The sequence below is a fragment of the Sphingomonas rhamnosi genome, assembly GCF_036663615.1.
Taxonomy (GTDB): domain Bacteria; phylum Pseudomonadota; class Alphaproteobacteria; order Sphingomonadales; family Sphingomonadaceae; genus Sphingomonas.
In genome coordinates this window covers 392,865-508,207 of record NZ_JAXOJJ010000001.1, presented here as the reverse complement: position 1 = coordinate 508,207, position 115,343 = coordinate 392,865, and the positions used below count along the sequence as shown (strand labels likewise).

General features: G+C 67.0%; 105 protein-coding genes and 1 other annotated feature (2 of these 106 cut by a window edge). Of the genes, 53 read left to right on the top strand and 52 right to left on the bottom strand.

Translation table 11 applies throughout. The features are described from left to right. The 5 genes in view from U1701_RS02455 to U1701_RS02435 are tightly spaced (at most 4 nt apart) and all read right to left on the bottom strand, a layout consistent with a single transcriptional unit that may run on beyond the window. A protein-coding gene (locus U1701_RS02455; RefSeq protein ID WP_332780941.1) for a FliH/SctL family protein crosses the window boundary here: on the bottom strand, positions 1–416 show its 5' portion. 313 nt of this gene lie to the left of the window's left edge; 416 of the gene's 729 nt are visible here — the first part of the coding sequence; it begins with the start codon at positions 414–416; its stop codon lies off the left edge, out of view. Beyond that, a complete protein-coding gene (fliG, locus tag U1701_RS02450; RefSeq protein WP_332780940.1) occupies positions 409–1,428 on the bottom strand; it encodes a flagellar motor switch protein FliG in 1,020 nt (339 codons plus the stop codon). Before fliG ends, U1701_RS02455 begins: the two co-directional genes overlap by 8 nt. Further along, positions 1,425–3,074 carry a flagellar basal-body MS-ring/collar protein FliF gene (gene fliF, locus U1701_RS02445; RefSeq protein WP_332780939.1) on the bottom strand — a complete coding sequence of 550 codons (1,650 nt, stop codon included), beginning with the start codon at positions 3,072–3,074 and terminating at the stop codon, positions 1,425–1,427. Before fliF ends, fliG begins: the two co-directional genes overlap by 4 nt. A 4-nt stretch (positions 3,075–3,078) precedes the next feature. Further along, positions 3,079–3,447, bottom strand: coding sequence for a flagellar hook-basal body complex protein FliE (fliE, locus tag U1701_RS02440; RefSeq protein ID WP_332780938.1), 369 nt, complete (start codon positions 3,445–3,447; stop codon positions 3,079–3,081). Next, positions 3,444–4,721: a sigma-54 interaction domain-containing protein gene (locus tag U1701_RS02435; RefSeq protein WP_332780937.1), complete on the bottom strand. Its 1,278-nt coding sequence runs from the start codon at positions 4,719–4,721 to the stop codon at positions 3,444–3,446. The genes fliE and U1701_RS02435 overlap by 4 nt, the downstream gene beginning before the upstream one ends. Positions 4,722–4,999: 278 nt before the next feature. On the opposite strand from U1701_RS02435, the gene U1701_RS02430 reads away from it, so the two are divergent. From U1701_RS02430 to U1701_RS02420, 3 genes are all read left to right on the top strand, one after another. Further along, entirely contained in the window at positions 5,000–5,878 is an 879-nt protein-coding gene (locus U1701_RS02430; protein WP_332780936.1) for a flagellin N-terminal helical domain-containing protein, read from the top strand. A 236-nt stretch (positions 5,879–6,114) separates the two neighbouring features. Then, positions 6,115–6,945: a flagellin N-terminal helical domain-containing protein gene (locus tag U1701_RS02425; RefSeq protein WP_332780935.1), complete on the top strand. Its 831-nt coding sequence runs from the start codon at positions 6,115–6,117 to the stop codon at positions 6,943–6,945. Positions 6,946–7,103: 158 nt separating this feature from the next. Continuing rightward, positions 7,104–7,829, top strand: coding sequence for a phytanoyl-CoA dioxygenase family protein (locus U1701_RS02420; RefSeq protein ID WP_332780934.1), 726 nt, complete (start codon positions 7,104–7,106; stop codon positions 7,827–7,829). Positions 7,830–8,011: 182 nt separating this feature from the next. Here U1701_RS02420 and U1701_RS02415 read toward each other — a convergent pair whose 3' ends face one another. The 8 genes from U1701_RS02415 to U1701_RS02380 all read right to left on the bottom strand — a co-directional run bounded on the left by U1701_RS02415 (position 8,012) and on the right by U1701_RS02380 (position 14,220). Next, the gene (locus U1701_RS02415) at positions 8,012–8,806 is read right to left on the bottom strand and encodes a sigma-70 family RNA polymerase sigma factor (protein WP_332780933.1); all 795 of its coding nucleotides are present in this window, start codon (positions 8,804–8,806) and stop codon (positions 8,012–8,014) included. Next, entirely contained in the window at positions 8,803–10,857 is a 2,055-nt protein-coding gene (gene flhA, locus U1701_RS02410) for a flagellar biosynthesis protein FlhA (protein WP_332780932.1), read from the bottom strand. Before flhA ends, U1701_RS02415 begins: the two co-directional genes overlap by 4 nt. A gap of 4 nt (positions 10,858–10,861) precedes the next feature. After that, positions 10,862–11,719: a lytic transglycosylase domain-containing protein gene (locus U1701_RS02405; protein ID WP_332780931.1), complete on the bottom strand. Its 858-nt coding sequence runs from the start codon at positions 11,717–11,719 to the stop codon at positions 10,862–10,864. A 76-nt stretch (positions 11,720–11,795) separates the two neighbouring features. Next, positions 11,796–12,110, bottom strand: coding sequence for a flagellar protein FlgN (locus U1701_RS02400; RefSeq protein ID WP_332780930.1), 315 nt, complete (start codon positions 12,108–12,110; stop codon positions 11,796–11,798). Beyond that, on the bottom strand, positions 12,097–12,411 hold the full coding sequence (flgM, locus tag U1701_RS02395; RefSeq protein ID WP_332780929.1) for a flagellar biosynthesis anti-sigma factor FlgM: 315 nt from the start codon (positions 12,409–12,411) through the stop codon (positions 12,097–12,099). Before flgM ends, U1701_RS02400 begins: the two co-directional genes overlap by 14 nt. A gap of 65 nt (positions 12,412–12,476) precedes the next feature. Then, a complete protein-coding gene (locus U1701_RS02390; RefSeq protein WP_332780928.1) occupies positions 12,477–13,013 on the bottom strand; it encodes a flagella basal body P-ring formation protein FlgA in 537 nt (178 codons plus the stop codon). Continuing rightward, positions 13,010–13,540, bottom strand: a complete 531-nt coding sequence (locus tag U1701_RS02385; protein WP_332780927.1) for a flagellar motor protein MotB — start codon at positions 13,538–13,540, stop codon at positions 13,010–13,012. The genes U1701_RS02390 and U1701_RS02385 overlap by 4 nt, the downstream gene beginning before the upstream one ends. Further along, a complete protein-coding gene (locus U1701_RS02380) occupies positions 13,537–14,220 on the bottom strand; it encodes a motility protein A (protein ID WP_332780926.1) in 684 nt (227 codons plus the stop codon). The genes U1701_RS02385 and U1701_RS02380 overlap by 4 nt, the downstream gene beginning before the upstream one ends. A 413-nt stretch (positions 14,221–14,633) precedes the next feature. Here U1701_RS02380 and flgB point away from each other — a divergent pair, with 413 nt between their 5' ends. From flgB to U1701_RS02315, 13 genes are all read left to right on the top strand, one after another. Further along, the gene (flgB, locus tag U1701_RS02375; RefSeq protein WP_443025993.1) at positions 14,634–14,927 is read left to right on the top strand and encodes a flagellar basal body rod protein FlgB; all 294 of its coding nucleotides are present in this window, start codon (positions 14,634–14,636) and stop codon (positions 14,925–14,927) included. A gap of 1 nt (position 14,928) precedes the next feature. After that, positions 14,929–15,336: a flagellar basal body rod protein FlgC gene (gene flgC / locus U1701_RS02370; RefSeq protein WP_332780924.1), complete on the top strand. Its 408-nt coding sequence runs from the start codon at positions 14,929–14,931 to the stop codon at positions 15,334–15,336. Positions 15,337–15,339: 3 nt separating this feature from the next. Next, positions 15,340–16,017 carry a flagellar hook assembly protein FlgD gene (locus U1701_RS02365; RefSeq protein WP_332780923.1) on the top strand — a complete coding sequence of 226 codons (678 nt, stop codon included), beginning with the start codon at positions 15,340–15,342 and terminating at the stop codon, positions 16,015–16,017. Positions 16,018–16,033: 16 nt separating this feature from the next. Continuing rightward, a complete protein-coding gene (locus U1701_RS02360) occupies positions 16,034–17,299 on the top strand; it encodes a flagellar hook protein FlgE (RefSeq protein WP_332780922.1) in 1,266 nt (421 codons plus the stop codon). Between the two features lie 24 nt (positions 17,300–17,323). Next, a complete protein-coding gene (locus tag U1701_RS02355) occupies positions 17,324–18,073 on the top strand; it encodes a flagellar basal body rod protein FlgF (RefSeq protein ID WP_332780921.1) in 750 nt (249 codons plus the stop codon). Between the two features lie 10 nt (positions 18,074–18,083). Then, a complete protein-coding gene (gene flgG, locus U1701_RS02350) occupies positions 18,084–18,872 on the top strand; it encodes a flagellar basal-body rod protein FlgG (protein WP_332780920.1) in 789 nt (262 codons plus the stop codon). Further along, positions 18,872–19,552 (top strand): flagellar basal body L-ring protein FlgH, encoded by a 681-nt coding sequence (locus U1701_RS02345; protein ID WP_332780919.1) that lies wholly within the window; start codon positions 18,872–18,874, stop codon positions 19,550–19,552. Before flgG ends, U1701_RS02345 begins: the two co-directional genes overlap by 1 nt. After that, positions 19,552–20,646, top strand: a complete 1,095-nt coding sequence (locus U1701_RS02340; RefSeq protein ID WP_332780918.1) for a flagellar basal body P-ring protein FlgI — start codon at positions 19,552–19,554, stop codon at positions 20,644–20,646. The genes U1701_RS02345 and U1701_RS02340 overlap by 1 nt, the downstream gene beginning before the upstream one ends. Then, the gene (locus U1701_RS02335) at positions 20,643–21,002 is read left to right on the top strand and encodes a rod-binding protein (protein WP_332780917.1); all 360 of its coding nucleotides are present in this window, start codon (positions 20,643–20,645) and stop codon (positions 21,000–21,002) included. The genes U1701_RS02340 and U1701_RS02335 overlap by 4 nt, the downstream gene beginning before the upstream one ends. Then, positions 20,999–22,345, top strand: coding sequence for a flagellar hook-associated protein FlgK (gene flgK / locus U1701_RS02330; protein ID WP_332780916.1), 1,347 nt, complete (start codon positions 20,999–21,001; stop codon positions 22,343–22,345). Before U1701_RS02335 ends, flgK begins: the two co-directional genes overlap by 4 nt. 10 nt (positions 22,346–22,355) lie before the next feature. After that, a complete protein-coding gene (locus U1701_RS02325) occupies positions 22,356–23,255 on the top strand; it encodes a flagellin N-terminal helical domain-containing protein (RefSeq protein ID WP_332780915.1) in 900 nt (299 codons plus the stop codon). 84 nt (positions 23,256–23,339) lie between these two features. Next, on the top strand, positions 23,340–24,203 hold the full coding sequence (gene motA / locus U1701_RS02320) for a flagellar motor stator protein MotA (RefSeq protein WP_332780914.1): 864 nt from the start codon (positions 23,340–23,342) through the stop codon (positions 24,201–24,203). A 1-nt stretch (position 24,204) separates the two neighbouring features. Beyond that, positions 24,205–25,104: a flagellar motor protein MotB gene (locus U1701_RS02315; RefSeq protein WP_332780913.1), complete on the top strand. Its 900-nt coding sequence runs from the start codon at positions 24,205–24,207 to the stop codon at positions 25,102–25,104. 112 nt (positions 25,105–25,216) lie between these two features. On the opposite strand, the gene U1701_RS02310 is transcribed toward U1701_RS02315, so the two are convergent. Further along, the gene (locus U1701_RS02310; protein WP_332780912.1) at positions 25,217–25,726 is read right to left on the bottom strand and encodes a Ros/MucR family transcriptional regulator; all 510 of its coding nucleotides are present in this window, start codon (positions 25,724–25,726) and stop codon (positions 25,217–25,219) included. 294 nt (positions 25,727–26,020) lie between these two features. Here U1701_RS02310 and U1701_RS02305 point away from each other — a divergent pair, with 294 nt between their 5' ends. From U1701_RS02305 to U1701_RS02290, 4 genes are all read left to right on the top strand, one after another. Continuing rightward, complete coding sequence (locus tag U1701_RS02305) at positions 26,021–27,829, top strand: DUF885 domain-containing protein (protein ID WP_332780911.1); 1,809 nt, start codon at positions 26,021–26,023, stop codon at positions 27,827–27,829. Positions 27,830–27,958: 129 nt separating this feature from the next. Next, positions 27,959–31,129 carry a helicase-related protein gene (locus U1701_RS02300; RefSeq protein WP_443025992.1) on the top strand — a complete coding sequence of 1,057 codons (3,171 nt, stop codon included), beginning with the start codon at positions 27,959–27,961 and terminating at the stop codon, positions 31,127–31,129. A 124-nt stretch (positions 31,130–31,253) separates the two neighbouring features. After that, positions 31,254–32,765, top strand: coding sequence for an ATPase domain-containing protein (locus tag U1701_RS02295; RefSeq protein ID WP_332780909.1), 1,512 nt, complete (start codon positions 31,254–31,256; stop codon positions 32,763–32,765). Between the two features lies 1 nt (position 32,766). Next, positions 32,767–34,743: a PAS domain-containing hybrid sensor histidine kinase/response regulator family protein gene (locus tag U1701_RS02290; protein WP_332780908.1), complete on the top strand. Its 1,977-nt coding sequence runs from the start codon at positions 32,767–32,769 to the stop codon at positions 34,741–34,743. A 24-nt stretch (positions 34,744–34,767) separates the two neighbouring features. Here U1701_RS02290 and U1701_RS02285 read toward each other — a convergent pair whose 3' ends face one another. From U1701_RS02285 to U1701_RS02275, 3 genes are read right to left on the bottom strand one after another with little or no spacing between them, the layout of a single operon-like run. Beyond that, positions 34,768–35,763, bottom strand: a complete 996-nt coding sequence (locus U1701_RS02285) for an SDR family oxidoreductase (protein ID WP_332780907.1) — start codon at positions 35,761–35,763, stop codon at positions 34,768–34,770. A gap of 3 nt (positions 35,764–35,766) precedes the next feature. Continuing rightward, entirely contained in the window at positions 35,767–36,240 is a 474-nt protein-coding gene (locus U1701_RS02280) for a hypothetical protein (RefSeq protein WP_332780906.1), read from the bottom strand. A gap of 25 nt (positions 36,241–36,265) precedes the next feature. Beyond that, positions 36,266–37,438, bottom strand: a complete 1,173-nt coding sequence (locus U1701_RS02275) for a zinc-dependent alcohol dehydrogenase (protein ID WP_332780905.1) — start codon at positions 37,436–37,438, stop codon at positions 36,266–36,268. A 177-nt stretch (positions 37,439–37,615) separates the two neighbouring features. Here U1701_RS02275 and U1701_RS02270 point away from each other — a divergent pair, with 177 nt between their 5' ends. After that, positions 37,616–37,954 carry a hypothetical protein gene (locus U1701_RS02270; RefSeq protein WP_332780904.1) on the top strand — a complete coding sequence of 113 codons (339 nt, stop codon included), beginning with the start codon at positions 37,616–37,618 and terminating at the stop codon, positions 37,952–37,954. 15 nt (positions 37,955–37,969) lie between these two features. Here U1701_RS02270 and U1701_RS02265 read toward each other — a convergent pair whose 3' ends face one another. Genes U1701_RS02265 through U1701_RS02255 form a run of 3 tightly spaced genes read right to left on the bottom strand, consistent with a single transcriptional unit; the run spans position 37,970 to position 39,880 of the window. Next, positions 37,970–38,362 (bottom strand): hypothetical protein, encoded by a 393-nt coding sequence (locus U1701_RS02265; RefSeq protein ID WP_332780903.1) that lies wholly within the window; start codon positions 38,360–38,362, stop codon positions 37,970–37,972. A 45-nt stretch (positions 38,363–38,407) separates the two neighbouring features. Beyond that, a complete protein-coding gene (locus U1701_RS02260) occupies positions 38,408–39,472 on the bottom strand; it encodes an SPL family radical SAM protein (RefSeq protein WP_332780902.1) in 1,065 nt (354 codons plus the stop codon). A 48-nt stretch (positions 39,473–39,520) separates the two neighbouring features. After that, on the bottom strand, positions 39,521–39,880 hold the full coding sequence (locus tag U1701_RS02255; RefSeq protein ID WP_332780901.1) for a GIY-YIG nuclease family protein: 360 nt from the start codon (positions 39,878–39,880) through the stop codon (positions 39,521–39,523). 70 nt (positions 39,881–39,950) lie between these two features. Then, positions 39,951–40,006, top strand: a sequence feature (sul1 is cis-regulatory element that is thought to sense ions involved in sulfur or methionine metabolism; They are found in Alphaproteobacteria). A gap of 70 nt (positions 40,007–40,076) precedes the next feature. On the opposite strand from U1701_RS02255, the gene U1701_RS02250 reads away from it, so the two are divergent. From U1701_RS02250 to U1701_RS02225, 6 genes are all read left to right on the top strand, one after another. Then, complete coding sequence (locus U1701_RS02250; protein ID WP_443025978.1) at positions 40,077–41,558, top strand: SulP family inorganic anion transporter; 1,482 nt, start codon at positions 40,077–40,079, stop codon at positions 41,556–41,558. Positions 41,559–41,686: 128 nt separating this feature from the next. Further along, positions 41,687–43,909, top strand: coding sequence for a hypothetical protein (locus U1701_RS02245; RefSeq protein WP_332780899.1), 2,223 nt, complete (start codon positions 41,687–41,689; stop codon positions 43,907–43,909). A gap of 2 nt (positions 43,910–43,911) precedes the next feature. Beyond that, entirely contained in the window at positions 43,912–44,652 is a 741-nt protein-coding gene (locus U1701_RS02240) for an SDR family oxidoreductase (protein WP_332780898.1), read from the top strand. Further along, complete coding sequence (locus tag U1701_RS02235) at positions 44,652–45,707, top strand: zinc-dependent alcohol dehydrogenase (protein WP_332780897.1); 1,056 nt, start codon at positions 44,652–44,654, stop codon at positions 45,705–45,707. The genes U1701_RS02240 and U1701_RS02235 overlap by 1 nt, the downstream gene beginning before the upstream one ends. 37 nt (positions 45,708–45,744) lie before the next feature. Next, on the top strand, positions 45,745–47,247 hold the full coding sequence (locus U1701_RS02230) for an MFS transporter (protein WP_332780896.1): 1,503 nt from the start codon (positions 45,745–45,747) through the stop codon (positions 47,245–47,247). Between the two features lie 105 nt (positions 47,248–47,352). Then, positions 47,353–47,514 carry a hypothetical protein gene (locus U1701_RS02225; protein ID WP_332780895.1) on the top strand — a complete coding sequence of 54 codons (162 nt, stop codon included), beginning with the start codon at positions 47,353–47,355 and terminating at the stop codon, positions 47,512–47,514. Between the two features lie 37 nt (positions 47,515–47,551). On the opposite strand, the gene U1701_RS02220 is transcribed toward U1701_RS02225, so the two are convergent. The 4 genes from U1701_RS02220 to U1701_RS02205 all read right to left on the bottom strand — a co-directional run bounded on the left by U1701_RS02220 (position 47,552) and on the right by U1701_RS02205 (position 50,587). Continuing rightward, the gene (locus tag U1701_RS02220; RefSeq protein WP_332780894.1) at positions 47,552–48,724 is read right to left on the bottom strand and encodes an AMP-binding protein; all 1,173 of its coding nucleotides are present in this window, start codon (positions 48,722–48,724) and stop codon (positions 47,552–47,554) included. Further along, positions 48,714–49,880 carry a GGDEF domain-containing protein gene (locus tag U1701_RS02215; protein ID WP_332780893.1) on the bottom strand — a complete coding sequence of 389 codons (1,167 nt, stop codon included), beginning with the start codon at positions 49,878–49,880 and terminating at the stop codon, positions 48,714–48,716. Before U1701_RS02215 ends, U1701_RS02220 begins: the two co-directional genes overlap by 11 nt. A gap of 136 nt (positions 49,881–50,016) precedes the next feature. Continuing rightward, a complete protein-coding gene (locus tag U1701_RS02210; protein ID WP_332780892.1) occupies positions 50,017–50,385 on the bottom strand; it encodes a phosphonate transporter in 369 nt (122 codons plus the stop codon). Positions 50,386–50,389: 4 nt separating this feature from the next. Further along, the gene (locus U1701_RS02205) at positions 50,390–50,587 is read right to left on the bottom strand and encodes a hypothetical protein (RefSeq protein WP_332780891.1); all 198 of its coding nucleotides are present in this window, start codon (positions 50,585–50,587) and stop codon (positions 50,390–50,392) included. A gap of 102 nt (positions 50,588–50,689) precedes the next feature. Between U1701_RS02205 and U1701_RS02200 the strand changes: the two genes are divergently transcribed. Further along, on the top strand, positions 50,690–51,010 hold the full coding sequence (locus U1701_RS02200) for a hypothetical protein (RefSeq protein WP_332780890.1): 321 nt from the start codon (positions 50,690–50,692) through the stop codon (positions 51,008–51,010). 22 nt (positions 51,011–51,032) lie between these two features. Here the strand turns inward: U1701_RS02200 and U1701_RS02195 are convergent, their stop codons facing one another. Beyond that, positions 51,033–51,983 carry a 3-keto-disaccharide hydrolase gene (locus U1701_RS02195; protein ID WP_332780889.1) on the bottom strand — a complete coding sequence of 317 codons (951 nt, stop codon included), beginning with the start codon at positions 51,981–51,983 and terminating at the stop codon, positions 51,033–51,035. 27 nt (positions 51,984–52,010) lie between these two features. Next, complete coding sequence (locus U1701_RS02190) at positions 52,011–53,015, bottom strand: LacI family DNA-binding transcriptional regulator (RefSeq protein WP_332780888.1); 1,005 nt, start codon at positions 53,013–53,015, stop codon at positions 52,011–52,013. A 124-nt stretch (positions 53,016–53,139) separates the two neighbouring features. Here U1701_RS02190 and U1701_RS02185 point away from each other — a divergent pair, with 124 nt between their 5' ends. From U1701_RS02185 to U1701_RS02145, 9 genes are read left to right on the top strand one after another with little or no spacing between them, the layout of a single operon-like run. Next, the gene (locus U1701_RS02185; protein WP_332780887.1) at positions 53,140–54,393 is read left to right on the top strand and encodes an MFS transporter; all 1,254 of its coding nucleotides are present in this window, start codon (positions 53,140–53,142) and stop codon (positions 54,391–54,393) included. Continuing rightward, positions 54,390–55,454, top strand: a complete 1,065-nt coding sequence (locus tag U1701_RS02180) for a sugar phosphate isomerase/epimerase family protein (RefSeq protein ID WP_332780886.1) — start codon at positions 54,390–54,392, stop codon at positions 55,452–55,454. The genes U1701_RS02185 and U1701_RS02180 overlap by 4 nt, the downstream gene beginning before the upstream one ends. Positions 55,455–55,471: 17 nt before the next feature. Then, positions 55,472–56,590: a Gfo/Idh/MocA family protein gene (locus U1701_RS02175; protein ID WP_332781429.1), complete on the top strand. Its 1,119-nt coding sequence runs from the start codon at positions 55,472–55,474 to the stop codon at positions 56,588–56,590. Further along, complete coding sequence (locus U1701_RS02170) at positions 56,591–56,971, top strand: c-type cytochrome (protein ID WP_332780885.1); 381 nt, start codon at positions 56,591–56,593, stop codon at positions 56,969–56,971. A 13-nt stretch (positions 56,972–56,984) separates the two neighbouring features. Further along, on the top strand, positions 56,985–57,896 hold the full coding sequence (locus U1701_RS02165) for a hydroxypyruvate isomerase family protein (protein ID WP_332780884.1): 912 nt from the start codon (positions 56,985–56,987) through the stop codon (positions 57,894–57,896). A 14-nt stretch (positions 57,897–57,910) separates the two neighbouring features. Beyond that, on the top strand, positions 57,911–58,729 hold the full coding sequence (locus tag U1701_RS02160; protein WP_443025977.1) for a 3-keto-disaccharide hydrolase: 819 nt from the start codon (positions 57,911–57,913) through the stop codon (positions 58,727–58,729). Further along, the gene (locus tag U1701_RS02155; protein ID WP_332780882.1) at positions 58,726–59,307 is read left to right on the top strand and encodes a gluconate 2-dehydrogenase subunit 3 family protein; all 582 of its coding nucleotides are present in this window, start codon (positions 58,726–58,728) and stop codon (positions 59,305–59,307) included. Before U1701_RS02160 ends, U1701_RS02155 begins: the two co-directional genes overlap by 4 nt. After that, complete coding sequence (locus U1701_RS02150; protein ID WP_332780881.1) at positions 59,304–60,137, top strand: sugar phosphate isomerase/epimerase family protein; 834 nt, start codon at positions 59,304–59,306, stop codon at positions 60,135–60,137. Before U1701_RS02155 ends, U1701_RS02150 begins: the two co-directional genes overlap by 4 nt. Positions 60,138–60,173: 36 nt before the next feature. Beyond that, entirely contained in the window at positions 60,174–61,850 is a 1,677-nt protein-coding gene (locus U1701_RS02145) for a GMC oxidoreductase (protein WP_332780880.1), read from the top strand. 362 nt (positions 61,851–62,212) lie between these two features. On the opposite strand, the gene U1701_RS02140 is transcribed toward U1701_RS02145, so the two are convergent. Continuing rightward, the gene (locus U1701_RS02140) at positions 62,213–63,094 is read right to left on the bottom strand and encodes an AraC family transcriptional regulator (protein ID WP_332780879.1); all 882 of its coding nucleotides are present in this window, start codon (positions 63,092–63,094) and stop codon (positions 62,213–62,215) included. Between the two features lie 298 nt (positions 63,095–63,392). On the opposite strand from U1701_RS02140, the gene U1701_RS02135 reads away from it, so the two are divergent. Continuing rightward, a complete protein-coding gene (locus U1701_RS02135) occupies positions 63,393–64,562 on the top strand; it encodes a metallophosphoesterase (protein ID WP_332780878.1) in 1,170 nt (389 codons plus the stop codon). Positions 64,563–64,750: 188 nt separating this feature from the next. On the opposite strand, the gene U1701_RS02130 is transcribed toward U1701_RS02135, so the two are convergent. Beyond that, positions 64,751–64,942: a hypothetical protein gene (locus tag U1701_RS02130; protein WP_332780877.1), complete on the bottom strand. Its 192-nt coding sequence runs from the start codon at positions 64,940–64,942 to the stop codon at positions 64,751–64,753. Positions 64,943–65,209: 267 nt separating this feature from the next. Here U1701_RS02130 and U1701_RS02125 point away from each other — a divergent pair, with 267 nt between their 5' ends. Both U1701_RS02125 and U1701_RS02120 read left to right on the top strand, forming a co-directional pair. After that, the gene (locus tag U1701_RS02125) at positions 65,210–65,794 is read left to right on the top strand and encodes a cell wall hydrolase (protein WP_332780876.1); all 585 of its coding nucleotides are present in this window, start codon (positions 65,210–65,212) and stop codon (positions 65,792–65,794) included. A 50-nt stretch (positions 65,795–65,844) separates the two neighbouring features. Continuing rightward, complete coding sequence (locus U1701_RS02120) at positions 65,845–67,671, top strand: putative bifunctional diguanylate cyclase/phosphodiesterase (protein WP_332780875.1); 1,827 nt, start codon at positions 65,845–65,847, stop codon at positions 67,669–67,671. Between the two features lie 29 nt (positions 67,672–67,700). On the opposite strand, the gene U1701_RS02115 is transcribed toward U1701_RS02120, so the two are convergent. Next, positions 67,701–70,988: a PAS domain S-box protein gene (locus tag U1701_RS02115; RefSeq protein ID WP_332780874.1), complete on the bottom strand. Its 3,288-nt coding sequence runs from the start codon at positions 70,986–70,988 to the stop codon at positions 67,701–67,703. A 165-nt stretch (positions 70,989–71,153) separates the two neighbouring features. Between U1701_RS02115 and U1701_RS02110 the strand changes: the two genes are divergently transcribed. Both U1701_RS02110 and U1701_RS02105 read left to right on the top strand, forming a co-directional pair. Beyond that, entirely contained in the window at positions 71,154–73,895 is a 2,742-nt protein-coding gene (locus tag U1701_RS02110) for an exo-rhamnogalacturonan lyase family protein (RefSeq protein ID WP_332780873.1), read from the top strand. Then, positions 73,892–74,536 (top strand): DUF6250 domain-containing protein, encoded by a 645-nt coding sequence (locus U1701_RS02105; protein WP_332780872.1) that lies wholly within the window; start codon positions 73,892–73,894, stop codon positions 74,534–74,536. Before U1701_RS02110 ends, U1701_RS02105 begins: the two co-directional genes overlap by 4 nt. 105 nt (positions 74,537–74,641) lie before the next feature. Here the strand turns inward: U1701_RS02105 and U1701_RS02100 are convergent, their stop codons facing one another. Beyond that, complete coding sequence (locus U1701_RS02100) at positions 74,642–77,872, bottom strand: TonB-dependent receptor (RefSeq protein WP_332780871.1); 3,231 nt, start codon at positions 77,870–77,872, stop codon at positions 74,642–74,644. Between the two features lie 187 nt (positions 77,873–78,059). On the opposite strand from U1701_RS02100, the gene U1701_RS02095 reads away from it, so the two are divergent. Next, complete coding sequence (locus U1701_RS02095; protein ID WP_332780870.1) at positions 78,060–79,991, top strand: rhamnogalacturonan lyase; 1,932 nt, start codon at positions 78,060–78,062, stop codon at positions 79,989–79,991. A 120-nt stretch (positions 79,992–80,111) separates the two neighbouring features. On the opposite strand, the gene U1701_RS02090 is transcribed toward U1701_RS02095, so the two are convergent. Genes U1701_RS02090 through U1701_RS02060 form a run of 7 tightly spaced genes read right to left on the bottom strand, consistent with a single transcriptional unit; the run spans position 80,112 to position 86,859 of the window. Beyond that, complete coding sequence (locus U1701_RS02090; RefSeq protein WP_332780869.1) at positions 80,112–81,065, bottom strand: alpha/beta hydrolase; 954 nt, start codon at positions 81,063–81,065, stop codon at positions 80,112–80,114. 13 nt (positions 81,066–81,078) lie between these two features. Further along, positions 81,079–81,876 carry a rhamnogalacturonan acetylesterase gene (locus tag U1701_RS02085; RefSeq protein ID WP_332780868.1) on the bottom strand — a complete coding sequence of 266 codons (798 nt, stop codon included), beginning with the start codon at positions 81,874–81,876 and terminating at the stop codon, positions 81,079–81,081. Positions 81,877–81,889: 13 nt separating this feature from the next. Then, the gene (locus tag U1701_RS02080; protein WP_332780867.1) at positions 81,890–82,828 is read right to left on the bottom strand and encodes a Gfo/Idh/MocA family protein; all 939 of its coding nucleotides are present in this window, start codon (positions 82,826–82,828) and stop codon (positions 81,890–81,892) included. Continuing rightward, entirely contained in the window at positions 82,825–83,814 is a 990-nt protein-coding gene (araD1, locus tag U1701_RS02075; RefSeq protein ID WP_332780866.1) for an AraD1 family protein, read from the bottom strand. Before araD1 ends, U1701_RS02080 begins: the two co-directional genes overlap by 4 nt. Further along, positions 83,814–84,452 carry a 2-dehydro-3-deoxy-6-phosphogalactonate aldolase gene (locus U1701_RS02070; RefSeq protein ID WP_332780865.1) on the bottom strand — a complete coding sequence of 213 codons (639 nt, stop codon included), beginning with the start codon at positions 84,450–84,452 and terminating at the stop codon, positions 83,814–83,816. Before U1701_RS02070 ends, araD1 begins: the two co-directional genes overlap by 1 nt. After that, entirely contained in the window at positions 84,449–85,318 is an 870-nt protein-coding gene (locus tag U1701_RS02065) for a 2-dehydro-3-deoxygalactonokinase (protein WP_332780864.1), read from the bottom strand. Before U1701_RS02065 ends, U1701_RS02070 begins: the two co-directional genes overlap by 4 nt. An 11-nt stretch (positions 85,319–85,329) precedes the next feature. Next, positions 85,330–86,859 (bottom strand): aldehyde dehydrogenase (NADP(+)), encoded by a 1,530-nt coding sequence (locus U1701_RS02060; RefSeq protein ID WP_332780863.1) that lies wholly within the window; start codon positions 86,857–86,859, stop codon positions 85,330–85,332. Positions 86,860–86,954: 95 nt separating this feature from the next. Between U1701_RS02060 and U1701_RS02055 the strand changes: the two genes are divergently transcribed. Beyond that, entirely contained in the window at positions 86,955–87,830 is an 876-nt protein-coding gene (locus U1701_RS02055; protein WP_332780862.1) for an SMP-30/gluconolactonase/LRE family protein, read from the top strand. Between the two features lie 150 nt (positions 87,831–87,980). Here U1701_RS02055 and U1701_RS02050 read toward each other — a convergent pair whose 3' ends face one another. Beyond that, positions 87,981–89,288, bottom strand: a complete 1,308-nt coding sequence (locus tag U1701_RS02050) for a sugar MFS transporter (RefSeq protein ID WP_332780861.1) — start codon at positions 89,286–89,288, stop codon at positions 87,981–87,983. A gap of 117 nt (positions 89,289–89,405) precedes the next feature. Here U1701_RS02050 and U1701_RS02045 point away from each other — a divergent pair, with 117 nt between their 5' ends. Together U1701_RS02045 and U1701_RS02040 are read left to right on the top strand one after the other, a co-directional pair. Next, a complete protein-coding gene (locus U1701_RS02045; RefSeq protein ID WP_332780860.1) occupies positions 89,406–90,548 on the top strand; it encodes an aldose epimerase family protein in 1,143 nt (380 codons plus the stop codon). A gap of 23 nt (positions 90,549–90,571) precedes the next feature. After that, positions 90,572–92,365, top strand: a complete 1,794-nt coding sequence (locus U1701_RS02040; protein ID WP_332780859.1) for an IlvD/Edd family dehydratase — start codon at positions 90,572–90,574, stop codon at positions 92,363–92,365. Between the two features lie 103 nt (positions 92,366–92,468). On the opposite strand, the gene U1701_RS02035 is transcribed toward U1701_RS02040, so the two are convergent. From U1701_RS02035 to U1701_RS02020, 4 genes are read right to left on the bottom strand one after another with little or no spacing between them, the layout of a single operon-like run. Further along, positions 92,469–93,197, bottom strand: a complete 729-nt coding sequence (locus U1701_RS02035) for a FadR/GntR family transcriptional regulator (RefSeq protein WP_332780858.1) — start codon at positions 93,195–93,197, stop codon at positions 92,469–92,471. A 59-nt stretch (positions 93,198–93,256) separates the two neighbouring features. Continuing rightward, on the bottom strand, positions 93,257–93,874 hold the full coding sequence (locus tag U1701_RS02030) for a LutC/YkgG family protein (protein ID WP_332780857.1): 618 nt from the start codon (positions 93,872–93,874) through the stop codon (positions 93,257–93,259). After that, positions 93,871–95,265: a lactate utilization protein B gene (locus tag U1701_RS02025; RefSeq protein ID WP_332780856.1), complete on the bottom strand. Its 1,395-nt coding sequence runs from the start codon at positions 95,263–95,265 to the stop codon at positions 93,871–93,873. Before U1701_RS02025 ends, U1701_RS02030 begins: the two co-directional genes overlap by 4 nt. Beyond that, positions 95,262–96,020, bottom strand: a complete 759-nt coding sequence (locus tag U1701_RS02020) for a (Fe-S)-binding protein (RefSeq protein WP_332781428.1) — start codon at positions 96,018–96,020, stop codon at positions 95,262–95,264. The genes U1701_RS02025 and U1701_RS02020 overlap by 4 nt, the downstream gene beginning before the upstream one ends. A 188-nt stretch (positions 96,021–96,208) precedes the next feature. Between U1701_RS02020 and rhmD the strand changes: the two genes are divergently transcribed. The 7 genes from rhmD (at position 96,209) to U1701_RS01985 (ending at position 103,037) form a co-directional block, all read left to right on the top strand. Then, positions 96,209–97,393: an L-rhamnonate dehydratase gene (rhmD, locus tag U1701_RS02015; protein WP_332781427.1), complete on the top strand. Its 1,185-nt coding sequence runs from the start codon at positions 96,209–96,211 to the stop codon at positions 97,391–97,393. A gap of 19 nt (positions 97,394–97,412) precedes the next feature. Continuing rightward, positions 97,413–98,282: a 2,4-didehydro-3-deoxy-L-rhamnonate hydrolase gene (locus tag U1701_RS02010; RefSeq protein WP_332780855.1), complete on the top strand. Its 870-nt coding sequence runs from the start codon at positions 97,413–97,415 to the stop codon at positions 98,280–98,282. Then, the gene (locus tag U1701_RS02005; protein ID WP_332780854.1) at positions 98,279–99,028 is read left to right on the top strand and encodes an SDR family NAD(P)-dependent oxidoreductase; all 750 of its coding nucleotides are present in this window, start codon (positions 98,279–98,281) and stop codon (positions 99,026–99,028) included. Before U1701_RS02010 ends, U1701_RS02005 begins: the two co-directional genes overlap by 4 nt. Positions 99,029–99,191: 163 nt before the next feature. After that, the gene (locus U1701_RS02000; RefSeq protein WP_332780853.1) at positions 99,192–100,088 is read left to right on the top strand and encodes an amidohydrolase family protein; all 897 of its coding nucleotides are present in this window, start codon (positions 99,192–99,194) and stop codon (positions 100,086–100,088) included. Continuing rightward, on the top strand, positions 100,085–101,161 hold the full coding sequence (gene rhaT, locus U1701_RS01995) for an L-rhamnose/proton symporter RhaT (RefSeq protein WP_332780852.1): 1,077 nt from the start codon (positions 100,085–100,087) through the stop codon (positions 101,159–101,161). Before U1701_RS02000 ends, rhaT begins: the two co-directional genes overlap by 4 nt. Continuing rightward, a complete protein-coding gene (locus U1701_RS01990) occupies positions 101,158–102,222 on the top strand; it encodes a glycoside hydrolase family 43 protein (protein ID WP_332780851.1) in 1,065 nt (354 codons plus the stop codon). The genes rhaT and U1701_RS01990 overlap by 4 nt, the downstream gene beginning before the upstream one ends. Then, a complete protein-coding gene (locus U1701_RS01985; protein WP_332780850.1) occupies positions 102,216–103,037 on the top strand; it encodes an alpha/beta hydrolase in 822 nt (273 codons plus the stop codon). The genes U1701_RS01990 and U1701_RS01985 overlap by 7 nt, the downstream gene beginning before the upstream one ends. A 146-nt stretch (positions 103,038–103,183) precedes the next feature. Here the strand turns inward: U1701_RS01985 and U1701_RS01980 are convergent, their stop codons facing one another. The 10 genes from U1701_RS01980 to U1701_RS01935 form a co-directional block, all read right to left on the bottom strand. After that, complete coding sequence (locus U1701_RS01980) at positions 103,184–104,731, bottom strand: MFS transporter (RefSeq protein WP_332780849.1); 1,548 nt, start codon at positions 104,729–104,731, stop codon at positions 103,184–103,186. A 142-nt stretch (positions 104,732–104,873) separates the two neighbouring features. Continuing rightward, positions 104,874–105,989 carry a beta-galactosidase BglB gene (gene bglB / locus U1701_RS01975; protein ID WP_332780848.1) on the bottom strand — a complete coding sequence of 372 codons (1,116 nt, stop codon included), beginning with the start codon at positions 105,987–105,989 and terminating at the stop codon, positions 104,874–104,876. After that, positions 105,990–107,183 (bottom strand): glycosyl hydrolase 53 family protein, encoded by a 1,194-nt coding sequence (locus U1701_RS01970; RefSeq protein WP_332780847.1) that lies wholly within the window; start codon positions 107,181–107,183, stop codon positions 105,990–105,992. It abuts the gene before it with no gap. Beyond that, on the bottom strand, positions 107,180–110,182 hold the full coding sequence (locus U1701_RS01965; RefSeq protein ID WP_332780846.1) for a glycoside hydrolase family 35 protein: 3,003 nt from the start codon (positions 110,180–110,182) through the stop codon (positions 107,180–107,182). The genes U1701_RS01970 and U1701_RS01965 overlap by 4 nt, the downstream gene beginning before the upstream one ends. Before the next feature lie 5 nt (positions 110,183–110,187). Beyond that, complete coding sequence (locus U1701_RS01960; protein WP_332780845.1) at positions 110,188–110,502, bottom strand: L-rhamnose mutarotase; 315 nt, start codon at positions 110,500–110,502, stop codon at positions 110,188–110,190. A gap of 75 nt (positions 110,503–110,577) precedes the next feature. Then, positions 110,578–112,011 (bottom strand): rhamnogalacturonidase, encoded by a 1,434-nt coding sequence (locus tag U1701_RS01955; RefSeq protein WP_332780844.1) that lies wholly within the window; start codon positions 112,009–112,011, stop codon positions 110,578–110,580. Between the two features lie 179 nt (positions 112,012–112,190). Beyond that, positions 112,191–112,952 (bottom strand): L-rhamnose 1-dehydrogenase Lra1, encoded by a 762-nt coding sequence (gene lra1 / locus U1701_RS01950; RefSeq protein ID WP_332780843.1) that lies wholly within the window; start codon positions 112,950–112,952, stop codon positions 112,191–112,193. A gap of 20 nt (positions 112,953–112,972) precedes the next feature. Then, a complete protein-coding gene (locus U1701_RS01945; RefSeq protein WP_332780842.1) occupies positions 112,973–113,782 on the bottom strand; it encodes an IclR family transcriptional regulator in 810 nt (269 codons plus the stop codon). 44 nt (positions 113,783–113,826) lie between these two features. Then, on the bottom strand, positions 113,827–115,158 hold the full coding sequence (locus tag U1701_RS01940) for an oligogalacturonate lyase family protein (protein ID WP_332780841.1): 1,332 nt from the start codon (positions 115,156–115,158) through the stop codon (positions 113,827–113,829). Positions 115,159–115,175: 17 nt separating this feature from the next. Beyond that, a protein-coding gene (locus U1701_RS01935; RefSeq protein WP_332780840.1) for a rhamnogalacturonan acetylesterase crosses the window boundary here: on the bottom strand, positions 115,176–115,343 show its 3' end. 1,059 nt of this gene lie beyond the right edge of the window; the window shows 168 of its 1,227 coding nt (coding positions 1,060–1,227); the start codon falls outside the window, past its right edge — the gene reads right to left on this strand; it ends in the stop codon at positions 115,176–115,178.

Here is a 115,343-nt window from a genome sequence, read left to right as displayed (position 1 = left end):
GTCTGGCGCAGCTGCTCGGCAATGCGTTCGCGGTCGATGCGACCGCCCGATCCGATCGCCTCCGCGATCGCAGCGCCGAATGCGCGATCACGATCGACCTCCGCCCGCGCGGCCTCGGCGGCGGCGGCCAGACCCTCGGCATAGCCTGCGGCATGCGCGGCGGTGAGCGGGTCGATGAACGGCGTCTGCGCGGCCGCGGCATCGAGCGGGTTCCAGCCCGCGGTCGGGTTCGCATCCGGGTCGGCCGGGCTGAAATGCTTTGGCCCGCCGCTCTGCTTGAACGCCATCGGCCCGCGCGCGGCCGCGCGCTGACGCAGGTCCGCCGGCGCGAAGGCGGACGGCATCGCGCAAGCCGCGCGCATGGCCAGCGCGGCAGCATCGTGACGCGCGGCGATTCCCGCTACGAAATCAGACATAGTCGTCGTCGCCCCCGCCCATTTGGATCGTGCCGTCCTTGGCGAGCGCGCGCGCGATCTGGATGATCGTCTTCTGCGCCTCGAGCACTTCGGCCAAGCGCATCGGACCGCGTGCTTCCATCTCGTCGCGGATACCGTCCGCGGCGCGCGCGGACATGCAGCCTAGGAACCGGGCACGCGCAGACTCGTCGAGGCCCTTCAGCGCCTTGGTCAGGATTTCCCCGTCAATGTTGCGAATCAGCGCGCCCAGGTTCTTGTCGTCGAGCGACAGCAGGTTGTCGAAGACGAACATCGCCTCCTCGATCGCCTTGGCGACGTCCTTGTCGATCTTGAACAGCTTCGGCATCACCCGCTGCTCGGTCACCTTGCGCGCGCCCTGCAGGATCTTTGCGGCCTCGCGCGTGCCGCCGAGAGTCACGCCGGCACCGCCCGATGGACGGGCGCTGCGGTTGCCGAGCAGTCCTTTCAGCGTATCGACGGCTTCGGGGGTGATCGGTCCCAGCCGCGCGATCCGGTGCAGGATATCGGGCTGCGCTGCGTCGGGCATCAGTTCGAGCACCTGGCCGGCGATCGCCGGATCCAGGTTGGCGATCAGCACCGCCGCGATCTGCGGGTGTTCCTTCTCTATCATCGCCGCGATCTCGCTGGTATCGAGCCAGTCGAGCAGTTCGAGTTCGCACGCCGCCTCGGGCGGGGTGATCCGCGCGAGCACGCTTTCGGCCTTTTCGCGGCCGAGCGCGCGGTTCATCACCGCCTCGATCTTGGGGCGGGGGTCGAAGCCGATCGCGGTCCGCTCGCGCGCATGGCCAACGAAATGGTCGAGCACGTTTTCGACCTCGACCTCGCTGACGTCCGCGACCGCGAACATCGCCTTGCCGAGCTGGCGGACTTCCTCAGGATCGAGCTTTTGCAGGATCGCCGCCGCTTCCTCTTCGCCGACGAGCATCATCAGCACCGCGGCGCGTTCGACGCCGGTATAGACGCGCGGCGGTTCCGCGATCGCGAGGTTCACTTGGTGTCCGCCCTGATCATGTCGCGCACCGCCAGCGCCGCGCGGGTCGGGTTGTCACGGGTGAAACCGCGGACCGCACCGATCCGCTCGTCATAGCCGCGGCTGTTCTCGAGCTGGTCGAGGCTGACGACGGGTGAGGTGGCGATATCGGACGGCGTACCGGCGATCGGCTGACCGAGCGCGGGGCGATCGGTGGCGGCATCGTCGCGCTTCTTCATCAGCGCCTTCGCCATTGGCCGGACGCCGAGCAGCAGCACGAGTAGGGCGATCAGGATCGCGGTGACGTTGCGGGCTACGATCGGTAGCCAGCCGGCATCGTACCAGGCTTGCTTGTCGACCGCGATGTCGGCGCCCGCGAACTTGCGGCTGATCACCGTGACGTTGTCGTTGCGCGCGGGGTCGAAACCGACCGCGCTTTTGACCAGTTCGGTGACCTGATTGATCTCCATCGCGGTACGGCGACCCTTTTCGGGATCGCGCAGCAGTACCGCGACCGACAGCCGCTTGACCCCGCCAGGTGCGGCGTGGGTGACCGAGACTTCCTTGCCCAGGTCGTACGCGCGCTGGAAACTGTCGCTCTGCTTCATCGGCTCGCTTGGCGTACCGGCGGCCGGCAGTGGGGCGCCGCTGGCACCGCTCGCCGCTTGTGGCGACTGCATCGTGCTGGCGGCGGGCGGGGTGTTCGACAGCGCGCCGGGTATTCCCCCGGTGGTGCCGCCATCTTTCTGGTTGCCCGTCCACGAGCCTGTTTCGGCGCGCAGCACGCCAGGGGCGTCGTATTTCTCGCGCGTCGCCTGGGTCTCGTTCAGGTCGACATCGGCCTGCACTTCGGCGGTGAAATTGCCCGCGCCGATCAGCGGGGTCAGCAGCTGGATCAGCTGGGTGCGGTATTTGTCCTCGACGCGGCGCTGGAATTCGATGCGCTGGTCGTTGCCGGTGTCGCCCGCGCCGCCGCCCGCCTTCGTGAGAAGCGCGCCCATCTGGTCGACGATCGTGACGCTGTCGGGCTTCATCCCCGGCACCGACGATGCGGTGAGGTTGATGATCGAATTGACCTGCGCGTCGCTGAGCGATCGCCCGCCCTGCAGCTTCAGGATTACCGACGCCGACGGGCTCGCATTGTCGCGCACGAACACCGACGCTTCTGGCACGGCGAGATGCACCCGCGCCTCCGCGACCGCGTCGATCTCCTCGATCGACTTGGCGAGCTCGGTCTCCCGCGCTTGGCGCAGGCGTTCGCCTTCGACCGCGCGGCTGACACCCATCGGCAATTGGTCGAGGATCGCGTAACCGCCGGGCGCCGCCTTGGGCAGGCCCTGGCCGGCGAGCAGCAGCCGCGCCTTCGAATAATCTTCTTCGTTGACGGTCAGCGCGCCGGTCGAATCGTCGATGTGGCTCGTGATGCTGGCCTGCGTCAGCGCGGCGGTGACCGAGGCCTTGTCGGCATCGGGGAGCCCCGTGAACAGCGTCTTCTGCGTCGGCGTCGACATCGTCGCCCAGGCGAGCGCGGCGGCGCCGATCAGGCCGATCATCATCGTCATCGGCAGCGAGCGGCGCACGATCGGCTGGTCGAGCACGGTCTTGATCTGGCGCAGCGGGTTCGCGAACCGATCCGGCAGGACGGGGGTGGTGGTCAGAGCGTTCATCGCATTACACCGGCATGCTCATGATGTCCTTGTAGGCGGACAGCAATTTATTGCGGACCTGCAGCGTCGCCTCGAAGCCGACGCTGGCCTGCTGGCGGGCGAGCATCACTTTCGCGATGTCGACCGTTTCGCCGCGCTCATAGCTTTCACTGAGCTTGGCGGCCTGGGTCTGACCCTCGTTGACCGATTTCAGCGCGTCGCCGAGCGTGTTGGCGAAGCTGGTCGGTCCCGTCGATGCGGGCGTCGATGCGCCGGCCGAAGCATTGGCGCGGGTCAGCGCCTCGTTGCGTTCCAGGATCTGCGCGCGAAGCTGCATCACCCGGTCAACGCTCATCGCGCCGCCCACGCCGCCCCCAATTCCGGCGATGCTCATGCCGAGACTGCGCGCGTGATGTCTTCACCCTGCTCGCGCGCCTTGGCGAGGCGATAGCGCAGCGTGCGTTCGGAAATGCCTAGCCGCCGTGCGGTCTCGATCCGGCTGCCCCCGCAGGCGGCGAGCGTCTCGCGGATCGCGGCGAACTCGCTCATCTGGACGATGTTGCCCAAGGTCCCGGGGGGCGTCTCGGGCTCGTTCGAGTCCGCAACCACGCGCAGGATCGGGGCGGGCGTCACCGCGCGGTCGAACACGACGTGCCCGGCGTCGATCGTGTCGCCGGCCGCGAACAGCAACGCGCGCTGGATGACGTTTTCCAGCTCGCGGACGTTGCCAGGCCAGTCGTGGCGGGTCAGCGCGTCGATTGCCTCGGCGGTCGGCCAGGGGATCGCGTTACGCTTGCCGGCATGGCGCAGGATCATCGTCGCGGCGAGCGCGGGGATGTCCTGGCGTCGTTCGGCGAGCCGTTTGGTGGTCAGCGGGAACACCGCGAGGCGGTAATAGAGATCCGATCGGAACCGCCCGGCGGCGACCTCGTCCTGCAGGTCGCGGTTCGCGCAGGCGATGACGCGGACGTCGATCGCCTGCGGTACCGACGCGCCGATCGGCACGACTTCGCGCTCCTGCAACACGCGCAGCAGCTTGGCCTGCAACTGGATCGGCATCTCGGCAATCTCGTCGAGCAGGATCGTGCCCCCGTCCGCGGCGCGGAAGAAGCCTTCGCCGCCCGACGAGGCACCGGTGAAGGCGCCCTTCTGGTGGCCGAACAGCAAGGCTTCGAGCATCGTCTCGGGCAGTGCTGCGCAATTGATCGCGATGAACGGCTTGCCCGCGCGCGTCGAGCTGTTGTGGATCGTGCGCGCCAGCACTTCCTTGCCGGTGCCGGTCGGGCCGTTGATCAACACGGTGATGTCCGACGCCGCGACGCGCTCGGCGAGCGCCAGCAGCGCGAGGCTCTCGGGATCGGCAGCGGTCGGCAGATCGGGGCCGGCGAGCAGCGCGCGTGCAAAGCCGTTGCCGACCGCTGAATCGGCGGGGCCATAGGCAAGTCGTGCGGGCTGGCCGTCACGCGCCGGGACGACCAGGCATCCGGTTTCGCCGATGATCATCGTCCGCTGCGGCTCCGCGACCTCCTCGCCATCGCCGATCAGAAGATAATCGGACGATTCGCAAGTATCACCGTCGATTTTGACGCTGACCCCTTGGGCCCGCAAAGAAGAGAGGAGTGCGTATTTACGCTTGAGCACAGATTGTGACGCATGAATCGAACGCATTAAGGCCCCCCTTGTCGATCGTGTAAATACGATGGGGTGGTAAACGGCGGGTTAATCTGCCGGTCGGCCGGCAACATTTTTCCGGGCGCGCGTGCCGCGTGCATCGCGCGCGCACGAAATCGGTACTCTGCATGCATGTAAACCGGCAAAACCGGCAACGACCGGCAAAAAATGTCGCATTGCCGGCTAAATCCTGCCGGTTGCCGGCCGTTACTGCATTCAGCGGCTCGGTTCCAAAGCGGAAACGGGGGGACCGCAGAGCTAGATGGAGATCTGACATGACCGTTATCGCAAGCAACATCAGCGCCTTGCGCGCTTCGAACGCCTCCACCAGCGCGCAGATGTCGCTGTCGACCTCGATGCAGCGCCTCTCGACCGGCGTGCGCATCAACAGCGCCAAGGACGACGCCGCCGGCCTCGCCATCAGCGCGTCGATGACGTCGCAGATCAAGGGCATGAACCAGGGCATCCGCAACGCCAACGACGGCATCTCGATGGCGCAGACCGCCGAAGGCGCACTCGACGAGGTCACCAACAACCTGCAGCGCATGCGCGAACTCGAAGTGCAGAAGACCAACGGCACCTATTCGTCTGCCGACGTCGCCAACATCAAGTCCGAGCAGGACGCACTGGCTCAGCAGATCGCCAACGTGCTGACCAACACCAAGTTCAACGGCACCGCGCTGTTCTCGGGGACCGGCACCGACGGGGTCAACGCGCTCAAGGTCACGGTCCAGGCCGGTGCGGACACCGCGGACGCAATCAAGCTTGATCTGGGCTCGAACCTGCTGAAGAGCACGGCAATGACGGCCATCATCAATCCGCCGGTGGCTGACGATGCGGCGACGGCGGGGACCGACGAAACCGTAGCGGCGAGCGTGAAGGCGGCGACCCTGACGCAGTACGACTCGGCGATCGCGTCGATCACAAACCGCCGTGCCAGCCTCGGCGCGACGCAGAACCAGCTGCAGTCGGCGGTCAACAACTTGACCAGCAACTCGACCAACCTGTCGGACGCGCGCAGCCGCATCCAGGACACCGATTACTCGGCGGAGACGACCGCGCTGGCCAAGGCGCAGATCCTCTCGCAGGCATCGACCGCGATGCTGAGCCAGGCGAACCAGAGCACGCAGAGTGTCCTGAAGCTCCTCCAGTAATCCACGCCAGGCTCCGGCGCCGGTCCCCCCCCAAGGGTGCCGGAGCCGCCCCTCCCGCCGAGAGAACGGTGGGCGAGCGGTGAGGTCCCCGGCGGTCATGCGCCGGGGATTTCGCGCATGCGACGATCGTGTTCGATATTTTCGCTAAATGTCCGTCCCGTCCGGCCGTTATGGCTGGTGGCGGCTCGTCCTTCGCCTTGGGGGCGCCGGGGAGTGCGCCGTGATGGAGTCCGGACATGACGGTAATCAATAGTAATTTGAGCGCGTTGCGCGCGTCGAATGCCTCGACCACCGCGCAGATGGGGCTTTCGACCTCGATGCAGCGCCTGTCGACCGGCAAGCGCATCAACAGCGCGAAGGACGACGCCGCCGGCCTCGCGATCAGCGCGTCGATGACCTCGCAGGTCTCGGGCATGAACCAGGGCATCCGCAACGCGAACGACGGCATCTCGATGGCGCAGACCGCCGAAGGCGCGCTCGACGAAGTGACCAACAATCTGCAGCGGATGCGCGAGCTCGAGGTGCAGAAGACCAACGGCACCTATTCGGCGACCGACATTTCCAACATCAGTGCCGAACAGAATGCGCTGGCCACGCAGATCACGAATGTTCTCACCAACACCAAGTTCAACGGCCAGCCGCTGTTTACCGGTACGGCCGGCGCGGCGGGGATCGTTTTCATCCAGGCGGGTGCCAACACCTCCGACAAGATCTCCATGAATCTCGGCGGCAACCTGCTGACCGACGGCGTTCAGGGCGTCATCAGCGGCGGCGCGACGCCGACCGCGATCGCGACGACGCTCGAGGATTACGACACGGCGATCGCCAATGTCGTCAACCGTCGCTCGAGCCTCGGCGCGACGCAGAACCAGCTGCAGTCGGCGGTCAACAACCTGACCAGCAACGCGACCAACCTGGCGGATGCGCGCAGCCGGATCGAGGACACCGACTATTCGGCCGAGACCACCGCGCTCGCCAAGGCCCAGATCCTGTCGCAGGCCTCGACCGCGATGCTCAGCCAGGCGAACCAGAGCACGCAGAGCGTGCTGAAGCTGCTCGGCCAGTAATTCCCGAATAAGTCCCGGCACCGCGCCCCCAACCTGGGGTGCCGGGCCGACCGGACCTGGTTTGGTCGAGCGAACCCTCGGCGGCGCAAGCTGCCGGGGGTTTCGTGTGTTTGGGGGAGGGCGGGGCGGTAAAGCAGCCGGTCGTCTTGTGTCCAATAGTGGACATTGCGAAGATCCACGGCATCGGCATATCTGACCCTATGATGATGCAGGAGCAGACTCCTTTCAGATTTTCTGAGCAAGGAGCAGAGCACTTCCCAGGTGCGATAGCTGATAGCTTAGCTGATTTACGGGCAGCGCTCGTCCACCTACCTTCGGAGCGTGCCGGTGTTCGCATATGCGGCATTGAGGCACTACGGCCGTTTCTGGCCTGCGATGGCGCAATTGGCTCAATCGCAGCGAATGTTCTGGGACCAAAGTGCCGTGCAGTAAGAGCGATATTCTTCGACAAGACCGCTGAAACGAACTGGTCGCTTGCTTGGCATCAGGACCGCACCATTTGCGTGAAGCGACGTATCGACGTGAATGGCTTTGGCCCTTGGACAACAAAGGGCGGGATGCAGCACGTCTCTCTACCGTTCGATCTGCTCACGCGCATGGTCACTTTGCGCGCTCACCTCGACGATGTTCCCGTGACCAATGCCCCGCTTATAATAGCGCCCGGCTCGCATGCTAAAGGGCGTGTTCCCATCGACGCGATCGAACAGGTGGTTGGCCGATGTGGCACGCAGGTCTGCATCGCTAATGCTGGCGACGTGTGGCTCTATGCAACGCCGATTTTACATGCCTCTGAAGCGGCCAGTCGTCCGGCGCATCGACGCGTGCTTCAGATCGACTTCGCTGCTGACGAGCTGCCCGGTGGCTTGGAGTGGCTCGGGGTCTAACGTCCGCTTTCCACCCAGTTTCCGTCATCCTGACGGAAGTCAGGATCCAGGGTTTCGGGCGGTACCGTTCGTGGCTCTGGATCCCGGATCAAGTCCCGGATGATGGGTGGGGTATGTCCGTCCATCCGGAAGGGGCGTTGGCGGTTGTGCGCGTGGCGTTTTGGACACCACCGCGCCAGTCCTCAGCGCTGGCTTGCGAGCGCCTTCTTCAGCGACTCATACGCCTGCTTCTTGATCTGGCAGACGCGCGCGGCGCCGACGCCGAGGACCTGGCCGATCTCCTCGAGGTTGAGTTCGTCGACATAATACATCTGGATCACCTGCGCGGCGCGCGTCGGCAGCGCGGCGATCGCGGCGATCAGCGCGTCGCGCATTTCTGAATCCGCGAGTTGGTCGAACGCGCTGGGCGTGTCGTCGGCGAACCAGGGGAGGTCGTCGGCGTAGAGGTCGTCGACCGATTCGAAGCGGATCGCATCGGCGCTCGCATAGTCCGCGCGCAGCTTCTCGATCGAAACGCCGAGCGTGTCCGCCAGCATCGCCTCGGTCGGGGCCTGGCCGCTTGGGCCGGTCAGCGCCTTGACTGCCGCGGCATAGGCACGACGGCGGCGCATTGCGCCGCGGGTCGTCGTGGCCTGACGGCGCAACTCGTCGATCATCGATCCGCGCAGGCGCTGCGCGACATATTGGCGGAAGGTGGCGCCGCCGCGATCCTCGAACGTCGCCGCAGCCTCGACCAGCGCGACCAGCCCGACCTGGACCAGATCGTCGACCTCGACCAGATTGCTCATGCTGCCATGCACGTGCCACGCGATCCGGCGGACCAACGGCAGATGCTCGCGGATCAGCGCGTTGGGGTCACCGCCTGGGCGCTGGCCCGGGCGATAGGTGAGCGGCTGCCCGATGAAGGCGGGGATTGGCGCCGGAAGCGGGACGGGTGTCGCGTTCGTGAACGCGGCTTGCATCGGCATCGCGCTCATGCCGCGAGCGCCATCGGCGTGCCGATCACCGCGACGACCTCGACCGCCTTCTCCTCGGGCACCTCGAAGAAGCTCATCACCGGCGTGTCGGGCAGGCAGGTCTTCACCAGCTTGCGGATCGCGACGCGGATCGCGGGCTGGACGACCAGCGCGAACGGCTTCGCGTCGGCGATCAGCGGTTGCGCGGCGCGTTGCAGCGCCTCGACGATGCGGCGGCCGAGATCGGGTTCGATGACGTGGCGGCGCGCGGTGTCGGCGCGCGCCGCCTGGCCGAGCAGTCCTTCGAGCTGGCCCTCCAACGTCATCACGCGCAACGGCTCGCGCACGCCGCACAGTTTCTGGATGATCAGCGCGCCGAGCTGCGGACGGATCAGCTCGACGATCTCGTCGGCATCCTGCGTCTTCTGCGCGGCGACCGCGATCGCCGACGCGATCCGGCGGAACTCCTTGAGCGGAACATTCTCCACGAGCAGGCCCTTTAGAACTTGAGTGAGGGTGGTGAGGGGCAATGGCGCCAGCGACGCGACGAGCTGCGCCGCGTGCTCCTTCAGTCCGTCGAGCAGCGCCTGGACTTCGTCCGAGCCGAGCAGGTCGGCGGCGTTCTGGCCGAGCGCATGGTTGAGGTGAGTCGCGACGACGGTGCCGGGGTCGACCACCAGATAGCCCGCGCCGGTCGCGGCGTCGGCGTCGCCCGGCGCGATCCAGGTGGCGTCGAGGCCGAACGTCGGGTCCTTCGCCTTCTTGCCGTACAGGTCGCCGAACGCGGTGCCGGTATCGAGCGCGAGCATCTCGTCGGGCGACACCACGTCCTCGCCGACAACGACGCCGTTGACGAGGATGCGATAGATGTGTGGCGGCAGGTTGATGTCGTCGCGGATCCGCACCTGCGGGACGACGAAGCCGAGTTCCTTCGACAGCTGGCGGCGGACGCCGGTGACGCGGCCCATCAAAGGCGCGCCGCGGCGCTCGTCGACCAGCGGCACCAGGCCGTAGCCGATATCGATGTTGATCTGCATCGCATCGCTGACCTCGTCCCAACCGATCCGCGAGGGATCGACCGGCTCCACGACGGCGACGGGCGCGAGCACTGGCCGCGCGGCGATCTGGCGCAGCTTCCACGCGGCGAAGCCGGCGAGCGCGGCCATTGGGAGGATCACGAAATGCGGCATGCCCGGCATCAGCCCGAGCAGCCCGAGGATGACGGCGACCGGAGTCCAGGTACGAGGGCTGCCGAACTGGCTGCCGATCTGGCCGGCGAGATCGTGTGTCGAGGTGACGCGCGTGACGATCGCGGCGGCGGCGATCGACAACATCAGCGAAGGCAACTGCGCGACCAGCGCGTCGCCGATCGCGAGCAGCACATAGTTGTGTGCGGCGTCGCCGATCGACATGCCGTGTTTGACAGGCCCCAGGATCAGCCCGCCGACGATGTTGGTGGCGAGGATCAGCAGGCCGGCGACCGCATCCCCCTTCACGAACTTCGACGAACCGTCCATCGATCCGTAGAATTCGGCCTCGGTCGCGGTGTCGATGCGGCGCTGCTTGGCTTCGTCGGGGGTGATCAGTCCGGCGTTGAGGTCGGCGTCGATCGCCATCTGCTTGCCGGGCAGCGCGTCGAGCGTGAAGCGCGCGGACACTTCGGAGACGCGTCCGGCGCCCTTGGTGACGACGATCAGGTTGATGATGATCAGGATCGAGAAGACGAACAGCCCGACGATATAGTCGCCGCCGATCAGGAAGGTGCCGAACGCCTCGATGACGTGGCCGGCCGCGGCTTCGCCTTCGTGGCCATGGACCAGCACGACGCGGGTGGAGGCGACATTGAGGCCGAGGCGGAACAAAGTCGCGAATAGCAGCACGGTCGGGAAGGCGGAGAAGTCGAGCGGCTTCTGCGCGTTTAGCGACACCATCAGCACCGCCAGGCTGATCGCGATGTTGGCGATGAAGAACACGTCGAGCATCGCCGCCGGGATCGGCACGACCATCAGCACGACGAGCAGCAGGATCGCGATCGGCAGCGCGGAGGCGCGCAGGTTGGGGAGGATCTTCACTGGATCAGCCCCCCATGCTCGCGAGCATCATGTACGCGAGCCGCGCGGTGTCCGGGGTCGGGCGCATCAGATTGGCCGCGGTCTGCTGTGGCGTGGCGCCGGTCCTGAACTTGCCGAGCGCGGCGCTGGCCCAGGCCATCGCGTCGTGCGTGCTCTCGTTGCCGCCGGCGATGACGGTCGCATCGTCCATATCGAAGCTGCGTGCGGCCATCATGTTTGCGGCGGCGGTTTCCGTCACGGTGCCGCTATCGCCGGCGCCCGCGCCGAGCTTCGCGGCGAAGCGGGAATAGACATCGGACAGCGAGCGCGGCTGGCCGTTCGACGCGTAGAACACCCCGCGGTTGGCACCGGCGGCGGCCGGGAAGAGGGCGGCGGCGGACTGGCCGGGCGACGATTGCAGCGCACCGAGAAACTTCTTCGCGCCGCCAAGGCCCAGGAAATGCGCCATGTAGAGGTCGGTACCGGTCGCGGGGCGCCCCAGCGTGGTCTCCAGCGCGGTCTTGTTGTCGGACGCGTGTTCGGCGGCCATCAGCGAGGCGGCGTCGGGATTGTTGCGCAGCGCCAGGATCGCCTGCCGCATCGCCGGGTCGGCGACGGTCGGTCTGCCGTTGGTGGTCGTGATCGCGTTCGCCGCCCAGCCGAGGCCGTGCTCGGCGCCGTGCTGCTTGACGACCGACAGCCAGCTGCGCTCGATGAACTGGTACAGCCCCGATGCCGACGAGGTCGCGGCGCGGGCGTTGGTCTGGAGCCCGGATTCGAGCTTCGCCTGGCCGAGCAGGTACGAGAAATCGATTCCGGTCTTGCTGCTCGCGGCGGCGATCGCCGACTGGACGCGGCTGGTGGTGATCGGAGAAACGGTCATGTGCGCAGATTGAGCCCCTGTTCGGGACGGCAATCAGCAAGGAGCGTGCCAGTTGGTTTGCGGGAGCCCGGTGCCCTCAGGCGTAGGCGCCGGCGGCACTCCGGCCATAGCCGCTGGCGGCAGAACCGGTCAGCATTTGCAGGCGGCGGCGGACATTTGCCGCCATCAAATTGGTGTAGATACGGCACGTCTCGTTGAGGCGGTTGGCCTCGTCGGCGAGCTCGCGGATGTCGGGGCCGGCCGGGCCGCCGCCCGCCGCGGCGACCGCCTCGATCGCGATAAGCTTGTCGCGCGTCGCACGCTCGAGTGCGGCGACGTCGTTCGATTTCAGTGCGGCGATCTCGACGTGGAGCAGATCGATCACGCGGATCAGGGCGTCACGCCGGGTCATTGGTCAAATTCCATTCGAGGCGCGATGCGATGAGGCTGTCGGCGATCCGCGCCGGCATGATCGGGTAGCGACCGTCCTTGATCGCTTGCTTGATCTGGGCGACGCGGTCGCTGTCGACCGGCGGCGTCGCGGCCATCTCCGCGGCGAGCGTGGCTACGCCGGCGGGGCCAGCGGCGCCGATCGATGCGCCGGGCGTCGCGGATAGCGTGGCGGTGGCGGTGGCGGGGGCGGGGGTGTCGATGACGGCACGACGCGTCTGCGCTGCTCCCGTCATCAGCCTTGCTCCGATCGCTTCTACCATGCCCGCACCTTTCGGATGACCTCGACACGAGTAGGAACGGCCGGCGCGGCGGAAACTTTAGGGGTTTACTGGCCCCAACCGGGCAGAGTCGCGCGACCACTCGCCAGCGCGATCGCCTGCACCGGGGTGCGCGTATCGTCGACCTTGACCAGGAACCGCGCACCGACCGCGGCGTCGCCCATCGCGATCCCTTCGCGCGAGATCGCGAAGCCTTCGGATGCGGCCTCGATCACCACCGGATCGCCGCGTTTGATCACCGGCGGGGCCTTCGCGGCCAAGCTGGCGACGGCGGCCACCGGAGCGGCACCGAGCGGCGCGGCGGCAACGCGCATCGGCACGTAGATCTTCCAGTCGGGCCCCGAACACGCGATCACCACCGCGTCGTGCGCCGGGGTCCGCCACGACAGCGCGACGGTCGGGCATTGCGCGAGCTTCAGCCGCGTGTCGACGGGTGCGCGTGCGCCGCCTTCCTCGCCGATCGCATGGCCGGCAAACGCCGCGACCGCGCGGTCGAGGCCGGCGGTATCCTGGTATCCCGCCGCGAATGCAGGCGCTGCGAGCAGCAGCAGGGGCAGTGCGCGGACCAACGGTCTCTCGATCATGGCATGGCCTTAGAAGGGGCGGAGGCACCGGCAAAGCCCTGGTTGACGATCGCCGCGCGGTGGCCGGTGTGCGGGGTCGTCGTGATTATCAGCCGTGCGCCGGGGATCGCGTGCGCCAGCGCGGCCGCGACGGTGCGTGCGCGATCGGCGGCCAGGACGGCACCGCTGCCTGTCGCGGGGTCGACGTCGGTGGTCGATCCGTCGACCGATCCGGTCACCGTCAGCATCACGCGCGGGTCGCGCGCCGCGTCCCGGGCCCAGGCGATCAGCCCGTCGACGCTGCCGGGCAGCGCCGCCGATCCGCGCGCAAAGTTCATCATCCCCGCCGCGGCGACGGGGATCGCGCGTTCGATCGCCGCATCCGCGCCGAAGCCCGCGCGGAACCCCCGCGCGAGCGTGCCGCGATCGACATGCTGCGTCGCCTGCACCAGCACGAAGAAGCCGACCAGCAGCAGCGCGAGATCCGCGAGCGTGATCAGCCAGAGCGGGCGTCCGGCGGGCGGCGTGGGAAAGTCGATATCGGTCATGCGACGCTGGCCAGCGGGGACGGTTGCACGACCGGAACCCGCGGTACTTCGCGCACGGCCAGCGCGACCAACGGTGCCACGATCCGCGCACGCTCGATCGCTTCGGAACGGGCGTTAGCGCGCAGGCGGTTGGCGATCGGGGCGGCGGCCAGGTTTGCGATCAGCGCGCCGTACAGCGTCGCGAGCAAGGCGATCGCCATCGCGCCGCCGATCGCCGACGGATCGCTCATCGTCGCGAACATGCGCGCGAGGCCGATCAGCGTGCCGACCATCCCCATCGCCGGCGCCACCTCGGCCGCGCCGGACCAGACGTCGACGACGGCCAGATGCCGCTCGACGCGCGCCTGGCGGCGATGATCGACGAGCGTCTGGACAGCCGGGCCGCCCGCGCCGTCGACGATGGCGGCGATCGCGGTCTTGATATCGGGGTCGGTGATGACCGATCGGTCGAGCGCGAGGACGCCGTGGCGTTTGGCGATCCGGTCGAGCGCGGTAACCTGCTCCAGCAGGGGTTCGGCGTCGAATCGGGCGCTGCCGAGCGTCCGGAGTGCGGCGACGGCGCGGACGATGTCGCGCAACGGGCTGCGGAGCATCACCGCCAGCAGCGTGCCGCCGCCGACGATGGCGAGCGCCGCGGGGTCGAGGAGTTCGCCGGTCAGCGCGAGGATGTCTGTGCTCATGGCGGTACGCGATGCAAGACGTGGGCCAAGTGTCGACGACAACGCTGCCCGTCGATCTCGGGCGTGAGCGTTACCTTTCCCCATCTCGTCACCCCAGCAAAGGCTGGGGTCTCTCGCGGCTCCTGCGCCGCGCTTTCCGCACGAGATTCCAGCCTTCGCTGGGATGACGAGGGGTGGGGCGCCGCTTCTGCCGACCCACCGGCAACCTCCGGCAATCCCGCCGCCAGGACCGGCAACGCCTTGCCGCCCCCTCCTTGCCGCTACCCGTAACGCCCGCTCTCCCGCCCTTGCGTCACAATTGGCACGGCGATTGCTTAGGACCCGGCACGACATTCACGTAGGGAGCCGCACCCGTGGCAGGAGACACGCTTTTCGGAGTTCATGGCGCAGCGCTCGAGGTGCGTTCGCAGCGCATGGGCTTGCTCGCCTCGAACATCGCGAACGCGTCGACGCCGGGGTTCAAGGCCAAGGACGTCGACTTCTCGGCCGCGCTCGCCGCGATGGAGAATGGCGACGATGTGAGCGGAGGGGGCTTCGCCGGCGCGGTGCAGTACCGCGTCCCCAACCAGACCTCGATGGACGGCAACACCGTGGAGCTGAACCAGGAACAGACCGCGTTCGCCGAAAACGCGGTGCAGTATCAGACGACCTTGTCCTTCCTAAAGGGTCGGATCGGCACGATCACCCGCGCACTGAAGGGCGAATAGCATGTCCGGTCCGATGACGATCTTCCAGGTCGCGGGGCGCGCGATGTCCGCGCAACTGGTGCGGATGAACACCACCGCCTCCAACCTTGCCAATGCCGGCAGCAGCTCGGGTTCGGCCGAGGCCGCGTACCGCACGATGAAGCCGGTGTTCCGCACCAGCTTCGATCACGTGACCGGCATGTCGACCGTCGATGTCGAGCGCATCGTCAGCGCGGGCGAAGCGCCGGTCAAGCGCTACGACCCCGCCAACCCGATGGCGGACAAGGACGGCAACGTCTTCGACGCGGCGGTCGACCAGTCGCGCGAGCTCGTCGACATGATGGAGACCGCGCGCACCTACCAGAACAACGTCGAAGTCATGCAGACCGCCAAGTCGCTGATCATCGACACACTGAAGATGGGCAACTGATAGATGAGCGATTTCGACACCACCTTGTCCACTCTGGGCATCACACGCAGTTCGACCAGCACGACGACCGCGGCGAGCAATTCGCAGGGGCTGACCCAGTCGGACTTCCTGACGCTGATGACCGCGCAGCTGAAGAACCAGGACCCGTTCGAACCGGTCGACAACACCCAGATGGTCGCGCAGATGGCGCAGATGTCGAGCACGTCGGGGATCGCCGACATGAATTCGACGCTGAAGGCGATCGCCGCCAAGCTGAACGCGACCTCGTCGGCGGACGCGATGGGCTATGTCGGCAAGACCGTGCTGACCGAGGGCGGCACCGCCTATCCGCGCACCGCGGGCGGCATCGCCGGCGCGGTCGAGCTCGGCGCGGCGGCGACCGACGTCGTCGTCAACATCTCGGACTCGAACGGCGCTGTGCTGCAGACCCTGTCGCTCGGCGCGCAGGCCGCCGGCACCGTCAATTACGACTGGGGCGGCAAGACCGCCGCCGGCGCGGATGCAGGGTCGGGGCCGTTCACCGTCGAAGTCGCCGCCGCCAACAACGGCGCCACCGTCTCGGCCAAGTCGCTCGTCTGGGCGCCCGTCGAATCAGTGTCGACGCCGGCGTCGGGCGATCCCGTCCTTTCGGTGACCGGCCTCGGCACGGTCGCCCTCTCCGCCATTCGTTCGGTCGGCTAAGCAGGAGCCACGCACCATGACTTTCTACACATCGCTCAGCGGCCTCCAGGCGGCGCAGACCGACATGTCGGTGATCGCGCACAACATCGCCAACGTCGCGACCAACGGCTTCAAGAAGAGCCAGACCACCTTTGCCGACGTGATCGCGTCGAACGTCGCGCTCGACCCGCGCCACATGGTCGGCTCGGGCGTCGCCGTGCAGGCCAACCGCCAGCAGTTCGGCGAAGGCTCGCTGACCGCGACCTCGTCCGCGCTGGATCTCGCCATCTCGGGCGACAGCTTCTTCAGCGTGAAGTCGCCGGGTGCAGGCGGCAATGTCACCTATACGCGCAACGGTGCGTTCCAGGTCGATAGCGGGCGCAACATCGTCGATGCGCAGGGCAGTTATCTGCAGGTCTTCCCGGTCGACGCATCCGGCGGTGTCACCGGCACGACCCTGACCAACGTCCGACTGCCCGAGACCAGCGGCACGCCGGTCTCCACCGCCAACGTCACGCTCGCGACCAACCTCACGTCTGCGGCCAAATCGCCCGCCACGGCGACGTTCAACCGCCTCGATGGGTCGAGCTACAACAACGCGACCGCGACGACGATCTATGATTCGGCGGGCAACGCGCAGACGATGACGAGCTATTTCGTCCGCAATCCCGCAACCGCCAGCGCCGACGGCACGACCACGCAGGTCAACGCTTGGACGATGTACACCTATGTCGGCGACACTGCGGTGACCGCAGGCGGCGCCGCCGGCGTGCCGGTCACCTTCGACGCGAGCGGCAAGATCGCGACGCCCGCGACCGCGGTAGCGTTGGACGCGTTCACCCCCGCTGGAGGGACCGCGCAGACGCTCGCGCTCAACCTGGCCGGCACGACGCAGAATGCGGCGGCCTTCTCGGTCGCCAGCCGCAGCCAGGACGGCGCCAGCGTCGGCAAGCTGCAGAGCGTCGCGGTCGACGATGCCGGCGTGATCAGCGCGACCTTCTCGAACGGCGACGTGCAGGCGCTGGGCAAGGTGGCGCTCGCCAACTTCACCGACCCGACGGGTCTGCGTCAGCAGGGTGACAATTACTGGGCCGCCACCGGCATCTCGGGTGCGCCGACCTTGGGCGCCTCGGGCGACAGCGGCTTCGGCACGGTCCAGTCGAGCATGCTGGAGGGATCGAACGTCGACATCACCGCCGAGCTCGTCGCGCTGATCTCCGCGCAACGCAACTTCCAGGCGAACAGCAAGGCGCTCGATACGCAGAACAAGATCTCGCAGACGATCTACAACATCCAGAGCTGATCGCAGATCGAACGGGGCATCTAGATGGACAAGCTGGTCTATACCGCGGCGACGGGTCTGAAGGCGTTGATGGCCGCGCAGGCGGTCACCGCCAACAACATGGCGAACGTGTCGACGATCGGATTCCGCGCCGACCGCGTCGTGTTCGACCGCGTCAACCTCAAGGGCGGCGGCGCCCTCGAGACGCGGTCGCCGACCGCGGAGGAAGTCACCGCGTCGGACACGTCGCCGGGCGCGATCCAGCAGACCGGACGTCCTCTGGACGTCGCGGTCAGCGGGACCGACACCTGGCTCGCGGTACAGGCGCCCGATGGCGGCGAGGCCTATACGCGCCGCGGCGACCTCAGCGTCGCCCCCTCGGGTGTGCTGCAGACCGGAGATGGCCATCCGGTGATCGGCGGGTCAGGCCCGATCACGGTGCCGCCCTATGCTTCGATCTCGGTCGCCGGCGACGGCACCATATCGATCGTGCCCGAGGGCGGTGACGCCAAGTCGCCGCAGATCCTCGATAAGCTCAAGCTCGCCAGCACCAAGGGGTCGCTGACCTCCAAGGGGCTCGACAACCTGCTCTACGTCCAGGGCGGCGGCGCGTTGCCCGAGGATGCCGCGGGTCAGGTCGTCGGCGGCGCGCTCGAAGGATCGAACGTCAACATCACGCAGGCGCTGGTCGATATGATCCAGAATCAGCGCAACTACGAAGTCCAGGCCAATTTGTTGAAGTCGGCCAAGGACATGGATGAGGGCGGTGCATCGCTGATGCGCCTGCCGAGCTAAGGAAAACGCCATGAGCAGCGCCGCAATGCACATCGCACGCACCGGGCTCGACGCCCAGGACATGCGGATGCGCGTCATCTCGAACAACCTCGCGAACGTGAACACCACCGGGTACAAGAAGGACCGCGCGGCGTTCGAGACGCTCGCCTATCAGGTCGTGACCACGCCCGGTGCGCAGAGCACCGCCGAGACCAAATACGCCACCGGGCTCAACCTCGGCACCGGCGTCCGCGTGCAGGGCACCGAACGGATCGACACGCAGGGGTCGCTGTCGACCACCGGCAATTCGCTCGACGTCGCGCTCGACGGCAACGGTTATTTCCAGGTGCAGCTGCCCGGCGGGGAGCTCGGCTATACCCGCGCGGGCAATTTCTCGCGCTCGGCGGAAGGGTTGCTGGTCACCTCGCAGGGCTATCAGGTCCAGCCGGGGATCACCGTGCCCGAGGGCGCGACCGCGATCACGATCGGGACCGACGGTACCGTGTCGGCGACCGTCGCGGGTCAGACCGAACCGTCGCAGATCGGCCAGATCCAGGTCGCGAGCTTCCCGAACGCCGCAGGCCTCCTCGCCAAGGGCGACAATTACCTGACCGAGACCGCGGCGAGCGGCGCCGCCAATCTGGGGATCGCCGGCGAAGACGGCCGCGGCAACGTCCGCCAGGGCATGCTGGAAGCGTCCAACGTCAACGTCGTCGAGGAACTGGTCGACATGATCGAGACGCAGCGCGCGTACGAGGTCAATTCGAAGATGATCTCGGCGAGCGACGACATGCTCAAATACATCAACCAGAACATCTGATGGCCAACCGCATCTCCCTTGCGCTGTGCGTCGCCGTTGCGGCCGCCTCGGCGCCCGCCGATGCCGGGCTGTTCGGCAAGAAGGCGCCGCCGGTCGATTTCTCGGCCGCGCGAGCGCCGGCGATCGCGCCCGTCCCGGCACCCGCCAACGGTTCGATCTTCCAGGTCGCGGACGGCTATGCGCCGCTCTACGAAGGCTGGCGTGCGCGCCGCGTCGGCGATCCGCTGACGATCGTCCTGGTCGAGCGCACCGCGGCGAGCAAATCGTCGGCGACCAAGCTCGACTCGAACGGCAGCATCGGGCTCACCCCGCCAACCACCGGGCCGCTGTCTTTCCTCAAATCGACCGCGGTTTCGGGCGGCAGCTCGCGCGGTTTCAATGGGGAGGGCGCGGCCGACCAATCGAACTCGTTGTCGGGGGAGATCACCGTGACGGTGGCGGCCAGCTATCCCAACGGCACGATGCTGGTGCAGGGGCAGAAGCGCGTGACGCTCAACCGCGGCGACGAATTCGTCCAGATCAAGGGGCTCGTCCGCACTGCCGACATCGACGCCAACAACCGCATCCTGTCGACCCGCGTCGCCGATGCGCAGATCGCCTATACCGGCAAGGGCGACGTCGCGCGCGCGGGTCGCCAGGGGTGGCTGGGCCGCTTCTTCTCCGTCGTGAGTCCGTTTTGATGATCCGCTATTTGCTCGCGCTGCTCGCCATCGTCGCGATCGCGGCGCCCGCGCAGGCCGACCGGATCAAGGATCTCGGCGGCTTCCAGGGTATCCGCGCCAACCAGCTGACCGGCTACGGCATCGTCGTCGGCCTGCCCGGCACCGGTGACGACAACCTCGAATATACCGTGCAGTCGCTGAAGGCGGTCGCCTCGCGCTTCGGGCTGCAGCTGCCGCCCGGCGCCAACCCGTCGATGAAGAACGCCGCGGTCGTCCTCGTCACCGCCGAGCTGCCGCCGTTCGCCAAGCCCGGCCAGCGGCTCGACATCACCGTCGCCTCGATGGGCAAGGCCAAGAGCTTGCGCGGCGGCAGCCTGATCCTGACGCCTTTGCTCGGCGCGGACAACCAGGTGTACGCGATGGCGCAGGGCAACCTCGCGGTCGGCGGGCTGGGGGCGGAGGGCGCCGACGGGTCGAAGATCGTCGTCAACATCCCCTCGACGGGCCGCATCCCCGAGGGTGCCACCGTCGAACGCGCGGTCGCAACCGGGTTCGACACCGCGCCGATGCTGACCTTCAACCTGCAACGCGCCGACTTCACCACCGCGCAGAACGTCGCCGCGGCGATCAACCGGCGGCTGGGTTTCGGCACCGCCCAGGCGATCGACGCGGTGTCGGTAGCGGTGCGCGCGCCCGCCGGCGCGGATGTCCGCGCGACTCTGATGAGCGAAATCGAGAATCTGGATGCCGCCTCCGCGGAGGCCTCGGCCAAGGTGATCGTCAACGCACGCACCGGCACCGTCGTGATCAACTCGGCGGTGCGCGTCAGCCCCGCCGCGGTCACGCACGGCAAGCTGACGGTGCGGATCGACGAGAGCCAGCAAATCGTCCAGCCCGCGCCGTTCAGCCAGGGCCAGACCGCGCTGCAGCAGAAATCCGGCGTCGCCGTCGAAGAGGAGAAGCGCCCGATGTTCCTGGTCGCGCCCGGCCCGAAGCTGTCCGACATCGTCAAGGCGGTGAACGCGATCGGCGCATCGCCCGCCGATCTGGTCGCGATCCTCGAGGCGCTCAAGGAAGCAGGCGCGCTGCGTGCCGAGCTGATCGTCCTGTGAGCGAGATCAGCGTCACCTCCACCGGCGCGACCGGCGGCATCTCGGTCGACACCAGCCGGCTGGCGTCGAAGGACAATCTGAAGAAGGCCGGCGACAAGTTCGAAGCGGTGTTCGACGGCATGATGCTGAAGGCGATGCGCCAGGCGCAGCTGAGCAACCCGCTGTTCGATTCGAAGGCGATCGACACCTTCACCGAAATGCAGGACGCGCAGGTCGCGCAGTCGATGGCCGAACATGCGCCGATGGGGATCGGCAAGGCGATGACCGACTTCCTCGCCAAGTCGCAAGCCAACACGCCGCAATCGGCCAATTCTCAATCCGATATTAACCCTGACTCCGCACAGTCCACCCCATGAGTGATCTGCTGTCGATCGGCGCAAGCGGCGTCAACGCGTATCAAAGCGCGCTGGCGACCGTGTCCGAGAACATCGCGAACACCGGCGTCGCCGGCTATTCGCGGCGTACGGTCGCGCTGAAGGAGGTGGCCGCCAGCGGCACCAGCCTCACCTCGACGGCACTTTTGAGCGGCAGCGGGGTCAACGCCACCGGGATCAACCGTGCCGCCGACGCCTATCGCAACGCCGCGGTACGCGTATCGAGCGCCGACCTCGCGCGGACCGAGACGGGGTCGACCTGGCTCGAGGGGATCCAGAGCGCGCTGACCAGCAACGCGCTCGGCGATCGGCTCACCAGCTTCTTCGGCGCTGCGGCCACGCTCGCCGCCGACCCGACATCCACCGCGTCGCGTGCGACGATGCTGGAGGGGGCAACCGCGCTTGCCGCCGCTTTCACCGCGACCGGTACCGCGCTCGCCTCGGTTACCGGCGATCTCGACGCGACCGCAACGCAGGCGACGCAGAGCCTCGGCGCGCTCGGCGCCGCGCTTGCCAAGATCAATGACGGCCTAGCGCGCACGCAATCAGGAACAAGCGCCGCCGCCGGGCTTGCCGACCAGCGCGACCAGTTGCTCGAACAGATGAGCGCGATCGTCAACGTCACCGTGACGACCGATCCAGCCGGCCGCGCGACCGTCAAGATCGGCGGTGATTCGGGCGCCGTGCTCGTCGCCGGCAGCGAGGCCGGGAGCGTCGCCTATGAACGCAGCGCCACCGGCCAGGTGTCGTTCGCAGTGATCCGCGCCGGCACGGTCTCGGCGATGACGCCGTCGGGTGGTGCGCTCGCGGGCATCGTCGACGGCGCCCAGCGGATCGTCGACGCGGCATCGGCGTTGGGCGATATCGCCACCAGCTTCACGACCCAGGTCAACGCCGTCCAGGCGCAGGGCCGCGACCTCGACGGCAATGCCGGCACCGCGCTGTTCGCGACCGGCGCCACCCCGCTCGACATCAGCGTCGCGCTCACCGACCCGCGCGGCATCGCCGCGGCGGGCGCGACCGGCAGCGCGCGCGATTCGTCGAACCTCACCGCGCTGCAGGCGATCCGCGCCAGCGGCGGGTTCGAGACCGGCACCACCGGGCTGGTCGCGACCAACGCCGCGGCGCTGGGGCAGCGCAAAACCGTCGCCGATGCGCAGAGCGCGATCCGCGACGGCGCGGTCGGCGCGCGCGACGCGGTATCGGGCGTGTCGCTCGACACCGAGGCGGTCGATCTGATGCGCTTCCAGCAGGCATATCAGGCGTCGAGCCGGATCATCCAGGTCGCACGCGAGACCTTCCAGTCGATCCTCCAGATCCAGTGATGACCCAGGGATGACCCTCTCAGTTTCGACCAGCGCCTTCTACGACCGCGCCGCGAATACGATCGCGTCGACGACGGCCAAGACGGACACGATCAACACGCAGATCGCGTCGGGCAAGAAATTCCAGGCGGCGTCGGACGATTCGGTCGCGTACCAGCGGCTTTCCGGGCTCGCGCGCGCCACCGCGGACGGCAAGGCATACGACACCAACCTGACGATCGCGGGGTCGCTGCTGCAACAGGCCGACACGACGCTGTCGGCGATCTCGACGCAGCTGCAAAAGGCATCCGAACTCGCGATCCAGGCGAACAACGGGACGCTGAGCGCGGCGCAGCGCGCCACCATCGGCGAACAGCTCAGCGGCATCGCCGACACCATCACCGGCCTCGCCAACATCAAGGATCTGCGCGGACAGCCGCTGTTCGGCGGCGCCGACGGTGGCGCAGCGGTCACCAAGAACGCCGACGGCCGCTATAGCTATGCCGACACCGCCGCCTCGCCGATCCCGATCGGCGACGGTCAGACCGTGCAGGCGGGCGAGACCGCGTCGCGGGTGCTGACGTTCGGCGACACCGATGCGCTGAGCGTGATCGCCGGGCTTGCCGCCGCGCTGCAATCGGGCGGGGATCTCGGCACCACCGGCGCGGCCGCGATCGATGATCTGGCCGCGGCAGGCGCGCAGGTCACCGCGATGCAGGCGTCGCTCGGCGCCCGCGCCGCGCGCGTCGAGCTGCACCAGGCGGCGCAGAAGGACATCGCGACCGACCGCGAGGATACGCGCTCGACGATCGAGGATACCGACATCGTCGCGGCGACCGTCGAGCTGCAGAAGCAGATGACGATCCTCAACGCGACGTCGGCAAGCTTCACCAAGCTCTCGTCGCTGTCGCTGTTCGATTATCTGAAGTGATCCGCAGGCGGTAACCGCTTGGCTACCATATCCACATAACGGTGCTGGCGTCGGCCGTTCAAGACGGCGCAGGGGGAATTCCACATGTTTGCCGCGATCGGCTTTGTCGTCCTGCTCGTCATGGTGTTCGGCGGATTCGCGTTCACCGGCGGTGCGCTCGGGCCCGTCATGGAGGCAATTCCGCACGAAATGCTGATCATCGGCGGTGCGGCGGCGGGCGCGCTGATCATCGGCAATTCGGGCAAGGAACTCAAAGCCGTCGGCGGCGGTCTGGCGAAAGTCTTCAAGGGACCGAAGTACGACAAACAGGATTATCTCGACGTCATCTTCCTGGTGTCGAAGCTGATGAAGATGCTGCGGATGGACGGCCCGATGGCGCTCGAACCGCATGTCGAGGATCCCAATTCGTCCGCACTGTTCGCCGAATATCCAAAACTGCTGAAGGATCATTCGCTCGTCAATCTGATCGCTGACACGCTGCGCCTCGTCGTGGTGTCGTCGGGCACGCTCGACGTGCACGCGGTCGAGGACGTGATGGACAACGCGATCAGGACGCACCACCACGAAGTCGAGGGGCCGCACGGCACGCTGACCAGTCTCGCCGACGCGTTGCCCGCGCTCGGCATCGTCGCCGCTGTCCTCGGCGTCGTGAAGACGATGGGGTCGATCGACAAGCCGCCCTCGATCCTCGGTGCGATGATCGGTTCGGCGTTGGTCGGCACCTTCATGGGCGTGCTGCTCGCCTACGGCATCGTCGCGCCGCTCGCCAACCGGCTGAAGCAGGTGATCGATGCCGACGCCGCGATCTACGGCGTGGTCAAGCAGATCATCATCGCCTCGCTCCACGGGCATCCGCAACCGCTGGTCATCGAGGCCGCGCGCTCGGGCATCGCGCATGCGAACCAGCCGGGGTTCGCCGAGGTGTTCGACGGCCTGCGGGGTCGCTGACATGGCGCGCGCGCCGCACGGGGCGAACCTTCCCCCCAAGATCATCGTCAAGAAGATCTACATCGAGAAGCATGGCGGCCATCACGGAGGCGCGTGGAAGGTCGCCTATGCCGACTTCGTCACCGCGATGATGGCGTTCTTCCTGCTGATGTGGCTGCTTGGCGCGACGACCGAGAAGCAGCGCCGCGGCATCGCCGATTACTTCGCGCCGACCTTGATGGATACGCGCTCGCTCGGCGTCGGCGGCGGCGGGCTGTTCGGGGGCGAATCGATCCTCAGCAAGAACAAGATCGGCCCCAATGCCGGACAGACCGTGCTGCAGTCGATCGCGATGCCGGTCAGCGGTGAGGGCGGCGAGAATACCGGTACCGGCGACAAGGGATCGTTGAACAATCAGGCGCTGGCCGCCGAGGATCGCAAGAACTTCAGCGCGATGCGCCGCAAGGTGCTGGCCGAGATCGCCGGGTCCGCCAAGCTTTCGCCGCTGGCGAACCATGTCCGTTTCGTGCCCACGCGCGACGGGATGCGCATCGACCTGGTCGACGACGCCGATTATTCGATGTTCGCGCTGGGCACCACCAGTCTCGACCCGCGGGCGAGCGAGTTGATCGGGATGATCGCCGAAACGATCCGCGGGTTCGAAAACCCGATCATGATCCGCGGCCATACCGACGCGGTGCCTTACGGTGATCCGCGCGCGATGAACAATTGGATGCTGTCGTCGGGCCGCGCCGAAGCAACGCGTCGACGCTTGTTGCAGGGCGGTACGCCCGAGGCGCGGTTCGAGCGGATCGAGGGCGTCGCCGATCGCGAGCCGCTGATCAGGAATATGCCGACCGACCCGCGCAACCGGCGCGTCGCCATCACCTTGCTGTATCGCCGGGGAAGTTTCGGAAACTGAGCGCCGCGGCGCAGCATTCATCGTGCTGTGTCTGCCGCGCCGAACCCCCGGAAGACACAAAAAAGCCGACGGGAACCCCGTCGGCCTTTGTCTCCATAATGGAGCGATATCGCTATTCTGCGGCGGCGGCCGTCACGGGCGCCTTGCGCTTGCGCCCCGCCGGTGCGGCGGCGGCCGGAGCGGCTTCGGTCTTGCGCGCGCCGGGCTTGCGACCCAGGCCGATCTTCTTGGCCATCGCACGGCGACTTTCCGAATAATTCTCGGCCACCATCGGATAGTCCGGCTTCAGACCATAGCGGTCGCGATACTCGGCGGGGGTCATGCCGTGCGTCGCCAGATGACGTCGCAAGGTCTTGTACGACTTGCCGTCGATCATCGAGATGATGTGGTCCTTCGATGCGAGCGACTTCCGTGCGGTGACCGCCGGCGTATACTCGACCGGAACCTCGACCGGCTCGGCTTCGGTGGATGTGCCGAGCAGCGACGACACGGTATCGTGCATCTTGCCGAGAAACGTCGGAACCTCTTCGGCGGAAATCCGGGTATTGGGATTGCCCAGCCAAGCTATCGTCAGTTCGGTTGCGAGTTCGACAGCGCTCAGATCGGTGATATCTTCAGACATAAGACACTCCATTGATAGCCCGCGCCCTAACCCCGCCTATTCACTTGTTCAATAGAGAAGATGAACTTGGCAACTGTTTATGTGCAAAAAAACTGTAAGAACCAAAATCATTATTTTAAGTCACGGAATACCAAAGAGAATAAATCGAGTTTCGATGTAATGATGTATCCGCTGTCGGAAATTCAACCGGATTGGTGGCTATCCGCGATGGTCGGCGGGATGAAATCCGGCTGGCGGCCACGGTCAAAGTCGGCCTAGTCTGGCACAACGCGTTGTAAAAAGGGATCGCCGTATATGGATCGCCGTCAGTTCCTCGCCACGGGCGGCGTCGCCGCGCTCGCCGCCACCCTCGTTCCCGCGGGCGCTTTCGCCCAAAAGGCGGGCGACACGGCGCTCAACGCCGAATTCGATCGCATCTTTAACGATCAAGTCCAGCGCTCGCCCGAGCTCGCGACATCGCTGGGACTCGACAAGGGGCCGCTTGCCGCGGCCAAGCAACGCCTGTCGCCGCGCACCCCGGCGAAGCGCGCGCAGGACATTGCCGAGACCAAGGCGGCGATCGGTCGGCTGGCGGCTTTCGACACCGCGACCTTGTCGCCCGCGGCCAAGTTGAACCTAGAGGTCGTGCGCTATTCGCTCGGTACGCAGATCGCATCGGAAGACGCGTTCGGGATCGACAGTGCGATCCGGCCCTACCGCATCTTCCAGCAGGGCGGCGCCTATTTCTCGACGCCGGACTTCCTCAACACCGCGCATACCATCGTCGTGAAGTCCGACGCCGACGCGTATCTGTCGCGACTCGACCAGTTTGCGACCGTGCTCGACCAGGAGAGCGCGATGCAGCAGGCGGAGGCCGCGCGCGGCCTGCTCGCCCCGGGCTGGTCGCTCGACCTGACGCTCGGGCAGATGCGCACGCTTCGCGCGCAGCCCGCCGCGACGTCGAGCATCGTCCAGTCGCTCGCCAAGCGCGCCGCGGCCAAGGGGATCGCGGGTGACTGGCAGGCGCAGGCAGCGGGGATAGTCGAGCGCAAGGTCTATCCCGCGCTCGACCGCCAGATCGCGCTGATCGAGCGACTTCGCCCGACCACCAAGCCCGGCGACGGCATCTGGCGCGTGCCGAACGGCGAGGCGATCTATGCGATGGCGCTCAGCCAGGCGACCACGACGACGATGAGCCCGGACGAGGTCCACCGCATCGGCCTGGCGCAGGTCGCCGAGATCAGCGGCGAGCTCGACACGATCCTTAAGTCGCAGGGCTTCGCGACCGGAACGGTCGGCGAGCGCCTCGCCAAGCTCAACCTGACGCCCGCCGAACTCTATCCCAACACCACGGCCGGGCGCCTGGCATTGATCGCCGGGCTCAACGACGGCGTGAAGGCGATGTACGCGAAGCTGCCGCAGATGTTCGCGACCGTGCCGACGCAGCCGCTCGAGATCCGTGCGGTCCCGGTCGAGATCCAGGACGGCGCGTCGAACGGCTATTACAATCGCGCCTCGCTCGACGGGTCGCGACCGGCGATCTACTTCGTCAACCTGAAGGATGTCGGCGACTGGCCGAAATACACGCTGCCGGCGCTGACCTATCACGAGGGCGTGCCGGGGCATCATCTGCAGATCAGCCTGGCGCAGGAATCGAAGGACATCCCGATGCTGCGCAAGATCGGCTTCTTCTCGGCCTATTCGGAAGGGTGGGCGCTCTACGCCGAGCAGCTCGCCGACGAACTCGGGGCCTATGCGACCCCGCTCGAACGCGCAGGCTATCTCCAGTCCTTCCTGTTCCGCGCCGCGCGGCTGGTGGTCGACACCGGTATCCACGCCAAGCGCTGGAGCCGCGAGACCGCGACCGATTACATGGTCGGCGCGACCGGCTTCGCGCGGCCGCGCACGCAGCGCGAGGTCGAACGCTATTGCACGCAGGCCGGGCAGGCGTGCAGCTACAAGGTCGGCCACATGGCGTGGACGCGCGCCCGGGCAAAGGCGGAAGCCGCGCTCGGCGCCAAATTCGACCTCAAGCAGTTCCACGAGATCCTGAAGGAAGGCGCGATGCCGCTGACCATCCTGGAACGCCGTATCGACGAACGGATCGCGGCAACGCGCGCCTGACGCGGCGGCGCTGGTCGGCAAGTGGGGGGCAGCCCGGGAATCGTCCTGATCTGTGGCAAACCGTGTACCCCTTTCGTTTCACGGGCGTTTTACGCCGGTGGATCCATTGTCGAGAGCTTGCCGATGAAGATGCCGTCGCCCGAACAGCGTGCTGACCAGCGCGTTCGTATCCATCCGAGCGAGCCGATCCCGGTCGCGCCGCTCGCCGCGATACTCATCGACCATGCCCAACAGGGCGATCTGCTGTTCGCCGCCAGCGACGAACAGCGCGCGGCGGCGGTCGCGGCCATCGCCGCCGCGCTCGCGCCCGACCTGCTGGTGGTTCATCTGCCGTCGAGCGACGCGCTGCCGGGGGACGATGCACCGGCCTCGCCCGGCAATATCGGTCGACGCGTCGCGGCGCTTCGGCTGTTGCGCCAGCTTCCGGGTGCGCCGCCGAACGGGCCGAGGGGGCCGAACGTGCTTCTTGTCACCACCGCCGAGGCGACGGCTGTCGCCTATGCCGATCCGCAGGCGTTCCATACCGCACCGCCGGCGATCGCGGTCGGCGATCCGATCGACCTTGCGGCGTTTGCCGAACAGGCCACCGAAATCGGTTATGTCGCGGACGACCGAGTCGACGAACCCGGCGAAGTCGCGATCCTGGGCAGCGTCATCGACATCTTCCCTGCGGATCACGATGGCCCGGTGCGCATCGTCGTCACCGACGGCGTGGTCGGCGCGATCAGCGCCTATGATCCGGTCAGCCAGCTGACCGTCGAAGCGATCGACCGGATCGAGATCGGCCGCGCCAGCGAACCGGCCGAAACCGCGGGCGTATCGATCCTGGCGCATCTGCCCGGTGCCGCGCTGGCCTATGACGTCGGCGCGGAAGACCGGCGCGCGCGCTTCCTGGCGATCGCAGCCGAGGCGGGTCGGCTGCGTCGCGGCCGCCAGGCGGTTCGGATCATCGATGATGCGGACTGGCACGCGGCACGCGCCGAGCACCGCGAGGTCACGCTGGCCGATACGGCCGCACCGCCGCCGCGTTTTGCCGAACGACGCGACCCCGCACGCGCATTTGCACGGTTCGCCAAGACCTTGCTCGAGGACGGGCGGCTGCTGGTCGCCGGATCGCCGCGCGACCTGCGGTTCCTCGCCGCGCGCCTACAGCGTGTGGCTGGAATAACGCTGGAACCGGTGGCGAGCTTCGCGGAGGCGCAGGCGGCGAAGCCCGGCAGCGCGATGATGCTCGCGGCGCCGATCGACCGCGGCTTCGTCGCCGATGGCCTGACGGTGGTGGCGGGCGGCGACTTGCTCGGCGGCCGCGCGGGCGGCGAAGACCGGACCAGCGCGGGCAGCGACGCGCTGTTCGGCGAGTTCAGCGAGCTGCGCATCGGCGATGTCATCGTCCATGAGGATTTCGGCATCGGCGTGGTCGCCGGGCTCGAGGCCCTGGCCGATGGCGATGCGATCGCGCTCGATTACGCCAAGGGCGGACGGCGGCTGGTCGCGGTGACCGAGGCGGATCGGATCTGGCGCTATGGCGCGGATGCCGATGCGGTGACTCTCGACGCGCTCGACGGATCGAGCTGGCAGAGGCGCCGCGGTGCGATCGATGCCGCGATCGCGCACAGCGCGCGCGAATTGGCCGCGATCGCGGCCGCACGCGATGGGCGGCAGACCGACCCGATCGCACCCGACGCGTCGGTCTACGAACGCTTCGCCAGCGGTTTCGCCTTTACCGAAACGCCTGATCAGGCGCGCGCGATCGCGGCGGTGCGCGACGATCTGGCCAGCGGAACGCCGATGGACCGGCTGGTCGTCGGCGACGTGGGATACGGCAAGACCGAGGTCGCGTTGCGCGCGGCCGCGCTGGTCGCGCTCGCCGGACGGCAGGTCGTGATCGCGGCGCCGACCACGGTGCTGGTCCGCCAACATCTCGAGCTGTTCACCCGTCGCTTCGAAGCCACCGGCGTCGCGGTCGCGGGCCTGTCGCGGCTGTCCTCGCCGGCCGAGAAGAAGCGGGTGATGGCGGGGCTCGCCGATGGATCGATCGGCATCGTCGTCGGTACCGGCGCGGTCGCTGGCAAGGGCGTTGCCTATGCCGACCTTGCGCTGGTGGTGGTCGACGAGGAACAGCGTTTCGGCGCTGCCGACAAGGCCAAGCTGCACGCGCTCGGCGCGGGGCACGTCCTGACGCTCAGCGCGACGCCGATCCCGCGTACGCTGCAATCGGCGATGGTGGGCCTGCAGACGATATCGGTGATCGCGACGCCGCCCGCCCGCCGCCAGCCGATCCGCACCGTGGTGACCGCGTTCGACGACGTGACGATCCGGACCGCGCTGCTGCGCGAACGCGGCCGCGGCGGACAGAGCTTCGTCGTCGTGCCACGGATCGACGACATGGCGCCGCTCGCCGACACGCTCGCCCGGTTGGTACCCGAACTGCACATCGTCACCGCGCACGGCAAGATGCCGGCCAGCGCGCTCGACGAGGCGATGGTGGCGTTCGCCAACGGCCGCGGCGACGTGCTGCTGGCGACCAACATCATCGAGGCGGGGCTCGACGTGCCGCGCGCCAACACGATGATCGTGCATCACGCCGATCGGTTCGGGCTGTCGCAGCTGCACCAGCTGCGCGGACGCGTCGGGCGTAGCGGGCGGCGCGGGCAGGTGTTGCTGACCACCGACGCTGGCGCGACGATCGCCGAGGCGACGCTGAAGCGGCTGCGGACGCTGCAGGCGTTCGACCGGCTCGGCGCCGGCTTCGCAATCAGCGCGCGCGATCTCGACCTGCGCGGTGCGGGCGATCTGGTGGGCGAGGCGCAGGCGGGCCACATGAAGCTGATCGGCACCGACCTGTACCAGCATCTGATGGCACACGCGCTGCGTGCCGCGCGCGGGCAGGCCGAGGATTTGTCGACGCCCGAGTTGAACCTGGAACTGTCGGGCTGCCTGCCGCCGGCGTGGATCCCCGATACCGGCGTCCGCCTGTCGCTCTACGCGCGGCTGGCGCGGTTGAGCGACGGCGCCGCGCTCGACGCGTTCGAGGCGGAGTTGGAGGATCGGTTCGGCGCGGTGCCGGCCGCAGCGCGCGACCTGCTCGACGTTGCGCGCATCCGCGCGCTGGCGCGATCGATCGACATCCGCCGCATCGACGCCGGCCAGGCGGCGATCGCGTTCACGCCGCGGCGTCAGGATCAGCCGGTACCCGCGGGTCTCGTCGCGAAGAACGGTCGTTGGCTGCTGACCGAAGCGATCGCCGACGCGGCGGACCGCGTCCAGCGCGTGCGCGAGGTGCTGGAGGAGATCGAATAGCCGCGGGATGCGTGCAAGCTATTGATATAGCGACACAGGTTTTGCGCGGGCCGCGCATGTACTCTATATCCGGCACAGCGCACGACGATAGGGCCCTGCGGTTGATCTGAATCAAGGAAATGACGTGTCGCAACAGGATTCTTTGCCCGCTCTGGCGCTAACCGGGGTCGCGGGCCTGGACGACATCTTGAACGGCGGGCTCACCCCCGACCGGATGTACCTGATCGAGGGCACGCCCGGGACTGGCAAGACCACGCTGGGCCTCGGGTTCCTGCTCGCGGGTGTGGGCTATGGCGAATCCGGGCTGTACATCACGCTGGCGGAGACCGAGGCGGAACTGCGCGCGGTCGGCCAGACGCATGGCTGGTCGCTTGACGGCCTCGACCTGCTGGAAATGGTGCCGGTCGACGGCTTCAGCGCGGATCACGAACAGACGCTGCTACATCCGAGCGAGGTCGAACTGGGCGAGACGATCCGCGACATCATGGCCCGGATCGATGCCGTGCGCCCGGCGCGCGTGGTGCTCGACAGCCTGTCGGAACTGCGGCTGCTGGCCCAGAGCCCGGTCCGTTATCGCCGCCAGATCTTGGCGCTCAAGCATTTCTTCTCGTCGCGCCGGTGTACGGTCCTGCTGCTCGACGACAAGACGACGACGGGTAACGACCTGCAGCTGCACAGCATCGCGCATGGCGTGATCGCGCTCGATCAGACGCTGTCGGGGTTCGGTGCGCAGCGCCGACGGATGCACGTCGTCAAGATGCGCGGCGTGCGGTTTCGTGGCGGCTATCATGATTTCGAGATCGAGCGTGGCGGCTTGCGCGTCTACCCGCGGCTGGTCGCGGCGGATCACGGCGAGATCGATGCGGGCGCGCCGGTGTCGACCGGTTCCGATGAGCTCGACGCGCTGCTCGGCGGCGGATTGATGCCCGGCACCGCGACCTTGCTCACCGGTCCCGCGGGGGTCGGCAAGACCACGGCGTCGGTGCAATGCATGGTCGCTGCCCTGAAGCGCGGGGAAAAGGCGGCGTATTTCCTGTTCGACGAACGCCTGCCGACGCTGTTGCTGCGCAGTGCCGCGCTGAACCTCGATCTAAGGCCGTATATCGACAACGGCCAGCTCGATCTGCGCTCGATCGATCCCGCCGAGATGTCGCCCGGGCAATTCGCGGATCTGATCCGGGTCGCGGTCGAGCAACACGGCGCGTCGGTGGTCGTGATCGACAGCCTGAACGCCTATCTTCACGCCATGCCCGACGAGCGGTTCCTCGTGCTGCAGATGCACGAGATGCTGACCTATCTCGGCCAGAAGGGCGTCGTCAGCCTGTTGATCCTCGGTCTGCACGGCATGATGGGCGACATCCGCTCGGACATCGACCTCAGCTATCTGTCCGATACGGTCGTGCAGCTGCGCTATTTCGAGGCGCAGGGCGAGGTCCGCCAGGCGATTTCGGTGATCAAGACGCGCACGGCACGGCACGAAAGGGCGATCCGGGAGTTTCAGATCGACAGCAACGGGCTTCAGGTCGGCGAACCGCTCCGGGATTTCCAGGGCGTGCTGACGGGAGTCCCGACGTTTTCGGGTGAAGGAAAGACGTTGATGGCCAGCAAGATGGGAACATTGGAATCGCACGGCTGACATGAAGGACCGCGTGCTGATCCTCGCGCCGCGTGGGCGCGACGCGGCGGTCGCGGCCGATCTGTTGTCCCGCCACGCGATCCAGTCCGAGATATGCGTGGACCTGCCGTCGCTGGTCGCAGAACTGTCGCAGGGCGTCTGTGCGGTCCTGCTGACCGAGGAGGCGGTGGCGACGCCGCAGGCCAAGACGCTGACCGAATGGGTCGCGAACCAGCCGGCCTGGTCGGACCTGCCCTTCGTCGTGCTCGGCAACGGGTCGCGCACGCCGCGGACGTCGACGGCGACCGTGCGGCTCGACGAGCTCGGCAACGTCGTGCTGCTCGAACGGCCGCTGCATGCCGATGCGATGCTCGGCGCCGTCCGGTCCGCGTGCAAGGCCCGGACGCGACAATATGAGGTCCGCGACGCGGCGGGCATGCTCGAACAGGCGGTCATTGAGCGCACCGCGGAGCTTGAGGATGCGCGCGATAGCCTGGAGGTCGCGCTCGATGCGGCGGGCATGGGCAGCTGGGACATCGACTTCGTCACCGGCGAAGCGCGCCGCACGCTGCGGCACGACGAGATTTTCGGGTATCAGGAACCGCTCGACCACTGGGACGTCGACGCGTTCCTGGGGCATGTCGACGAGGCGCAGCGGACCGACGTTGCAGACGCCTTCGCAACCGCGCTTCACAGCGGTGTGCTGGACGTCGAATGCGGCATCGCGGCGGCGGACGGCAGCCATCGCTGGATCGCCGCAAAGGGGCGCGTGCGGTACGACGCGGAGGGGCGGGCGGTGCGCATCACCGGAGTCGTCTCGGATGTCACCGGCCGCAAGGACGCCGACGCGCAGCTGGCGCAGGCGCAAAAGATGGACGCGATCGGTCAGCTCACCGGTGGCGTCGCGCATGATTTCAACAATCTGCTCACCCCCATCGTCGGCAGCCTCGATCTCGTCCGGCGACGCCACAAGGACGACGAGCGCACGCAGCGGATGATCGGCGGCGCGCTGCAGGCGGCCGAGCGTGCGGCGACTCTGACCCAGCGGCTGCTCTCGTTCGCGCGCCGCCAGTCGCTACAGCCGCGCGCGGTCGATATCGGCGCGCTGATCGACGGGATCGTCGATCTGGTGCGGCGCTCGCTGGGGCCCTCGATCGTGGTCGAACTCGACGTGCCCCCGCAGCTGTCTTCCGCGCGCGTCGATCCGAATCAGCTCGAACTCGCGTTGCTCAACCTCGCGATCAATTCGCGCGATGCGATGCCCGGCGGGGGGCGCCTGACGCTCGCGGTCCGCGAGACACGGGTGGATTCGCGCAATCCGATGGGTCTGGAGCCCGGGAGTTATGTGCGCATCGCCGCGACCGATACCGGCACCGGCATGGACGCCGAAACCCTGGCGCGCGCCACCGAACCGTTCTTCTCGACCAAGGGCGTCGGCAAGGGCACCGGGCTCGGCCTGTCGATGGTGCACGGGCTTGCCGCGCAGTCGGGCGGCACGTTGACTCTGGCGAGCACGCCCGGGGTCGGCACCGTCGTCGAACTCTGGCTGCCCGCGACCGACGAAGCCGCGATGGGCACGTACGAACAATCCGCCGAGCCGCGCATCGCGCAGCGCGCGGCGACCGTTCTGCTGGTCGACGACGAGGATCTGGTACGCGCGGCGACCGCCGACATGCTGCGCGACATCGGTTATACGGTCGTCGAGATGGGGTCGGCGACCCAGGCGCTGGAGGCGATCCGATCGGGGCTCGATGCGGATGTGCTGGTCAGCGATTATCTGATGCCCGGGATGACCGGCGGCCAGTTGATTTACGAACTGCGCAACACCGGGGTGCAAATCCCGGCGCTGCTGGTCACCGGCTATGTGTCGACCGGCGAGGACGTGCCGGCCGACGTCCAGCGCCTCGCCAAGCCGTTCCGCCAAGTCGATTTGGCCGCGCGCGTCGACGACCTGCTGCGCCCTATCCCGCCCCGCGTGCAGATCGACGCGGGCGACTAGGGGCGCGGCTCGGCGCTACCGCTGCTACCGTCTGCGGACCGCCTGAAAACGCCACAGTCCCAGCACAGCGACAGCCAACACCCCGCTCAACCGAGGGCGCGTCCGGAGCGCCGTATACAGGCTGGGACGGGGCATATGCCCGTGCGTGTCGCCGCGCACCGTGGCGGGCATGCCGGGCGCGTAGAGATTGTCCGGTCGTTCGGTCGGGGCCTCGCGCGTCTTGAAGATTTGCCGCGCGAACAGCGCCGCGCCAGCATCGGCAAGGCCGGGCAGCATCTGCCCGAACACGCTGCCGAACCGCGCCGCACCGCCGACGAACAGATCGCGGACCGGATGTTCGGCAGCGTAGAGGATCGTCCGCGCAACGTCTTCGGGCCGATAGAAGGGCGGCGGCATCGTCGCTTGACGATCGAGCAGGTTGCGCTGGTGCTCCAGCACCGGGGTCGCGATTGGCGCGGGCTTGATCAGCGTCACCGACACCGGGCGCGCGTCCATCTTCAGCTCGATCCGCAGCGCGTCGGTATAGCCCTTGATCGCCGCCTTCGACGCCGAATACATCCCCATATAGGGCGCTGCGACGTCGGAGGTGAAGCTGCCGAGATTGATCAGCGCGCCGCCTTGTCGTTCCAGATGCGGCAGCGCGGCGAGGCTGCCGTTGACGACGCCCCAGAAATTGACGTCGAACAGCCGCCGCGCGTCCGCCAACGGCAGATCCTCGAGCCGTGCGGCGATCGCGACTCCGGCATTGTTCACCCATGTGTCGATCCGCCCGCACTGCGCCACGGTTTCAGTCGCGAGCTGCGCGATCGACGCCGGGTCGGAGACGTCGCACGCGATGACGACCGCGCGACCGCCGGCGGCGGCGATCTCCGCCGCGAGCGCGTCGAGTGCATCCACGCCGCGCGCCGCCACCACCACGGTCGCGCCGCGCGATGCCGCCATCAGCGCGGTCGCCCGACCGATCCCGCTCGACGCGCCGGTGATGACCATGACTTGGTCGGCGATCGGTTTCAGACGCATGGCTCAGCCCGAACCGGGATGCTTCTGCGCTTCCTCGTACGGTGCGTCGGTGCCGACCTTGCCGGTCGCTTCGGCTGCGGCGGTGCCCGATGTCTCCTCGACGGTGATCGTGCGGCCGTTCGCCGAGACGTTGCGGTCCTTAGGGTCCGGGGTCGGCACGCCCGAACTGCCGTCGACGTCGCCGGCGCCGCTGGCGGTGCCGCGCACGGCGTTGGGCGCGTTGGCATCGCCGCCTTCGCCGGCCTGACCGCCGCCATAATAGGCCATCTCGGTCTGCCCGCCATGACCCATGAAACCGCCGCCTTCGGGCTTCTTGCCGGTGTGCGGGTTGGGATAGGCGCCACCGTCGCTTTCGCCGCCGCCCTTGCGGCCCTGTACGTCGTGGCCGCTACCGCCCTCCGGCACGCCGGAGACGCCGTCGGGCGCCCCCTTGCTCTCGGGGTTGCCGCTGACGGGCATCGGAACCTTGTCGGTCATCTTCTCACTCCTTCGCTCGGATCGTTCACGGGCGCAGCACGACCTTGATCACGCCGTCTTCCTTGTCGCGGAACTTCTTGTACATTTCCGGCGCGTCTTCGAGGCTCGCCGGATGCGTGACGACGAAGCTCGGGTCGATGTCGCCCGCCTCGATCCGCGCGAGTAGCGGCGCCGTATAGGCCTGGACGTGGGTCTGCCCGGTCTTGATCGTCAGCCCCTTGTTCATCATCGCGCCGATCGGGATCTTGTCGCCCATGCCGACGTAAACGCCGGGGATCGATATCGTGCCGCCCATCCGGCAGCTCATGATCGCCTCGCGCAGCACGTGGACGCGGTCGGTCGCCAGGAACGTCGCCGCCTTGACCTTGTCGATCACCGCGTCGACCGCGCCATGGCCCGCGGCTTCGGCACCGACCGCATCGATGCAGCTGTCCGGCCCGCGGCCCTTGGTGCGGAACTGCAGCTCGTCATAGACGTCGTCGACCTCGGCGAAGTTGATCGTCTCGGCACCGCCGGCCTCGGCCATGGCGAGCCGCTCGGGCACCTCGTCGATCGCGATCACGCGGCCTGCGCCCAGCATCAGCGCGGAGCGGATCGCGAACTGGCCGACCGGGCCGCAACCCCAGATCGCCACCGTATCGCCGGGTTCGATCTGCGCGTTCTCGGCGGCCATGTAACCGGTCGGGAAGATGTCCGACAGGAACAGCGCCTGCTCGTCGGTGACGGTGTCGGGCACCTTGATCGGGCCGATATCGGCCATCGGCACGCGCAGATATTCGGCCTGGCCGCCGCAATAGCCGCCCAGCATGTGGCTGAAGCCGAACAGCCCGGCCGGCGAATGGCCCATCGCCTTGATCGCGATCTCGGCATTGGGGTTGGTCCGCTCACACGCCGAGAACAGGCCCTTGCGGCAGAAGAAGCAGTCGCCGCAGCTGATCGTGAACGGCACGACGACGCGGTCGCCGATCTTCAGGTTGGTGACTTCGGACCCGAGCGCGACGACCACGCCCATATTCTCGTGGCCAAGGATGTCGCCCGCCTGCATCGTCGGCTGATAGCCATCGAGCAGATGCAGGTCCGACCCGCAGATCGCGCAGGCGGTGACCTTGATGATCGCATCGCGTGGATGCTGGATTTCGGGGTCTTTGACGGTGTCGACGCGGACATCGCCTTTTCCATGCCAAACAAGTGCGCGCATCGGTTCGTCTCCGGAAATCAAGGGCTCGGCCAGTTGGGCCATGCTCCCCGGATGAACGTGCGTTGGCCTGGATCAGGCCCGTCGGTTAACACGGATCAACCATTTGCTCTGCAGCTGTCCGCGGACATTCGTGCGGCGCCATGCGTTTCCCCCGCAGACCAGCGTTGGAGGTACGACATGACTGTAAAACCTGAAACCGATCGCGACCCCAAACTCCGTGGCAATGAGCTCGGGACCGAGGGCGGCTATTCCGGGCAGGAATATGACAGCCAGTCGAAGGCACCGGCGCGCTATGTCGAAGTGGGTGCCAGCCGCGGCGACCGCCCGGCCGACCCGGCTGCGGCCAATGCGCAGCCCGGCCAGGATATTCCGCCCGATGCCGGCCGCCGCGCCTATATCGACGAAAAGACCGGCGAAGTGCATGGCAGCGGTGTGGGTGCGGGCGGCGGCACGGGGACCGAGGATTATGATCACGATACGTCCGGCGGGGGCAACGACGACCCCAGCGCGCAGTAGGCTGGCTCGCCGCGGTTACTTGGCGCGCTTGGGTGTGTCGTAGGGCACGAACGGCCCGAGGATCACGAACCCGCGCTGGAACCGCGACGCGCGGTCGACAAGGTTGACCGTGTCGATGCTGCAAAGCTGCGAACCGAACACGCGGGTGACCAGAATGTCGTCGTCGTTTAGCGAGTTGGCGCCGGATCGCGGCACGTTGACGTACAGCCGACCGCCAGCACGGTACACGATCGCCGTTCGGTCAATGATTTGGCTCGATTGCGTACTGCTCAGGCTGATGCAGTTGACCGGTTTCCCCGCCACGCGACCGGCGACGAGTTTGTTGAGTTGAACCTCAGGCGTATCGCGATTGGCGGCTAGGGCAGGGGTCGCGATCACGACTGCCGCTATAAGCAGGTTGCGTAGCATGCTGCCGTCCTAACCCCTTGCACATGAACTGCTGCTGACCCGAGATCAGGTCCAATAGAGTATGCGCGCTGCCGGCAGCATATCGCCGATCTGCCGTTCGAAGAAGCGCCGGAGGCTGCGCATCGTGTCCGCGTCGTACACCTGTTTCTCGGTGCCGAACTTGGTCCGCTTGGTCACGCGGTTGGCGCCGCTCATGTCGAGTGCCGAGCCCAGATACCAGCTGTCGAGCACCGCCTTCGATCCCGGATTGTAGCGGTGCGTGATCAGCTCGACCGTCAGATCGAGTCCCGGCAGGTCGTTCAGGCCTGCCGCGGCATCGGCGATCAGCCCGGCATAGGCCTGTTGCCACCCCTCGGCGGCGATGATCGGCGCGATCGTCAGCCCGATCGGGTAGCCCGCCTGCGCCATCCGCCGCAGTGCCGCGAGCCGCTGCGCGACCGGCGCCGTGCCGCCCTCGAACCGGGCGAACGCGCGCGGGTTGAGCGAGGCACGCATCCGGGTGCGCCCGCCATGGTCGAGCGCGAGCAACGGGGCGACGTCGGCGAACTTGGTGGTGAAGCGCAGCTGCGCCGCGGCGGCCGACCGCCCGAACCATGCGATCGCCGCCGATAGCGATCCCGTCACCGGCTCCAGCGCGAGCGGATCGGTGTAGCAGGACGCCTCGAACGTCGTCCCCTCATGCGCCCGCGCGGCGTTGCGCGACGTCACCGTGCCCTGTCCCAGATAGGCGGGCACGGCGTCCAGGATCTCGTCGAGATTGGCATAGACGCGCGTGATCGGCGGCCCCTTCAGCGAGCCCGCCAGATAGCAATAGCTGCAATGCGCCGGGCACCCTTGCGCCAGGTCCATCCGCCAGTCGGCGCTCGGCGCGATCGGCTCCAGTCTGCGCTTCGACGGCGGCGCGACGACCACCGCCAGCGTCGCTTTGGCCTCGACATAGGCGCGGCGCGGATCGTCCGGGGTTGGCAAGTTGAGCCGGTCGCCCGGCAGTTCGACGATCTCGACGCCCAGCGCCGCGGCCCGATCGAGGATCGCCCGCCCATGCGCGAACCCGCGCGCCGACCGCGTCACCAGCAGGCGTTTGGGTGTCCAGCCGGCGGCACGAGTCACGGGAGCAATATCAGGCACAGCCATCGAACGACCGGAGCGCGCGCTTGTTCAGTGACCGCCCTCCACCCACGGAACGCCGGCGTCACGAAACGCTTCGGCCAGCGCGGCCTCCAGGTCGAGCGACTCCCATTGCCGCATCGGGTTCAGATGCGCGACCAGGTCGGGGAGCAGTCGCATGCCGAACCGCGTCACCGCGCGGCTCGCCTTGTACCCCGCCTTATGCTGGTCGAACCGCCAGTCGGGATCGCGCGCGGTCTGGCCGACATACAGCCCGAACGGCACGCGCCGCCGCGGATCGTGCAGCAGGATCACGTACACGCAGTGCCGCGCGCCGGCCTCGCCCCGCGTCGTCGCGCGCAGGCTGCGTGCGGCGCGGATCGCGCTCGACATCCAGGCGGGATCGCTCATCCCGACGTAACGCCGGGCCCGAGCAACGCGTTGCGGTGCAGCGACAAAAGCGCTAGGGCACCCGCATTCGCAAGGACCCGGTGCAATTCCGGGTGGCTATTCCGGCCGCCGATCCGCCGGACAACGCATTTCGCATCCTGTTTTCGACGCGCGCACAATGGCCGCGTCCATGCGATCTTCGCGGACGATCACATCTATGATAATGACAGCTCTCGCCCGGTATCGTGCCGAGTGGTTCACCAGCGCGGGCGCGGCGCGCCGCGACGTGCTCGCCGGCATGGTCGGCACCTTCGCGCTGATCCCCGAAGTCATCGCCTTTTCCTTCGTCGCCGGAATCGATCCGGAGGTCGGGCTGTTCGCCTCCTTCGTGATCGGCATCGTCATCGCCTTTGCCGGCGGTCGCCCGGCGATGATCTCGGGCGCGGCCGGGTCGGTCGCGCTGGTCGTCGCCGCGCTCGTCCACAGCCACGGCCTGCAATATCTACTCGCCGCGACCCTGCTCGCCGGCGTGTTCCAGATCGCGTTCGGGCTCGCCAAGCTCGACGTGCTGCTGCGCTTCGTCTCGCGCTCGGTCCGTACCGGGTTCGTCAACGCGCTCGCCATCCTGATCTTCTCGGCGCAGGTGCCGCAGATGCTGGGCGTCGACTGGCACACCTATGCGATGATCGCCGGGGGTCTCGCGATCATCTATCTCGCGCCGCGCATCAGCAGCGTGATCCCCTCGCCGCTGATCTGCATCGTCGTGCTGACCGGCATCAGCGTCGCGTTCCCGATGCCGATCCACACCGTCGCCGATCTCGGCCGGCTGCCCTCCTCGCTGCCGAGCTTCGCCTTCCCCAATCTGCCGTTCGACTGGCGGACGCTGGGCATCGTCGCGCCCTATGCGTTCGCGATGGCCGCGGTCGGCCTGCTCGAGTCGATGATGACCGCGAGCGTGGTCGACGAGATGACCGAGACGACGAGTTCGAAGGCGCGCGAGTGCACCGGGCTCGGCCTCGCCAATGTCGCCGCCGGGCTATTCGGCGGCATCGCCGGCTGCGGCATGATCGGGCAGACCGTCGGCAACGTCCGCTATGGCGGTCGCGGCCGGCTGTCGACTCTGGTCGCGGGCGTGTTCCTGCTCGTCGTCATGGTGCCCTTGCGCCCCTGGGTAGCGCAGGTCCCGGTCGCGGCGCTGGTCGCGATCATGATCATGGTGTCGATCAGCACTTTCTCGTGGAGTTCGCTGCGCGATCTGGTGCGGCATCCCAAGGTGTCGGGCGTGGTCATGCTCGCGACGGTTGCGGTGACGGTCGCGACGCACGATCTGTCCGCCGGCGTCGCGGTCGGCGTGCTGCTCAGCGGCGTGTTCTTCGCCTACAAGGTCACGCGGCTGATGACCGTGACCGACGCCTATGACGAAGCGAGCGACACCCGGACCTATGCCGTGACGGGCCAGGTCTTCTTCGCCAGCGCCGACGTCTTCGCCGACCGGTTCGACCTGCGCGACACCGCCGCGAACGTCCGCATCGATCTGACCGCGGCGCATCTGTGGGACGTCACCGCGGTCGGCACGCTCGACGTCGTCGTCGGCAAGATGCGCCGCCACGGGATCGCCGTCGACGTGATCGGCCTCAACCAGGCCAGCGCGATTCTGGTCGACCGCCACGCCCCGTTGCTCAATCCGCCGTCGGCGTGAACCGGCCGAACGCCACCCGCCAGAATCCAGTATAACCTGCATTAACGAAACCGCCGTTTCGGGAACGCCGGTCGAGAAACGCTCGTTGTCGGGTCACGCGCTAAGGGGCGCAAGGTGAGGCGTGGGCAATGACGACGACTACGGATGGTACCGAAACGACGGGGGTCAGCGCCTATGTGCTGGCGGCCCGGCAGGCGTGTAAAAGCACCGGCAAGGCGCTCAAGCATCTGACGCTCGGCGGTCTGACGGTCGATCTGCAAGCGGCGGGCGACTCGGTCTGGGCGATCGTTCGACGACCGGGCCAGGGCGGCCTGGCGGTGCGTGCCGCCTATCTCCTCGGCGATTTCGACTGCAAGGCAGTGACGCCGTCCGACGGGGATCTTGCCCGGTTGCGGATCAGCAGCGCGGTCGGCGAACACCTCGTGATCGTTCGCGGCGGTGCCGACGCGCTTGAAAGCCTGCGCATTACGGTGCGCTTTACGCCAAAGATGCGGATGCTGCCGCCGTTCGTGCCGCGCGACGTGTTTCCGCTCGACGCCAACGACGATCCGCTGGGTGCTAAGGGCACCGTCGAGGCGATCCAGCGTGGTCTCAATTCCGGCGTGCTGTATTTCCGCGTCGACGAGCCGGGCTTCGGCAACATCCTGTATTTCCAGAACCTGACCGCGCTCAACGCCTATTACCACGCGACCGGTACCAAGCCCGACGAGGCGGTCGGCGGCACCTGGCCCGAGCTCGGCTATCTGGCGCCGACGCCCGACCAGACCGAAACGCCGCCGACCGGCGCGTTCGAAGTTGGCGTCGAGGTCACGCTGTCCGACGCGATCCTGGTGTTCCGCCACGACGCGCCGCCGCACGAGCGCGAATCCGCCCGCCAGTTCCTCCAGATGCTCGGCGTCGCGTACAAGATGATCGCGCTGCCCAATGTCACGTATCGCGACTGGGTGAAGCGGTCCGAGGACACGCTCCGCGATCTCGATACCGCGCCCGAGGCGACGATCGCGCATTACGGCTACCGCTACGTCCATCCCTACACCGCGGCCGAATATCCCGACATCATGGTCCAGATGTCGATCGTCACCGCGATCCATGACTGGGGCAAATGGACGCGCGAGCCGCATCCGCTGGAGGCGGAATTCAAGGCAGGGCTGGAGAAATTCTACGATCCCAAGCTGAAGTCGCTGCGCCGCTATCTGCCCAATGTCGGCGACGACAAGGACGCCGATGCAGTCGACAGCTGGTATCTCTATCACCCGATGCTCAACCTCGGCATCCTCGCGCTCGACGGCGACGCGCAGGCCCGGACGTTGCTGCTCAAGTCGCTCGATTTCGGCATCAAGGCGGCGCATCATTTCGACTATAAATGGCCGGTCCAGTACAAGGTCACCGATTTCAGCATCATCACCGAATGCGCCGACGCGGATGGCCGCGGGCAGACCGATGTCGGCGGCATCTATGCCTGGGTGATGCTGCAGGCGTTCGAGCTGACCGGCGAACAGCGCTATCTCGACGAGGCGCAGCGCGCGATCGACGCGGCGATGGGTCTGCGCTTCGACGTCAACTACCAGGCGAACCTGACCGCCTGGGGTGCGGCGGCGTGCATGCGGCTGTGGCGGATCACCAACCGCCAGGTCTATCTCGAGCAGAGCTACGTCTATCTCGGCAGCTTCTTCCACAATTGCTCGATCTGGGAGAGCGAGCTCGGGCACGCGAAGGACTATTCGACCTTCCTGGCGGTCACCTGCCTGCAGGATGCGCCGTACATGGCGATCTACGAATGCTTCGATTCGTTCACCGCGTTCGAGCGCTACCTGACCGACAGCGGTCCCGATCTCGAACCCGCCGCGCGCATGCTGATCTCGGAATTCTGCCGCTACGCGCTCAGCCGCGCCTGGTCTTATTACCCCGACGCGCTGCCGCCCGAGAGCGTCTCGCCCAAGCAGCGCGAGAGCAACGGCCATATCGACCGCAAACTCTCGTTCCCGCTCGAGGACCTCTACACCGACGGCCAGCTCGCCGGTCAGGTCGGCCAGGAGGTCTATGGCGCGGGCGCGGCGTTCATCTTCGCGACGCGTGCGTTCCACCATGTCGAGGACGCGCCGTTCCGGCTCTATTGCGACCATTTCGTGCGCGCGATGGAGCGGACCGGCGACCGTGCGCTGACGATCACGCTCGACGGCGGCGAGACCTGCACCGCGGCGTTCAGCCTGGTGCGCCTCAAACGCCGCAAGCTCGGCAAGATCCGGCTCGCGACCGTCGGCGGCGACGCGTTGCGCGCGCGCGACATCACCGACGACCGCGTCGCCTATCGCGTGCCCGCCAGCGGCCGTCTCGTTCTGACCTGGGAATAATCATGCGCCACCATACCAGCCTCAAGGGCAAACGGATCCTCGTCACCGGCGGGACCACCGGGATCGGCCTTGCGACCGTTGCACAACTCGTCGCGGAGGATGCCCACGTGTTCACCTTCGGTCGTCACCAGCCCGGGCTCGACGCCGCGCTCTCGGAAGCGGGCGGGGGATCCGGCAGCGTCGATGGCATGATCGCCGACGTCACCAGCAAGGACGACATGGACAGCGTGTTCGCTGCGATCGACGACACGTTCGGCGGCATCGACATCCTCGTGACCTGTGCCGCGCTCGGCGCCGAGCCTGTGCACGAGATGGAGGAGGATGCCTGGCGCTATGTGGTGGAAACCAACCTGATCGGCACGATGGCGGCGGCACGCCGCGCGATCCTGCGCATGGACGCACAGGGTAGCGGACATCTGCTGTTCGTCGGGTCGATCAGCACCGAGATCAAGGCGGAGGGCGAGAGCGTCTATTCCGCGACCAAGGCGGGTATCCAGGCGTTCGCCGAGACGCTGCGCAAGGAAGTCGCGACCAAGAACATTAAGGTCAGCGTGATCCAGCCGGGGTCTGTTTCCACGCCGATGCAGGAATGCACCGACGACGAGAAGGCCCAAGCGGTCGAGGATCACAAGATGCTCTACGCCCACGAGGTCGCCGACACGATCCTGTTCGCGCTGACTCGCTCCGAGCGCGCCGACATCGTCAACCTGCGGATCGAACCGCGCGTGCAGAAGACCAGCTGATGAAGGCCGCTCTCAAGACTGCCGAGGGCCGGTTCGAGGTCACCGAAGTCGATCGGCCGATCATTCCCGCCGGTAATTTCGTGCTCGCGCGCGTGCGCGTCGCGGGGATCTGCGGCACGGATTTACGCCACTGGAACAAGGCCGAGCCCGAACTGGCCTGCCACATCGTCGGCCATGAGCTGGCGGGCGAAGTGGTCGAGGTGGGCGCTGATGTCACGACGGTGAAGCCCGGCGACCGAGTCGTCATCGAAACCGTGATGGGCGACGATCTTTGCGACTATTGCCGGATTCAGCGCTACAATATCTGCGAGCATCTGTACGACGTACGGACGAAATATGTGTCGCGGGCGTACGGCGAGTTCGTCTGCGGCCCGGAGCAGAAATTCTACAAGCTGCCCGATCATGTAAGCTTCGAGGAAGCCGCGCTGATCGACACCTTCTCGGTCTGTCTGCATGCGCACCACCGCGCGGGCGTAGGCGTCAATCAGAAGATCGCGATCATCGGGTCGGGACCGATCGGGCTCGGCCAGTTGCAGCTCGCCAAGCTCAGCGGTGCCGACGTGTTGATCGCGGACCGCGTCGGCAGTTCGCTCGATCTCGCCAAGACGCTCGGCGCCGACGTCGTCGTCAACACCGACGACGAGGATCTGGTCGCCCAAGTGATGGCGTTCACCGACGGGCGCGGCGTCGATGTCTGTTTCGAATGCGCTGGCGGTGAATCGATGCCCGATACTCTGCCGCTCGCGACCAAGCTCGCACGGCGCGGCGGCAAGGTCGTCGTCGTCGGTGGGTTCGACAAGGGCGAGATCGCGATCCCGCTCGAATGGCAACGGATCCAGATGTCGGAAATCGAGATCGTCATGAGCGCGAGCTTCGCGTTCCACGACATCTATCCCGAACAGGGCATGGTGCTGGAACTGCTCGCCAGCGGTAAGCTCGACGCCGCCAGCCTCATCACCCACCGCTTCGACCTGGCGGATATCAACCAGGCCTTCGAGACCGCCGACGCGAAGGCGCAGACCGGGGCGGTATTCGTGGCGATCGCGATCTCGTGACGCGCCGCAGGATCGGCGCGCGCCGGTGGCGCCGCCGGTGAGTCTCGACCCTCAGCCCCGGCTCAGCGAAGACGACGTCGCACGGGGCCTGCGTCTGCTCGTCGTCGAGGCGGCGTTTTCCGGAAGCGGCGCGGCGCTGACGACGGGCGTGATCCTGACCGCGTTCGCGCTGCATCTCGGCGCGTCCAACATGATGATCGGCGTGCTCGCCAGCGCGCCGTTCCTCGCCCAGCTGCTGCAGCTGCCGACCATCCTGCTCGTCGAGCGTATCCGCCAGCGCAAGCGCATCGCCGTGCTGACCAGTATCGCGGGGCGGCTGATGCTCGCGGTGATGGCGGGCACCGCCTTCTTCACGGGCATGACTCCGTTGCTGGTCTTTCTCGGCGCGCAGATCGTGCTGTGCGCGCTCGGGGCGGTGGGTACCTGCGCGTGGAATGCGTGGATGCGGGATCTGGCGCCCGAGAACCGGCTTGGCGACGTGTTCGCCAAGCGCACGGTCTGGCTGACCGCGATCAATTTGGTGCTCGGGCTCGCCGCCGCGCTCGCGCTCGATCTGACCGGCGAGCACTCCACGACGCGCGACGCCGTCTTTGCCGGAATGTTCGTCCTCGGTTGCGTCACCGGGCTGATCAGCGCGCAGATCGTCGCGGCCATGCCCGAACCGCTGATGCCGCCACCGGGCGGCCCGGTCCGGCTGATCGCGTTGGTGCGCCAGCCGTTGCGCGACCTCAATTTCGCGCGGCTGCTGGTGTTCGTCGGCAGCTGGCAGTTCGCGGTCAATCTGGCGACGCCGTTCTTCACCGTGTTCATCGTCCGCCAGCTGCAGTTCGACGTCAGCTTCGTGATGTTGCTGAGCGTGGTCAGCCAGATGGCCAACATCCTCGCACTGCGCGGTTGGGGCGCGCTCAGCGACCGGTTCGCGAACAAGTCGGTGCTCGCGGTCTGCGCGCCGGTCTATATCCTGTCGATTGTCGCGATGATCGGCGCGTCGCAGATCGGCAACCGTGATCTGGTCAAGCTGTGGCTGATCGTGCTGCACCTGTTCATGGGTGCGTCGGTTGCCGGCGTCACGCTGGCCGCGACCAACATCGCGCTCAAGCTGTCGCCGCGCGGCAGCGCCACGGCCTATATTGCCGCGAGCGCCACGGTTACCGCGGTCGCCGCCGGGCTCGCGCCGATCATCGGCGGATTGCTCGCCGATTTCTTTGCCCGTCGCAAACTCGAGCTGCTGCTGCGTTGGTCCAGCCCCCAAGCCGCGTTCAGCCTGCCGATCACGCTGACCAGTTGGGATTTCTATTTCCTGTTAGCCGGCTTGCTCGGGCTCTACGCCATTCACCGCCTGACGTTGGTGTCCGAACAGGGCGAGATCGAGCGGCGAGAGATGGTCGGCGAACTGTTGAGCGAAACCCGGCGGACGATCCGCAACATCTCTACCGTTGCGGGACTGCGCGCGGCGACGTCGGTTCCGGTCTCGCTGTTGCGCGACGCCCGTGTCCGCCGACGATTGCGGCGTGCGCAGGCGGCGACGCGGGACGATTGAGCGCGCATCGCAACACCCCCGCCACGTCGGTTTCGCAAAGATATCAGAGGTCGAACGCAGCCATATCGATACCAAGCCGTTGGCGAGGTGAATTAGGGAACGGTGATGACCGAACGGAAAGAACCACGGCCGCAGCGCGGCATGATTATCGGCATCGTCGTCGGGCTGATGCTCGCCGCGATCCTGCTGGCGATCTTCTACTCACGCGTGCAGCAACCTGCCGTCGATGCCAAGCCCACCCAGGCGCCGCTGAAGACGCAGCGCTAGCAGCACGGGCGACGGTGCCGATCGCGCAAGGTCGGGCCTAGGCCCAGTCGCAGAGCTTGCCCATGCCGTTGCGCGGCAACCGGCTGCCGAACCGAAAGCTCTTCGGACGTTCGTGTCCAGCAAGGTGCGCGACGGCACGTTCGAGATCAATGGCAAGCGTTGTGGGATCCTGTCCCGCGAGCGGCACAATGAACGCCTTCAATCGGCCGGTGGCGCCTAGCCGAACGGTGGCCTCGGCGACGCCGTCCGAATCACGGAGCAGCTGCGCGATGCGTTCGGGCCAGACATTGTGGCCCGCGACCTGAACCGCACCGTCGCGTCGGCCGACGGGCCGCAGCGACCGTTCGCCGGTGCGTTCGATATAGTCGGGAAAATCCGCAGTGGTTCCGGTGCGGTCGACCAATTGCCAGTCGCCTTCGCCGCGTGCGGTCATCGTCCACCGCGGCAAGAGGTCATAGTCGCTCGAAGGCACGATGCGCGTGCCGATTGCCGCTGTTTCGGAGGAACCGTAGACGTCGATCAGCTGGGTCAGGCCCGCCGCGATCAAATTCCGTGCAAGCCGATCGTCGAGCGGCCCTGCCGAGCTGACCCCGACCACGCCTTCCGGAAACCGCCGCATCAGGCGCAGGAGCGCCTCCCACTGCTCGGGCACCGCGACGACCAGATCGCCCGCTGCAAGCCCCATGGATAGGCCGACGGTCGCGCGGCGCACGGGAACGCCGAGCAGACTGGGCAGCACCGCGGTCCATATCATGCCGTACAGATGGGACGCCGGCACCAGCGCAACCACGCGCCGCCGGTCCGCACACCGTTCGGCCCAGAGCGCCGCTTCATCAAGGATATCGGCGACGGAATGCGCGCACAGGCGGGGCGCGCCGGTCGAACCCGACGTTCTGACGCAGATGCGTCCGGCGCGCGATCGGTGCGCCTTCATGACCCAGTCGACCCAGTCGCCGACGGTCTGCGCCCGCTCGGCACCCAGCATACCGTCATCGAGATCGAACGTCTCGGCAAGCGCGCCGACCGCGCCAAGCTGTTCGAGCGAATCGAGGCCCAGGCCGGTTGCCCCGATCGGCACCGCGTCGGGCCAATCGTACCGTAATGCCTCGGGCAGTTCGGTTTCCCGGATGCGCCGCACCTCGGCAGCGACCACCGCGCAAGCGACGCGGTGGACGGCGGAGCGCTGCAGCATCAGCGCGTCAGGCGGCATCGGTGCTGGGATGGAAGACCTGATTTCGTCCGTCATGCTTGGCATTGTACAATCGCTGATCTGCCAGCGCGATGAGCACGTCGATCGATCCCTCTGCTTCGTCCAGCGTTGCACAGCCAAAACTCGCCGTTGCCGATAGCGGCCCGCTCGGCGCCTGGATTTCGAGTGTGGCAATGGCTTCGCGCAAGTCTTCGGCGAGATCGATGGCCTGCGCGAGATCGAACCGCGGGAGCAGGGCGCCGAACTCTTCGCCCCCCAAGCGCGCGAACAGGCATCGTGGCGGAAGCATCTCGGTGCACGCCGTGGTGATGCGCTGCAGCAGCAGATCGCCGACCGGGTGCCCGTGCATGTCATTGACGGTCTTGAAGTGATCGAGGTCGAGCATGATCAACGACAGCGGCTGACGCAGCTCGCGCCAATGCGTCAGCTCGCGCTCCAGCGTCTGGCGGAAATGGCGTCGATTGGCGGCTCCCGTCAGATGGTCTCGCGTCAGCAGGCGCCGCAGGTCTTCGGTCGCGGCCTCGCGTCGCGGCACGTCGCGCAGGACGACGGAGAAGCCCGCGAAATTCGAGCCGTCGTTGTCGGACCGAGCCACCACCAGACGTTGGCACCAATAGCGTTCGCCGTTCGCGCGCAGCTGCCACCCTTCCTGGAGATGCCATCCGTCGCGCTTGGCGACCACGAGCTGCTCGTCGAGCCGCAAATTGCCGCCCTGGGCCTCGTGGCCGAGAACCACGCCAAGGTTGCAACCGATGGCGGCGATGCTGTCGTAACCGGTCTGATGCGTGAAGCCGGGATCGGCCGAAACAATGTCCCCCTCGGGGGTGATTTCCAGGGCCGCATAGTCGTTGATGCCGTCGAGCAAGGTCGCAAACCACGTGTCCGCCTGGCGCAATCGCTGTTCCTGAACGACCTGCTGGCTGATGTCCGTCAGTGTCGCCATCAGCCTGTCTGGCCCTAGCTTTACGATGGTGCACGCGATTACCGTCGGGCCCTTGGCACCGCGTCCTGATCCCAGATCCACGAATATGCGATGACCGTCGCACACCCGACCCGTCGCCGGTGCGAAGTCTGCCACGATGCTGCGCACCTCCGGTGCGTGCTGCTCGAGCGCCGCGAACAGGTTGCTCGAGTCCCGCGGGCCGGCGAGCGGCATCAGATGCTGCATCGCGTGCGGGTTCATGATCGCGATATCGCCCGCGGCATCGCATTCGATCAATCCAACCGGACACGCGTACAGAAACTCGAGAAGCTGTTCCTCACTCGAACTGCCGGTCATGACCGCCGCGCACCTATCGCTGGATCAGAATATAGCGTCGTGCCGCCGTCGCGGACGCCAACAGCCGCAGCCGCACCTTGGTCGGCCGCATCCGCAGGGTCAGAACATACGGCACGAGGGCGTCGAGCTCGGGCTCGTCCTCGAACCGCTGGGCGACCATGAAGTTGTTCATGCACTGTGCGATGGCGTCGAAGAACGGGACACCGATGACGCTGGCAGGGTCCAATCCCGCCATCCGTGCCTCGGTCGCGTTATAGGATTCGACCGTCATATCCGCGGCGAGGCCGACCACACCGTAGGGCAGCGCATCGCGTTCCGCCTCGCCCATCATATCGAGTGTGCGCAAGGTTACGGCGTCGAAGCCAGTCTCGAGGGCGGTCATCATGTCACTCCTGGTTAACCTGCCTTATGGCCTGCGCGGTGAAGAACGCCTTAAGGCAATCGCTCGGATCCTGCCCCAACCGTAAATTCTGACCGGGTTCACCGGCTGCGGTGCGTGGCCGCAGCGTGGTCGCTGCGCTCGGCATGTGCCCACCGCCCTTGGAGCGTTGCACCTCGTAGCGATAGATCAGTCTGATCGACAACCGGACACCGTACCGGGTCGTCGGATAAGCGCCCGTCGCTCCCAGGCGATCGATTGTCGTGCGTTGATGGCTTGGCGGGGCAGGCATGCTAAAGCCGCGGCCATGTCAAACACCCGAAGCAATACCGGTACCGTCGATATCGACGGCGTCAAATACGACTGGCACCTGCAACGCGAGCCGCAATGGTCGGATGACGAGGGATGGAAGGGCATGACGATCGGCGTTCTGCAGCGGGATTCCCAGCGCGAGGCGCTGCTCGAATTTCCTGCCCCGAAGCGTTTGTTGAAGGGCCTGCCGCGGGGGCGCCTCCAGATCGACGATGCGACGGTGTCTCGGAGCGTTCGCGCTGCTCTGGCCGCGGGCTGGGAACCGATGTCGCGCGGCAGGCCGATGGTGTTTACGGTAGACGCCGACGGCAACTGACCCGCGCGGACGCGGCTTTCGCTCACTCGGACGATATCGCTGTCTCTACGATTTTTGGCAGGCTGCGGATGGGTTCGACCGAAATGCTGCGGAACCACGTCTCGGCCCCTTCCGACTGAAGCTGAATGCTGCCGTGAGTCAGCGGGGTCCGGCTTCCGTCGGCGGCGATCGTCGCGATATCCCGGATTTCGGCGACGGGGACGCCGTTGACGACATGGACGGCGTGGTCCCCCAGCACGTAGAGATCGAGCGTGTTCCACTGGCCGATCGGGCGTTCGGCGTCGGTGGCGGCTTCGACGTTCCAGGTCGGGCTCCCGTTGACCATGTCGACGGTCCGTCCGCCAACACGGAAGCGGAGATGCGGCGCGATCAGCGACGGGTCGGACGTGACGGTCGTCCGCCCCCGGACCTTGCCGCCGACCGCGACGGCCATGCCGGTCGAGCCCTTCATGATTTCGAATTCCATCGACGGACGCCATGTTCCGAACACCTCGCCGGGCGCGCCATGCGTATGGTATAGCAAGCCGTTATTGGGCGGCTGCCGGTCGCGCGGCGCCCACCGTCCTGCACCCCATTTATACTGTAGCCGCAGGTGATAGTTGCTGAGGTCCGCACGGTGGACGAGGCTGCCCCAGGTCTGGCCCTTGATCCAGATCGCTGGCCCGCCGTCGACCTGGCGGACGGCGAAGTCACCGCTGTCGCGCCCGGGAACGCCGATTGGTGGATTCTTGCTGTCGCCGCGATACGTCACCGCCGGGTCCGCATAGCCGAGCCAGGGTTGCCAGTCGTTCAGGCTGCGGCCGTCGAACAGCGCGATCCTCTTGCCGACTGGTCGGGGTACGTCGGCCAGGATCAGATGCTGCCGGCCGGTTGCGGGTTCGCCGCCGATGGCCCGCGCTTGGTCGATTGAACTCTGTGCAAACGCTGCGATGGGCGACACGCAAGCGAGCAAGAGCGCGCAAATCTTCTTCATGGACATCCTCTCATCCTTCTTTTTTGATCATCGGGCGCGGATGACAGCGGTGCTGTTCCTGACCACGAGTTCGTGACGGAGCGTGACTTGCTGGAGTGGGGCGTCGACGCCGCGCAGGATGTCGACGAGAAGTTCGACAGCGCGGCGCCCGATCATGCCCTTGGGCTGGGCGATCGTCGTGAGCGGCGGCTGGAAATAGCGCGCGAGCGGCAGGTCGTCGAAGCCGATGACCGAGACGTCGGCGGGGCAGGACAGGCCGGCATCGCCAATCGCACGCAGCGCGCCCATCGCCATCTCGTCGCTGAAGCAGAAGATCGCGGTGACGTCGCTGGCGAGCAGATCGCGGGTGTGGGCGACGGCCGAGCCGGCGGAATAGTCGCCCCTGCGGACGTGCAGGCGATCGCGGAGCCCGGCGCGGGTTGCGGCGTCGATCGCGCCGGTCAGGCGGTCGCGGCTGATCGGGCTGATCTCCGGTCCGGTGACGACGCCGATCGTGCGATGGCCGAGGCCGATCAGGTGCTCGATCGCGTCGGCGCTCGCCGCAGCATTGTCGATATGGACGCTGGGGACGCCGAGGTCGGGGCTGTATTCGCAGCCGTTGACGATCGGTGCGGCGGCGCCTTTGCGCGCCAGCAGCGGGCCGAGGCTGGCGGGCAGCCGGTGGCCGAGGAAGATCAGCCCGTCAACCTCGCGACGTGATAGCATGTCGGCATATTGATCCTCGACCTCCGGATCGTGGCGCGTGTCGCCCACGACCACCGAATACCCCGCGTCCCTCGCGGCCTCTTCGGCGCCGCGGATAACGCTGGCGAAGAACGCGTTGGAGATGTCGGGAACGGTCAGCAGGATCTTGGCGGCGCGCAAAGTCCGCAGGCTGCGCGCGGCGACATTGGGGGTATACCCCGAGTCGCGGACGACCTCCAATACGCGCAGCCGCGTCTGGTCGGACACCTGTTCGGGGCGGCTCAGCACGCGCGAGACGGTGGCGGTGGAGACGCCGGCCAAGGCGGCGACTTCGATGATCGTCGTCATGGCATCGTCATGTATCCGGTCCGCGTCCGTGTCGATATAGCGTAGATGTAATCCTTTACATTCATGGCGCCTCTTCGTAGCTTCCCGGTCGACAAGCAGGAAAACTGCGATCGGAGAGGTGCGAATGGCCGTTGCAGACAGTGCATCCTATGAAGGGGGCGTGGCCCCGGCGGGTGGTCTGTTGACCGGCCGCCTCAGCGCGATGATGTTCATGCAATTCTTCGTCTGGGGCGCCTGGATCGTTACGCTCGGCCTCGTGATGCAGACTGTCGGCATCGGCAATCTGATCGGCAACGCGTTTTCGGTCGGGCCGATCGCGTCGATCGTCGGATCGTTCCTGCTCGGCATGGCCGCCGCACGTTATGTCAGCCCGCGGATGCTGATGGTGATCCTGCACCTGATCGGCGGCGTGATCCTGTTCGCGCTGCCCTCGCTCATCACGCCGGAGGCCGGCAACGGCTTCGTCTGGCTGCTGCTCTGCTACATGATCCTCTACATGCCAACGGTCGGCCTCGCCAACACGATCGCGCTCAAGAGTTTCGGCGAGCGGACCGACAAGTTCCCGTTCGTCCGCGCGTTTGGCACGCTCGGGTGGATCACCGCTGGGCTGATCATCGGCTGGGCCGGGCTGTCGGCGAGCCCGGAGATATTCCGGGTAGCGGCGGTCGTTTCGATCGCGCTGGGGCTCTACAGTTTCACGCTGCCCAACGTCGCATCGGACGCGCCGCGCGACGAGAGCGTGCTGCGCCAGGTATTCTGCGTCGAGGCGTTCGGGCTGCTAAAACAGCGTTCGTTCCTGATCTTCATGACCTGCGCCACGCTGATCTCGGTCCCGCTGGCGATGTATTACGCCTATGCCTCGCCCTATGTCGGCGCGACCGGCATCAGCAACGTCGGCGGTACGCTCGCGATCGGACAGATGTCCGAACTCGTGTTCATGTTCTCTATGCCCTGGCTGTACCGCCGCTTCGGCGTGAAGCCGTTGCTGCTCGTTGGCATGGCCGCCTGGGCGGTGCGCTATGTGCTGTTCGCGATCGGCGATGGCGGCGCGTCGCTATGGGCGGTGTATCTGGGCGTCGCGCTGCACGGCGTGTGCTATGATTTCTTCTTCGTCGCCGGCGCGATCTACACCGGCACGATCGCGACACCGAAGGGCGTCAACGCGCAGGCGCAGGGCATGCTGACGTTGTTCACCTACGGCGTCGGGATGCTGCTCGGGTCGCAGATCGGTGCGCTGTTGTACGCGCAACTGCCCGCTACGCCGACCATCGCCGATTGGCAGCATATGTGGTGGTATCCCGCCATCGCCGCGGCAGTGATCGCGCTGCTGTTCCAGCTGACCTTTCGCGATGACACGCAGAAAGAGGTCGCGGCATGAAGGGCATGAAGGGCCCCGGCATATTCCTTGCCCAGTTCCTCGGTGACGCGGCGCCGTTCAACACGCTCGGCGGGCTGGCGGAATGGGCGGCCGGGCTGGGCTATGTCGGTGTCCAGATCCCCTGCAACGCGCAACTGATCGACCTGAAGCTTGCCGCGGAAAGTCGCACTTATTGCGATGACCTGCGCGGTGGCCTCGCCAAGCACGGGATCGAAGTCACCGAATTGTCGACTCATCTGCAAGGGCAGCTGGTCGCGGTCCACCCGGCCTATGACACGCTGTTCGACGGCTTCGCGCCGCCTGAGCTGCACGGCAAGCTCGCCGAGCGCCAGTCATGGGCGGTCGAACAGGTCAAGCTGGCGGCGAAGGCGAGCGCCAATCTCGGCCTGTCCGCGCATGCGACCTTCTCGGGCGCGCTCGCATGGCCCTACGTCTATCCGTGGCCGCAACGCCCCGCCGGGCTGATCGAGGAAGCGTTTGCCGAACTCGCGCGCCGCTGGACGCCGATCCTCGACGTGTTCGAGGACGCCGGCGTCGATTGCGCGTTCGAGGTGCATCCGGGCGAGGATGTGCACGACGGTGCGACATGGGAACGCTTCCTCGCCGCGGTCGACCACCATCCGCGGGCCCGCCTGCTGTTCGATCCGTCGCATTTCGTGTTGCAGCAGCTCGATTATCTCGACTTCATCGATCGCTATCACGACCGGATCTCGTGCTTCCACGTCAAGGACGCCGAGTTCAATCCGACCGGCCGATCGGGTGTGTACGGCGGCTATGAGAATTGGGTCGACCGCGCCGGTCGGTTCCGCTCGCTCGGCGACGGGCAGGTCGATTTTTCCGCGATCTTCAGCAAGATGGCGCAGTACGGCTATGCCGGTTGGGCAGTGCTCGAATGGGAATGCGCGCTCAAGCGCTCCGAGGATGGCGCCCGCGAAGGCGCGCCGTTCATCCGCGATCACATCATCCGCCGAGGTGACCGCGCGTTCGACGATTTCGCCGCCAGCGGCATCGACCGCACCGCGATCCGTGCGCTGCTCGGGCTGTCGGAGGATCGTCCGTGACCCGGCTTCGTCTCGGCATGGTCGGCGGCGGGGAAGGGGCCTTTATCGGTGCCGTCCACCGCATGGCGGCGGCGCTCGACGGCGATTGGGATCTCGTGGCGGGCGCGTTCAGCACCGATGGCGGACGCAACGCGCGGACCGGCGACCTGCTTGGGCTGGAGGCGCAGCGCGTCTATCCGTCGCTCGACACGCTGATCGCGAACGAACAAGCGCTACCTGCGGATCAGCGGATCGGCGCGCTCGCGGTGGTGACGCCGAACCACCTGCACGCGCCGATGGCGATCGCAGCGCTCGACGCCGGCTTCCACGTCTTCTGCGAAAAGCCGATGGCGATGAGCGTCGTCGAAGCCGAGGCGATCGCCGCAGCCGCCAAGGCCAGCGGCCGCCGGTTCGCGCTGGCGTTCACCTATAGCGGCTATCCACTGATCGAAGAGGCGCGTGTGCGGGTGGCGCGCGGTGATTTCGGTGCGATCCGGCTGGTCCAGGTCGAATATCTGCAGGGCTGGCTCAGCCAGTCGATCGATACCGATGGCAACAAGCAGGCCGAATGGCGCACCGATCCCGCCCGCGCGGGGCTTGGCGGCTGTCTGGGTGACATCGGTACGCACGCGTTCCAGCTTGCCGAGCATGTTTCCGGCCTGTCGGTGGAATCGGTGTCGGCGGACCTCACTACGCATGTCGGGGGTCGGCGGCTCGACGATGACGTGAGCGCGTTGCTGCGGTTCGAAGGCGGCGCGCGCGGCGTGCTCAAGGCGAGCCAGGTCGCTGCGGGCGAGGAGAACGGGCTGCGGCTCAGGATCCACGGAGAACGCGGCGGGCTCGACTGGGCGCAGACGGAGCCTAACACGCTGACCTTGCGCTGGCTCGATAAGCCGGCTGAAGTCCTGCGCACCGGCGGGCCCGGGCTGTATGACGGCACGGCCGCGCTGACGCGGACCCCGGCGGGGCATCCCGAAGGCTATATCGAAGCGTTCGCCAACCTGTATCGCGCGTTCGCCGCGACGATCCGGGGCGGCGACGATCGCTGGTATCCCGGCATAGCCGACGGCCTGCGCACCATGCGATTCATCGAGGCGGTGATCGCGAACGCCGCATCCGACCAGAAATGGACGCCAGTTGAGTCCAGGAGAGAATGAATGAAGCTGCTAATTGCCCTGGGCGCCACAAGCGTCGCGGCGACCGCGCTGATCGCCGTATCGGCGCCCATCGCCGCGCAGACGACGGCGCCGCCGGCCTTCGCCGCGTGCCGCGCCTGTCATACCGTCGTGAAAGGCGGCAAGAACGGGATCGGCCCCAATCTGTACGGCGTCGTCGGCCGTGCCGCGGCGGCTGCGCCCGGCTTCAATTATTCGCCGGCTTTGAAGGAGTCGAAGCTGCGCTGGGACGAGAAGACGCTGGACGAATATCTCGCCGCGCCGTCGAAGAAGGTGCCGGGGACCCGCATGCCGATCGCGACCCCCGATCCGGCGAAACGCGCGGCGATCATCGCATATCTCAAGGCGGAGGGCGCCAAATGATCGCGCGGCGCGCATGACATTCTCGCGTCGCACCGTGCTCGCCGTCGGTGCCGCGGCCTCGCTGGTGCCTGCCGCGATCGCAGCCCAGCGCCGCGGCACGAACGCGGCGCGGTTCTCGCTCGGCTATGCGCCGCACGAGGGCAGCTTCGCCAGCCGCGGCGGCCGGATCGAGCAGATCGCCTTCGCCGCGGATCAGGGCTTCACCGCGTGGGAGGACAATGAGGCGGCAACGCGCTCGGTGGCCGAGCAGGAGCAGATGGCCAAGGCGCTTTCGCAGCGCGGCATGACGGTGGGCGTGTTCGTCGCCAGCATGCCCAAATGGGCCAAGTCGCGACCGCTGCTCGGCGCCAATGACGGTGCCGAGCGCGAGGCGTTCCTGGCCGATATCCGCGCCTCGCTCGACGTCGCCAAGCGGCTGAACGCCACACGGATGACCGTCGTCACCGGGTTCATGGACCCCAAGGTGCCGGTCGACATCCAGACCGCGCGCGTGATCGACGTGATGCGCCGCGCGGGCGATATCGTCGCGCCATCTGGCGTGGCGATGGTGATGGAGCCGCTCAACACCCGGACCAATCACCCCGGCGTCTATATGCAGACGATTTCACAGGGCTATGCGGTCGCACGCGGCGCGAATAGCCCGGCGGTCAAGATCCTCGCCGATCTGTATCACGAGCAGATCCAGTCGGGGAATCTGATCCCCACGCTCAACACCTGCTGGAGCGAGATCGGCTATATCCAGTTCGGCGACAATCCGGGACGCAACGAGCCGTCGACCGGCGAGATCAACTATGCCCGGATCGTCAAATGGCTGCGCGCCAAACGCTACACCGGCGTGATCGGCATGGAACACGGCAACTCGATCGCGGGCCGGGCGGGCGAGGATCGCCTGATCGCCGCCTACCGCGAGATCGACGCCGTATGAGGGGAAGCATGAGCATGAAGATCAGTTTGATCGCGAGCGTCGTCGCGGCGGTGGCCGTGCCGGTCGCGGCGCAGGACAAGCCCGGCTTCAAGGACACGCCGATGCTGCCCGGCGGCCAGTGGCGCGTCCACGATGCCGACCGGCCTGCGCCGATCGTCGTGGCACCAGCCGCCACCCCAGGTGGTGCGCCTGCCGACGCGGTCGTGCTGTTCGACGGGCGGTCGCTCGACGCGTGGAAGCCGGATCGGATCGCGTGGCCGATCGACAACGGCGTGCTCACCATTCCGTCGCGCACGAAGAGCGGCGGCGAGAACAATCTCGTCTCGAAGCAGAGTTTCGGCGACGTCCAAATGCACCTTGAGTTCCGCTCGCCCAATCCTCCGACCAAGACCTCGCAGGATCGCGGCAACAGCGGCATCTGGTTCATGCAGCGCTATGAACTGCAGATCCTCGATGGATCGCAGAACCCGACCTATGCAGACGGCACGGTCGGCGCGGTCTATGGCTGGAAGCCGCCGCTGGTGAACGCCGCGCGCCGACCCGGCGAATGGCAGACCTACGACATCGTGTTCGAACGGCCTCGCTTCGCCGCCGACGGCAGTCTGCTCCGCCCCGCCTATGTCACCGCGCTGCTGAACGGCGTGCTGGTCCAGAACCACCAGGCGATGCTCGGCACCACCATCTGGCGACAGGTCGCGAGCTACAAGGCGCATGCCGACGCCGCGCCGATCCAGCTGCAGGATCACGATTCGCCGGTGTCGTTCCGCAACATCTGGGTCCGTCCGCTGACCGAGGCGGCGATCGCGCAGGATCTGAAGGGGGACGGCAAATGATCGATCGCAGAACCGCCTTGGCCGGTGTCGTGGGCATGTTCAGCAGCGCCTTGTTCGCGCCGATCGCGCGTGCCGCCGGCGTCGCGCCGGCCGCCGGTGCCGCCGCGGGCATCCCGGTGATCAGCGAAGGCCCGCCGAGCGTCGCGGTCTTCACGCCCGCGCAGCGCGCGCTGATGACCGCGCTCAGCGAACGCGTGCTGCCGACCACCGACACGCCGGGGGCGATCGCTGCCGGCGTCCCCGCCTATATCGAAAAGCTGCTCGCCGACTGGGCCGAGCCTGCCGACCGCGTGCCGATCCTCGCCGGGCTCGACGCGATCGAGGCGCGCAGCCTGAAGGACTATAAGGCCCCCGGTGCGACAGCGACCGCGGCGCAGCAGGACGCGCTGCTGACGCTCGCGATGAACGACCAGATCCCGTCCGGCGGCGTCTTTTTCGAAGCGTTCCGACAGCTCGTCGTCACCGGCTATTACACGTCGGAGATCGGCATGACGCAGGAGCGCGAATATCTGCCGGTGCCCGGCGAATATAACGGTGCCTTCCCCTATTCTCAGGTCAACAAGGTGTATTCCGCATGATCCTCAGCCGTCGAACCCTGCTCGCGGGCTCCGGTGCGGTTGCCGCGCTCGCATTCGTGCCCACCGCCTCCGCCACGCAGTTGAAGGCAATCGGCCTGCAACTCTACACGATCCGCGACATCTTCTCGAAGGACCCGGTCGGCACGCTCGGGAAGGTCGCGAAGATCGGCTACCGCGAGGTCGAATTCGGCGGTGGCGGCTTTGACGGCATGGACCATGCGATGCTGCGCGGCACGATGGACAAGCTCGGCCTGACCGCACCTTCGGTGCATATCGGCTACGACGCACTGCTCCAGCGGTTCGACCAGTCGGTGACGATGGCCAAGACGCTCGGCGCGACCACGGTCGTGCTGCCGTACATGACCGACGAGCATCGCAACGAAGCGGGCTGGACCGCGGCGCTGCCGAACTTCAACCGGTTCGCCACCGATCTGAAAAAGGCCGGGCTGGGCTTCGCCTATCACAATCACGATTTCGAATTCACGACAAAGCCGGGCGGGGTCAGCCTGTATGACCGGCTGTTGAAGGAGACCGACCCTGCGCTCGTGAAGCTCGAGCTCGATCTCTATTGGGCGCTGCATGCCGGCGAAAACCTAACGACGCTGATCGAGCGGGTGGCGCCACGTCTTTACGCTTATCACGTCAAGGACATGCGGCCCGATCGCAGCATGGCGGCAGTCGGCGTGGGGACGATCGATTTCGCCGCGCTGTTCAAGCTGAAGGGCAGCGCCGGGGTCCAGCATTTCTACGTCGAGAACGATCAGGCACCGGCGCCGTATCTGCCCGACATCACCACGAGCTTCCGGACGCTGCGCGCGCTGCGTTTCTGATCGCGCGTTCTGACCGAGAATTTGGAGAGGAAGATCATGGCTGCGACCAACAGGTTCGACGCGATCGTCATTGGATCGGGCGTCAGCGGCGGCTTCGCCGCGAAGGAACTGACCGAAAAGGGCCTGCGTGTCCTGATGCTCGACCGCGGCAAGATGGTCGAGCATGGCGAAGGTTATACCTATGACGGCAAGCCCGCCTACGAGGTGCCGGCTCGCAACATCATGCCCAAGCCGCTCCTCGACAGCGATTATTTCATCGCCAAGCACGGCTATGTCGCGCCCAGCAACCGCGAGTTCCACAATGACGACCGGCTGAACCCCTATGCCCATGACGAGGGCAGCAAATTCTATTGGATCCGGTCGGGGGCGGTCGGCGGCAAGTCGCTGATCTGGGGTCGCTGGTGCTTCCGCTGGGCGCCCGAGGATTTCGCGGCGAACAAGCGCGACGGGATCGATGGCGAATGGCCGATCGGCTATGACGACGTCGCGCCGTGGTACAGCTATGTCGAGAAATATATCGGCGTATCCGGCTCGCGCGAGAATCTCGCCTACCTGCCCGACAGCGAATTTCAGCCGCCGATGCCGATGAACGTCGCCGAGAAACGGCTGAAGCAGAACCTCGAGACCAAGTTCCCGGGGCGCAAGCTGATCAACACGCGGCTATCCAACATGACCGAGGACAAGCCGGAGCAGAACCGGACGAAGTGCCAGTTCCGCAACCAGTGCGGCAATGGCTGTTCGTTCGGCGCCTATTTCTCGACCCAGGCGGTGACGTTGCCGGCGGCCCGCGCCACCGGCCGGCTGACGCTGAAATCGGATTCCGTGGTCACCAATCTTGCTTACGACGCGGCGCGCAAGAAGGTCACCGGCGTCCGCTATATCGATGCCAAGACCGGGCAGGCGGAAACCGTCGAGGCCGATCTCGTCTTCCTCTGTGCCTCGGCGATCGCCTCGACGCAGATCATGCTCAACAGCCGCGCGCCGGGCAGCGACCGCAGCTATTTCGACGAGAGCGGCACGCTCGGTCGCTATGTCATGGACCACATCTTCCGCGTCGGGATCGAAGGCGACATCCCCGGCATGGAGGAGTTTATCGAATATGGCCGCCGTCCGGGCGGCGTGTACATCCCGCGCTTCCGCAACATCGGCGGCGACGAAGGCGTCGGCTTCAAGCGCGGCTATGGCTATCAGGGCGGTGCCTACCGCAACCCCGCGGCTCCGGTCGGGTTCGGTGCATCGATGAAGCAGGGCATGCGCAAATATGCGCCGTGGCGGTTCAGCATGGGCGCGTTCGGCGAATGCCTGCCGTACAAGGACAATAGCGTGTCATTGCATCCGTCGAAGGTCGACCGGTTCGGCGTGCCGCTCATGCGCTTCGACGTTCGCTTTCGCGAGAACGAGCTGAAGATGATGACCGACGCGCGCGCGCAGGGCGAGGCGATGCTCAAGGGGGCGGGCCTCACCAACGTGAAGAGCACCGAGAGGGAGCACGTTCCCGGCGATGCCATCCACGAGATGGGCGGCGCGCGCATGGGCAGCGACCCGCGCAAGTCGGTGCTGAACGCATGGAGCCAGGCGCACGCGGCGTCCAATCTGTACGTTACCGATGGCGCGCAGATGGCGTCGATCTCGTGCGTGAACCCGTCGCTGACGTTCATGGCGCTGACCGCGCGCGCGGTTGATCATGCGGTCCGCCAAAGGAAGACGACCTAACGCCGTCGGCCGCCGGCGACGCCTGTCGGATATCGGCTACCGGCTCGTCGGCCCGGTGCACCTATCGAAGCCGCAACGCCGATTTCATCGCGATCGGTGACCTCCGCGTGCCGTCCCTCGAGCCTTTGGCCGGGCGGTGAACTGGCGTTCATTCCCGCAAGATGCAGGGCCAACACGTTACGGGTCTGCTCTCCAGTTAATCGTCTTCACGAACCTCGAGCATTACGTGTGTCCCCAAAACGAGGAACAGGCCACCGCTCGCCATTCCAGCGAGCGTCGTTCTCCCGACTAGTCTCATGACTGGGAACGGGGCGGCTTGTCGCTTTGGCGATAGAATGGGACATAGCCGCCCCTTCACCGTGCTATTTCAGCGGTAGGAACAGGTCCGCGACCGCCTGATGTTCCGGGACTTCCGGGAAGAACGCGATGCGCTGACAATAGAGTGGGAAGTCCCGTGCTTCTTCACCGCTGTCAGGCAGCCAGTCTCGGTAGAGATACAGGGCGGCCGGCTCGAGCGTGTCGGTGTTGCCGACGACGCGCAGGATCGCACAGCGTCCGCCGGGTATAATTCCGGCCTCGATCCGCTCGCCGTTCGCCTCGATCGGCCGGTCGGTGCCGACGCACAGGTCGATGCGGTATTCGGCGGGGGGCGTGGTGCGTGGGTCGGTGTGGAAGACATTGAAGGTCGGGCTGGTTTTCGGCGACAGTCCGATGCCCTTCCGCCAGGCAATGAACCGTTGGATAGTCGCGCCGATCGTCGCCGGGTCGCCGCGATGCTCCATGATCGCAACCGGCGTAGGATCCACGTCGCGGATCGTCACGTCATCGGGGGTGTAGATGGTCTGCATGCGCTTGCTCCTCGCGTTGTCGAGAGGCCCGAAGGCCGCGAGCCACGGCTCCCAATCGGGCGCCTTCCTGAACGACGACGGCGACTGCCCGAACCGTTGCCGAAAGGCGCGGGCAAAGGCATCCGGCGTGCCGTAACCGGCATCCATCGCAATGTCGGTCACGCTGTGCGCGTCCCGATAGGCCAGCCGGTACGATGCCCGCTTCATGCGGGCGAGCTGGATATAGCGATGCACGGACACGCCGAAGATCGCCGTGAACTGTCGGTGGAAATGGTATTTCGAGAACGCCGCGACGCCGCTGACAACATCCAGGTCCAGATCATCCTCCAGGTGTTGGTCGATGTGATCCAACGCCCGTTGCATCCGAAGATGGTAGGTGTGAAACGCCGCCGTCATCGTCCCGTCCTCCGTGGCCTCGCCAGTTAGGCGCTTCCCGCCGTCGCACGCGCGACCGATCTTGCGGTTCTGATATAGTCGATCGCCTTCCCGCCGATGGACGAGGATTGGGGCGCGGATGTGCCCGACGCGATGGCCGGGATCCCGCGCGTCGACCGCAATTTGCGCGCCGGACGATGCGGCTGACGCACCTCGGGACTATATCCGGCGCACAGCCGCTTTGTCCCCCAACCTGATATCGACCATTGCGCCGGACGGCGCCGTTCGGAGAGACCCGATTTTTCATCTCATATTCAGCTTGCCCACCCTGTTCGTGATCGCGCGCTTCCTGTGGCCGCTGCACATTCCGGGGCTGGTCAAAGGCGTGATCGCGGTTCTGCTGCTGGTCGCCTCGCAATATCACCTCTGGTCCCGCCTCTCGTCGGGTTCGGTGTTCTCAGCCGAATTCCCTCGCGCGATCGTGATCGGCTTCAACTGGGCGTTCGGCGCGATCCTCCTGCTGGCGGTGTTTCAGCTCGTCCTCGACGTCGGTACGCTCGCGATCATGGCCGTTCACAAGGGCGGCGTACCGGTTCCGGATGGTGTGCGCTACGCGATCGCGACGGCGGCGGCCGTGCTGGCCGCGATTGGCGTCCATCAGGCGATCCGCGTTCCGCCGGTAAAGGATATCGAGATCCGTATCGCGGGGCTCGACCCGGCGTTCGACGGCTATACCATGCTCCAGCTTACCGATCTGCATATCAGCACGCTGTTTCCGCGGCGGTGGGCCCAAGCCGTGGTGGATCGGTCGAATGCGTTGGCACCCGACCTGATCGTCGTGACGGGCGATTTCATCGACGGTACCGTCGCGGCGCGTCGGGTGGACGTCGAACCGCTCCGTTCGCTTCGCGCGCGCGACGGCACGCTGTTCATCCCCGGAAACCATGAATATTTCTTCGGCTATCAAGCCTGGATGCGGCACCTGTCGGGGATGGGAATGCGCCTCCTCGCGAACGATCATACGGTTTTGAATCGGGATGGCGGCAGGCTCGTCATCGCCGGCGTCACCGATCTGTCCGCGCCCGAAACCGGCAATGCCGCGCCGGATCTCGCCTCCGCACTCCGCAATGCGCCTGGCGACGTGCCCGTGATCCTGCTCGACCATCAGCCGAGAAACGCGCGCATCGCTGCGGCGCGAGGCGTCGCCCTGCAACTGTCCGGCCATACGCATGGCGGCATGATTCTGGGGCTGGACCGCCTGACCGCGCTCGCGAATGCCGGGTTCGTGTCGGGCCGCTACGACGTGGATGGCATGACGCTATACGTGAACAACGGCACCGCGCTCTGGGCGGGTTTCGCGCTCAGGCTCGGTCGCCCCTCCGAGCTGACGCGCATCACCTTGCGCAAGTCAGCCCAGCCGTTGGGCGCTACGCGGCTTTCGACCCCGACATCTCCAAGGAACGTCATGCCCCGCTCCTTGCCGGAATAGCTGCTGCCGACGCCCGTCGTGTTGCTGACGCGGGCCAGATCGGAGTCCACGCGCGAGGCGCCGATACCGCTGCCGACATAGGGGACGGTCACGCTGTGCAGCGGAATATCGACATAGCCGTTGATGCTGACGGTGTAGGCCCGGCTGCCAGTCCGTCGCCCGCGGCGATCTCGCCGGTGATGCCGGTCTTACTTGGTCTTGTCGTCGAACGTGCTGCTCGATGGGAGCGTGTCGAGATCGAACATCTGTTCGGAACTGACCGACGCCCCGGCGCGCGCAACGCCGTAGGTGCCGGTTACCGGCTCGGTCTGCGCGAGGGCCGGAGTCGCGGCGAGTGAGACGAAACCGACCAGCGAACTGGCGACGAAAGCACGCAGCATCGACATACCCTCAGACGATTTCGGCAGCCGAAATGACCAGCGTCGAAACGGTATGTGCCGGGGTGTCGTGCAAAGCCGTGATAAGGATGGTGGCGGAATCTTGAGGGCGGCAAGGGTGGATCGATCGATCGCGAAGCGGGCGCATGACGGTGTTTCTCGGGGGGAATAGCCGGTAGAGCCCCGGTGGTGGCCCGTGTCCGATCCTCATCGCCGAAGCGACGCCGGCGGCGCGCGTCGTGGCGCGGGCCGTCGTCCGAACATTGGCTGTTGCTGCTTGGCGCAGCGGTCGCGATCGCCATCGTCTGCGGCATATTGCCGGGCGTTCCGGGGCTCGGCGATCGCGGCCAACAGCGCGCGAGACCGCTGACGATGGCCGAGGCGCGCGCCTCGAACGCGCGGGTCCCGATCATGTCGACCGGGCTGCCCGCCAAGCGGTATCGCTTCGTCGGCGGCCCCGCGGCGCGCGAGCAGGCGACCGAGTGCCTCGCCACGGCCGCGCTCTACGAAGCCGGCAACGATCGCGACGGGCAGCGCGCGGTGATCCAGGTCGTGTTCAACCGTGTCCGTGCACCGGGTTTCCCCCGGACGATCTGCGGCGTGGTCTACCAGGGCGCACACCGCGTGACCGGGTGCCAATTCTCGTTCTCATGCGACGGGTCGCTGACGCGGCGCACCGAACAGACCGGCTGGGACCAGGCGCGCCGCGCGGCGCGTCGGGCGCTCGGCGGGTATGTCTATGCGCCGGTTGGCCGCGCGACGCATTATCATACCGACTGGATGGTCCCCTATTGGCGGCCATCGCTGATCAAGGTGGCAAAGGTGAAGTCGCATTTATTCTATCAGCGGCGCTAGCGGGATCGCAGAAAATACATTCTACCTTCGGATAGTTGTTAAGAGATTGCGTGGTAGCGTCGGTCATGGCCAAGCTCGCCGATGACGAGACCGATACGCGACCGAGCTCGTTCGAAGAGGCGCGGCTCGACGCGCTTCGGCAATTGCGATTGCTGGACACGCCCGCGAGCGAGAGCTTCGATCGGGTAACGCGGATGGCCAGTCAGCTGTTCAGGCTGCCGATCGCCGCGATTTCGTTGACCGACAGCGACCGGCAATGGTTCAAATCGCGCGTCGGAATCGATCATTCTTCGATCCCGCGTGACAAGGCGCCCTGTGCACACGTTGCCGAAACGCGCGACGTGCTGGTCATCGCCGATGTTCAGGACGATCCGTTCTACCGCACCAGCGAACTGGCGCGCTCGGGGGTCCGCTTCTACGCCGGCGCACCGCTGGTCACGCGCGACGGCTATGGCTTGGGGGCGCTTTGCGTCTTGGGCACCGAGCCGCGCGATATCTCGCCGCAGGAGGTGGCAGCGCTGGTCGACATGGCCGCGATCGTCATGGAACAGATCGAGCTGCAGCATGCCTTTGGACGGACCGATCCGGTCAGCGCGATGCCGAACAAGAGCCAGTTTATCGAAGACCTGACCGATCTTGCCAACGACCATCCCGGGCAGTTCCGGATCGCGGTGGTGGTCGATCTGGCGCGCCCCGAACAGGTCAGCACGATCGCCCGTGTCGTCGGCGTCGCGCGCATCGACGACATGGTGCATGAAGCAGGGCGGACGCTGCGCGCCGCGCTCGGTCGCGACCGGCCGGTGTACCATATCGGCGCGACGCAGTTCGCGTTCCTGTCGCCGCCCGATGTCGACCAGGACAGCTATGTTCGACTGCTCGAGACCACGTTGGCGGGCGTGCAAGCCAGCACGACGGTTCAATTCGTCACCACACTGGCGATCGGCGCGAGGCCGTTTCGACTTGGCGAGATATCGGCGCAGGACGTTTTGCGCGGGGCCCATGGCGCGGCGCAGGACGCTCGCGGCATGGAAGGCGCGGTTGCCCTGTATTCCGAGGCCAATGACGGGAAGCATGGTCGCCAGTTTCGGCTGCTCCACGATTTCGGCCTCGCACTCGCGGCCGGAGATCAACTGCGGTTGGTGGTCCAGCCGCGCATCGATCTTGCGACCGGGCGATGCGTCGGCGCGGAGGGCTTACTACGCTGGCAGCATCCGAACTTGGGCGAGATCGGGCCCGCCGAGTTCATCCCGATCATCGAACACACGTCGCTCGCGCGCGCGACCACGCAATGGGTGCTGGATGCCGCGTTGACGCAGCTATCGGCCTGGAACACCCAGGGCCTCGACCTGCGTTTGTCGATCAACGTGTCCGCCACGAACCTTGCCGAAGACGATATGGCCGAACGCATCGCGCTGGCGCTGCTCCGGCACCGTGTCCGCGCGGCGCAGCTCGAGATCGAGCTGACCGAGAGCGCGATCATGGACAATCCCGATCTCGCGATGGCGATGCTCGGCGCGCTCGCCGCCGTCGGGGTCCAGCTGGCGATCGACGATTTCGGGACCGGTCACAGCAGCCTCGCCTATCTGCAGCGACTGCCGGTAAACGTCGTGAAGATCGATCAGGCGTTCATCCGCGATCTGGGCGATCCGGCGAGCGCGGATCATGCGCTGGTCGAGACGATCCTGGTTCTGTCGCATCGGCTCGGGCTCCGCGTCGTGGCCGAAGGCGTGGAGAGCCGTGACGCCGCGGAAGCGCTGCAGCGTGCCGGTTGCGAGGAAGCGCAGGGCTATCATTTCGCGCGGCCGATGGAAGCCGCCGATTTCGTCGCATGGGTCCGCGCCTATGATGACGGAACACCGCAGACCTGCGCGGCATAGGCGCGCGGGCGCGGGCGCGGGTCCCACCGTCAGCCGCCGCCCAGCATGTCCCGCAACTTGGTGGCCAACGCATCGATCGCGAACGGCTTGGTCATCATGTCCATCCCCTCTTCGAGGAAGCCGCTGCGGATCGCGGCGTTCTCGGCATAGCCGGTGACGAACAGGACCTTCAGATCCGGCCGCGACTGGCGCGCGATCTCGGCCAGCTGCCGACCGTTCATGCCGGGCAGCCCGACGTCGCTGACTAGCAGGTCGATCCGCTGGTCGGACTGGAGGATCGGGATCGCGGTGCGCGCATCGATCGCCTCGATCGCGGTGTAGCCCAGCGCTTCGAGCACCTCGAGGATGATCATCCGTACCGACGCATCGTCCTCGACGATCAGGACGGTCTCGCCCGCCCCCAGCGGCGCCGGGATCCCTTCCTCCGGCGCAAGGTCGACGTCGCCACGAAAGCGCGGGACGTATAGCGTGACTGTGGTTCCCGAACCGAGCTGGCTGTGCAGGCGGACGTGCCCACCCGACTGCCGCACGAACCCGTAGATCATCGACAGGCCGAGCCCGGTCCCCTGGCCGACGGGTTTGGTCGTGAAGAACGGCTCGAACACCTTCTCGACGGTCGAGGCGGCCATTCCGGTTCCGGTGTCGGACACGCTCAGCGCGACATAGTCGCCGGGTTCGAGCTCGGGGTGCTGGCGCGTATAGCGTTCGTCGAGCTGGGCGTTGGAGGTTTCGATCACCAGCCTGCCGCCGTCCGGCATCGCGTCGCGCGCGTTGATGCACAGGTTCAGCAGCGCGCTTTCGAGCTGGTTGGTGTCGGTGGACGCCGCCCACAGGTTGGAGGCAGCGAAGGTTTCGAGCGTCACTTGCTCGCCGAGCGTGCGGTGCAGCAGGTCTTCCATGCCGCCGACGAGCGCATTGACGTCGGTCGGCTGCAGATCGAGCGACTGGCGCCTGCCGAACGCGAGCAGGCGCGAGGTCAATGCCGCCGCGCGCTGTGCCGAGGTGTTCGCCGCCTCGATATAGCGGTCGACCCGGTCCATCCGGCCGGTCGCAATGTTGCGCTGGATCAGGTCGAGGCTGCCGATGACGCCGGTCAGCATATTGTTGAAATCGTGCGCGATGCCGCCCGTCAACTGCCCGACCGCCTCCATCTTCTGCGATTGCCGCAGCTGTTCCTCGGCCTGCATCAGTTCGGCGGTGCGCTCGGCGACGCGCTGTTCGAGCGTATCGTTGAGCGCGCGCAGCGCCGCTGTGACGCGGTCGCGTTCCGCCTCGATCGCACGGCGTTCGTCGACGTCGAGGAGGACGCCAGGAAACCGCAACGGCGTGCCGTCGGGACCGTGTTCGAGGCGGCCGTTCGCCTCGATCCAGTGATAGCGGCCGTCACTCCGCCGAACACGATATTGATGGGCGTAGGCGCCGCCACGCGCGATCACCTCGCGGATCGCGGTCGCCAGACCCTCCTGGTCGTCGGGATGGACCGTCGCGACCACCTGGTCGAGCGTAAGGCCGTCGCGCCCGAGCTTCGGGTCCAGCCCGCACGCCGCGGCGAACGCCTCGTCGACGGCCAAGCGACCGGTCTTGAGATCCCACACCCAGGTGCCGATGATCGCGCCAGCGGACAAGGCGAGCTGGACCCGCTCGACATTCTCGCGCGCCAGCGCCTCGCTCGCGCGGAGCGACGCTTCGGCGCGACGACGCGCCTCGATGTCGCGGAACAGCACAGAGACCTGCTGGCGCGTGGCCGGCTCGACGCGCGCCGCCGATACTTCGATGTACCGCCCGGCCGCGGCGAAATAGCGTTCGAACCGCGAAGGCTGGCCGGTCCGCAACACCTCGGCATACAAGGCGAGCCATTCGTCCGCCTCGGTCGGTGCGAGCTCGCGGAGCGTGCGGCCGACGATGTCGCCGATCCCGGTATGGCGCTCATAGCCCGAATTGGCTTCGACATGGACATAGTCGCTCATCGGTCCGTCGGGACCGTCGATGAATTCGATGATGCAGAACCCGTCGTCGATCGCGTCGAACAGCGCCCGGTAGCGTGCCTCGCTGCGCGCGAGCGCGTCGCGTGCGCGGCGTTCCTGGGTGATGTCGCGGGCGACGCCGGCAAAGCGGATCGGCACGCCGTTCGGGTCGCGCTGGATCTGGCCCTTGCGCGCGATCCAGCGCAGCTCGCCGGTATCGGCACGGCGAATGCGATATTCGACGTCCAGCGGCGCAGTGCCTGCCGCGCGCGTCTCGAGGTCGGAAATGAGATGCTGGTCCTCGGCAATGATCAGCTCTTCGAACCGACCGGCGGGCGTTGCCTCGCATTCGTCGACACCATAGACCCGACAGAATTCGGGCGTTGCATGCAGGATTCCGTCGCGCCCGATATGGAACACGCCGATGCCGCCCGCCTCCTGTGCCCAGCGCAGGCTATTCTGGGCTTCTGCCAGTGCGGTATTCGCAAGATACTGCTCGGTGCGATCGCGCAGGATTTTCACATAGCCGGTATGGCGTCCGTCGCTATCGCGTAGCGGCAACATCTCACCGCTCGCCCAGAAGCGCTCGCCGCTCTGCTTGCGGTGCCAGCGTTCGTCGAACGCCCGGCCTTCGTCGCGGGCGCACCGCATTTCGTGCGCCGGGATCCCGGCCGCGCGATCCTCTTCGGTAAAGAACAGTGACGCGTCGCGACCGACGGCTTCGTCTTCGGTCCAGCCGAGCACGAGTTCGGCGCCGCGGCTCCACTCGATGATCGTGCCCGACAGATCGATCGCGACGATCGCATAATCCTTCGCGCTGTCCATGATTGCGCGCTGGTGCGCTTCGGACATCGTCGTCTTCTGCAGCGCAAACCGCTGGTCGAGCTGTGCCATCACCTGGCGCGCGAGCACCGCGATCGCGTCTTGCTGGACCGTGGTGAGCGTCCGCGGCCGATAGTCGAGCACGCACAGCGTGCCGATCGCGTGGCCGTCGCGCGTCTTCAACGGCGCGCCCGCATAAAAGCGGATTCCGGGATCGCCGGCGACCAGCGGATTGCCGGCGAAGCGGGCGTCTTTCATGGTATCGGGCACGAGGAGAAACGCGTCTTCCATCAGCGCGTGCGCGCAGAACGAGTTCGCCAGCGGGGTCGAAACGACCCCGAGCCCGATTTCCGCCTTGGAGAATTGGCAATCGCGATCGATCAGGTTGATCGCCGCGATCGGCGTTTCACATATCGCGGCGACCAGCGCGGCAATCTCGTCATAGGCCGTCTCGCGCGGCGTGTTCATCACCTTGTAGCGCGCCAGCGCAGCCACACGTTGAGCCTCGCGGTCGTTCGAATCCGTCATCATGCCCGACTGTTCACCCCTCATCTCCTCCTAGGGCGATCGGTCGCCTGCCAGCAAGCGAACACGCGGTCGGGTGCAATAGGCGTTGACGCGAACTTCCAATAGTTAGAACACTATCTCAAATTATGCATCGCCGACGCATGGGGTGGATGCAGGTTGGAGAGAGTGATGCCCGATAGGTCGATCAGCCGCCGCACGTTCATTTCCAGCACTGCGCTGGCCGGCGGAATCGGCGTGATGCCGACGATCGGCGAGGCGGCGCCGATGTCGCAACGCGGCGATGCGCAGCACGACGTGCAGTGGCTCGACGGCGCGCCGCCGGTTAGCCACGAAGGGCAGAGCTGGGGTCAGCCCTGGCCACGCGGCACGCGGCTGGCCAAGGGCTACCGCGTCGCCGACGCGGCCGTGCAGACCTGGCCGATGGCCTATTGGCCGGACGGGTCGATCAAATGGACGGGGCACGCGATCGGCGCCGATGCGGCACGTGAAGCGGCGCTGCTGGTACGGGCGGGGACCGCACCCAAACCATCGGCTCCGGTGACGGTTCGCGAGACGGCGGAGGCGATCGAGGTGAGCGTCGGCCCGCGTCGGTGGCGGATCGGTCGGCGCGGCGAGGCGCTGATCGTCTCCGCCAGCGTCGGCGACCGTGAGACGCTGCGCAACGTCCGCCTGGTCGCGACCCTGCAGGACGGTCCTGACGAGGATGATTTGGGCACAACCGCTACGGCGCGTGCGACGGGTACGATCGACGCGGTGACGATCGAACAGCGCGGACCGGTGCGCGCCGTCGTCAAGATCGACGGTCATCATGCCGGCGCGTGGGCAAGGATGCCCTTCTCGCTGCGGCTGTACTTCTACGCAGGCGCGCAGTCGGTGCGGATCGTCCACAGCCTGATCTTCGATGGCGATCCGGCCAAGGTCTTCGTGCGCGGACTTGGGCTGACCGGCGACGTACCGATGGCCGATGCGCCGCACGACCGCCATGTCCGCTTCGCCGGTGAGCAGGGCGGGCTGTGGGGCGAGGCGGTCCGGCCGTTGACCGGGTTGCGGCGCGATCCGGGCAGGGCGTTTCGCGAGGCACAGGTGGCCGGCGTCGCCACCCCGTCGGAGAGCACCATGCCCGCGAACGTGCGCGCCGAACTGCGCTACATTCCGGCCTGGGGCGACTTCACGCTGCGCCAGCCCAATTCGGACGGCTTCACGATCACCAAACGCACCAAGCCGGGGCATGGCTGGATCGACGTGGATACCGCCGGGCGCGCGCCGGGCCTTGGCTATGTCGGGTCGGTCAGCGGCGGCGTCGCGTTCGGGATGGGCGATTTCTGGCAGCGCCCGCCGGTGCGGCTCGATATCCGCGACGCGGCGACCGATACCGCGCGGTTCACGATCTGGTATCACGCGCCGGATGCACCCGCGATGGACCTGCGCTTCTATCACGACGATATGGGGATGACGGACTATACGCGGCAGAACCAAGGCCTCGACATCACGTACGAGGATTTCGAGCCGGGTTGGGGCGATTCGCTAGGTATCGCGCGGACGACCGAGTTCCGGCTCTGGGCGTTGGAGGCGACGCCGCCGCGCGACGCGCTGGTGGCGATGGCGACGCTCGTCGCGCACCCGCCCCGTCTGGTTGCGACGCCGCAGCGCATCCACGACGCCGGGCTGTTCGGCATCTGGTCGCCGGCCGAAGCCGGTGGCGGTCCGGCCCGCGCGGCGATCGAGCAGCGCGCGGGTCGCGAACTCGATTTCTACATCGGCCAGGTCGAACAGCGCCGCTGGTACGGGTTCTGGAACTATGGCGACGTCATCCACAGCTATGACAACGACCGGCATGTGTGGCGCTACGACATCGGCGGGTTCGCGTGGGACAATAGCGAGCTCTCGACCGATATGTGGCTCTGGTACGCCTATCTGCGCACCGGGCGCGCGGACGTGTTCCGGATGGCAGAGGCGATGACTCGGCATACCAGTGAGGTCGACGTCTATCATGTCGGCCGCTTCAAGGGGCTGGGGACGCGGCACGGCGTGCAGCATTGGGGCGACAGTTCGAAGCAGCAGCGCGTGTCCAACGCAGCGTTCAAGCGCTTCTATTACTATATGACCAGCGACGAGCGCTGCGGCGATCTGATGCGCGCGCTGGTCGACAGCGATTATGCGCTGCAGACCGTCAATATCGGGCGGAAGGTCGGTGCGCGCGACGATGCCTCGCTGCCGCCCGGTGGCGCGTCGGCGGTGGCGATGACGACCGCGCTGCCCGCGGGACAGGTGTTCGTGCAGTTCGGGACGGTGTGGGGATCGATGCTCGGCGCGTGGCTGACCGAATGGGAGCGCACGCGCGACACGCGGTGGCGCGACCGGATCGTCGCGGGGATGGAGTCGCTCGCGGCGCTGCCGCGGCAATGGTTCACTGGCGGCGCGCCGTTCGATCTGAAGACGGGACGGTTCATGGGCAGCACCGACCAGGTCAGCCTCAGCCATCTGAACGGCGTGTTCGGGGTGTTCGAGATCACCGCCGAACTTCTGACGCTGCTCGACGTGCCCGCCTACCGCGAGGCGTGGCTGGATTACTGCGCCTTCTACAACGCGCCCGACGCCGCGTTCCGCGCCAAGACCGGGTCCGGCGGCAAGGGCCGCGGGCTGCGGCAGGCGCATTCGCGCTTCACTGCCTATGCCGCGCGCGAGCGCAACGATCCGGTGCTGGCACGCCGGGCCTGGGCGGAGTTCATCGGCCCGGGCGATCGCGAAGGGCGCGACCAGTCGCGCGCGTCGCGCCGGATCGCGGGGGCGGCGGTGCTGAAGCCGGTCGACGAGATCGCCGAAGTCTCGACCAACGACGCCGCGCAATGGGGGTTGACCGCGACCGCCAACCTGGTGCTGCTCGCCGGCGTGATGGACAGCGCATCGTGAGACGCTGGATCCTGCTCGCATCGCTGGCCTGTGCCGCGGCAGGCGATGCGCAGGACGGGCTGTCGCGGTGGCGGATCGAAGCGGACAAGGGCAGCGCGCAGGTGTCCGTCCGCGATGGCGTGATCGACGTCGAGTCCCCGGACGGCGTGACGCTCTGGTACCAACAGCGGCTCCGCGGCCCGGTCCGCATCGATTACGACGTGATGGCAATTTCGGCCGGGGGCGCGAACGACGCGGTCAGCGACGCCAACGCCTTCTGGATGGCGCGCGACCCCGGCAAGCGGACCCTGCGTCCGCGTGACGGTGCGTTCGCCGGCTATGACGACATGGAAACCTATTATGTCGGGATCGGCGGCAACCGCAACACGACCACGCGGTTTCGCCGCTATATCGGCCGGCCGGGGGATCGGCCGCTGAGAGCGGCGGACGATCGGCAACGTCCGGGCGACATGTTGAGGCCGAACGTGTGGATGCACATCCGGCTGATCGCCGACGGTAACCGGATCGCGGTCGAGCGCGACGGCAAGCCGCTGTTCGCGCTGGACGATACCGCGCCGTACACCAGCGGCTATTTCGGGCTGCGGACGACCAAGAGCCATTTGCGCGTGCGCGGCGTGACGATCACGAAGCTGCGGCGCTGAGCTTAAAAAAGGGCCAGGCGCGGGACCTGGCCATGTCGGACGACTGCGCGTCGGGGTGCCGGCAGCCGCGGCGTACCCGGTCCGTCGGGACCGAGTACGATCAGGTCAGAACTTGAGCTGGTATGACGCGAAGAAACGCTGGCCAGCGTAATAATATTCGACCGGCCGTGCCTTGTCGATGTAGCTCTTCGACGATTCCTTGTTGATGTTCGACATCTCCATCGAAATCTGGCTGTGCTGTTCGGGGAAGCGGAACGTAACCTTGGCGTCGAAATAGCCCTCGCCGCGGCGATAGATCGGGCTGTTGTCGAAATTGACATCGGCAACCGTCACCAGCCAGTTTGACCGGTAGTTGTAATTCACCCGAATGTTCAGCCAGTCCTTGTCGTAAAACACGCTGGCATTTGCGGTCCATTTCGACAGCCCGGGATAGTCGTTGAGGGGGTCGCCCGTCGCCACGTTGGTCAGGTTGGTGCGGATCGCGCGGGCGTAGGTGAAGTTGCCGCTGGCCCCGAGTCCGTCAAACGGGGCAGGCAGGAAGGTGAACGCGGTCTGCGCGCTCCCCTCAATGCCGTCGAGCAGCGCGCCGAAGCCGTTGGCGGGCTGACGGATCGAGAACAACTGGCCGTCCTTGAACAGGTCGACGTCGTTGCGGACGATGTTCTGGATGACGAAGCTCGCCTCGTATTTCTTGAAATAGCCCAGGCTGATCGCGGTGTCGCGGTTGGGGAACCAGCCGAGGTTCACCTCCCACTGGTCGGCACGGTAGGGCACCAGATCGGGATTGCCGCCGGTACACGTATCCTGTGCACCGGTGATATCGGTCACGTCGTCGAGGCAGTTGACGTTCGGAACGAGATCGGTCGGCTTTGGCCGCGCGAGGTTCTTTGCCCAGTTGGCGCGGAACGTCAGGTTCGGCGTGATTTCGAGCGCCGCGTTGAAGGCGGGCAGCCAGTCGGTGTAGCTGTTCTTTAGCGACAACGAGTTCGCGCCAAGGGTGACGGTCTCGATCACCGCGGGGATGCCGGGAACGCCGGTGCCGGGCCGGACGCGCGTGGTGCGGCTGATGTTGGTGCCGGTGCCTTCGTCGGTGGTCTTGACGTAACGCAGACCGGCATTGCCGGTGAGCCGCATGCCGAGCAGATCCTGTTCGAAATCGCCCTGGATATAGGCGGCGGCGACCTTCTCCTTGATGAACACCGCCGGAATCTGGGACTGGCCGTCAGCGCTGCGGACAAGATCCTGGTCGAAGCCCGACAGGTCGTAGATTTGGCCCAGTCGATCATAGTTGATCGTCGGTATGGACAGCTGAGTCGGCAAACCGTCCGGTGCGCCCTTCAGTCCGCTGAACAATGGCGCACCCGGCAGCTGGCCGCTGTTGGCGGCGATGAACTGGGCATACTGCGCCTGCGTCATGTAGTAGGTATTCGGCGCGCGTACCGCCGGGGGCGTGTTGGTGACGACCGTCGTGTACGAAACGTTGGCGCTGGTCTGATAGACCGCAGGGATCGCCGCCGCGCCGGTGGACGGGTTGGCCGATACCGGAGGCGTCAGCAGGCGCGTGCCACCGCCCGCATAGTTCTTATACTGCTGCCAGCGGAACTGGCCGCCATATTGGATGGTGGTCAGGAACGGCAGGTTGGTCTCGAAGTCCGCGTCGAGCTTGAGCTGATCTTCCTTGTTGTTGTTGTCGGTCGGACGATACTGGACCTGCGGACCGGCCTGTCGGCCGTCCGCGTTGACGCCGCCTGGGCGGACATAGGCGCTGGTCGACGTCGCATCGAAATTCTCGGGGAAGACGAACACCGGGATGCCGAGGTCGTTGCGGCGATCGATCGTGATGCCGCTGATGCCGGTCGAATAGGCGACCAGGTTGGTTTCGCCGACGGTGCGGCCGGTCGAGTGCGAGGCCAGCGCCTTGATCTGCAACCGGTCCATCGTCCAGTCGAACCCGGTCAGGTAATAGCGCGTGGTCTGATCATATTGGAAGTCGCGGCGCTGCACGCCGAGGATGTTGCTGGCACCGTTCCACACGGGGGCGGCGGCGGTGCCGACATTGACCGAGTTGAGCGCGGTCAGCGCGCTGGTGACGACATGGTTCTCGCTGGTCGAGGTGCCGGCTGAAATCTGCGGACGGGAGGTCGCGCCATTGAGTCCGGCGGGTAGCGCCGCGTCGTAGTTGAAGCGTTCGAACCGGCCCAGGTCGAGCGAATAGTTTACGTCGTTCAGCTGCTGGTTGCGGTTGTTGACGACCGCTTCGGCATAGGCGCGAAAATTGTGGGCGAATTCATACTGGATCTGGAAGTCCCCCGAGAGCCGCTTGTCGTCGATCCGGCGCTGGCGCAGCCGGGGTACGGTCGGCACCCAGTCGAAGAACTGCGTTTCGCAGGCCAATCGGCGTGCCGTCGCCGCAGCGGTGTTCGCACCGCCGACACCCGCGCAACTCGCATAGGTGTTGAAGTTGGCATAAGTGGGATTGGCGACGGTCTTCTCGTTCGACCGGTCGAAATCGGCGATCCGTTTCCAGTTGGTGTTGCTGATGAAATCCTGGCGAAGCTGCTTGTTCTCGTAGGTGACGTTGGCGAGGACGCCGAGCCCGTCGATCAGGAAGTGCGGCGTCCCGATCAGCGCGGTCAGGCGAGGCCGCCAATTCTGCGTCGTATCCAGATGCTGCGCGGATACGACCAGCGAACCGAGCGCCTTCTGCAGCTCGAGCGGGCGCCGCGTCTCGATGCTGACGGTGCCGCCCAGACCACCTTCGGTCAGGTTCGCGGAATAGCCCTTGTAGACGTCGATCGACTTGACGAGTTCGGTCGCCAGTTCGCGGAAGTCGCCCGAGCGGCTGCCATCGGCGCTGGCCTGAGTGACGCCGTTGACCTCGACGCGGTTGAGATCGGGCTCGACGCCGCGGATCGACACCTTGGTGCCTTCGCCAAAGTCGCGGTCGAGCTGGACGCCGGTGACGCGCGCGAGCGAATCGCCGACATTCTTGTCGGGAAAGCTGGCGATATCGTCGGCGACGATCGAATCGACTACGGTCCCAGCGTTGCGCTTGCGCGCGATCGCGGACTGCAGCGAGGCGCGGGTGCCGACGACGATGATGTCCTCCGGGGCCACGTCGAGCGTCGCGGCGGACGATGGCGATGCCTGCGCGTCGGCCTGCGCGGGGGCGGTTTCGGGCTGCGGCTGCGTCGCCGGCGCTGCGGTCTGCGCGCTCGCGATACCGGCGAGGCCGTAGGCGAGGACGATCGCCATCGACGAGGTCGTGCCGCGTACCGCGCGCGCCAGGCGCCGGGTCGTGGAACGCGATGCTGCGGAATTCTGGACGTCAGTCATGTTGATCCCCTCTGAACGCCCGTCCGAAGGACCGTCGGCGTGACCCGCATGTCTGGCGACGCGGTAACGTTACTGCGTTTATGTTGCCAACATATGGAATGCAATAATATAGATTGGAAAATTGGCGGATCGAATGCGATACCCCGGCCAACGTGACATAAATGCACAATGAGCGGAGAGGGACGTCATGACGAAGACCAAGTCGAGGAGCCCGTGGCTGGCGGGCGCCTGCCTGGTGCTGGTGCCGATGGCGGCCGATGCCCAGTCCGCGGTCCAGCCGACGGCGCGGATCACCGAGCGACTCGATCGCGGCGTGGTCGCCGTTCCGGCGCAGGGCGGCGGCGTGCTGGTCAGCTGGCGTTTGCTGCGGACCGACCCCAAGGGGGCGCGGTTCGACGTCTACCGTGACGATCGCAGGATCTCATCGACGCCGGTCACGGACTCGACCAACTTCGTCGACCGCACCGGCGACGGCAGCGGCCGCTATGCGGTGCGCATGACCGGCGCGCGGGCGACCGCGGGCGCAGCGGTCTGGAAGACCGGCTATCTGTCGATCCCGCTGGTGCCGCCGGCGGACGGCGTCACGCCCGCGGGCGACCGGTATGGCTACACTGCCAACGACGCCAGTGTCGGCGATCTCGATGGCGACGGCCGCTACGAGATCATCCTGAAATGGGATCCCGCCAACAGCCACGACAACAGCCAGGCGGGCTATACCGGCGACGTCTTCGTCGATGCCTACACGCTAGACGGCAAGCGGCTGTGGCGGATCGACCTGGGTCGCAACATCCGCGCCGGCGCGCATTACACGCAGTTCCAGGTTGCCGATTATGACGGCGATGGCCGCTCCGAAATCGCAATGAAGACTGCCGACGGCACCGTCGACGGCATCGGCAAGCCGATCGGCGACGCGACCGCGGACTGGCGCGGGCACGACGGTGAAGTCGCGCAGCCCGATCGCACCGGCGCGAAGCTGCTCGCCGACGGTACCAGGGTCGCGTCGCTGGTCGGGCGGATCATGACGGGCCCCGAATATCTGACCGTGTTCGACGGCCGCACCGGCAAGGCGCTCGCCACCGCACCCTATGATTCGCCACGCTATCCCGGCGGCAACCCGACGTTCGAGCAGCAGCGCGACACCTGGGGCGATGGTTACGCCAACCGCGCCGACCGGTTCCTCGCCGGCACCGCCTATCTCGACGGGCGGTTGCCCAGCATGGTGTTCGGGCGCGGCTATTATGCGCGCACCGTGGTCGCCGCCTGGGATTTTCGGGGCGGCAAGCTGACCAAGCGCTGGACGTTCGACAGTTCGGCGCCGGGCAATGCCGACTATGCCGGGCGCGGCAACCACCAGATGAGCATCGCCGATGTCGACCATGACGGCCGCGACGAGGTGATTTACGGATCGATGGCGATCGACGACACCGGCAAGGGGCTGTGGACCGCGCCGCTGTTCCACGGCGATGCGATGCATGTCGGCGATCTTGACCCCGCGCGGCCCGGGCTGGAGAAGTTCGGTGTGCACGAGGAGGTGAAGCGCAACGGCGGGATCGGCTCCGCTCTGCTCGATGCGCGCACCGGCGAGATCCTGTGGACCAAGCCGGCCGAGACCGACACCGGCCGAGGTCTCTCCGCCGATATCGATCCGCGGCACCTGGGCGAGGAGATGTGGGGATCGAACCAGCCCGACCTGTTCGACGTCCACGGCAAGGCGATCGGCCCGCACCCGCGGCAGACCAATTTCGCGATCTGGTGGGACGGGGACCGGTTGCGCGAGTTGCTCGACGGCACGACGATCAGCAAATGGGACTGGCGCACCGGCACCTCGACGCCGCTGCTCAAGCCCGCGGGGATGGCGTCGGACAACGGCACCAAATCGAACCCGACGCTGCAGGCCGACCTGATCGGCGACTGGCGCGAAGAGGTGGTGTGGCGCAGCGCGGACAATCGCGAGCTGCGGATCTACACCACGCCGTTTCCCACCACGCACCGCTATGTCACGCTGATGCAGGATCCGGTCTACCGCGCCGGCATCGCTTGGCAGAACACCGCGTACAACCAGCCGCCGCATACCGGCTTCTACCTGGGCGAGCCCAAGGTTACCGAGACGGCGAAATAGCGCTCCCCCATTCTCGTCATTCCAGCGCAGGCTGGGGTCTCGTGAGGCTGGGGAGGGACAGCGCCGCACGAGACCCCAGCCTGCGCTGGGGTGACGATCAGGGGGTTGGCTTGTCGCGCCCTAACTGCGCACCTTCAACCCGTGCCGTCCGGCGAAAATCAGATACTGCTGGAGCCAGACATTGGCGGTGCCATCGGGTTTCAGGAGCGGCGCGCCGTGGCCCCCCTTTTCGATGATGTAGAGCTCGGACGGGATCGCCGCCGCCTGCAGCGCCTCGAACATGCGGATGCTGTTGGCGGCCTTCACGGTTGCATCGTCACCGGCGTGGCCGAGCAGGGTCGGCGGCATGTCCGCGGGCAGATCGGCCTCCGCCGAACAGCGCGCGGCGGTGGCGTCGTCGGGGTTCGGACCGAGGAGTTCGCGCCGCGACTGGGCGTGCGCGAGCGGCCCCTGCATCGTGATCACCGGGAACATCAGCCCCGCGGTTACCGGCCGCGCGGATAGCCGATCGGCGGCGTCGACCGGCGCATAGGTAGCGAGCGCCGCGCGCGACGCGAGCCGCGCGGCGACATGCCCCCCCGCCGAAAACCCGATCGTCGCGACGGATGCCGGATCGATTCCCCAGGTCGCCGCGCGCGCGCGGATGATGCGCATTGCGCGCTGCGCATCCTGCAGCGCCGTGTCGGGACCGGCCGCCCAGCCGTCATGCGGCAGGCGATAGAGCAGCTCGAACGCGGTGATACCCTGCGCCGCGAACCACCGCGCGACCGCCGACGGCTCGCGCCCGATCGCGACCCGCGCATAGCCGCCGCCGGGAATCATCAACACCGCGCCGCCGGTCGGCGCCGCGGCGGGTGAAACCGTCAGCATCGGAGTCGCGACGTGCGGCCAGGCGATGTCGTCGGCCCCGCCGGTCGGCGAACGCTTGACGAAGGCATCTACGACCGCGGGGGTCGGCATGCCCGGCGCGATTCCCGGCCAGATCGGGAAGCGGGTCGGCGTCGGAGCCGCGCCTGCGGGTCGCGCCAGCGTCGCGGCGAGCGAGGCAGCGATCAGCGTGCGGCGGTCGATCATGGTAGTCGGCACCTCAGCAGGCCGGCCCGCCAGCGGGCGCGTCGCGCGTCAGGGCCGGTCGCCCGCCATGGACATGCGCGGCGATCGGCAGAGTCAGCTGGCTCAGCGACGTTGCGACGATATCGGCGATGCGCCGCGCACCGAGCTCGCTGAAATGCGTGTCGTCGTCGACGCCGTTCGGATAGCCGGGGGCACCCGCCGCGCCCTTGTAGTGTAGATAATAGCGCGCGGATTCCTCCTCGCCGACGCCCTCGATCCAGCGTTCGGACAAGGCGGCGAGGTCGATGATCGGCGTGCCCGTTTCCGCGGCGACCCGCTTGGCGGCGTCCGAATAGGTCGGGAAGCTGCGCGCGGGATGACCGCCTGCGAAGGCGCGCCGCGTGACCGGAGTCAGCAGCACCGCGCGCGCACCGGCGGCGGTGGCCACAGCGATGAAGCGCTTCAGGTTCGTCTCGTAATCGGGGATCGGGGTGTAGCGTTCGGGCTTGGCGATCGTCGCATCGTTATGCCCGAACTGGATCAGCAGCGTGTCCCCCGCGCGGATATCGCGCGCGATCGCATCCAGCCGTCCCTCGGCCATGAAGCTCTTGGTGCTGCGGCCACCGATCGCGCGGTTCTCGACCACGATGCCGGGATCGACCGCACAGCGCAGCATCGTGCCCCAGCCCGACTGCGGATAGCGTTCGGGCTTGTAGTCCTGCGCAGTGGAGTCGCTGGCGATGAAAATGCGCGTCGGCGCCTGCGCGGTCGAGGGCACGACCGCGAGACCGGCGGTCAGAAGCGCGGCGGCGATCGTTACGGTCCGGTACATCGGCAGCACTCCATTATTCGATAAAGGGTTCGACCTGGATGTGCCGGCCACGCAGGAACGCGTCGGCGACAAGGCGCAGCGGCGCGATGTCGACGTCGGACATACCTGCATGGACGATTTCGGCAAACCGCGCGTAGAGGCCGGAATATTCGCCGTGCCGCGCGGTGCCGATTGGAGTCTCGCCCCCCGGCAGCGACAGTTCGCCGCCGCCCTTGGCCAGCGTCAGCGTGCCGGCATCGGTCTCGACGACGATGTCCCAGCTCTGCGGGCCTTCCTGGCGGAAATCGAGATCCATCGCGATTCCGGTCCCTCGCGTATCGCGGAAATCGACGCGCGCGGCGATCGGCGCGGCGCAGTTGGCGGGGACGTCGAGTTCGGCCTGCTCGACGCAGAACGCATGCGGCAGGATATGCGTCGCGATCGACAGCGCGTTGATCCCCGGATCGAACACGCCGAAGCCGCCCGGCTCCCAGATCCAGTGCTGCCCCGGATGCCAGACGCGGACGTCCTCGCGCCAGGTGATCGTCGCCTTGGTGATCGTCCGTTCGGCGAGCCACGCGCGTGCCGGTTCGACGCCCGCAGCATAGCGCGAATGCCAGCTGGCGAACAGGCTGACACCGGCCGAATCGGCGGCCTCGCCCAGAGCGACGACATCCGAAAGCGTCGCACCGGGGGGCTTTTCGAGGAACACGTGCCAGCCCTTGGCGATCGCGGTCATCGCGATCGCACGCCGCACCTGCGGCGGGGTGCACAACGCGACCGCGTCGACCAGCAGACCGCTCGTGGCCAGATCCTCGATCGTGGTGAAGAACGGCAGCCCGCCGGTCGCCTCGCCATGACGGCTGACGGTGGCGACCAGTTCGAAATCGGGATTGGCGGCGATCGCCGGCAGATGCTGGTCGTGCGCGATCTTGCCCATGCCGACCACGGCGAGACGGATCGGCTCGCTCACAGCGCGCGGACCGTGGCGGGTGCGGCAGGCGCGAAGACCAGCGTGTTGCGCAACGGCAGCGTGAACGGCGCCGCGGCGATCTCGAACACGTCGCCCGCCTGCGTTTGCACGCCGTCGGCGCACGACAGCGTGGCGGTGCCGAAGAAATGGACATGGACGTCGCCGGGCCGGCGGAACGGCGCATATTTGAAATGGTGGCCTTCGAGATTGTCCAGCGTGTGCGACATATTGTCCTCGCCGGTCAGGAACGACTTTTCCCACAGGGTCGTACCGTCGCGGACGATCCGACTGATGCCGCGGACGTCGGCAGGCGGCGTGCCGAGCAGCAGCTCGGGGCCGAGCGACGCCTGACGGAGCTTCGAATGCGCCAGCCACAGATAATTGTGCCGCTCGGTGACATGGTCGCTGAACTCGTTGCCCAGCGCGACGCCGAGGCGGAACGGCGTGCCATCGTCGCCGATCAGGTAGATGCCGGCGAGCTCCGGCTCCTCACCGCCGTCGAGCGCGAAGGCGGGCGCGTTGAGCGGCGCTTCGGGGGCGACCAGCGACTGGCCGTCGCCCTTGTAGAACCATTCGGGCTGCGCGCCGGTCTCGCCGGGGGCAGGGCGTCCGCCCTCCATGCCTTCGAGGAAAAGGCGCATCGAATCGGTCTGCTTGCCCTCTGCGGCGGCCTTGTGCATCGCGTCGCGGCCCGACGCCGAGCCGAGATGCGTGAGGCCCGTACCCGCCAGCATCAGCCGCGCCGCATCGGGATGGTCGATCGCGGGCAACAACCGCCCGGCGGCGAGTTCGGCGGCAAGGTCGACGGTCTCGTCGGTCAGCCGCGCCTGCGCCGCTGCGGCGAGGGTCGTGCCCTCCGCGATCGCGATCCGCGCGAGGTCTAGCGTCGTATCGGCGCCCGACACGATATGCGCGGCATCGCCATCGGCGAAGATCACGCGGCGGGCACCCGCGGCGTCGCGATGCTGGAGTAGGCGTTGGGCCATCACACGAGCTCCTTCAGGGTATCGACATAACGCTGCGCATCGCGCGCGACGTCTGCGGCGGGTTTCCCCGCGCGGTAGAGGTTTGAGCCGAGACCGAAGCCGTCCGCGCCGGCATCGCGCCAGGCCTGCATCGTCTCGGGCGTGATCCCGCCGACCGCGAGCATCTTCGCATCCTTGGGCAGAACCGCGCGTTGCGCCTTCAGATAGGCAGGTGCTGCGCCTTCGGCCGGGAAGAGCTTCAGGCCATGCGCGCCCGCGGCGAGCGCGGCGAAGCCCTCGCTGGGCGTGAAATAGCCGGGCAGCGAGATCATCCCGGCGGCGACGCTCGCACGGATCACATCGGTATCGGTGTTGGGCGAGACGATCAGCGTCCCGCCGGCGTCGGCGACGCGGGTGACGTTGTCGGGGGTCAGCACGGTGCCTGCGCCGATGATCGCGCGGTCGCCAAGCCGTTTGGCGAGCAAGGCGATGCTGTCGAACGGATCGGGCGAATTCAGCGGCACCTCGATCAGCGTGAAGCCGGCCTCCACCAGCGCGTCTCCGATCGCGGGCGCCTCGGCCGGGGTCAGGCCACGCAGGACCGCGACCAGCGGACAGGCGGCGAAGGCATGCGCGAACCGCGCGGCGGCATCGGTCATCGAGTCATCTCCCAGATCGTGTGGATGCCGGCGAGGAAGCCGGCCTGATTGTCGACCGCGGTCAGGCGGCCACCGCGTAGGCGTATCGCCACCGCGTAGAGATCGGCGAGCGGGCCGCTCGCGAGCAGATGCACGTCGCGCCCGTCGAGATCGCGCGTGCCGACGTCCGCCCCGATCAGCAAGCCGCTCGCAAACGCGGCGGCATCGTCGGCGGGCAGGGCACCCAGCAGCACCGCCGCGCGCACCTCGAACAGCGCCACGGTCAGGTCGGTCGCGCCGGCGCCGCGCGCGATCCCGTCGCGAAACGCCGGGCCATCGGCGACCGCGCCGTCGAGCATCCCCTTGAGAACGCCGTTGCCGCGCAACAGCGCGAACAGCTCACCGGTCATCGCGGTGGAGACATCGACGATGCGGCCCGCGACCGTCCGGACCCATTTGTTGTGCGTGCCGGGCTGGCAGAACAGCGCGTCGGCCGGTGCAAGGCCTGCCACGATCGCACCCAGCACCTGCACCTCTTCGCCGCGCATCACGTCGCTCCGCGCGCCGGTCAGCTTCACGCCAGGGACGATCGCGACATCCTCACCCGGTACGATCGCGCGCCCCTCGGCCAGCGCTGCCAGGTCGGCGGGTGCCGCGACGTAGGGCACATCAACCCATCCGCGGGTCGACCCGACCATTCCCGCGGCGATCATCGGCAGCGCACCGAGCCGATCGCGCAGACTCACCACTTCTTGCGGAAACGCGGCATGATCGATCACGAGCACGCCGCGGTCGTCCTGCACGCAGTCGAGCACCGCACCGTCCGCATCGATCAGATAGGCGCGGCGATTGGTCGTCCCCCAATCGGCCGCGATATAGGCGCCCACCGTTCCTGCGTTCACGCAGGCGAGCCGTCGACCAGTTTCGGCCCCGCAGCGCCGTCCCTGATGTCGGCCGGCAGCAACGACTGCGGCAGGTCCTGATAGCAGACCGGACGCAGGAAGCGGTCGATCGCCAGGCTGCCGACGGAGGTCGAGCGGCCGTCCGACGTGGCAGGGAAGGGACCGCCATGCACCATCGCATGGCTGACCTCGACACCGGTCGGCCAGCCATTGGCGAGGATCCGCCCGACCTTGCGCTCTAGCAACGGCACCAGTTCGGCGGCGGCGGCGTGATCGTCGGCATCGAGCTGGATCGTTCCGGTCAGCTGGCCTTCGAGCGTCGCGATGACCTGCTTCAACTCGCCCATGTCGCGGCAGCGGATGATCAGCGACGACGCGCCGAACACCTCTTCGCCGAGCGCGGCGTCGGCCAGGAAGGCGCTGGCGTCGGTGGTGAACAGCCGCGCCATCTCGCGCGCGATGCCGTCGCCTTCGAGGCCGGCTGCGACCTGAGTCACCGCCGGGTTGGCGGCGAGCGCTGCGGTGCCGGTGGCATAGGCTTCGCGGATGCCGCCGGTCAGCATCGGCTGCGGATCATGGCCGGTCATCGCGGTGACGGCGGCGTCGACGAACGCGTCGAAGCCTTCGCCCTCGATCGCGAGCACCAGCCCGGGATTGGTGCAGAACTGGCCCGACCCCATCGTCAGCGAACCCACGAACGCGGTCCCCAGCGCGGCGCCGCGCGCGGCGAGCGCCGCGGGCATCAGCACGACGGGGTTGATGCTCGACATCTCGGCATAGACCGGAATCGGCACCGGCCGCGCCTGTGCGAGGGCGACCAGCGCGAGGCCACCGCGGCGCGAGCCGGTGAAGCCGACCGCGGCGATCCGCGGATCCTGCACCAAGGCGATACCCAGGTCGTTGCCGGGGCCGCGGACATGGCCGAACGTCCCCTCGGGCAAGCCGCTCTTCGATACCGCCGCGCGGATCGCGCCGGCGACCATCGCGTCGGTGCCAGGATGCGCCGGGTGACCCTTGACGACGACCGGGCAACCGGCGGCGAATGCCGCGGCGGTGTCGCCGCCCGCGGTCGAGAAGGCGAGCGGGAAGTTCGACGCGCCGAACACCGCGACCGGGCCGAGCGGGATCATCCGCATCCGCAGGTCGGAGCGTGGCGGCGTGCGATCGGGCAGCGCGCTGTCCAGCCGCACTTCGCGCCATAGCCCGGCGCGCACGACATCGGCGAACAGCTTGAGCTGACCGACGGTCCGGCCGCGCTCGCCGGTCAGGCGCGCCATCGGCAGGCCGCTCTCGCGGTGGGCGGTCTGGAGCAGGTCGTCGCCGAGCGCCATAATCTCGGCGCCGATCGCCTCGAGGAACGCGGCGCGCGTCTCGGCGTCGGTCGCGCGGTACGTGTCGAAAGCCGCATCGGCGGCGGCGCAGGCCGCCGCGACATCGTCGATCGTGCTGACCGAATAGGATCCGATCGGCTTGCCGGTGACCGCCTCGATCGCGTGGAATTGCCCGCTGGAGTTGCCGTCGCTCATCGCTCTCACCTATTCTGTCTGACTTATCGACTGTATAGGCATTCGCCGTGCCGCCAGCAATATGGGGCACGCAAGCCAACGCGTGGGAGCGGATGATGAGTGACGAAATTCGGACGGTTTGGAGCGGATCGGCGCTGCTCGGCGAGGGCCCGGTCTGGGACGCGCGCGCCGGCGTGCTGTGGTTCGTCGATATCAAGCAGCACCGCGTCCACCGGCTCGATCCCGCGACCGGGACGGTCGACGACTGGACCGCGCCCGCGCAGATCGGCTGGGTTCTGCCTGCCGAGGGGGGCGAGCTGATCGCCGGGCTTCAGACGGGGCTCGCGACGTTCGATCCCGAGAACGGCACGTTCACACCGCTCGCGGATGTCGAGCCGCACCTGCCGGGCAACCGCCTCAACGACGCGACGGTCGCGGCCGATGGCGCCATCTGGTTCGGATCGATGGACGATGGCTGCGAAAAGCCGACCGGGCGGCTGCACCGGTTCGACGGCAGCGCAGTCACCACGACCGGCCTGCCGGCGATACCGATTACCAATGGCCCCGCCTTCTCGCCCGACGGCAGCACGCTGTATCATGTCGATACGGTCGAAGGCGTGATCCACGCGGTGGCGATCGATGCGGCGGGCGAGCCGGGGGCGATGCGCGATTTCGTGCGGATCGATCCCGATCACGGCAACCCGGACGGCGCGATCACCGACAGCGCGGGCAATGTCTGGATCGGCATCTGGGGCGGCTGGTGCGCGCGCTGCTACGCCCCCGATGGCACGCTGCTGCGCGAAGTGCGGATGCCGGCGCAGAACGTGACCAAGATCGCGCTGGGCGGGCCGGATCTGAAGACCGCCTATGTGACGACCGCACGCGGCGACCTGACGGATGCCGAACTCGCCGAGCAGCCCGAAGCGGGGCATCTGTTCGCGTTCGCGGTCGATGTCCCCGGCCGGCCGGTGCCGGTCGCGCGGCTGGGCTGAAGCGCGCTCCCGTCACCTCGCGAAGGGACGGGGTATTCTAACCAACCTCGTCATCCCAGCGCAGGCTGGGATCTCCCGGTTCGGGCCGAGTGGCCCGCCGCAAGAGACCCCGGCCTGCGCAGGGGTGACGGGCGTGGGGATGGGTTGGGCTTAAACCCGCTCCCCGCGCACCACGGGCTTCGATCCCCACAGCGCGTAGAACAGCACGTACAGCTCGCACAGCGCGGTCAGGAAGAACGACGCCTGCAGGCCGTAACGGTCCGCCAGCCAGCCCTGCACCACGACCAGCGCACCGCCGGCGATCGCCATGATCAGCAATCCCGACCCCTCTTCGGTGAGCGGCCCCAGCCCGCGGATGCCGAGCGTGAAGATCGTCGGGAACATGATCGAATGGAACAGTCCGACCGAGATCAGCGCCCACATCGCGACGTGACCGGTGGTGACCGCCGCGATCAGCATGACGATCGTCGCGCCGATGCTGGCGATCGCGAGCGCGTGGCCGGCATCCATCTTCTGCATCGCGGCGGCGCCGACCAGTCGGCCGATCATCATCCCGCCCCACAGCAGGAACAGATAGTTCGACGCCTGCTGGTGCGTCAGGTTGCCGATCTCGGGCTGCGAGACGAAGTTGATGAAGAGGTTGCCGACGCCGATCTCGGCGATCAGGTAGATGAAGATCGCGGGGATGCCGAACACCAGGTTACGGTGGTTCCACAGCGAATGGCCCTTACGGTCTTCCTTCGCATGACGCTGCGTCGCCGCACCCATCGCGGGCAGCGGGAAGCGGGCGATCACGACCGCGAGCACCGCCAGAATCGCGGCGACGATCAGATAGGGGAGCACAACCGATTGCGCGTCGGCCAGCTTCTCTGCGGGAGTCAACGCCGCCGCGCCCGCTATCGCGGTACCCGAGGTGGTGCGGCCCAGGATCAGATATCCGCCGAACAACGGCGCGAGCGTAGCGCCGGCGGAGTTGAACGCCTGGACGAGGTTAAGGCGCGACGACGCTGTCTCGGGCTTGCCGACCACGGCGACATAGGGATTGGCGGCAACCTGCAGCAGCGTGATGCCGCTGGCGATCACGAACAGCGCAAACAACGTGACGCCATAGGAGGGCAGTCGCGCCGCTGGCACCATGATCAGCGCGCCGGCCGCCATCATCGCCAGGCCGATGACCATCGAGCGCTGATAGCCGACGCGTTCGATCAGCTTCGCCGAGGGGATCGAGGCGAAGAAATAGGCGATGAACCATACCGATTCGATCAGCGTCGTCTGCGTGTAGCTCAGGTCGAACACGCTGCGCAGATGCGGCAGCAGCGTGCCGTTGATGACGGTGATGAACCCCCACATGAAGAACAGGCTGGCGAGCAGCGTCAGCGCGGACCTGTACGAGGTCGGCGTCGTGGCCCCTGTCGGCGGGGTGCCGATCGGGGTGGGGGTCAGCGGCGGTCCGGCCATCATTCTCTCCTTGTCGCGCGCCTAGTCTGTTCGTCGCGCTTGCGTTCTGGCGATATGTCTGACTAAATTTCCCACGACCGGTCAACGGAAATTCATCGACGCGTAGGAGTGAACAGTATGAAGAGTACCGCAACCGCGGTGTCGTGGGCACTCGCCGCGAGCATGATGCTCCCGGTCGCGGCGCACGCCGCCACCGCAGAGCGCGCGCCATGGGGCACGCTCGCCGACGGCACCGCGATCGAGGCGATCACGCTGACCGGCACGAACGGCGTCAGCGCGCGGATCGTAACCTACGGCGCGCTGCTGCAGGCGTTCAACGCGCCCGACCGCACCGGCAAGGTCGCGGACATCACGCTCGGCTACGACACGCTGCAGCCCTATCTCGATCATCCCAATTACTGGGGTCAGACGATTGGGCGCTACGCCAACCGCATCGCCGACGGCGCGTTCACGCTCGACGGCAAGACCTACCAGCTGACCAAGAACGACAAGACCAACGCGCTGCACGGCGGCGTGAAGGGCTTCGACAAACAGGCCTGGAAGGTCGTTTCGATCACCCAGGGCGCGCAGGCCAGCGTCGTCCTGGCGCGGACCAGCCCGGCGGGCGATGAGGGGTATCCCGGCACGCTCAAGGTGCAGGTCACGTTCAGCCTCGACGATCGCGGCGCGCTGACGATCGACTATGCTGCGACCACCGACGCGCCGACGATCGTCAACATGACCAACCACGCGCTGTTCAACCTGGGCGGGGAGGGCGCGCCTACCGACGTGCTCGCGCACCGTCTGACGATCCCGGCTGCGCGCTACACGCCGGTCAACGAAAAGCTGATCCCCACCGGCGAGCTGAAGCCGGTCGCCGGCGGCGTGTTCGATTTCACGAAGGGGCGGGTGCTGTCGAACGGCGTTCGCGACGGCCGCGATCCGCAGATCGTGTTCGGCCATGGCTACGACCATAATTTCGTGCTCGACAAGGGGCTCACCAAGACGCCGGAGCTGGCCGCACGGCTCGAGGATCCGGCATCGGGCCGCGTGCTCGAACTGCTGACCACCGAGCCGGGCGTGCAGGTCTATACCGGCAACTTCCTCGACACGACTCTGATCGGCAAGCAGGGGCATTTGTACCGGATGAGCGACGGCATCGCGCTCGAACCGCAGAAATTCCCCGACACGCCGAACCAGCCCGCCTTCGGGTCGGCTCGGGTCGATCCCACGCATCCCTACCATCACCGCATGATCTACCGCGTCTCGACGACGCGCTGATCTCTGCCGCCGGAGCATTACCCATGACGACCCCTGCACCCAAGCTGCGCAGCCGCGCCTGGTTCGACAATCCCGACAATATCGACATGACCGCGCTGTATCTGGAGCGCTATCTGAACTTCGGGCTGAGCCTTGAGGAACTCCAGTCGGGGCGGCCGATCATCGGCCTCGCTCAGACTGGCAGCGATCTTTCGCCCTGCAACCGCCACCATCTGGTGCTCGCCGACCGCGTCCGTGAAGGCGTGCGCGAAGGGGGCGGGATCGTGCTAGAATTCCCGGTCCACCCGATCCAGGAAACCGGCAAGCGCCCAACCGCGGGGCTCGACCGCAACTTGGCCTATATGGCATTGGTCGAGGTGCTCTATGGCTATCCGCTCGACGGCGTCGTGCTGACGATCGGCTGCGACAAGACCACGCCCGCTGCGCTGATGGCGGCGGCCACCGTCAACATCCCCGCGATCGCGCTGTCGGTCGGGCCGATGCTCAACGGCTGGCACAAGGGTGAGCGCACCGGCTCGGGCACGATCGTGTGGAAGGCGCGTCAGCTGCTCGCCGCGGGCGAGATCGACGATGCGGAGTTCATCCGCCTGGTCGCGTCGTCGGCGCCGTCGACCGGATACTGCAACACGATGGGCACCGCGACGACGATGAACTCGCTGTGCGAGGCGCTCGGCATGTCGCTGCCTGCTTCCGCGGCGATCCCCGCGCCGTATCGCGATCGCCAGGAATGCGCCTACCGCACCGGCAAGCGCATCGTCGAGATGGTCGCCGAGGACCTGAAGCCCTCCGACATCCTGACCAAGCCTGCGTTCCACAACGCGATCCGCGTCAATTCGGCGATCGGCGGATCGACCAACGCCCCGATTCACCTGTCGGCGATCGCGCGCCACATCGGCGTCGACCTGCCGCTCAAGGATTGGGAGACCGAGGGGCACAAGGTGCCGTTGCTCGTCAACCTGCAGCCGGCCGGCGAATATCTCGGCGAGGACTACTACCGCGCGGGCGGCGTGCCTGCGGTGGTCAACCAGCTGATGGAGCAGGGGTTGATCCACGAGGACGCGCTGACCGTCAACGGCAAGACGATGGGCGACAATTGCCGCGGCGTCGAAATCGAGGACGAGAAGGTCATCCGCCCGTTCGACCAGCCGCTGGTGGTCGATGCCGGGTTCATCGTGCTGTCGGGCAATCTGTTCGATGCCGCGATCATGAAGACCAGCGTGATCGGCCTCGAATTCCGCGAACGCTATCTGTCCAACCCCGGCGACCTCGACGCGTTCGAAGGGCCGGCGGTCGTGTTCGACGGGCCGGAGGATTATCACCACCGCATCGACGATCCGGCGACCGGGATCACTGCCGAGACGTTGCTGTTCATGCGCGGTGCCGGGCCGATCGGCTATCCGGGCGCCGCCGAGGTCGTCAACATGCGGCCGCCCTCCTATCTGATCACCGAGGGTATCCATGCGCTGCCGTGCATCGGCGACGGGCGGCAGTCGGGGACCAGCGGCAGCCCGTCGATCCTCAACGCCAGCCCCGAGGCTGCGGCGATGGGCGGCCTGGCGCTGCTCAAGACCGGCGACCGCGTGCGGATCGACCTCAACAAGGGGACGGCCAACGTGCTGATCTCCGACGAGGAACTGGCGCAGCGCCGCGCCGACCTGATCGCCGCGGGTGGCTATCGCTACCCGGCATCGCAGACCCCGTGGCAGGAAATGCAGCGCGCGGTGGTCGGCCAGATGAACACCGGCGCGATCCTGGAGGGTGCGGAGAAATACCAGCGCATCGCCCAGACGATGGGCCTGCCGCGCGACAACCACTAGGCAACCGTTCTCCTGCGAAAGCGGGAGTCCGGAACTCCAGGCGGCAGCGTCTGTAGCCCTGGACCCCCGCCTGCGCGGGGGAACGGCCCATAACGGCCACGGCTTAGCCGTCCAGCGCAGCCTCGGTGTCGATCTGCGCCTGCGCGATCAGCGCGGTCGTCGCGGCATGCGCGCCCGCGGCATCGCCCGCCGCGATCGCCTCGAACAGCGCGCGGTGCTGCGGCATCGGGTCGCGCGGACGGCGGTTCATCCGATACTTGAAGATCGTCGTCCACCGCACCGCCGCCGAGATGCTCCCCGACAGGCTCACCAGCAGCTCGTTGCCGGTCGCCTCGAGGATCGTCGTATGGAACAGCTGGTCGGCCGCCTGGCCCTCGGGGGTGTCGAGCCCATGCTGCCCCATCAGCTCCAGGCTATGCCCGAGCAGCGACAATTGCCGTGCGCTGCGCCCCAGCGCGGCGAGCTCCGCGGCGGCGGGTTCGACGATCATCCGCAGCTGGAACAGGCTGCGCACGAACCCCGGCGGCGGCGGCGCCGCGAACATCCAGGCGAGCAGGTCCGGATCGAGCAGGTTCCAGTGATTGCGCTCGCGCACCCGCGTGCCCGCCTTGGGCCGGCTGTCGATCAGCCCCTTGGCGCCGAGCATCCGCAGCGCCTCGCGCACCACGCTGCGTGACACGCCCAGCTGCTCGGCAAACTCGATCTCGCCCAGCAAGAGCGATCCCGGCGGGTGGACCCCGGTGACGATCGCGATGCCCAGGTCGCGCGCGACGCGGACATGAACCGGATCCCACCGTTCGCCTTTGCCGCTCAGCGTGTGTCCCCGATCCATCGGCGGAACGATAGACCGAGTTCGGTCGCCAAGACAAACGCTGTTGCGTCATGTCAGACTTATTGAAGCTGGCCGAGCAGGATCACGTGGAGGAAGCGGGGCCCGTGCGCGCCACGGACATAGGTCCCCTCGATATCGGTGGTGCCCGACACGCCCGTGACCCAGTAATGCGCGCGCGGCATCGCGTCGCCGAGCATCGCATCCTCAAGCTGTGCGACGAGTCCCGGCACGACGACGATGTGATGCAGCGCGAGGAAATTGGGTAGCATCGGCGCGGTCGGACTGGTCTCGAACACCAACGAGCCGGTCTCTGCGACGCCGCAGCGCGCAAAGGCGAGCACGGCGTTCTCGTCGGGTGCGACCTGTTCGTGCAGAGTCATCCCCGACCAGTCGCCCGCCGCGACCCGCGGGTCGGGGGGGACGCACAGGCGGGGCGGCAACCCCTGCGCCGTCAGATAGGTCGCGACCGCGCCCGGCAGTTCGTCGGGCGAACCGATCCGGTCGACGGTCGCCGCGACGCTCGGCAGCGTCAGCATCGCGAGGAAGCTTTCCTCTAGGCGCGCCGGATCGACCCGGGGCCGTTCGGGGGCGATGAGCAACGCCGCGGCTTCCGTGTCGATCGCCGCGGGCGTCGCTGACCCGCCGAGCCGCGCAAGGATCGCGTCGCGCGCAGTCACGACCGGCGGCCCTTCTTGTACTGCGTCATGAATCCTTGCGCGGGCGGTTTCGGCATGTCGCGATACTCGGTCCACGCGCCGGCGAGCGGCAGTTTGCTCAGCCATCCGCCGCGGCCCATCAGCCGCATCGCGCGCAGCGCCGACGCGGTTGCCGCGCGGTACAAGGCCGGCCGCCGCGCGAACCATGCCCAGGTGCCGAGCCCGGCGCGCAGGCTCGTCGGCTCCAGTCCTTCGCGCCAGCTCTTCTCGCGCCAGCCGCGCAGCAGCGTCGGCAGGGGGATCCGCACCGGGCACACTTCCTGGCACTTGCCGTTGAGCGTGCACGCGCCGGCGAGATCGCGGTTCTCCGCCAGCCCGTCGAACGCGGGCGTCAGTACGGCGCCCATCGGTCCCGGATAGGTGCCGCCATAGGCATGGCCGCCGATCTGCCGGAACACTACGCAGTGGTTCATGCACGCGCCGCAGCGGATACAGCGCAGCATCTCGGCGAGGCCGGTCTCGCGCATCATCGTCCGGCCGTTGTCGACCAGCACGATGTGCATCTCTTCGGGTCCATCACGGTCGCCGGGGCGGCGGGGGCCGGTATAGAAGGTGGTGTACTGGCTGAGCGCCGCACCGGTCGCCGAGCGCGACAGCATCCGCAGCATGTGCACGGCGTGTCCCATCGACGGCACGATCTTCTCGATCCCCGCGGTGACGATATGGACGCGTGGCGGCACCAGCGACAGTTCGGCATTGCCTTCGTTGGTGACGGTGCACACCGCGCCGCTGTCGGCGATCAGGAAGTTCGCGCCCGAGATACCGACATCGGCGGCGAGCATCCCTTCGCGCAGATGGCGCCGCGCGCTTTCGGCCATCGCCGCGATCGTTTCTTCCTGATGCGGGTCGCGGTGCTTGGCCTTGAACAGCGCGGACACCTGCTCGCGCGTCTTGTGCATCGCCGGCCAGATTATGTGCGACGGGCGCTCGTCGGCGAGCTGGATGATATGCTCGGCGAGATCTGTCTCGATCCGCGTGATTCCCGCCTGTTCGAGCGCGTGCGGCAGCCCGATTTCCTCGCCCAGCATCGACTTCGACCGCGCCACGCTCTTGGCATTCGCCGCCTTGCAGATCGCGACGACGATGTCGCACGCTTCGTCGGCGGTGCGCGCCCAATGGACCTTGGCGCCCGCAGCCACCGCGTTCGCCTCGAACCGTTCGAGATACAAGCCGAGATTGGCGATCACATGGTCCTTGATCGCCGCCGCCCGGTCGCGCGCGGACTCGAAATCGGGGAACGCCTCGACCGCGATGGTGCGCTTGGCTTCCGCGGTGCCCGCGGTGCGCTCGACTGCAATCTTGAGGTTGCGATCGGCAAGCGCGGTGTCGGCGCGGTCGGTGAAGGCGCTCATGCTTCTTCGCCGATCGCCGGCCCGTCGCCCATGCCCGCAAGCAGCTCGACCGTGTGGAACGCGCGGACCTTCGATCCTTCGCGGTTGAGCTTGCCCGCCATGTTCATCAGGCAGCCGAGGTCGCCGGCCAGCAGCAGCTCGGCGCCGGTCGCGTCGATCGCGGTCGCCTTCTCCGCGACGATCGCGTTCGAGATCGCCGGATATTTGACGCAGAAGGTGCCGCCGAACCCGCAACAGGTCTCGGCGCGGGCGAGCGGCTTGAGGGTCAGCCCGTCGACCGCCGCGAGCAACCGACGCGGCTGGCGCTTGATCCCAAGTTCGCGCAGGCCCGAACAGCTGTCGTGATAGGTACCGGTCGCATCGAGCGCGACACCCTCCGGTTTCCAGCCGCGGACCTCGTCGAGATACGCCAGGATCTCGTACGTCCGTGCCGCCAGCGCGACGGCACGCGGCCCCCATTCGGGATCGTCAGCCAGAATCTCGGGATAATGCACGCGCATGGTCGCCGCGCACGATCCTGACGGGATGACGACATGGTCATAGGGTTCGAGCATTGCGATCGCGCGCCGCGCCAGGTCGGCCGCGGTGTCGCGGTCGCCCGAATTGAGCGCAGGCTGCCCGCAACAGGTTTGCGCCTCGGGCACCACGACCTCGCACCCGGCAGCCTCGAGCGCGCGGATCGCGGCAAAGCCGATCTGCGGACGCATCAGGTCGACCAGGCAGGTGACGAACAGCGCCACACGCGGATGCTGCATCGTCTCGGAGTCTTCGATCCGCTGCACCCGCTTTTCCTCTACCCGGCCGAGTCTACGTTTGACGCGGCCTTTCTCATCAAGTAACGACCTATCCCATAAAGTGAGATAAAGTAAACATCGCCGACGCCGCGCGTTTCCCGGTTCGAGGAGGCGGCGGGGAGGGGAATGAGGAGCTTATAGTGACGATCGTGTCCTTTCCCAAGATCAAGCATGTCAGGGCGTTCGTCGTCCGCGGCGGCGGCGCCGACTACCACGATCAGGGTGCGGGCCACTGGATCGACGACCACATCGCGACGCCGATGAGCCGCTATCCCGAATATCGCCAGTCGCGCCAGAGCTTCGGCATCAACGTGCTCGGCACTTTGGTGGTCGAGATCGAGGCAGACGACGGCACGATCGGCTTTGCGGTCACGACCGGCGGCGAGCCCGCGGCGTTCATCGTCGAGAAGCATCTGGCGCGCTTCCTCGAAGGCCGCAGCCCGACCGAATATGAGAAGATCTGGGACCAGATGTACTTCTCGACGCAATATTACGGCCGCAAGGGGATCGTCGTGAACGCGATCTCGGGCGTCGATCTCGCGCTGTGGGACCTGCTCGGCAAATTGCGGCAGGAGCCGGTCTATCATTTGCTCGGCGGCGCGGTGCGCGACGAGCTGCAATTCTACGCGACCGGCGCGCGCCCCGATATTGCCAAGGAATTGGGCTTCATCGGCGGCAAGATGCCGCTCCACCACGGCCCCGCCGAGGGGCCGGAGGGCATGAAGAAGAACATCGCGATGATCGCCGACATGCGCGCGAAGTGTGGCGACGATTTCTGGCTGATGCTCGATTGCTGGATGGCGCTCGACGTCGACTACGCCACCCGCCTGGCGATCGCGGCGCACGAACATGGTCTGAAATGGATCGAAGAGGCGATCAGCCCGGACGACTATTGGGGCTATGCCGAGTTGAAGCGCAACGTCCCCAAGGGGATGCTCGTCACCACCGGCGAGCATGAGGCGACGCGCTGGGGGTTCCGCATGCTGCTCGAGATGGATTGCTGCGACATCATCCAGCCCGATGTCGGCTGGTGCGGCGGCGTCACCGAGCTGCTCAAGATCTCGGCCCTCGCGGATGCGCACGGCAAGATGGTCGTGCCGCACGGCTCCTCGGTCTACAGCTACCACTTCGTGATCACGCGACACAATTCGCCGTTCGCCGAATTCCTGATGATGCATCCGGGGCCGACCGAAGTGGTGCCGATGTTCCACCCACAGCTGATCGGCGAGCCCGTGCCGCAGAACGGTCGCCTGAAGGCCAGCGCGCTCGATGCGCCGGGCTTCGGCGTCGAGCTCAATCGCGATATCCCGATGCACCGCCCCTACACCCACTGATAAATCGAGAGCCGATCCCATGAAATTGTGCCGCTACGGTCCGCTGGGCCAGGAAAAGCCCGGTCTGGTCGATGCCGATGGTCGCATCCGGTCGCTCGCCGACCATCCCGACTTCACGCCCGAGACGCTGGCGCCCGACGCGCTCGCCAAGCTCGCCGCGATCGACGTCACCACGCTGCCGCTCGTCGAGGGCACCCCGCGCTACGGCGTGCCGATCGCGAACGTCGGCAAGATCGTCGCGATCGGGCTGAACTACCGTGATCATGCGATCGAATCGAACCTGCCGATCCCGTCCGAGCCGATCATGTTCGGCAAGGCGCTCTCCAGCCTGACCGGCCCCAACGACCAGGTCATGCTGCCAAAGGATTCGACGCATAGCGACTGGGAAGTCGAACTCGGCGTCGTGATCGGCACCACCTGCCGCTATGTCGAGGAAGCCGACGCGCTTACCCATGTCGCCGGCTACGTCCTCGCCAACGACGTGTCGGAGCGCTTCAACCAGAAGCAGCGCGGCACGCAGTGGAGCAAGGGCAAGGGCCACGACACCTTCTGCCCGGTCGGCCCCTGGCTGGTGACCGCGGACGAGGTCGGCGATCCGCAGGACCTTGCCATGTATCTCGACGTCAACGGCGAGCGGATGCAGACCGGCAACACCGCGACGATGATCTTCTCCGTCAAGGAAATCATCGCCTATGCCAGCCAGTATGTGACTCTGTTCCCCGGCGACATCGTCATCACCGGCACCCCGCCGGGCGTTGGCGAGGGCAAGAAGCCCGAGGCGGTATACCTCAAGGCAGGCGACGTGATGGAGCTCGGCATCGCCAAGCTCGGCACGCAGCGCCAGGACGTCGTCGCCTGGCGGCATCTGGGCGCGGGCAAGCTGGCATGAGTATCTATGCGGGACGGTTCGACGGTCGCTGCGCGATCGTCACCGGCGGCGCCTCCGGCCTCGGCAAGGACGTCGCCAAGCGGATCGTCGCCGAGGGTGGCAAGGTCGTGCTTTGGGATCTGAACGCCGAGGCGCTGGCGGCGGCGAAGGACGAAGTCGGCGCTGTCGACATCGTCGCGCTCGACGTCTCGGACCAGGCCGCGGTCGAGGCGGCCGGCGCGGCGAGCGCAGCGGCACTCGGCAAGGTCGACATCCTGATCTGCTCGGCGGGGATCACCGGCGCGACCGGTCCGGTGCACGAATATCCGCTCGACAGCTGGCAGCGGGTGATCGACATCAACCTCAACGGGCTCTTCTATTGCTGCCGCGCGGTCGTCCCGCATCTGCTGGCGAACGGCTATGGCCGGATCGTCAACCTCGCATCGGTCGCGGGCAAGGAGGGCAATCCCAACGCCTCGGCCTATTCGGCATCGAAGGCGGGCGTAATCGGGCTGACCAAGTCGCTCGGCAAGGAACTGGCGACGAAGAACATCATCGCCAATGCGCTGACGCCCGCGACGTTCGAAAGCCCGATCCTCGACCAGCTGCCGCCGAGCCAGGTGGATTACATGCGCGGCAAGATTCCGATGGGGCGGCTCGGCGAGATCCACGAATCGACCGCGATGGTGTGTTTCATGGCCTCGGAGGAATGCAGCTTCACGACGGCGTCGACCTTCGACACCTCGGGCGGACGGACGACGTTCTAGACACGCATGACAGCGCCCGTTTCCTTGTTCCCCCGCGAAGGCGGGGGTCCAGACTGGGCCCCCGCCTTCGCGGGGGAACAAGAACCTAGGTGGAGTCGCCCGTAATCTCGACGCCGCAGTCGCTCGAACGAAGCGACACGGCGCCAGCCCCGGAGAGGCTAGCATGATCCCGTTCGTCGATGCCCATATCCACCTCTGGGACCTGGCGCAGATCCATTATGCCTGGCTGACCCCGCCGTTCGCCGAAGACGGCCCCAATGGCAGTGTCGCGGCGATCGCGAAGGATTACGGCCTCGCCGACTACCGCGCGGACCTCGCCAAGTGGAACGTCGTCGGCGCCGTCCATGTCGACGCGGGCGCCGACCCGGCACAGGCGCTCGACGAAACCCGCTGGCTCGAGGGGCTGGGCGACGCGTTGCCGACCGGAATCGTCGCCTACGCCCCGCTCGACGACCCCGCGGTCGAGCCGCTGCTTGCCGCGCACGCCGCGTTCCCGCGGGTTCGCGGCATCCGCCAGATCGTCAACTGGCATACCGATCCGCTGCGCACCTACACCCCCAGCGACGTCACGCAGGACGACCAATGGTGGGCGGGTTTCGGTCTGCTCGGCAAATACGGGCTGTCGTTCGACCTGCAATGCTATGCCGGGCAGATGGCGGGCCTCGCGCCGCTGATCGCACGGCATCCCGAAATCCCGGTCATCATCAACCATCTCGGCATGCCCGTTGTAAGCGACCCCGATGGCCTTGCCGAATGGCGTCACGGCCTGCGCACGCTCGCCGCGATCCCGCACGTCGCGATCAAGCTGTCGGGGCTCGGCTTCCTCGACCGCCACTGGACGTTCGACCAGGTCCGCCCGTTCCTCCTCGAAGCGATCGACCTGTTCGGCACCGAACGTTGCCTGTTCGCGAGCGATGCCCCCACCGACACGCTGTTCGCGCCGGTCGACCGCTATCTCGACGCCTATCACACTATCGCCGCCGATTTCGCCGAGGACGAACGCCGCGCGATGTTCGCGCGCAACGCCAACCGCATCTATCGTCTGGGACTGGACCTATGAACCCGTTGGTCGGCGTCATGTACCATTGGCTCGGCGGTCTCGCTTCGGCCAGCTTCTACGTGCCGTTCCGCGGCGTGAAGCGCTGGTCGTGGGAAATCTACTGGCTGACCGGCGGTATCGTCTCGTGGCTGTTCGCGCCGTGGTTCTTCGCGTGGCTGCAGACCGAGGATCTGCTTGGCGTGCTGGGGCAGGCGCCGCAATCGGCATTCTGGTGGCCGATCGTGTTCGGGGTGCTCTGGGGGTTCGGTGGCCTCGGCTACGGGCTGACGATGCGTTATCTCGGGCTGTCGCTCGGCATGGCGGTGGTGCTCGGGCTGTGCACCGTGTTCGGAACGCTGATCCCGCCGCTGTTCGCCGGGGACTTCCACGAAAAGCTGCTGGCGACCAACTCGGGCCGGATCGTGCTCGCCGGAATCGCGCTGACCTTGGTCGGGATCGTCATCGTCGCCTTTGCGGGCGCGAAGAAGAATGCGTTGCTGACCGCCGAGCAGAAGGCCGCGGTGGTCGCCGAGTTCGACTTCCGCAAAGGCATCGCCGTCGCGATCGCCGCGGGGATCATGTCCGCCTGCTTCGCCTTCGGTCTCGCCGCGGGCGAGCCGATCAAGGCGCTGTCGGCGGCGGCGGGCACCGGGCCGCTCTGGACCGGGTTGCCGGTGCTGTGTCTCGTCATGTTCGGCGGCCTGATCACCAACGGGCTGTGGTGTGCGGTCCTGATCGTGAAGAACCGCAGCGCGGGCGAATGGGTCGGCCACACGAACAAGGACGCCAAGGATGGAACCGGGCGCCCGCCGCTGCTCGCCAATTTCGCGCTCAGCGCCCTCGCCGGCGTCACCTGGTATTTCCAGTTCTTCTTCTACACGATGGGCGAAAGCCAGATGGGGCGCCTCGGCTTCTCCAGCTGGACGCTGCACATGGCGAGCATCATCATCTTCGGCACGCTCTGGGGCTTCGCCTTTCGCGAGTGGCGCGATGCGGGCGCTAGCATCAAGGCGACCGTCTGGAGCGGCATCGCGGTGCTGGTCCTCGCCACGGTCGTGATCGGCTATGGCAACAGCCTGGCGGTCGCGGCGTGAAGGCGTTCCTGCTCGCAGGACTGCTCGCGCTCATCGGGGCTGCGCCTGCACGGCCGACGCTCGACGCGCCGCTGGTGATGACCGCGATGCACCTCCACGACCCGTGGATCGTCGCAGACACGGCGACGCGCACCTACTATCTCTTCACGCGCAACGAAGCCGCGATGACCGGCGATAAACGGCTCGGCACGATGGTCTATGCGAGCCGCGACCTGAAGCATTGGAGCAGGCCCAAGCTCGCCTTCGTGCTGCCGGACAAGGTCTGGGCGAAGGCGGGCAGCTGGGCACCCGAGGTGCATGCGTGGAAGGGGAAATGGTACCTTTTCACCACCTTCCACGATTCCGCGTCGCCGATCGGCGTCAACGGCACGCGCACGACCTACCGCCGCGGCACCGTGCTCGCGGTCGCCGACCGGGTGGACGGGCCGTACACGCTGGTCCGCGGCGGCGAGCCGATCGTGTCGAAGGACCTGATGACACTCGACGGCTCGCTCTATGTCGACCCGAAGGGCAAGCCCTGGCTCGTCTACGCGCACGAATGGTGGCAGACGACGGTCGGCACGATGGAGGCGATCCCGCTCACCGACGACCTCGCCGCCGCCGGTCCGCCGCGCCTGCTCTTCCGCGCGAACGCGGCGCCTTGGGTGGTCGGGCAGAAGCAGCCCGATGGCGACACCGTGTTCGTCACCGACGGCCCCGAACTCTATCGCAGCAAGACGGGTAAATTGCTGATGCTGTGGTCGAGCTACGGCAAGAAGGGCTATGTGGAGGCGCAGGCCCGGTCGACGTCGGGCGATCTCGCGGGCCCGTGGGAGCAGCTCGGCACGCTGGTCGAGCGCGATAGCGGGCACGGCATGCTGTTCCACACATTCGACGGGAAACTGATGATGATCGTCCACCGCCCCTTCAATTTCGCGCTCGGCAAGCTCTACGAGATGCGCGACGATGGCGACCGCCTGTCGGTGGTGCGCGAGGCGACCGAGCTCGACGGCGAGGCCTATCCGACGCACCCGTGCACGCCGGGCCATTCGTCGTTCGACGGGGCGAAGCCGGGATGCTGATGCTCGACGCCGACATCCTGTGGCCGCTGTGGAGCGATGCAGCCGACGTCACCTTCGACGATCCCGGCGTGGCGCCCGAGGCTGCCATCGTCAAGGCGGTCGAGGAACCTGTCCTGCTCGGCTATTACCCTGAGGTGCCTGACGGCCGCGCCATGTTGGTGCTGGCGGGCGGCGGCTATACCGCGCTGATGGTCGGGCGCGAGGGCGTGCAGGTCGCGCGGTGGCTCACCGGCCTCGGCTACACCGCCTATGTGCTGGTCCACCGTTTTCCCGATACGGCGAACGGCCCGTCCGCCTCGCTCGACGACGCGCGCGAAGCGCTGCGGCTCATCCGAGGGCAGGGCCATGACGCGGTCGGCGTCGTCGGCCTGTCCTCCGGCGGCCACCTCGCGGCCTGTCTCGCCGCCGAATACCCGACCGAATGGACGTCGCGATCCGAAGCGGCGCGTCCCGACCTGTTCGTCATCGGCTACGCGCCGATCTCGACCAACGCCAAGGGCCGCACCATCGTCGCCGACAAGCCGCCGCTGCCACAGGTCGAGAAGCAGGCGATGTACGACCGGCTCCAGCCCGACGCGCAGCTCCTGCCGTCACCGCCGCCCGCGTTCATCGTCTATGCCGGCAACGATCCCGTCGTCCCGGTCGAGAATGCGCGCCGATTGCACGCCGCGTGGCAGGCTGCAGGCGGCGATGCGGAACTCCACGTCTTCGCCGACGCGCCGCACGGCTTCGCGCTCGATACACCGGGGCTGCCGGTTTCGGTCTGGCCGCTGTTGTGCGCGGCGTGGCTGCGACAGGTCGGGTTCCTGGACTGAACGCGTCCGCGGATGCTGTTCCCCGGCGAAGGCCGGGGCCCAGTTGGGGGACGTAAGGAGTTAGTCGAGAGGCTTTCGCAACTGGGCCCCGGCCTTCGCCGGGGAACGTCAGCGGCTCGGCCGTAGCGCCTCCGCGGCTTAAGCGATCACTTGGCCCGAGCCTCCGCCACCGGATTGTTCCCCCACAGCCGATCATACGACCAACCCGACAGGTCTTCCACCACGCGCGCATTCTCGGGCGTCGTCGGCGTCCGCGCGCCACCCCGGAAATGCTCGATCTCCTCCAGCAATATCGCATGCGTGCGCGGCGTCAGGCGGAAGCGGGTCGACACCAGCACCCCGAACACCAGCATCGCGATCGTGCCAACGCCCAGCACGCCGACGATCGCTGCGATCGCGGTCGGGCTCTGCGTCGGCGCCTTGGACAGGAAGCCCGACGCCTGCATCACCTGCCCGACCAGGATCACCGCCAACGCCTGGCTCATCTTCCGCACGAACGTCATCACCCCCGCAAACGCGCCCTCGCGCCGGCGCCCGGTGACGATCTCGTCGACATCGGCCATGTAATTGTACGTCGCCCAGGGAATATAGTTGAGCGCGCCGCGCCCCAGTCCGGCGAACACCACCGGCAGCCAGAACAGCGCCGACGTCGCGGTATAGCCGGCGCCGTACATGCCGAGGAAGATCAGCACGCCGATCGCGAAGCTCATCGCCGCGAACCGGTACGCCGCGGCCGGCGACAGCCGCAGCGCGAAGTTGATCGCCAGCACCACCGCGACCAGCTGAACGATGTACGTCACGCCCACCAGGTTCGCGACGATCGCGGTCGATCCGGCCAGCGCGAAGATCACGAAATAGGTGAAGGCCGCGTTGTAGATGTCCTGGCTGATATAGCCGCCCAGATACATGCCGAGGTGCAGCCGGAACGCGCGGATCCGCAGCGTCGAAAACAGATTGCGGTACAGCGCCTTGAACGCCGCGCCGAGCGTCGGGCGCTCCTCGGCGTCCTCGACCGCGTCGAGCCCCGGCGGCCGCTGCCGCTCCCAGCTGAACGCATAGAGCAGCCCCGCCGCCGCCATGAACAGCACGGAGAAGATGATGCCCATATACAGATAGGTATCAGGCGAATCCGGCCCGAGATACGCGATCAGCCACCCCGGCAGGAACGCCGCGCCGATCGCCGAGCATTGCCCGAGCAGGATCCGCGCACCGGCGAACTTCGCCTTGGTCTTGTAGTCGGTCGCCATTTCGGAGGCGAGCGTCTCGTACGGGATGATCTCCATCGCGTAGACCATCTCGAACAGCACGTAGGTGACGAGGTAATACCAGAAATTCTGCCCCGCGACCCACATGATCGCGAACGACGGCAGCAGCGGGATCGCCGCCAGGATGAAGAACCGCCGCCGCCCGAATTTGCGCCCCAGCCAGCTGCGCCCGAGATTGTCCGACAGATGCCCGATCGTCGGGCTGGTGATCGCGTCGAGCACGCGCGCGGTGCCGAAGATGATCGTCGCCTCGGACGCGGAGAGCCCGCAAAAGCTGGTGTAGAAGATCAGGATCCACGTCGAAATGACCGCCATCGACCCCGCGCCGAGCACGTCGTTCGAGCCATAGGCGAGGAGGTTGTACCAGCGCACCGGACGCGCGGGGGCCAGTGGCATGGCAGGGATGGCGTCGACTGGCGTACTGGCCATGGGCTTCCTCAACTAGACGATGCTGTTCCCCGGCGAAGGCCGGGGCCCAGTTGGCGAACGGTGGTACCGGGCGTTGCGCGTTTCGCGTCTCTTCGCCCAACTGGGCCCCGGCCTTCGCCGGGGAACAGCCGTCCCGTTCGGATCAGATATACGTGCGCAGGAACTCGGCGAGCGCGACCATCGCCAGGCTCTGGCCATAGGGCATCGAGGTCAGGCGGATGTCCTTGTAGAATTGCAGCGTGTCGCCCATCGCGGTGCCGAAGCTGACCTGCTGCAGTTCGCCGGCGTCGTCGATGTTGGCGAGCACGCCGCGCACCGCCCTGATCCCGACCTGCTCATAGTCGCGTGGCAGATAGCCCTTCCGCACGCCCTTCAGGATCCCGTACGCGAAGCCCGCGGTCGCCGACGCCTCCAGATAGCTGGTCGGGTCCATGATCAGCGTGTGCCACAGCCCGGTCTCGGCATCCTGCGTTTCGGCGAGCGTCTTGACCTGCGCTTCGAGCGTGTCGATCAGGAACATCCGCAGCGCATCGCCTTGCGGCAGGTCGAGGATCTCGATGATCTCGGGGATCGCGATCGTCACCCAGCAATTGCCGCGCGCCCACAAGGCTTCCGCAAAATTGTGCCGTCCGTTGAAATCCCAACCGTGGAACCAGAGCCCGGTCTTCTTGTCGAACAGGTATTTGATATGGACGAGGAACTGGCGCTTGGCCTCCTCGACATAGTGCGGACGGTTGAGCAGCAGCCCGATCTTGGCGAGCGGCAGCACCGACATCATCAGCGTGTCGTCCCACATCTCGCCCGGATTCTCGTCGTTGAAGACGATGTGCTGGAAGCCGCCTTCCTCGGTCTTGGGCAGGCCGTCCGACGCCATCAGCCATTCGGCCCAGGTGTCGAGATAGGGGATGTAGCGCGGATCGGGCTCGCGCTCGTAGAGATAGGCGAGCGTGATGAACGGCGCCATCGTGTTGATGTTCTTGGTCGGCGTGCCCTCGGCGAAGCGATCCTCGAACCATTGCTTGATGATGCCGAGCGCGGCCTGATCGCCGGTCTGCTCGTAGTAACGCCACATCCCGAACAGGCCGACGCCGTGGGTCCATTCCCAGCCGGCCCAGCCCTTGGTGTCGATGATCCGGCCGTCTTCGAGATGCAGCAGGAACTCGCCGGTCTCGTCCTTGATGTTGACGAGGTTGTCCATCAGCTTGGCGATCGCGTCGGTAACCTCCGCGCGGGGGATGTCGTGAGTGAGGGCGGCCAATTAAACTCTCCTGGTGAGATGATAGTCGCGCGCCATCGTCCGATAGAGCGCGAGGAATTTCGGGTCGGCGTCGTAGCGGCCGCCGGTATCTTCGGGGTGCGCGGGCGCCGCGGTTACGCTGCCGGGCGCCTCGGCGACATTGGCGCCTTGCGACAGCAGATCGGGTTTCGCGCCCTCGCCGGCACTGGCGCCGCCGCGCGTGAAAATCGCTTCCTGATGGCGCGTCGGCTCCCAGATAAAGCTGCCCCAGCCATGCGGCTGCGCGTGGACGAGATCGTTGAGGTAGCGTTTGCGCGACGAATATTCGAGCGCGAGCAAGCCCATGTCGGGATAGCGCTTCGCGAATTCGGTAAAGGTCCGCTGCCAGTCGCCCTGCGCGGCCTGCTGGTAGCAGGAAAAGCCGATCGCATCGGGCCGAACCCCGCGCTGGAGCAGATTGTCGGTCCAGTATTGCACGATCGGCCAGTGCCGGCCGAGATGATTGTGCAGCGCGACCTTCGCCCCAGGGGTCGTCTCGCGTGCCCCGGCAATCCCGGCCTTGAGCAACGCGGCGAACCGGTCATAGCCGCCCGCGCCCTGCACGTTCAGATGCACGCTGTCGGTCGCGGGATTGCCGGTCGGGATCGTCAGCGGCACGCGACCATCGGGCCACAGCATGCCGAACGTCGTCTCGTTGCCGATCACGACCAGATCGGGCGCGACGCCCGCCGCGTTCAGCGCCGCCAGCGTCTGCGTCGTGTGGCGATGCACCGCATCGACCAGCTTGGCGAAAGGCAGCGCGGCCCAGTCGGCGGGCTTGGTCTGTTTCTGCGGATCGGCCCAATTGTCCGAATAGTGCAGCGTGAACGAGAAGTGGAAACCCGCCGCCTTGATGCGCTTCGCGAACGCGATCGTCTGTTCGATCCCGCACCACGGACCGCCGAGTTTGCCCAGCGAATAGCCGCGCTCGGGCGCCACGAACACCCGCAGCTTGATCGCGTTGAACCCGAAATCGCGCAGGATCAGCAGCGGGTCCGTCCGCACGCCATCGACATAATAGGTCGCGCCCGCCGCTTCGTCCTCGGGGATCCACGACACGTCGGCGCCGAGCAGATAGCGCGACGGCCGGTCCCCCGCCGATGCACGCGCGGCCGGCGCCAGCGACAGCAGCCACGCCGCCCCCGCGCTGGTGCCAAGACCGCGCCGCGTGATCATGGCCGCGCGCCCTTGAGCGCGGACGGCACCGTCGGCGCCGCCACCATCGCCACCGGCACGCCACCCTTCAGGTTGCGCATCGTCACCAGCGTCACGGCTTCGAGCGCATCGCCCGGCGCGCCATCCGACGTCACCGCCAGCGCAACGGTGTTCGTGCCGCGGTGGTTCAGGATGCCCTCTGGGATCGGGAACACGCGCTGCGGCCCGACATGCGCGATGAACTGGCCCATGTTCCAGCCGTTGACGAACATCAGCACGCGGTATTGCGCGACCGATCGCGGCGTCGCCGTGTCGCCGAACGCCAGCGCGATCGTCGCGTCCTGCCCCTTGGGAACGGCCAGGTCGAACCGCGCGCGGTACCAGCTGGTCCCCGCCGTCGCGGTCGTGGCCGGAAGGCGCGCCGCGGCCCAGCGGCGATCGTCGAGCCCGGGCAGGTACCAGCCCGCGCGCTCGCCATATTGCCCGCCAGTGTTCATCGGCCCGCGGACCGGATCGGCCAGGTCCTCGCCGCCCTGGCGCCCTTGGATCTTCCACGCGATCGGCACCGTAAAGCTGCGCCCGCCCGGCGCCGCGATCGACGCCGAGATCAGCCCGCGCGCTTCCTTGTGGAAATCGTCGGCGTCGAGGTCCCAGTTATGCCCGTTGTTGCGCACCATCACGCTCAGCACATGCTCGCCGGGCGTCTGTGCGGCGACGGGCAGCGCAAAGCTGGCGAGCGCGGTGGTGATCGGCCGCGGCAGCCCGACCGGCAGCTCGTGCTGCCCGACGAATTTGCCGTCGAGCCAGACCTGCAGCATTCCCGCGCCGCCGCCGCCATAGAACAGCGCGATCGATTTCGCGTCCGCTGCGCCGGTGAAGCGCCCGCGATACCAGACGTCACCCTCGTGGAAGCCGTAGGAATCCATCGTCAGGTTCGGCTGCCCGTCGGGCTTTGCGGTGATGCTCGCGCTGCCGCGCGTGTCGATCGCCTGCCAGCGCGAATCGTCGAACGCCGGGTCGGCCTCGGGCGAACCCTTTGCCATCCGCCAGTCGGTCAGCGCGGGCAGCGCAATCGCGGCGGGGCCGGGGAGGGTGCCGGTACGGCTGCCGAGCGCCAAGGCGGTGACCGCGAGCGGCGCGCCGTTCCACCGCACCGATTTGGCGGAGGCCGGCGCCCAGATCTCGATCGGCGTCTGCGCATCGGTATCGCCGGCCAGCGCGAGCGTGCCGGTGTCGATCGTCGCCTTGCGGAGCAACGCCGGCCCGCGCACCAGCGCGGGTCCGTCACGCCAATAGCGCACCGCCTCGTCCTCGTCGGCCAGGATCAGCGTAGCCGTCGGCCGGCCACCGCCCTCGACCCGTATCACTGCACGGCCCCGATGCGCGTAGCCGAGCTTCAGGTCGCCCTTGGCCGCATCGAACGCGCTGGTCACGGTGCCTTCGAGCACGGTGACCTTCGGCGCGGTCGCATAGCGCAACACCGTTTCGCCGGGCTCGCCGACGCGCCCGTAGAACAGCATCAGGTCGGTACCGTCGATCGTCAGCGCGGTCTGCAGTTCGGACGTCGAATAGACCAGCCGCTGGCCACCCAGGGTCACCCCCGCGACCAGCCACTTCGCGTCCAAGCCGTTGAGCCGCATCGGCAGCGTGTAGCGCCCGTCTGGCAGCTCCGCGGTCACCGTGAAGCTGTCGTCGGTCCGCCCGTTCGACGGTTTGTGCGTCACCATCAGGAAGCGCGCGTCGGTCTCCGGATTGCGGTTGTGATAGACCTGCACATTGGCCGACGACACCTGCACCGGCGGCGCGGGCACCATCCCGGCGAGATCGGGCACCGTCGCGATCAGCCCGCCGAGCTGCTTCATCTCCAGTGCCTTGGGGCGGATGCCGCGGTCCTCGGAAATCGCCGATCCGTAATCATAGCTGGTGAACACCACCGGCCCCGGCAGCCAGCCCCAGCTGGTGCCGCCATAGCCCATATACACGCTGTGGATGTCGATGCCGTTGGCCAGGTTGGTGCCGTAGAACACCCGTTGGAACCGCTTGCCGCGCTGGATCGCGTTGCAGTCGTAGCCGCCGTTGGAGCCCCAATAGTCGAACCAGCCGCCGCCGAATTCGGCGAGGAACGCGGGCGTATCGGGCGAAGCGCTGGCACCGCCCTTCGCGCCGCCGGGGCCATAGAAACCCCAGTCGGGCGCCGCGCTGCCGCGCGTCGGCGTCCCCGCGACGGTGCAGGTGCCGCCGGGATAGCCGTCGAACGCATAGAGGTCGTTCGGCCCCTTCACGACGTTCGCGACCGTCGAGCTCTCGGGCACCCAATAGCCGTTGCGGCCCTGGTCGTTGTGGAAGATCGGCACGGTGATGCCGTCGGCGCGCGCCTTGGCGTACAGATGATCCATGTAGCGGCGCTGCGCGGGTGTCGTCAGCGCCAGTTCGTTCTCGATCTGGTGCAGGATGACGCCGCCCTTGCGGCCTTTCACGGTGTTGATCTGGTGCCGCGCGATGATCGCATCGACCTGGGTCAGCCATTCGTCCGCCGCTGCCATGTACGCGGGATCATCGGTCCGCGCGCGGCCGCGCTGGTTGACCAGCCACCCCGGAAAGCCGCCGCGCGACAGTTCGGCGTTCACATAGGGCCCGGCCCGCGTGATGACGTAGAGCCCTTCCTCCTCCGCCATCATCAGCGCGCGTTCGACGTCGCGCACGCCGGTGAAGTCGTAAACGCCCTGTTTCGGGCTGTGATACCCCCAATCGAAATAGAGCGCGACGGTGTTGAACCCGCTCGCCTTCAGCTTCTGCAGCACGTCGCGCCACAGATCGGGGCTGGGCAGGCGGAACGGGTGGAACTCGGCCGACCAGATCAGCTGGCGCTTGCCGTCGATCATCAGCGAGCGCGCATCGTAGGACACCCGGCCGAACGTCTTCACCGGTGCGGACAGATTCTCGGTCGGCCGCGCGACCTGCGCATGGGCGGAGACCGCGGGCGTGCACGACAGCAACAGCGCGGTGATGAGGCGACGCACCGCCATCAATCCTGGTGGAACAGCATCGGCAGCGGCCATTCCTTCGGCCGGTTGTCGGGCTCGACTTCCATCAGCGGCGCCATATGGTCCCACCAGCGCTTCATCACCGGATGGTCGGGCAGCGCCTCGCGCGTGTTCGGCTCGCGCAGCTTCAGCACCGCTAACAGCGACAGCGTATCCGCGTCGAGGAAGATCGAGTAATCATGGATGCCGCTCTCAGTCAGCAGCGCGGTCAGCTCGGGCCAGATTTCGTCATGGCGCTTGCGATATTCGTCGATGACGCCGGGCTTCAGCTGCATCTTGAATGCATGGATCGTCATCCGGCCTCTCCCCTACCCATTATATGGCATTTATCTGTATTATTTGGTACAGGGGTGTCGACCCGGCGTCAAATCCTAACCACGCCAAAGCGGCGTTCGCGTAACCTCCAGTCCGGTGACATCGTCGACGACGAACGGCAGCCGGCGATCGGGCGTCGCGGTCGACAGGGTCAGGCCGTCGATCCGCACGCCCCGCGCGTGCCGCATCCACAATCCCCAGGCCGGCAGCACACCGAACATGCTGGGCTCGGGATAGGCGGAGGCACGCTCCTCGGGCGTGCGCGCCGCGTCGGCCGCGGTCCCGCCGCCGCGATAGGTCAGGCGGACATCGGTCATCGACACGTCTTCGATCGGGTGGCCGGCAAGGCCCGCGATCGCGGCGGGGTAGCGGTGGTCGATCCCGGTCGCGACGATCTCGCTCAGATGCACGCCGCGGATCGCGCCGATCGCGGTACCCGGCGGACCGCGCCGGCGGTCGCCCAGGCGCAGGAAGATCGGCGCGGTGGTCACGTCCTCCATCGTCAGCCGCCGCGCGACGACATTCTCCATCACGCCGCCGTCGACCGTCTCCAGCGCAAGGCCACGGCAATGCGTGAAGCGGCAATCCTCGATCCTGATATTGCGATAGCCGCCGTTGCTCTCGGTGCCGAGCTTGATCCGGCCGGTCACGCGGTCGCGATCCGGGGCGAACGCCTGCATGGTCTGCCGCGTGCCGTCGATCATCGTGCCCAGGTCGAACCCCGACACCGCGCAGTGGCGGATCACGATGTTCTCCGCGGCGACGCTGTGGCCGAGCGCATAGCTCGCCTTAACGACGATCGCGTCGTCGTTGGGCGTATTGACCCGGCAGCGCTCGACCAGCACGTCGCGCACGCAATCCAGGTCGATCCCGTCGCGGTCGGTGTCGATCGTCAGGTCGCGGATCGTCAGGTCGCGGGTCCCGGTCGCCAGGATCGCGAAATGCCCGCATTTCAACATGCTGAACCCGGACAGATGGATGTTGCGGCCGTTCCTCAGCGCGATCGCCTTGTTGCCGCGACCCTGCATCGCCGCGACATCGGGTTCGAGCGCGGCGATGGCCTGCGCGGACATGCCCTGCATCGACAATGGTCGCTCGCCGGTCTGCGCCTTCCACCGCGCGCCGGGCCCGTCGCGCGTCAGGCCGACGCCGTGGATCAGCCCCGGCCCGACGATCGCCACGTCGTGGACGTCGTCGCCCCAGATCAGACTGTTGCGCCAATGGCTGTGGCCGAAATCCTGGTAGAGCTGCTCGATATCCTCGGGCTGGTCGTATCCGCGGCCCTCCGCTGCCGCGATCACCGCGCCCTTCGCCAGGCGCAGCGTCACGCGGCTTTTCAGGCGGATCGAAAAACAGCGATAGCGCCCCGCGGGGATCAGGACCGTGCCGCCCGCCGGATGGCTCGCGGCGGCCGCAATCGCGGCGTTGATCGCGTCGCTGTCGATCGCCCGACCGTCGCCGCGCGCACCGTGGTCGCGGATGTCGATCACAGATGCAGCATGGGCCGGGCAGGGAAGCAGCCCGGCGAGGAGGCCGGCACCTAGCTGACGTCGCGTGATGTCGTGCACCGCTTCCCCCCAATTCCGTCACCCCAGCGAAGGCTGGGTTCTCTCGCGGCTCCGCCCCGTCCCCGCCGCAGAAGATCCCAGCCTTCGCTGGGATGACGAGGTTACTGCAGGTTCACATACGCCCCGCCATCGACCAGCAGCGACGCACCGGTGACGTAGTTGGCGAGGTCCGAGGCCAGGAACACCGTAGGCCCGACCAGATCGTCCGGCCGGCCGAGACGGCCGAGCGGGATACGCCCCTCCATGTACGTCCGCTTGGCGTCGTCGGCGAGATCCTCCTTGTTGATGTCTGTCAGGATCGTGCCCGGGAACAGCGAGTTGCAGCGGATGCCGTGCTTGCCGAGCGCGATCGCGACCGACTGCATCAGCGAATGCAGCCCCGCCTTGGTCGGCGTGTAATGCGTCTGATATTCTCCACCGACCAGCGCCGAGATCGACGACATCGCGATGATCGACCCGCCATCGCCTTGCTTGACCATCTGGTTAGCCGCGGCCTGCACCATGAAATAGGCGCCGTGCAGATTGACCTGCATCGTCCGTTCGAACGTCTCGACCGGCATGTCGAGGAACGCGTGGAACGGGCAGATGCCGGCGTTGTTGACGAACACGTCGACCCTGCCGAGCGCGTCGACCGCGCGTGCGACGAAGTCCTTGGCGGTGGCGGGATCGGCGACGTCGCCCTGGATCGCGATGCCCTTGCGGCCAAGGGCTTCGATCTCGGCGACGGCGCTCTCGGCGCCGGCGACGTCGCGGGCGAAGTTCAGCGCGACATCGGCACCGTGGCGTGCACAGCCGATCGCGACGGCGCGGCCGATCCCGGCCGACGCGCCGGTGACGAGCACGGTCTTGCCCTCGAGCAACATGGCATTCTCCTTTGGTAGATTTAGCCCCGGGGCGGTTCGTGGCCGAGTTCGCGGCTGATCGCGGCGGCGGTGCCGCGAACCTCGTCGGTCAGCGCGGTCATGCGATCGTCACTCATATATTGCGCCGCGCTCGACACGCTGATCGCGCCGACGATCTTGCCCGCGGCGTCGCGGATCGGGGCGGACACGCAGCGCACCTGATCCTCGTTCTCCTCCAGATCGAACGCGCGCCCGCAGGCGACATAACCGACCATCCGCTCGTGCCAGACCGCCGAGTCCACCTTGAACGCGCTCGCGGCCTGTTCGGCGGTGAAGCGTTCGGTCCAATAGGCCGGGCTATGATCGAGGATCAGCGCCTTGCCGAGCCCGGTCGAGGTCAGCGGCTGGCGATCGCCGACGCGGCTGGAGATATTGACGCGGCGCCGTCCGGGGACCTTGTCGAGATACAGCGCGGCATCGCCGTCCAGGATGCCCAGATGCACGGTATCCTCGGTCGAGGCGGACAGATCCTCCAGATAGGGCCGCGCGACCTGCACCAGATCGGCCTGCGCCTGCGCCAACGTGCCGAGCAGCAGCAGCTTCGGCCCCAGCCGATAGCCCGAGCGCGGCGTGAAGGCGAGGTAGCCGCGATCGGCCAGCGCGCTCAGCAGCCGGTGCGTGGTGCTCTTGGTCAGGTCGAGCTTCGCCGCCAATTCGCTGAGTGTCAGCACCTCGTGGCTGACCGCCTCGATCAGGTCGAGCCCGCGCATCAAGGTCTGGCTGCCAGCGCCGATCGCCGTTGCGGCCGCCGCCGTGTCGATCGGTTCGGCCGTGGCCGTGGAACGTGTCATCGCCATACCTTAAAGGCGCTGCCCATATGCTGGCAATCGCGATCTCATGAGCGGGGCGCCACGGGCGTGAGGCCCTGCGCCGCCTTCGCCACCTCGGCGGCGTAGATCGCGACCTTGCCCTCGATATTGGCGCGGAAAATCAGCCATTTGCCGTCTGGCGAAAAGCGCGCATTGGGCTCCAGCTGATAATTCTGTCGGCCGAAGTCGACGATCTTTTCCTGATCCATCTTGCCCGACACGATCAGGCTGGCGGCATCGGCGGCGTGGATGCCGGCGACGTCGGGTATCGTCTTCGGCGTGAACAGATACAGCCATTTTCCGTCCGGCGCGTGCGCGACCATCTCGCTGTCGCCGCCATCGCCGACGAAGCGCGTCTGGTCGGCCGACAGGTTGTAATGCACCGACCATTGGTTGCGTTCGAGATGATATTGGGTGCGCTTGCCGGTCGCGACCTCATAGCCCGCCAGCCAGAAGCTCTCGCCGCGCGGGCGTTGCAGATCGTACCAGATCGTCTTGCCGTCGGGAGACCAGAATTCGTGGCCCGCGATCTCCATGTTCATCGTGCGCGCATGGACCTTGGTCATTTGGCTACCGTCGGTGCGGATCGTCCAGATCCGGTCGACCTTGTGCCACGGTCCCTCGTGGCAATACATCAGCAGCGTCGGGTCGGTCGGCGAGAATTGCAGATGGTTCAGCCAGTCGGTCGCCTTCAGCACCGATCGGCGCTCGCCGGTCTTCACGTTCAGGGTGAAGATCTCCATCGGGACGCGCGCGTCGAGCCGCTGGTTGAGCCGGAATTCCTTGGCATCGGCATAGGTCATCGGCGTGCCGTCGGGCCAGTTGGCGGCATAGGCGGCCTGGCCGGTCTTGGTGTCGGGTACGCCCGCGCCCGGCTGAAGCGGCATGTCGCGCTCGGCGATCTGTCCGGCGAGCAGCGTCTCGTCGGCGTTGATCGTGTCGATCCGGCTCCCCTTCGGTACCTTCGCGATCAGGCGGACCGCGCCGCTGTCGATATCGGCGGCATAGATCGTGATCGCCGCGTCCGCCGCGCCACCCGCCTGTTCCGAGAAATAGACCGAGCGCGTCTTGTGCCCGACAAACAGCACATGCGCGCCCCGCCGGCTGAGCAAACTGGTCACTTTCCAGCTTTTCATGTCGAGCCGCGAGATCCCGGCCTTGGTCTGGAAGACCATCGTATCGCCGTTGGGCGTGTACGCGTTGTAGTTGAAATACAGTGCATAATTGCCCGGCGCGTCCGAGATCAGGTGGACCCGGTGACCGGTCTTCGCATCGACCCAGTCGGTCCGGTCCGCGGCGACGGCGGGTGCCGCGGCGACGATCGCCAGCGGGACGGCGAGCCAGGCGATGGAGCGCATGTGGGATCCTCGTTTCATCAATTGCCGTCCGGTTTGAAATAGGGTTGCGCCGCGCTTACGGCCAAGTGGAAGGTCTCCGGGGCGGGCGGGTTGCTCGGGTCGAACGCCCCGATATCGTCGCGCAGGTGCGCCGCCAGCGGCAGTTTCGCGTCCGCTATGCCCGCGGCGACGGATCGCGCGAGCAC

Bases quoted from the DNA above. Each gene is read 5' to 3' on its own strand.
- U1701_RS02040 (WP_332780859.1), top strand. From the start codon at position 90,572: ATGACGACCCCTGCACCCAAGCTGCGCAGCCGCGCCTGGTTCGACAAT.
- U1701_RS02070 (WP_332780865.1), bottom strand. From the start codon at position 84,452: ATGACCGATGCCGCCGCGCGGTTCGCGCATGCCTTCGCCGCCTGTCCG.
- U1701_RS02090 (WP_332780869.1), bottom strand. From the start codon at position 81,065: ATGATCGACCGCCGCACGCTGATCGCTGCCTCGCTCGCCGCGACGCTG.
- U1701_RS02055 (WP_332780862.1), top strand. From the start codon at position 86,955: ATGAGTGACGAAATTCGGACGGTTTGGAGCGGATCGGCGCTGCTCGGC.
- U1701_RS02025 (WP_332780856.1), bottom strand. From the start codon at position 95,265: ATGAGCGCCTTCACCGACCGCGCCGACACCGCGCTTGCCGATCGCAAC.
- U1701_RS02150 (WP_332780881.1), top strand. From the start codon at position 59,304: ATGATCCTCAGCCGTCGAACCCTGCTCGCGGGCTCCGGTGCGGTTGCC.
- U1701_RS02425 (WP_332780935.1), top strand. From the start codon at position 6,115: ATGACGGTAATCAATAGTAATTTGAGCGCGTTGCGCGCGTCGAATGCC.
- U1701_RS02215 (WP_332780893.1), bottom strand. From the start codon at position 49,880: ATGCCGCTCGCCGGCCCGCGGGACTCGAGCAACCTGTTCGCGGCGCTC.
- U1701_RS02190 (WP_332780888.1), bottom strand. From the start codon at position 53,015: ATGACGACGATCATCGAAGTCGCCGCCTTGGCCGGCGTCTCCACCGCC.
- U1701_RS02170 (WP_332780885.1), top strand. From the start codon at position 56,591: ATGAAGCTGCTAATTGCCCTGGGCGCCACAAGCGTCGCGGCGACCGCG.
- U1701_RS02400 (WP_332780930.1), bottom strand. From the start codon at position 12,110: ATGACCCGGCGTGACGCCCTGATCCGCGTGATCGATCTGCTCCACGTC.
- U1701_RS02275 (WP_332780905.1), bottom strand. From the start codon at position 37,438: ATGCGCGCACTTGTTTGGCATGGAAAAGGCGATGTCCGCGTCGACACC.
- U1701_RS02360 (WP_332780922.1), top strand. From the start codon at position 16,034: ATGACTTTCTACACATCGCTCAGCGGCCTCCAGGCGGCGCAGACCGAC.
- U1701_RS02180 (WP_332780886.1), top strand. From the start codon at position 54,390: ATGAAGGGCATGAAGGGCCCCGGCATATTCCTTGCCCAGTTCCTCGGT.
- U1701_RS02010 (WP_332780855.1), top strand. From the start codon at position 97,413: ATGAAATTGTGCCGCTACGGTCCGCTGGGCCAGGAAAAGCCCGGTCTG.
- U1701_RS02430 (WP_332780936.1), top strand. From the start codon at position 5,000: ATGACCGTTATCGCAAGCAACATCAGCGCCTTGCGCGCTTCGAACGCC.
- U1701_RS02380 (WP_332780926.1), bottom strand. From the start codon at position 14,220: ATGAGCACAGACATCCTCGCGCTGACCGGCGAACTCCTCGACCCCGCG.
- U1701_RS01945 (WP_332780842.1), bottom strand. From the start codon at position 113,782: ATGACACGTTCCACGGCCACGGCCGAACCGATCGACACGGCGGCGGCC.
- U1701_RS02060 (WP_332780863.1), bottom strand. From the start codon at position 86,859: ATGAGCGACGGCAACTCCAGCGGGCAATTCCACGCGATCGAGGCGGTC.
- U1701_RS02000 (WP_332780853.1), top strand. From the start codon at position 99,192: ATGATCCCGTTCGTCGATGCCCATATCCACCTCTGGGACCTGGCGCAG.
- U1701_RS01940 (WP_332780841.1), bottom strand. From the start codon at position 115,158: ATGCGCTCCATCGCCTGGCTCGCCGTCCCGCTGGCGATCGTCGCCGCG.
- rhaT (WP_332780852.1), top strand. From the start codon at position 100,085: ATGAACCCGTTGGTCGGCGTCATGTACCATTGGCTCGGCGGTCTCGCT.
- U1701_RS02405 (WP_332780931.1), bottom strand. From the start codon at position 11,719: ATGACCGTTTCTCCGATCACCACCAGCCGCGTCCAGTCGGCGATCGCC.
- motA (WP_332780914.1), top strand. From the start codon at position 23,340: ATGTTTGCCGCGATCGGCTTTGTCGTCCTGCTCGTCATGGTGTTCGGC.
- fliE (WP_332780938.1), bottom strand. From the start codon at position 3,447: ATGAGCATCGCCGGAATTGGGGGCGGCGTGGGCGGCGCGATGAGCGTT.
- U1701_RS02220 (WP_332780894.1), bottom strand. From the start codon at position 48,724: ATGCCGCCTGACGCGCTGATGCTGCAGCGCTCCGCCGTCCACCGCGTC.
- U1701_RS02315 (WP_332780913.1), top strand. From the start codon at position 24,205: ATGGCGCGCGCGCCGCACGGGGCGAACCTTCCCCCCAAGATCATCGTC.
- U1701_RS02235 (WP_332780897.1), top strand. From the start codon at position 44,652: ATGAAGGCCGCTCTCAAGACTGCCGAGGGCCGGTTCGAGGTCACCGAA.
- U1701_RS02200 (WP_332780890.1), top strand. From the start codon at position 50,690: ATGTCAAACACCCGAAGCAATACCGGTACCGTCGATATCGACGGCGTC.
- U1701_RS02385 (WP_332780927.1), bottom strand. From the start codon at position 13,540: ATGACCGATATCGACTTTCCCACGCCGCCCGCCGGACGCCCGCTCTGG.
- U1701_RS02285 (WP_332780907.1), bottom strand. From the start codon at position 35,763: ATGCGTCTGAAACCGATCGCCGACCAAGTCATGGTCATCACCGGCGCG.
- U1701_RS02095 (WP_332780870.1), top strand. From the start codon at position 78,060: ATGACGAAGACCAAGTCGAGGAGCCCGTGGCTGGCGGGCGCCTGCCTG.
- U1701_RS02115 (WP_332780874.1), bottom strand. From the start codon at position 70,988: ATGATGACGGATTCGAACGACCGCGAGGCTCAACGTGTGGCTGCGCTG.
- U1701_RS02195 (WP_332780889.1), bottom strand. From the start codon at position 51,983: ATGAAGAAGATTTGCGCGCTCTTGCTCGCTTGCGTGTCGCCCATCGCA.
- U1701_RS02270 (WP_332780904.1), top strand. From the start codon at position 37,616: ATGACTGTAAAACCTGAAACCGATCGCGACCCCAAACTCCGTGGCAAT.
- U1701_RS02365 (WP_332780923.1), top strand. From the start codon at position 15,340: ATGAGCGATTTCGACACCACCTTGTCCACTCTGGGCATCACACGCAGT.
- araD1 (WP_332780866.1), bottom strand. From the start codon at position 83,814: ATGGCCCAACGCCTACTCCAGCATCGCGACGCCGCGGGTGCCCGCCGC.
- U1701_RS02390 (WP_332780928.1), bottom strand. From the start codon at position 13,013: ATGATCGAGAGACCGTTGGTCCGCGCACTGCCCCTGCTGCTGCTCGCA.
- flgB (WP_443025993.1), top strand. From the start codon at position 14,634: ATGGGCTTGCTCGCCTCGAACATCGCGAACGCGTCGACGCCGGGGTTC.
- U1701_RS02415 (WP_332780933.1), bottom strand. From the start codon at position 8,806: ATGAGCGCGATGCCGATGCAAGCCGCGTTCACGAACGCGACACCCGTC.
- U1701_RS02005 (WP_332780854.1), top strand. From the start codon at position 98,279: ATGAGTATCTATGCGGGACGGTTCGACGGTCGCTGCGCGATCGTCACC.
- fliF (WP_332780939.1), bottom strand. From the start codon at position 3,074: ATGAACGCTCTGACCACCACCCCCGTCCTGCCGGATCGGTTCGCGAAC.
- U1701_RS02340 (WP_332780918.1), top strand. From the start codon at position 19,552: ATGATCCGCTATTTGCTCGCGCTGCTCGCCATCGTCGCGATCGCGGCG.
- U1701_RS02245 (WP_332780899.1), top strand. From the start codon at position 41,687: ATGACGACGACTACGGATGGTACCGAAACGACGGGGGTCAGCGCCTAT.
- U1701_RS02265 (WP_332780903.1), bottom strand. From the start codon at position 38,362: ATGCTACGCAACCTGCTTATAGCGGCAGTCGTGATCGCGACCCCTGCC.
- U1701_RS02255 (WP_332780901.1), bottom strand. From the start codon at position 39,880: ATGAGCGATCCCGCCTGGATGTCGAGCGCGATCCGCGCCGCACGCAGC.
- flgC (WP_332780924.1), top strand. From the start codon at position 14,929: ATGTCCGGTCCGATGACGATCTTCCAGGTCGCGGGGCGCGCGATGTCC.
- U1701_RS02240 (WP_332780898.1), top strand. From the start codon at position 43,912: ATGCGCCACCATACCAGCCTCAAGGGCAAACGGATCCTCGTCACCGGC.
- U1701_RS02310 (WP_332780912.1), bottom strand. From the start codon at position 25,726: ATGTCTGAAGATATCACCGATCTGAGCGCTGTCGAACTCGCAACCGAA.
- U1701_RS02110 (WP_332780873.1), top strand. From the start codon at position 71,154: ATGCCCGATAGGTCGATCAGCCGCCGCACGTTCATTTCCAGCACTGCG.
- flgM (WP_332780929.1), bottom strand. From the start codon at position 12,411: ATGGTAGAAGCGATCGGAGCAAGGCTGATGACGGGAGCAGCGCAGACG.
- U1701_RS01960 (WP_332780845.1), bottom strand. From the start codon at position 110,502: ATGACGATCCATGCATTCAAGATGCAGCTGAAGCCCGGCGTCATCGAC.
- U1701_RS02280 (WP_332780906.1), bottom strand. From the start codon at position 36,240: ATGACCGACAAGGTTCCGATGCCCGTCAGCGGCAACCCCGAGAGCAAG.
- U1701_RS02155 (WP_332780882.1), top strand. From the start codon at position 58,726: ATGATCGATCGCAGAACCGCCTTGGCCGGTGTCGTGGGCATGTTCAGC.
- U1701_RS02175 (WP_332781429.1), top strand. From the start codon at position 55,472: ATGGTCGGCGGCGGGGAAGGGGCCTTTATCGGTGCCGTCCACCGCATG.
- U1701_RS02345 (WP_332780919.1), top strand. From the start codon at position 18,872: ATGGCCAACCGCATCTCCCTTGCGCTGTGCGTCGCCGTTGCGGCCGCC.
- U1701_RS02140 (WP_332780879.1), bottom strand. From the start codon at position 63,094: ATGACGGCGGCGTTTCACACCTACCATCTTCGGATGCAACGGGCGTTG.
- U1701_RS02325 (WP_332780915.1), top strand. From the start codon at position 22,356: ATGACCCTCTCAGTTTCGACCAGCGCCTTCTACGACCGCGCCGCGAAT.
- U1701_RS02100 (WP_332780871.1), bottom strand. From the start codon at position 77,872: ATGACTGACGTCCAGAATTCCGCAGCATCGCGTTCCACGACCCGGCGC.
- U1701_RS01970 (WP_332780847.1), bottom strand. From the start codon at position 107,183: ATGATCACGCGGCGCGGTCTTGGCACCAGCGCGGGGGCGGCGTGGCTG.
- U1701_RS02045 (WP_332780860.1), top strand. From the start codon at position 89,406: ATGAAGAGTACCGCAACCGCGGTGTCGTGGGCACTCGCCGCGAGCATG.
- U1701_RS02145 (WP_332780880.1), top strand. From the start codon at position 60,174: ATGGCTGCGACCAACAGGTTCGACGCGATCGTCATTGGATCGGGCGTC.
- U1701_RS02305 (WP_332780911.1), top strand. From the start codon at position 26,021: ATGGATCGCCGTCAGTTCCTCGCCACGGGCGGCGTCGCCGCGCTCGCC.
- U1701_RS02085 (WP_332780868.1), bottom strand. From the start codon at position 81,876: ATGTACCGGACCGTAACGATCGCCGCCGCGCTTCTGACCGCCGGTCTC.
- lra1 (WP_332780843.1), bottom strand. From the start codon at position 112,952: ATGTTGCTCGAGGGCAAGACCGTGCTCGTCACCGGCGCGTCGGCCGGG.
- U1701_RS02355 (WP_332780921.1), top strand. From the start codon at position 17,324: ATGGACAAGCTGGTCTATACCGCGGCGACGGGTCTGAAGGCGTTGATG.
- U1701_RS01980 (WP_332780849.1), bottom strand. From the start codon at position 104,731: ATGGCCAGTACGCCAGTCGACGCCATCCCTGCCATGCCACTGGCCCCC.
- U1701_RS02250 (WP_443025978.1), top strand. From the start codon at position 40,077: ATGATAATGACAGCTCTCGCCCGGTATCGTGCCGAGTGGTTCACCAGC.
- U1701_RS02435 (WP_332780937.1), bottom strand. From the start codon at position 4,721: ATGCGTTCGATTCATGCGTCACAATCTGTGCTCAAGCGTAAATACGCA.
- U1701_RS02225 (WP_332780895.1), top strand. From the start codon at position 47,353: ATGACCGAACGGAAAGAACCACGGCCGCAGCGCGGCATGATTATCGGC.
- flgK (WP_332780916.1), top strand. From the start codon at position 20,999: ATGAGTGATCTGCTGTCGATCGGCGCAAGCGGCGTCAACGCGTATCAA.
- U1701_RS02020 (WP_332781428.1), bottom strand. From the start codon at position 96,020: ATGCAGCATCCGCGTGTGGCGCTGTTCGTCACCTGCCTGGTCGACCTG.
- U1701_RS01985 (WP_332780850.1), top strand. From the start codon at position 102,216: ATGCTGATGCTCGACGCCGACATCCTGTGGCCGCTGTGGAGCGATGCA.
- U1701_RS02160 (WP_443025977.1), top strand. From the start codon at position 57,911: ATGAAGATCAGTTTGATCGCGAGCGTCGTCGCGGCGGTGGCCGTGCCG.
- flgG (WP_332780920.1), top strand. From the start codon at position 18,084: ATGAGCAGCGCCGCAATGCACATCGCACGCACCGGGCTCGACGCCCAG.
- U1701_RS02185 (WP_332780887.1), top strand. From the start codon at position 53,140: ATGGCCGTTGCAGACAGTGCATCCTATGAAGGGGGCGTGGCCCCGGCG.
- U1701_RS02300 (WP_443025992.1), top strand. From the start codon at position 27,959: ATGCCGTCGCCCGAACAGCGTGCTGACCAGCGCGTTCGTATCCATCCG.
- U1701_RS02290 (WP_332780908.1), top strand. From the start codon at position 32,767: ATGAAGGACCGCGTGCTGATCCTCGCGCCGCGTGGGCGCGACGCGGCG.
- U1701_RS02035 (WP_332780858.1), bottom strand. From the start codon at position 93,197: ATGGATCGGGGACACACGCTGAGCGGCAAAGGCGAACGGTGGGATCCG.
- U1701_RS02165 (WP_332780884.1), top strand. From the start codon at position 56,985: ATGACATTCTCGCGTCGCACCGTGCTCGCCGTCGGTGCCGCGGCCTCG.
- U1701_RS02050 (WP_332780861.1), bottom strand. From the start codon at position 89,288: ATGGCCGGACCGCCGCTGACCCCCACCCCGATCGGCACCCCGCCGACA.
- U1701_RS02210 (WP_332780892.1), bottom strand. From the start codon at position 50,385: ATGACCGCCCTCGAGACTGGCTTCGACGCCGTAACCTTGCGCACACTC.
- U1701_RS02130 (WP_332780877.1), bottom strand. From the start codon at position 64,942: ATGCTGCGTGCTTTCGTCGCCAGTTCGCTGGTCGGTTTCGTCTCACTC.